This window comes from Paenibacillus sp. EKM301P (assembly GCF_011800295.1).
In the GTDB taxonomy this organism is placed as follows: Bacteria; Bacillota; Bacilli; order Paenibacillales; family Paenibacillaceae; genus Paenibacillus; species Paenibacillus polymyxa.
Window position 1 is genome coordinate 288,358 of record NZ_JAALFM010000005.1, and the last position, 84,054, is coordinate 372,411.

Genomic DNA, 84,054 nt, shown 5'->3' on the forward strand with positions numbered 1-84,054 from the left:
CAATTTTCTTTTTGAATGAAAATTTTTTATCCAAACTTCCTCTGTCCATATTAGCTGATCATTACTCCTTCCAATAGGTCTCATATTCCTGATCCTACCATATTTGAAACAAGAAACAAGGAAATCCAAGATGACAATTTTGTAAGAAAACGTATAAAAAAACACAAAAAAGCTTTCCTCAGCTCAATGGCTAAGGAAAGCTTACCTGAAATAATATCTGTATAAAAATGATTATGGCTGTTTGGCTGTATTAGGATCGGCTGTCGCTGCGTCCTTTTTCTTTGGAACACCGTCCAAACCGTACACTTCGTCGTAAGCATCAAATATTTTACGTGCCACAGGTCCGGCGCTCCAAGCTCCGAAGCCTCCTTCAGGAATGACAACTGCTACTGCAAGTTTAGGATTCTGACGCGGTGCAAAGGCGATAAATACCCCGTTATCTTTCAGTTCCCTGCCTACACTCTGCTGAGATGTCCCCGTTTTGCGAGCAAAGTCATACGGAAAACCTTTAAATGCGCTGACATCTGTTGCCATCCCGCGTATGACTTCATTCCAGTAGGCATCCGGAAATTTCACTTCATTTAGCACCTTCGGTTTAATTGTTTGAACTACATTGCCGTTGGTATCTTTAATTTGGCTGACCAAATGGGGCTCCATCCGTTTGCCCTTGGTAGCCAATACTGCTGTATATTGTGCAAGCTGAAGCGTTGTATATTTACCCTGCTGACCAAAAGAAGCATATGCCAGTTTAGATAATGAGGACTCTTTCGAATTATGAGCATACTCTCTGCGACCAGACCATTCACTTGGTAAATCCACACCCGTAGACACACCTAGCCCAAACTCCTTCATATAGCGGTCCCATACATTCACACCCTGATCTTCCTTGGCATTATTAATGTATTTGTTATACAATCTCTTACCTACCATATCGACCATAAATGCATTCGAGGAATGCCGTATGGCAGAAGCCGGGTCCAACCCGCCATACACGTGGCCAGAAGAGTTCCGTACTCGTGAAGAATTGTTACGCCCAAAATAGGCTGCTCCTGTATCCTGGTAGTAAGATGAAGTACTGAATAAACCTTCCTCCAGACCTATTAACACTGAAAGTGGTTTAATGGTGGAACCGAGCAGGACAACTGACTCTGGATGCTGGCCCGGTTGACCTGATCCAAAGGAGCGGATAGTACCATTTAAATATACATTTTGAATTTTTTTATAGTTATCATTGGATATATTTCCAGTTTGCCAATAATTTGCATCGTAATCCGGCATACTAGCCATAGCTACCACATTTCCTGTATCTACTTCCATCGCTACAGCGAAGCCTGTTTTGGCATAAGGATGAGTCTTGCCAGACACAGCGTGTGAATGGAGCCATCTCAATTGATCCGTAATGGCTTCTTCTGTTTTAACCTGAATCTCTTTATTAATCGTGGAATAAATGTTGTTCCCTTTTTGCGGAGGAGTAACAGAATCCACACCTTCCGGCATATTGCGCGGATCAATCGGAACCGTTTTATAGCCATTTTTCCCTCGTAATTGTTCCTGATATTGATATTCCAGTCCATCAAAGCCAACAGATTCGTTATCCATATAAATGAGGCCAGGATCATTTTCAGCTGACATGGATTTTTGAATATTCTTATATTTATCCAACGTTTCACGTGCACTTTTGTAGCTTTTAATATAACCGACCGCTTGAACAGCTACCGTATCAGGATCGTAATGACGTACCGTCTCTTCAACGACATCTAAGCCTGGAAACTCACTCTTATGCTGCATAAAATAGGCAACTTCATCTTTATTAAGATTCGTTTTAATCAGACGCGGCGTAAAACCGCTAAATCGTTGATAGTTCCGATCCATAGCGTCCATAATTTGTTCTGCCGTCATTTGCGGCTCATCTTTATCGCCGTATTGAGCAAATCGATTCGCCAGCTTTTGTGTCATATTCTCCAGCTCAGGCAACAGCTTTTTATCAGGATTACGCTTTTCTTCCAAGCTGTCACTATAGTTCTTGGAGAGTGTGATATACAGCGATTGTACAGGTGTCGAATACGCCAGTCTGTTCTGGCCGGTTGAATCATAAATCGTTCCGCGAATCGGCGTAAGTGGTACATTTTTAGTAACATTACTGGCCTCCTGCTGCTTGAGCTGAGGTCCATCTACAAATTGAAGTATCGCCAGTCTTACAATTATGACTGTAAATATAATGAACGAGCTGAAAAAGAACAGATTAATCCGGAAGCTAAATCTTTTTCGGTCGGATGTCTCATTGTCTTTTCCTTGCTCGTTGTCCATCTTTCTCATGTGCCCTTTTCCACTCCTTCTTAAATCACTTTATCCTTGATATGTGTTTGGGCAAAACCGGGCGGGTTAAACCAGTCTCCACTTTGTGCCCAGGTCGGGTCTAGCGGTACCCACTGATGCTGTCCGCTCAAATATACCTCATTCCAGGCATGAGACCCGTATCCTCCCTGTCCGTTGTATCCCAGCCCGGTCACTACCTTGACCTGTAGTCCCTGCGAACGAGCCATCATTGAGTACAGGCGGGCATAATCAATGCACACTCCTTTACGTGTATCAAACGTATCTCGGGGAGTCTGTTCATGCCAGTCACCACGTTGCTCATAGGCTTCCACCTTACTGTAATCATAGCTAATGCGGGTGCCTACCCATTCATACAACGCTCTGGCTTTTTGCTCGTCACCGCTAGCCCCTTCTGTAATCTTGGCCGCTGCCTGAACGATATCGCTTGGAATGTCTCGGTCAATTATTTCGTATTTGCGCTGCATGATACCATTCAATTCCTTGGTAACAGCTTGCGTAAATACAGGGAGCTTATCCTTAATCAGAGTCCCGGACAACGGCTCAATGACCGATTGCGCACCTTGCTTATAAATCGGCGAAGCTTGTACGTAGCTGCTAAACCCGCTGTCTGGGTACAGACTTACGCCTATGAACAGCAGGGCTATGATCATCATGGCGCGAGCTCCACCAATAAGAGTACCTATGCCGGCCCCTGCCACCCTGCTGAAAAAGCCCGATTTTTGGGGATGCTCATGGAGAGAGGAATCTGATTTGCCACCTACCATCAGCACATAAATGGCACGCAGTATAAACTGGGCGATAGCATAACTGAGCATGAACAATACGGCGAACCGCAGCAGTGGAAAACCCTCTATCCCCGCCACAAGCGTATAATAAAATTGCTCAATCCCACTTAGTTTTCGCTGTGGCAAATGCTCCATGTAAGCTGCCAGCCATTGCTGCACCTTTGGTGAAAGCCACATCGCTAACCCGAGCGAGCACAAAATACCCGCCACAGTGAGTATGCCATCCACAATGAGACTAAACAGCGCACCTACAGATCTGGAGGCTCCTCGCCTCCACCCCTGTATTAACGACAATACTACGATGGCGATCAGAAACACCGTCACGCCATTCCAATGAAGAATAGACTCCAGCCAGGATGGATTCATTGTGTTCCTCCTGTCTTTACGGCGACTGTGGCGGCTGTGCAGCAGCCAAGTCTTTCGCGCTTTCGATATATTTCTTGACTGTGTCACTCATACTCCATTCGCCCAGCGACATTCCCTGAAACCATACCTTGACCTTGTCCCCCTCAAACGGACCTTTTACTTCCAGGTTGGAACTGGTCACTGTAAATGTACCATCTCCGTTGGAGGTGTATTTGGCATTTTGCCCCTCTTTTATCATCATGTTCAAAGCCTCGCTCTGAACCTTGTTAATTGCGTCATCCTTTGCCTGAGTCACGACCTTGCCAACCTGTTCAAAGGAAATACCACTGTAGACTAGCAAGCCTGCAATCACAATAATGACGATCAGCCATTTTACGAGAGTTCTTACAATCTTCAATATGACTAACAATAGGACAAGCCCAATCACTATATACAGCCAGTTATCCTGAACGATCTGCCAATTATGTTCCAAAAACTCTGACCAGACGTTCTTATCCATTCGCTACACTCCCGTTTCCAACTACATGATTCAAATTGCAAAATTGTCTCTGTAATTATACATGATTACGCAATGTCCTGTCAGCTTAGGTCTTATACATACCTTGTCAATCAATTCTTGTCCATACAAAGTGGTCTATGTTCGTCCAATCTAGCGTACAACTTAGGAAGGGCCAATACGAAGTAACATGAAAGTTTACATTTAGGAAAGGGGGTCAATCACATGAAAACAGCCCTCTGGCTGTATCTCTTCTTGTTCATTGCCTTTTTTGATCTGCATGCACAATATCCTATTTTGACACCATTCGCCATCTCTCTGGGGGCAGCTCCTACCTTTATCGGTTGGATGATGGGAATTTACTCTCTGACTCACCTGCCAGGGAATTTGATGGCAGGTCCCAAAGTCGACAAACACGGCAGTCGCCGATATATTATGTTCAGCCTGACAGCTGCAGGCCTGATCCTGATCATTCAATCGTACATCCATACACCATGGGAATTGCTTTTTCTGCGTGCGATTAGTGGTTATGTGTTGGCCTTTTTATCTCCAGCCTGTCTGGCCATGCTGGCGCAACTGTCCGATCATCCGGTTACGCAGGGCAAATATATGTCGGGACATGGTGTTGTCCATACGTTGGCTTCAGTTCTATCTCCGGCTGCGGGCGCATTTATCGTAGCCAGCTTTGGCTTTAGCGAGACATTTAGCTCCCTTGGTATCATTCTCGTAATCACGGGGCTTATGGCTTATTTCACCTTACCCAAAAAAGCACCCGCTCCGCAGGCCCAATTATCTGATGGTCATACGACACCTGCTCCACAGTCGGCAGCACAGACGCGGTTACCCTTCAATTGGCGTTATCTGCTTCTACCTTTTGTTTTGGCGTGCGCACAAGGCATTTTATTTTACGAGATCCCATTACGAAATAACGGTTCTGCGTCCATGATGTCCACCGGATTGCTCTTTTCCATCATCAGTTTGGGAGCACTCTGTACGCTCAGTTTGCTTTTTCTGAACAAATATTCACCGATGGTAAGGTTAATTTGCGGCATTATTCTGATGTCTTTAAGCTTCTACGCACTCGCCACCACGCCTGAAGCGACCATAGGCATCATCCTGTTTATTTTGGGAACAGCCAAAGGCATCATTTTTCCAGCGCTGGCCTCTCTTTTCATACGAATCGGAGGGGCTCGATTGGGCAAAACCTTTGCCCTACAATCCATTGCAACGTCTATCGGCTCCTTTGCCGGGCCTGTACTGGCGGGTCAGCTTCCGGATCACATATCTCCTTTTTTTATCGCATTTCTAATTTTGATGACTGGTCTACTATTCGTTCCTGTTCAGCGATTATCTCCTACACCACCACTGTCTGCCTCGGGTCCTTATCATTCCTAATTATAACTAAGGGGCCATGCTGAAATGCTACCTTTAAAGCCCAAAATACGTTCTAGAGGGCTTACGCACAGTACCTAATACCCTGCTCCTCATAGACTAATTTGACTGAACAATTCAATACAAAGGGAGGTGCAGCCCATGAGCCACTGTCATCCTGTAAGCCCTTGCCCTGTTTTTGGAACTTCAACTGGTACCATTCTTGTTCTTTATATTCTGCTCGTCATCATTCTTCGTACTTGCTGGTTCTAATGTTCTAATTAGCCCTAACATCCGGCTTTGTAACCCATGCCTGCCACTTACGGCAGGCTGTTTTGTTGTTTTTTGCATGAGAACCCCTTTTAGAGCTAAACTATACACATATTCTTTCATTTCCCGGGGAATTTCGAGCACAGGCATCAAGCAAGGGGTGAGCAAAATGGCGATAACCGTGATTGTCGAAGGAAAAAATGACCGCAGTAAACTCCGCCGATTACTCGATCCGGAGGTCAACATTTTATGCACCTTCGGCACACTAAACTCAATAAAATTAGAATCCCTCCGCCAGCGGACCAAGCATGACGAAATATTTTTATTTATGGACAACGACAGCTCAGGGAAAAAAATAAGAGGTGTGCTTGCAGACGCTTTTCCGGATGCCCTTCATATGTATACACGCAAAGGCTATGCAGGCGTAGAAGGTACTCCAGATGAATATGTAATTGCCCAGCTGGAAAAAGCAGGGCTTGAGGAATACATTGTATACCCTCCTTTTCTTTAGTCCTGCAAATAACAAAAAAGCTGTCCTCAGGTCAATTTCATGCCTGTTGGACAGCTCTATATAGTACAGCTTCTAAGATTGGTATTAGAACTTATGAACCGTATCAACGATCATCAGCAAGAAGCTGAGTGTCAAATGGTTAATGGAAAAGAAAAATACTTTTTTTGCCCACGAATCCGTTTCTTCTTTCTTAATCGTAAAGCCTTTAAAGGCATAAAACGCCCAAAGCACGGACAGTAACACGGACACGATCATAAAAATCATACCGGCATATCCATAAGCATACATAAGGATGGGTACCGGGATCAGCAGCACAATATAAGGAATCATCTGAATCTTAGTCCGATGGATGCCTTTCACGACTGGCAGCAATGGAAATCCTGCTGCGCGATATTCCTCAACTCTGCGAATGGCAAGTGCCCAGAAGTGAGGCGGTTGCCATAAGAACAGTAGTGCGAATAAGAGCCAAGCACCCATGTCAATACGGCCCGATGCGGCCACATAACCAATTACCGGAGGCATAGCCCCAGAAATACCGCCAATGGATGTACTCCATGTAGATGAACGTTTCAACCAGAGTGTATAGATGCCAACGTAGACAAACATACCCAATATGCCCAGTAGTCCTGCCTTCACACCAGAGAAGAAGAATAAAACAGCCAATCCGACAATACCCAAAATAATAGCGTATGACAACACCGTTGTAGGGGTCAGACGTCCTGTTGGCAGTGAGCGATTACGTGTGCGCTCCATCTTCAAATCCAACTCACGGTCAAAGTAGTTGTTAAAGACACAAGAAGACGCCATAACCAGCATTGTACCTAAGAGTGTAAGAATTAACTTTATATAGTCAACGTCCCATTGCGATGCCAACCAAAAACCACCGAAGGCTGCAACCAGATTAGTACGAAGGATGCCTGGCTTGGTAACTGTAATAAAATCTTTCCAAGTTCCCGCCTTACCGGGTGGTTTAGATTTTACAGAATAGGTAGCCGCATCCGAAGAAGTCTTATAACTAATATTATCCATTGTGAGTAACTCCCCCTTAGAGATGTATGAATTCGGGAGTAAGTTGAACTCCGATATAAATTTTATCATATACCTACCCCAAAAAGTTTGACAGAAAACGCACAAAACGTTCACAATTCAGATGGCAAATCACCCCTGCTGATCGTTTACAGTAAATTTGGGTAGTAATAAGTACAGGAAACAATACAAAAGGAGCGACAGATATGGATACAGCCACACACTTTGTCATGGGAGTCGGGTTGGCCGGGCTGGCCTATACTGATCCTGTCGTCGCCGGAGATCCCAAACTAGCAGCGGTCATACTGCTCGCTACAGTCGTAGGGTCACAAGCTCCGGATTTTGACACCTTGCTTCGGTTGAAAAATAATGCAGCGTATATTCGCAATCACCGTGGACTGTCGCATTCTATCCCCTTCTGGTTGATATGGATCTTGTCCATAACGGGACTGATTTGCCTGATCTTCAGGGATGTGCCCCCAGGTCATGTAGCATTATGGGTAACGATTGCCGTCTGCCTGCATGTGTTCACTGATTTATTCAATACGTACGGAACCCAGGCATTTCGGCCGTTTACGAATAAGTGGATATCTTGGAATATCATCCATATTTTTGATCCCTTTATTTTCGGCACCCATGTTGCTGCGATCATGCTGTGGATCACCGGATTGGTTCCGCCCGCCCCTTTATTTATTACGCTGTACGTCATTATTGGCCTGTATTACATTTGGCGAACCTGGAGTCATTTTATTACCAGAAAAGCGGTACGTGATATGGACAACAAGCGTCAGGAAGGCGACACCTATTATATCATTCCCACGGTATCATGGAACCGGTGGCATGTGGTAAAAGCTCATCAGAATGGAAGCTATGACATTGGCGGATTAAATGGCAAGCATTTATTTTGGACGAAACACGCAACTCCATCCACACATCCAGCCGTAGAGGCCTCCAAATCCTATCGCGATGTGCAAGCATTTCGCTATTTTTCCTCCTTTGCCGTTGCCGAGGTGGAAGAACTGGAATGGGGCTATATTGTGCGATGGGGAGACGTCAGGTATCGACACCGGAGGCAATATCCATTTGTGGCGGTGGTCGCGATGGATAAGCAATTCGGACTGATCAACAGTTATATTGGATGGCTCAGTGACGAAAAGATGCAAAAACGTCTTTCCTTGCATACGAATTAAAAATATTTCCAAGCTAACAATAGGCCGAGTGTATTACAGACAGCAAGTCTCCCTTAAACGGGGGCTTGCTGTTTTTTTGACTATTCCCGTAAAAAAAGTATTTCATGAAAGCGCCCTCTTGACGAAGCAGACTAACGTGATTCACAATGGTCATAAACATGCGCAAAAAAATCCGGAGCATGATTGCTCCGGATTTTCTTCATCACAGCTGCTCATAATACAGCTTCCAAGATGGGAGTGTTTATGTGTATTACTGCAAGCGGCTGCTGCCCGACAAGGATTGTTCTGCTTGTTGGACCAGCTTTTTCGTGATGTATCCCCCAAGAGAACCTGTTTCGCGGGAAACGACATTACCGAAGTAACCGTCCTGAGGGATGGTGATGCCAAGTTCTTGAGCTGCCTCATATTTTAATTGTTGTAAAGCGGCGTTGGCCTGCGGTACTTGCAGGTTGTTTGAACGACGTCTGCTCATATTTGAATCTCCTTTCAGTTCTTTGTGAGTGAGGTTCATTGCAAGCTTGCAAGATTATTATGGCTCACTTACATCTACTTATTCCTGAAATTCAACATTCGAAGGCTGGAGGTTTTTACCATGAGCAAAGGTCTATCCCTATGGTTCGCCGTTTCATCCATTGTCCTGCTGACAGCAGCCGCTATATCCATCAGCTATTCTGCATGGCTTGCTATATTACTGGGACTTTTATCTGTCGGTAATATCGGCTGGGGCTTCGTAATCAAGGCCCGACAACGCCGCTCTTAAGTTAATTTGTAGAAGACCCCATCTGTCTGTCTTCAATTGGCTCTAGCGTAGACGTGGCAAAAAGCCCATGCGCTCTTTGACCGCAGACAGCGTGACTTCAGCAGCTTCTTGAGCACGCTCTGCGGATTGGGCTAAAATATGTCCAATTTCACCGGATTCCCGGATATCGCGATAGCGCTGCTGAATCGGTTCAAGCATAGCTACAACCGTCTCTGCCAGTTCTTTTTTAAATGTCCCGTACATTTGGCCTTCATAGCGATCCTGCACTTCTTGGAGCGACAAACCGGAACATTGGCTGTAAATGCCCATCAGATTACTAATTTCCGGTTTATTGGCTGGATCATATCTAACCTCACTGCCCGAATCGGTAGTAGCGCGGCTGATTTTTTTGCGTATGACTTTTGGATCGTCCAGCAGTGCAATAAAACTACCTGCATTCGGATTACTCTTACTCATTTTCTTGGATGCATCATCCAGGGACATAATTCTCGCCCCTACTTCAGGGATATACGGCTCCGGAACAGTAAAATAATCTCCATAACGGTGATTAAAGCGGCCCGCTAAATCACGTGTCAGCTCCAGATGCTGTTTTTGGTCGTCGCCTACTGGGACAAGGTCCGCATTGTAGAGCAAAATGTCAGCTGCCATCAATGACGGATATACGAACAGCCCTGCTCCTACGGAATCCTTGCCGGCGGCTTTGTCCTTAAACTGAGTCATACGCTCCAGCTCGCCCATATTCGTCAGTGTTGTCATCAACCATCCCAGCTCAGCGTGCTGTGGAACATGGGATTGCAAAAAGACATTGGATTTCTCTGGGTTAATACCCGCTGCGATAAATAATGCCGCTACCGCCTCCGACTGCTCACGTAATTGAGCTGGTTCCTGCGGTACAGTAATCGCATGAAGGTCTACGACCATAAAGTAACATTGATGATCCTCTTGCAATTTGACAAAGTTTTTCATTGCGCCGATGTAATTACCCAAAGTAAGTTGTCCACTAGGCTGAATACCTGAAAGTACGGTTTTCATATTCTTCCTCCTCCGATTATTTCAATATTTTAGAACGCAAAAAGGCCCCGCATCCTCAAGGGACGCGAGACCGTGGTACCACCCTTATTCATTGCTGTCAGCCTATGAGTTGTCGGAGCTATCCTCCGTGGCCGCTGCAATCTTGAAGCTCCGTTAACGAGGAGCAATCGGCCGTCATACTGAGGAAAGTAAAATCCTGTTCTGTGCGGCACTCCAAGGTCCATTCAGCAGTGCAGGCTCGCCGATTCTCATCCACCACCGGCTTTCTGAAGAGCTTATGCAAAAGCTTACTTGTCCTCATCATCGTGTTATCCATGTCATTTCTTTCTAAGCTACATTAATGATAATTCCGCTTACTGTTATTGTCAAATGACGATTGTGCCATATGACCAAAAATCTGTTATCATAATGACACGAAGCTTCAACCGATTATAGTGGACAAAGGAGCATGAATATGAAACAAGTGACCAAAGAACACTGGAACGGTTACGACACGTATGTTTTACATAGTGGTGAATTGGAAGTTACAATGATCCCTCGTCTGGGGAATAATATTATCTCCGTGCGTGATCTGAAGCTGAACCGGGATATCGTACGTCGACCTGGCGAGGAAGAATTGGCATTTTATTTACAAAAGCCATATCATTTTGGCTTACCTATTTTGATTCCTCCTGGCCGAATTCGCAAAGGACAATTTGAGTTTGACGGCGTCCCATATCAGTTTGACCGTAATACAGCCAACGACAATCATATACACGGTCTGCACCGTAATCAATCCTGGCGTTGCAGCGATATTGAAGAGGATGAAGAAGGTTGCAGCGTAACAACCGAGTTTCTGACAGAAAGTGATCCGCACTGGATGGAACAATACCCCATTCCTTTGCGGCTGGAAATGACATATCGTTTGCAGGGAACTGTATTAAGCCAAACGCTGCGCGTCACTAATCTAGGTGAAAAAACAGCCCCATTCGGCTTGGGATACCACACTTGGTTTATGGTGGATGGAGAACCTCAGCGCTGGCGCCTGAAGCTGCCGGTGAATGGAGTATATGAACAGGATGCTGAGCAGCTGCCTACAGGTGTCATTACTTCTTTAGATCATTTGGAACAGCTCTCCTCAGGTTTATCTTTGAAAGGAACAAATTTGGATACTGTGCTGCGAGCAGCGGAAGGCCCTGCTGAAGCTGTTTTGACTCGTGATGATGGCTATCAAATCCGCTACACCGCAGATGAGCAATACTTTAAGTATTGGGTACTATATACCAAAGGGGAATGCGATCAGTATCTTTGCATTGAGCCTTATACCTGGCTATCTGATGCTCCCAATTTTCCTGACCCAGTCGGAGATGGTGGGCTGATTCGTCTGGAGCCTCAACAATCCATCGACCTCAAAACTCAGATTCATATCATATATCCTTAATTTCCCTATAGTCGCTTTTCTTCCTTCGGCGCATATTTTCATAACTCTGTCGCATACTAACCTCATCACAGCCGAAGGAGGTGACTACACATGTATGAAGCCAATCAAGGCAGAGGACGTCGTAGCAATACTCTGGTCGTTCCTCAAGCCAACAACGCATTGCAACAATTGAAATATGAAGCTGCGCAAGAACTGGGCATCACCATTCCGGCAGACGGTTACTATGGTGATATGCCGTCCCGTGAAGCTGGGTCTCTGGGAGGCTATATCACTAAACGCTTAGTACAGCTGGCCGAACAGCAATTATCAGGTCGTTCAGGTCAATAAGCGTCATTATTCCACATGAGCATTCCGTTATCGTAATTTACCAAAATGCGTTATAACGGGTATATAACAAAGGCGGTCTTCCTTCGGAAGGCCGCTTTTCTTTGCTCTTTTTAATGTCGATAGTTATTCAGATTTAGCCGCGCGATATGTAGGCTTGTTATAGCGGATCATGAGATTCGCCATGTTGTAGTTAGACTCTAATGTTGCATCTACCAAGATTGTTCCTTGTCTGATGGCAAAATCGAAAGCAATCTCACCATGAGTCCAGCTACGCTTGTGATTTAGCGTTTCCAGGGCCATACGCCGAAAATGGTCCCGATGCTCTACAGATAAGCCTGGGTCTACTGCTGCAAATGTGCCACCTTTGCCTGCAATTGGATTATGCCGAATCCCAAATTTACCAACCACATTGTTCCGTATTTGTACAAATACGATACCTGACGATAAACCCGCCAATTCATTATCCAATTCTTTAAAAACAATATCCATCTGCCTCGCCAACGACAATTGACCTACTTCATCCATCAAAAACCCTCCTATATACCTTATATGAAAATATTTAATAGGTCTTACGGCTCAATTATATGCGAAGGTTTTTAAGCTTACAATCAAATTCAACATAATTGGGTATTTATAACTATTTTCTAAGTATATCCATCATTTTAAATTTCGCTAACAGGTAGCATCAATTGCACTTCGACATTTTGCGACTTTATTCATCATCCTCTGCAAAAATTACAAAAAAGGCCCCCCTTACGGGAGACCTTCTAAAATGTAACTCTGTTATTTTGTCATTTGCAAAAATTGCTCAATATCCTGAACAGTAACTTGTGCGGCGTTACGCCAGAAGTCAGCCTGTGTTAAATCGGTCCCCAAGTGCTTGGAGGCCAGTTCTTCTACTGTCATGCGACCTGTATCACGCAGCAAAGCATCATATTGGTCAGCAAAGCCATCCGGATTTTCCTTCGCAAAAGCGTAAATCCCTGCACTGAACATATACCCGAATGTGTATGGGAAGTTGTAGAAAGGAGTTTCCGTAATATAGAAGTGCAGCTTGGAAGCCCAAAAATGAGGATGAGCCTCATCCAGAACCCCACAAAATGCTTCACGCTGCGCTTCTTCCATCAACTCGCTTAATTGCTGTGCTCCTACAACACCTTTTTTCCGCAGCTCGTAAAAACGGGTTTCAAACAGGAAACGGGCATGAATGTTCATAAAGAAGGCTACACCACGCTGAATTTTATCCTCCAGCAAAGCTACCTTCTCCTGACCCTCAGCAGCTTCCAGCAGAGCATCTGATACAATCAGTTCTGCCAGCGTCGATGCTGTCTCAGCCACGTTCATAGCATAATTTTGATTCAATGGATGCAATTCATTCATCACATGTTGATGATAACCGTGTCCTAGCTCATGGGCCAGTGTCGAAACGTTGGATGGTGATCCGGCATAGGTCATAAAAATACGGGTTTCTTTGCTTAGACGCAGAGATGTACAAAACCCGCCTGGACGTTTGCCTGGACGATCCTCTGCTTCGATCCAGCTTTTCTCAAAAGCCATCTGGGCAAAGTCAGCCATTCTCGAACTAAATTTACCAAATTGCTCAACAATCGTTGCGGCTGCATCGTCGTAAGGGATTTTAGTGGTCGATGTTCCCAGCGGAGCTTCAATGTCATGCCAGGACAGTTTTTCTAAGCCTAGCAGCTTGGCTTTCCGCTCCAGGTACTTGACTACAATAGGCTTTGTTTCATTAATCACCTGCCACATCGTATCCAACGTTTGGGCTGACATACGACTGATTTCCAGCGGTTCCTTGAGCACGTCTGTCCAGCCTCGGTTTTCATATAGCTTGAGGCGGAAGCCTGCCAGATGATTCAGCGTATCGGCACAATAGTCCTCTACCTGAGTCCATGCCTCTTCCCAACGTGCAAATACGTCTTTACGTACGCCGCGATCTGCTTCATCCAACTTATTCGCTGCCTGACCTACAGACAGGTGTACAATTTCACCATTTTCAGGCACAGGGATCGTCATATTTTTGACAATGGTATCATAAAAGTCACCCCAGCCATGGTAACCATCCACTGCCAAATCCAATGCAAGACTCTCCAGCTCAGGAGCCATTTTTTCGCGCGCTTCGTTCCGGTATTCAGTTAGGACAAAGGAAATCGGCTTGATCGCTTCGCGCTCCATCCACTTCTGCCAAATGTCTTCACTGGTTTGTGCCAGCAAGTTCTGGAAAGCGACTAAAGCACTTTTTCCTTGGGCATACAACGAATTGACACGCGCCCCCAGTTGAACAGCCAGCTTGTCATGCTGATTTTGAGCAGTTAAACAAGATACAAAAGAACCTGCCTGCGATGCTCCATTAAACAGCTCCTGTATGCTATTCAGAACACTATCCAGACGCTCGGTATCCAACACCGTTTGTGGCACTTTGGCTACTTTAAGCTGGGATTGCAGCTGTTGGACCTTGCTCTCCAGTTCTTCCAAAAATGCATGAAATGAGGCAGAGGAAGAGCCTCCGCTAAAAATAGATTCCAGATCCCATGTTTGCTTTAACGGTGTTTTCATAATAGTTCCACCTTTCTTTTTTGGCGAATTCATGTGGTTTCATATACAATAAAGCTACATCGTGATGGTACAATCACTACAATTAGGAGGAAAACAGGATGAGACCCTTACAAATTTCGCCGGAAACGGCTGTGAAATTATCCGAAAAACTCGGCATTCCGCTGGAACACCTTATGCATACACCCCAGCACATTTTGATGCAAAAGCTGGCCGAACTAGCTAAAGAAGAAGCCGCTGGCTCGAACGGCGGAGAATCGGACAAATCATGATTCCTTTTGATAAAACCTGGCCTTATGACATTGTCATGGGAGATGTTTATGTACAGTCTTGTCCGTTTTGCAACCATGATAACGTCTTGCTGCCCCTGAAGCCCAAAGAGCTTAAGCTCATTCATGAAGGCATGAAAAAGCTGCTTGTGTTTCCATGCTGCCATAACAAGGTTACTTTGGTGGATTGTGACGACGATTATTTGCTGTCAGATACCACGTTGCGCCATCATTAATTTATGAGGCAGTTGCAAGATAACTCGTTTTACAAACAAGGTGTGAACCATGAGCCTAAATTGGTCATAGTGCACACCTTTATTTCTTCAAGAGGAGCTTGCGTTCTGCATTTCCTCAGGTAGCTGGAAGTTTTTTGCCAGCATTTGTTCACGCAGGACAGACCACTGTTCACGAGAAGCTCTAATCATCGCTGCATCCATAATTTTCTTGTCATTAATGACACGCGAAAACCAGCGCACTGCTTCGTTAAAGTTACCCGTACGTCGATGCAGTTCACCAATCAGATAAAGCAGTTTGGCATTATTCGCACCAACGCCCTCCAGCTCATAGACTCGAACATAGGAATCCAAACTAAATTTGAGAAAGCGAAGCTCCTGCTCCTCATTCCCCTGGTATCTGTACATCCATGCAATATGCTGCAATAGACTGGCTACTACGCGTTCCTTTTCTCCGATGACCTGTGCACAGAGTAAACCCAACTTGTACGTTTCTAACGCCTCTTCCCAGCTACGATGCCCGCCATATTCGCGAGGCTGCCAGCGATTACCGATTTTATCCTTAAATAGCTTGGTTTGCTGATCGCTTAACTGAACGGTAGAGTGCTCTGTCGAAGTAAATCCACAATGAGGACAGACCCGTACGACATAAAAATCGGGATTTTCGTTCTTATAATAAGCGCAAAAATCTGAATCGGTACGAATAGCCTTCTTTAGGCTTGGTCTGACACGGGATGTCTGAAATTCTTGTTCGCATTGCGGACAGACGATTTTGATCTGATATAACGGTTCAAGTTCCAATGTTTTTACAACCCTCTCCAAAATTCGGCAATCCCCGAAAGCTTACGGGGTATTTACAAAATGATGCGCAGGACCGGACAAACGACTAAGTATGATGGAACGAAGCGGCTCCTCAATTCCCGTATCCGTTAACGCATCTGCCATACAAGACAACCATGCCTCTGCTCGCTCCTCCGTCACGGGGAACTTCATATGTCTGGCACGTAACATCGGATGGCCATATGCATCAGAAAAGAGGGACGGCCCTCCAAAAAACTGGCTCAGGAACATAAACTGCTTTTCCTTTACCGGCTCCATGTCTTTAGGAAACAGGGGACTTAACAACGGATCTTTATAAACTCTCGGGTAGAAGGCCTCAATAATAGCACGAATACCTTCCGCACCCCCAAGGTTGTCATAAATGCTCAGGCTAGGATTCACTTTTCCTCCAACTTTCTGTGCTATGGTAATAAATATACACTCGTATTATAACAAAAAACAAAAAATGACGCTAAAAATAAGCGTCATTTTATCAATTTAACATATGAAGAGGCTTGCTTCACTGCACATCGCTTCGTCATTCCATGAATACCACTAATAACTCCGCCAATCCTCTTCACCGGGATGGACGAGAGAGGCACGAATGACATACACAAAAGCACATACAAACAGACCGGCAACGATACTCATCCTGATCACTCCATCCTTAAGGTTATGGAATCGTTGTTTTCTTATTTTAACATACTCTTTACAAAAAAACAGCATTCCATGTAATCGTTTTCTTTACTTTTTTGTACTCTTTGTCCATCCTCGACATAGGTATAATAGTACAACTCCAAAGGAGGGGCCTCTATGTCGCTGTACCGCCGTTTCTCGCTTCCTTTGCTCATCCTTATGCTGTTATTCCTATTCATACTGATGGCCGCGTATCCGCAATCTTCTTTGAATGCCGGGCTTCGCGGTCTTGCCATCTGGTGGGATGTGCTGTTCCCGTCCCTATTCCCATTTTTCGTTATTTCCGAGCTTCTTCTCGGCTTTGGAATTGTCCATTTCATAGGTGCGCTACTGGACCCACTGATGCAGCCTCTATTCCGTGTACCTGGGTGCGGGGGGTTTGTCGCGGCGGTCAGTTGTGCATCCGGCTACCCTATAGGGGCCAAATTAACCGCTAAGCTGTGGGAACAAAAATGGATCACTCGCATTGAAGGTGAACGTTTGGTCGCGTTTACGACTTCCTCTGATCCGATATTTCTGATTGGTGCAGTTTCTGTTGGCTTCTTCCATCAACCCGAAATTGCACTCGTCCTGGGAGCGGCTCATTACGGTGGCGTTCTCATCATCGGACTACTCATGCGCTTCCATGGTTCCCGTTCAGAAAAAAACGATATTCGCAGCAAACGCTCTCAACCTCCTCAAAAAGCCTGGTCGAAGTCTGCTAACACATTAACAACAGGTCGCAATAAACAGCCTGGGCCACTGCGCCAAGCGTTATATGCCATGCATACAGCACGTTTGGAAGATGGCCGTCCATTGGGTGAGTTGCTTCGTCAGGCGATTGCTTCCTCCCTACGCCTTATTATTGTCGTAGGAGGGCTAGTTGTATTCTTCTGCGTCATTTTAGAAGCTTTGACGAACTCCGGCTTAATGAGCGGGCTTCATCTGCTTACGGCTAGCCTATTGTCTGCCTGTGGTCTTCCTCCTACATTAACAGAGTCCATCGTAGGTGGTATTTTTGAAGTCACTTTAGGTGCGCAAGCTGCAGGTGAAGCTGCAACAGCGGCATTACCGTTCAAGGTAGCCGCAGCAGCTTTTGTTCTCTCCTGGGGCGGGCTATCCGTCCATGCACAGGTTGCAAGTATTTTAAATATGACGAATCTCCGCTATATGCCATTTTTGCTGGCCCGGGCTGCGCACGGGATCATCTCTGCATTGCTAGCTCTCGTATTATGGCGCCCGTTAATGGGGCAGGGAAGCTCTCCGGTCTTTTCTCCGGTACACGATATCGCATGGTCCCCTGGCTTCTCGTCCGCTATGCTGCTGCAAAGTCTGCTGCTTCTTGCCTGCATACTGGCCGGAATGCTTGCTCTCTCCTGGTTAAGCGTGGGTACAAGTCGCTTATTCATACGATTGAAAGGAACACACCGGCAATGAACGATTGTGTTCTTGCTCATAATTGATTATGATCGATATATACCCATGACAAAGGAGCTTTTCATCTTGAGATATTATGTTCTGGATCGCGGGGATCAGCACTCCATGGACTTGAGTCAGCAATTTCACCGTCTTGCCCAAGAAAAGAATTTCAAGCTGGATGCCGAATCGCCGGAAATCGTCGTGTCTATTGGAGGCGATGGTACGATGCTTCATGCGTTTCATACCTTCATTGACCGCATTCCGGATATTGCCTTTGTTGGTGTACATACCGGTCATCTGGGCTTTTACGCGGATTGGCGTGCGGACGAGCTGGAGGAGCTAATCCACCTGATGAGCCAAAGCGGATCTAAGGGACCGCTTAACCCGAGAATCGTTAAGTATCCACTGATTGAGTTGGAAATTCACAAGAAGTCAGGCAATGCTTCTTTTATTGCCTTAAATGAGTTTACATTAAAAGGGGTAGATGGCACGGTCGTTGCCCAAGTAGATATTAACGATATCACCTTTGAGATGTTCCGTGGTGATGGTATATGTGTTTCTACACCTTCAGGAACAACCGCCTATAATAAAGCACTTGGCGGAGCTATGGTTCACCCTACCATTGAAGCATTACAGTTGACTGAGATCGCTTCCATTAATAACCGTGTGTACCGGACATTGGGATCCCCCCTGCTACTGCCAAAACATCATCATTGTGATATTTTTTCACGGAAAGATCAGCGTCTTTTACTGACTGTAGATCACCTGAACTTTCCTGTGGATGACTTGATCTCTGTTCGATGTCAGGTTGCAAGTCAGAAGATCAGCTTCGCTCGTTACCGTCCTTTCCCATTTTGGGATCGGGTACGCAACGCTTTCCTCAATTAGAACCTGTAAAAGAGCCAAATCCTGGCTCTTTTTTTAATTGATCAGGAGAAGCATTAGCCCCATCTTAAAATGTGCAAAAAGTTGATCATAACATTGGCAGTTGTGGAGGACTTACAAACAAAACGGCTCCTGAAAATTCAGGAACCGTTTTGTTGTGGAGATGTGAATGTTTTATTTTTTTGACGCTGGCCCTCAGGTTCACGCGAGACACGAACTTGCCGTCCCTCCCGATTTTCCTTTGGCTGCCGATCATAGCGTGGCCCACGCGATTCCTTTTTATCGAAATTTCCCTGTGGATTGCGCTGCCTACGTGGTTCCCGGGCTTGCTGCCCTTCCCCCGAACTTCGCCCATCCTTTGCTTCACGCGGTTCCCTTGGCTGGCGCGAATCACGTGCTTCACGCTGCCGATTTCCTTCACGTCCTTCTCTGGATGGGCGACTTTCGCGAGCTTCACGCGGCTGTCGTTCACGTACTTCCTGCGCATCCTTCGGTTCCCTACGTTGCAACTCTCGTGGTTGGCGGGCTTCTGAAGGCTGTTCCACTCTCGACTCCTCTGTAGCTGCGGAATCCTGCTGTGGTTGCGGCCATTCCGTTTGTCCAGCTGAAGGTTGCGAACCTTCTTGGCGCTCTTCAGTTTCTGACATTTCCGCTTGTTCCCTTTGAGCATCTACCAACTGCTGGATGTCGGGAGGAACGAAGTCATCACTGGTACCGTTCTTATTTTCAACTTCACGGCTTTTTTGCAGCACAAAATAGGCACAGCCAAAATTGCAGTATTCATTAATATAATCGTCCAATACCACAATGGATGTATCTTTATTGGCTTTGGGGTGCCCTTCTCGATAAAACCCCTTCAGACGAAGCTGATTGTAACCCCAATCGCCAATAATATAATCATAGCGATCCAACACTTCACTATATCGATCACGAAAGGCTTCGGGATTCCACCCGTTCTTGTGATCCTGCAACACTTCATAGTTTTTACCACCGATTTGAAACAAGCTATTCTGACCGCCTTTCCCGGATCAAACCTGCGAAAGGGCGCTTTCTTCCTTATGCTGAGCGGCCGACTTCACCTGCTCATGCGCTTGGTAGGAGCTGCGGACCATCGGACCGGATTCGACGTGGCTGAATCCTCGCTGTAATCCCTCTTCCTTTAACTTCGCAAAATCTTCCGGTGGATAATATTTTTGCACGTATAAATGTTTCTCGGATGGCTGCAAGTATTGACCAATTGTCATAATGTCACAATCGACTTTGCGCAGATCATCCATGGTTTGTAAGATCTCGTCCCACTCTTCTCCGACACCTAACATGATGCTTGATTTCGTTGGGATATCCGGATTTAATTGTTTTGCACGTTGAAGCAATTCCAGAGAGCGATGATATTTCGCTTTAGCCCGAACCTTGTCGGACATGCGTTCCACCGTTTCAATATTATGATTCAAAATATCTGGCTTGGCATCCATGACGATTCGCAGCGACTCAATGTCGCCCATAAAGTCGGGAATCAATACTTCTACACTGCAAAAAGGTAATCGGCGGCGAATCGCACGAACCGTTTCTGCAAATATTGTAGCGCCCCCGTCTTTCAAATCATCGCGGGCCACACTGGTTACGACACAGTGTTTTAAATTCATGTTCTCAGCCGCTTCTGCGACGCGTTCAGGCTCCTGCAAGTCCAGTTCCGTAGGCATTCCCGTATTTACTGCGCAAAAACGACACGCACGCGTACAAATATCACCCAAAATCATAAATGTAGCTGTCCTGTTGGCCCAGCATTCATATATATTAGGGCATCGTGCCTCCTCACATACGGTATGTAATGTCTTGGAACGCATCATGCTCTTGATTTCCTGATAGTTATCGCCTGTCGTAAGTTTAATACGAATCCAATCGGGTTTAGCTTCCTTCACTTTTTTAGACAATGGCATAGACCTTCTTTCTGATAAGCTTAAGCTGTCATTGCCATACATTATAGCATGAAAGCCATGGAAAAACCTCCATTCATTGTTCCCTTTTTGATATGACATTGATGCCGGAAAAAGTAAACTCTTGAGATGGATAAAAGCGGCGGATATGGCTCAATCTAATCAAAAGCGCCCTATTTACGCGAATACGGGCCAGAATTTACCGGGCGGTTAAGCCCTTTTATAGGAGGTCGGTTCACGTGTCTTACCCTACGCGGGCAGTCCGCGCTGTTCGTCTGTTATCGCTGCTGTTGTGCGCTACTACACTGACAACGGCTTGTCCGCTTCCTGCTCATGCCCTTGCCGAGCACACAAAGTCCTCGTCAGCCGGAAATAACCTGACAACAAATATGGATGCTTCACATGCTTCGTCTTCATCGTATACGTCCAGACTTGCTTTATATCACTCCATCGAAGCCCTGACAGGAGTCCCTTGGTACAGACTGGCTGCCATCGACCAGTACGAACGCACACTCACGGTGGCCCATCCCAAGGATCGCAAGCATGCGGAACGGATCATAGGTATTTTTGTGACAGGACCGGTATGGTCCGGTCTGTTGAACCCTGATGCCGAGGATCAAAATCCACGTTCCATTGAACTATTTTCCGGGCTGGGACAAGACGGCTCAGGCGATGGAATCGCTGACCGCAATAATGACAAAGATTTGCTGTTCAGCATCGCTTCTTATCTCGGAAAGTATGGAAATAACGAGGATGAATTTGGTATTGCCGTGTGGGAATATTACCATAACAGCCGCTCGGTTCAAAGAGTTCAGCAGTTTGCCAAGCTGTATCAGACGTATGGCAAACTTGATCTGGTCAGTCAAGCTTTTCCGCTGCCTCTAGGCAGCATTTATAGCTACCGCAGCACTTGGGGAAGCCGACGCAGCTGGGGGGGCTACCGTATACACGAGGGGACTGACCTGTTTGCTGGCTACGGAGTTCCGGTTCGCAGCACCTGCTACGGTGTAGTTGAAATGAAGGGCTGGAATCCCTTCGGAGGCTGGCGAATCGGTATTCGTGATCTCAACAACCGCTATCACTACTATGCACACCTTTCCGGCTTTGATAAAACCGTTCATAACGGAGACATCGTCACGCCTGGTCAGACGGTGGGCTGGGTCGGAAGCTCGGGCTATGGGAAACCGGGTACCCAAGGCAAGTTCCCACCACATCTACACTATGGTATATACCGGGACAATGGCTGGACAGACTGGTCCTTTGATCCATATCCGCTATTAAGACAGTGGGAGCAGAGTGAACGTAAAGCGCTCAAATCAGGAAAAACCAAAGGGACCTCCTCATAGGTCCCTTTAGTTTTTTTGAGTAACTCACACTCATCCCCTCTTGTTTATGGCGTTGGGGACTGATTGAGGGAATTGGGGTCTTTCTGTATCTCTGGAACACTTTCTATGCTGGAACTTACAGCGCCGCCACTCTCTATGGAATGGGAAGGCAGTGCCAACTGCGGAGCGGTTGCACCATTTTTGCCGACTGGTTTCCCCTGATTATCATAGTAGTACATCGGGACGTTGCCCACTACCAGCAAATAAGAAACCGGAATTTCCGTCTCCACAATCTGAGGTTGCATTTCAAACGGTATAACCACAGACACTTCCGTCGTAATTCGAATGTACACTTCCACCAAGATCATGTTTATGCCCGCATCCTGCTGACGTGTATTTAAATCCACCTTGATTGCTCCATGCGGCTCCACTTTTAGGGGAACCTTGGGTCCATAAGCTGCCAGTAGCGGACTCCCCAATGCCTGACCAATCGGAACACTTTCATCAAAATGACTCATACTGTCCATCGTTGCCTTGACTGCTTTGAGCGTGTCTGACGTAATTCTCATATGCTCCGCATAATTTAGAACAAATCCAGAGGTTCTCCCTTGCGTATCCGTTCTCCATTCGATCAAATTATCAGCAGTCTTCCCCTGCTCTACCTGCGCAGTAATTGCTGAATTAATAGCCTCTGTCGCCATTTGTTTGACCCGCACTTTAGCCAGATGCATCATAGGTGGCTTCAAATGCTGTTCCACATAGGCGGCCACCTGTACGATTCCTACCAGCAGCGCCAATGCCACAATGAGCCACATCCTGCGTCTACCACGTCGCCTTCTGTTCGGTCTGCTGTGCCATTGCGGTTTTCTATTCATTCTGATCCCCCCGCAGCGATGAGCTTACTTTAGAAGGATATGCCGCAAATAAACGAAAAAGAAGCTGCCCGTCCGGCAGCTCCTCCTGGTGGTAAACATATATGATTTCAAATACGATTCAGTCCAAGCTCAACTCATTATTTGAAAATGTGGTCAATCTTCTCGATATCCGCTTGACTCAATTGGACATTCAGCGTTTTCAGATTCGCCAGAACCTGCTCCGGTCCCTTCGCGCCTGGAATGAGGGCATCAATCGAATCACGAGTCAAATACCATGCAAGCACCACATGAGCAACCTCTGCATTCAACGCATTAGCGATCTCGCGTACCTGCTCCACTTTGTCCAAATTACGAGCAAATGCCTCTCCCTGAAACAATGGATCTTTCGCTCTGATGTCCGTAAAAGTCATGTCTTTCGTATACTTACCACCTAGTAGTCCAGAAGCTAGCGGGAAATACGGCACAAACGAAATGCCATTTTCCTTAGTATAAGGCAGCAGATCCTTCTCAGCTTCCCGTTGCAGCAAATTATAATGGGATTGAAGCACATCTACATAGCCGTCACTATTCGCATCCTTAAGTTGTTCAATGGTAAAGTTAGATACACCTATAGCTTTAATTTTGCCTTCGTCCTTAAGCTTCTTCAGTTCTCCGACTGCTTCTGCCTTCGGCGTAGCTTCATCTGGGAAATGGATATAGAACAGATCAATATAATCCGTTTGTAATCTTTTCAGACTGGATTCGACGGATTCACGTAAAAAAGCAGGCGAGTTGTCAAAAACAACCTCTCCGTTTACAAATTTATGTGCTCCCTTGGTCGCTATAACAGCTTCCTCACGTTTGCCGCGCTCTTTAAGTACCTCACCGATCAACCGCTCTGAGTGCTCAGGCCCATAAATAAAAGCTGTATCCAGAAAATTGATGCCGTTATCCAAAGCTGTGCGAACGACTTCTTTGCCCGTTTCATTGTTCAAACCGGAAAAAAGATTATGTCCTCCTACCTTATTCGCACCCAAACCGATTGGTTTTACATATAAATCTGTTTTGCCAATACGCACTTGCTCTGCCAATTCACGTCATCTCCTTTTCGAAAGTTACTTCCATTTTATTATTACATTCCAAAAAAAGCAAAGTGCGTACCTGGCTGCTGCTCTTATCCCTTGATCCCCGTTAAGGCAATACCTTCCATAAAATACTTCTGTCCTATGGCAAAAAGAATGATAGCTGGCAACACGACAATTAAAGAAGCGGCCATCAGAACACCCCATTGCGCTGAATATATTCCCTGAAACTGCTGTAGCCCAATCGCCAACGTAAATTTGCTTTCATCATTAAGATAAACGAGCGGTCCCATAAAATCATTCCATGTGTTCAAAAATGTAAACAATCCGATGACCAAAATCGCTGACCGGGACAAAGGTAAAATAATTCGAGTAAAGATAGTAAAATGGTTGCCTCCATCCACAAATACAGCTTCATCCAGTTCTCGCGGAAGAGTCATATAAAATTGTCTGAGCAAAAAGATATTAAAAACGCCTCCACCAAAAAACGAAGGTAATACCAATGGAACATAGGAATTAACCATACCTAATGCCTGCCAACCAATAAAAGACGGAATCAGCGTAACTGCAAACGGCAGCATCATACTGCTTAATAACACAGCAAATACCTTATCTCTTCCTTTCCATCTCATTCGCGCAAAGCTGTAGGCAGAAATGGTACTCGACAGGAGTACACCCGCTAAAGTACCTGCAACGACAATAAATGTGTTCACAAAATAGCGCCCAAACGATAACTCTTCAAACGGCTGTAAAAAATTCTCAAGTACAAATGGCTCCGGAATCCATTTCGGTGGGATCAAAAAAATCTGACTTAAATCCATCATGGAGCTTCTCACCAGCCAGTAAAAAGGAAACATGCAAAAAAGTGACCCCACAATAAGCACTGTGTAGAGAAAAACTCTACTCCAACGCAAACCATGTTTTTTCATCGTCATGCCCCCCCGCCTTCGTAGTACACCCATTTGCGGGCTGTCTTAAACAGAAAGGCAGTGAATGTTAAAACTACAATAAAGAGCACCCAAGCAATCGCACAGGCATAACCCATATTCGAAAAAGTAAATGCCTCGCGGAATAAATAAAATGTATAGAACAAACTGGAGTTGTTGGGTCCACCCTGAGTCATGACGTAAGGCTGGACAAACACCTGAAATCCACCGATGAAGCCCATAATCGTATTAAAAAAAATCGTAGGCGATGTCAATGGAATTGTAATATAAACAAGCTTATGAAGAGCACTCCCGCCATCAATTTCAATGGCTTCATAATAATGCCTAGGTATATCTTGCAAGCCAGCCAGAAAAATAATCATGGTTCCCCCAACGGTCCATAAACTCATTAAAACCAGTGTAGGAACTACCGACCCTTCACTATAAATCCATTGACTTTCCGGCAAATGCAGCGCACGCAGCACCACATTCAGTAAACCAAGATCGGGATCAAACAGCCACATCCAGATCATAGACGATGCGATGAGTGGCACAATCGTAGGCAGGTAAAAAACGGTTCTGAAAAAAGCCAGACCTTTTACCTTTTGATTAAGTAATATCGCTAAAAAGAAGGCTACTATAATTTGCAGGGGCACACTCAGAAACACATAATAAAACGTAACCCCAAGGGATTTATAAAAAAATTGGTCCGTACCGTCAAATAAGTGGACGTAATTATCCAGACCGATAAAATGGGCCTGTGAAGCAACCTTATAATCGGTAAGACTGAACCAGAGACTAGCGATCATCGGTCCCAGAACAAAAATGACAAAGCCGAGAATAGCAGGGGCGGCAAAAAGCCACCCCAACCCATTTTCCTTCTTACGAATAGAAGATAATGATTGCATTCTATCCCTCTCTTTCTGTCAAAACCCTCACCTTATTCTTTCGGATATGTCCCCTTAAATTCAGCGTTGGCCTTGACGGAAACCTCCTTAAATGCTTGCTCCACCGTTTTCTTGCCCAGCCATACCTGATCCAGCGCCGGGTTAATAATTGCATTGATTTTTTCCGAATTCTTCAAATAATAGTCATAAGAATTGACACCGTTATGCAGCGTTTGGTTCATGACTGCATCACGATATCCATCCGCATGGCCTGGCTTGACATCTGCCCATTTGCTAATCAAGTCTGGTTCGGTGTACCACTTTTTCATGACAGGCATCCACAATCCGCTGGAATGCATGTCAAGCCCGCTTTCAGCATCCAGCAAGAATTTATAAAACATCCATGCTTCTTTCGGATGTTTGGCTTTGGCAGAAATTACTTCCGGTTCGCCAAACAGGATTGTTTTGCTGCTTTTCAGTTTGGGTAACACTCCTACACCAAAATTCACCTTCGATTCTCCGAGATCCAATTGGACCCACTGCCCATCCAGATCCATCGCTACACGTTTGCTTTGCAATGCTACGGCCGGGGAAGGGATATTTTTGGACTGCGTGGGCGACGGTGCCACATGATACTTGTTGATCAGATCCGCCATCTTTTGCACGGCTTCAATCACATCAGGGTTTTCAAGATTAAGCGAGTCCCCTTTATCTGAAATAACGCTTGCGTTGTTGGAAGGTACTAGCAGATGCCACATCCATGTGTCAAACCGAACTCCATACTGTTTGATGTTACTTGCATCGAAATTGGGGCTAAGCGCATTATTTCCCGCTTTATCAATGGTGAGCTTTTGCGCTGTCTCTAAGAACTGTTCCCATGTCCAAGCCTCTTCAGCTTTGATTGGCGGCAAGGCAACACCAGCCTCATCAAACAAATCCTTGTTGTAATAGAGCGCAAAGGCTTCCTCCGTCACCTTGACCCCTGCCACTTTATCCTTATCCCAATAGATGACTGAATTAGGAATGAGACTCTCCTTCGTTAGCTCCTTATCCTCCTTCAAAAATTCATTTAAATTATATAGTTTGCCTTGTTCAGCCCATTGCAGAGCCTGTGCTTTATAAATAGGAAATACATCTGGTGCCTGATTGGCGGCAAACATCGTCGTTAATTTGGTGACGTAATCCCCGGGGATGTGCATATAGTTGATTTTGATCCACGGATATTTGTCTGTGAATTTTTGGGCGATCTCCTGTTGAACCTTCTTCTCATTGGTGCTCCCCCAACTGGCATAGGTCAGTGTCACTTGCTCGTGCCCTTGTAAATCTACTGGCTTACTGCTGCTCTCATTTGAACTACAGGCTGACATCAGTCCAACGACCAAGCACATGCAGATGATCCATAACTTTCGTTTTAACATGAGTAACGCCCCCAAACCGTTTATTTTTTATCTTTTCGTTTGTTGCTTCGTCACTAAATTTATTTTAGCAAACGCTTACATTTTTGAAAGTCGCACTCTCATTGGATTGGTGTCATTTGATTAGATCTATGTGTTTCTCCGATTCGGATCAGGACAAATGTCCCTTTATCTTCTGGTGAGTGGAGCGCAACCCCATATTCCATCCCATATAACAGCCGTACTCTTCTATCTACATTTTTAATGCCCGTTGACCGGATTTCTCCAGCTTGAATGCGGCGTATATGATCTTCTTGAATTCCTAATCCATTATCCTCGACTTTAAAACACACCAATTGCTTTTCGACCCAGGCTGTGATCTTAATCCGACCACCTGATTCCATTTCGGCGAAGCCGTGAATAATTGAATTCTCCACAAAAGGCTGCAAGAAGAGTTTGGGAACCTCCATCTGAAGTAAAATGGGATCAATATCATACTCCACTGTGAACTTGTTCTCAAAGCGATTTTGCATAATATAAATGTATTTTTCCAGCCAATTCAGATCGGTTTCCAGGCTCCAGGTCTCGTTTTTGTTTCGAGTCGTAATTTGCAGCATTTCCGCCAGACTAATGATCAATCGGCCCAGTTCCTGTTGTTTATGTTCTAATGCGATCCAATACATTGTCGTTAAGGTGTTATACAAAAAATGGGGATTAAGCTGTAAATTAAGTGCCATTAACTCCGATTCTTTGGCTCGCAGACGTGATTTGTAATTTTCTTCGATCAAATCTTTAATTTTCTCATTCATTTGATTAAATCGGATCACCAAATCACCCAATTCATCATAGCCGCGTTCAGGAATTCGAATATCAAAATGTCCCTTTTCCATTACCTTCATCGCCTGTTTCATATCCGTGATGGGCTTACTGATGTATACCGACAGCAAATAAGCAAGGATGACAGCAATGAGCATCATAAAGCCTAAAAAGAACAAGGTGTAGGTACGAATCGTTGACAAATGCCCCAGTACATCTTCCATGGGAATGGCTATATATGATACCCAGCCCGTCGTCTTCATCGCTTCGTAAACCAGTACTATACTTCGACCCTTCACGTTTACCATTTTTGTCCCTTGTTCCGAAGTAATGGCATTCTTCAGCCAATCCGCCACGGGCTCCCCCGCTTGTTGCTGTCGATCTGAGCTCATGACTATCCCGTTGTTATCGTGAATCATACCGTAGGATAGATGTGCAAATCCGCTGCGGGCTGCATAATCTTCAAAACCATCCTTTAACAAATCAGGTCGGAAATTCAATATAAGTATAGGCTTTTCCTTTCCTTCAGGAAGCGTATGGAAGGTTCCAGCATCATCTAATGCAGTCAAATGAAGCTGCTTAACCACAGCAAATAAAGAGCTAAAATCATAGGAACCTTGTTTTAAATCCTGCTGATGAAAGGTGTCGGCATACGAATAGGCAGGAATCCACCTGGTAGCCCCCTCTGCTTGTACCGCCGTTGTCGCCAAGGGAGAAGAATAGAACGGCAGAACGGGAATATACATCCGCTCTGTACTTCCGTATGCATACTTTTGCGTCATAATCTGAGAAGCGTATACTTCCTCTATATTGCCAAAGTATCTGTACAAAATTTTCGTAATGCTGCGATCAGCTCGTAAAAGCGATGAAGAATCCGTAGTATCCACGTCTGTGATAGTCTGTAAAAGATCATGATCAATTGGAATCATATCCACAGTTTTTTGAATAGCTGTCAGCTTGTTATCCAGTAGCTGGTTATTACTACGCAGTACACTTGTAACGCTATCTGTTACGTTTGCAGTAATATTCCGCGCACTGGTTTCGAAGTAGACAAAGCCAAGGATCAAAACGATAAAACCAGACAACAAAAAATAGGACAGCATTAACTTCGTACGAAAGCTACTGTCCAAAAATTTTTGATATATATATTTGACTTGGCGCATTGTACCTTCCTTTCACCTAACGATCAATTGAATTTCCTGCGAAATTCTTCAGGTGTGTGCTTTACGTTTTTTTTGAACACTTTAAAAAAATACTTGATATCTTTATAACCAACCTGTCTACTAATTTCTGCGACCTTGGCGTCTGTATGCAGCAGTAAGTGCTGAGCCTTTTGCATTCTGAGCTTGACCATATATTCTGTGAACGAGAGCCCAAAATAGTTTTTGAACAAAATGCTAAAATAGGATGCATTATAGTGAAAGCGCCGAGCCACAATCTCCAGACTTAGGTCTTCATGAAGATGTGTATCCAGAAATTCCTTGCATTTTTTCATGATGGGTTCACCTTTGGAGCTGCCATCAAGCTCAAGAATCAGCTCTTTTAACCATGCTGCAATACGATCCTCAAGATTTTGAAGACATGTGGCCTCTTCGACAGCTCGGTTCAACTGTTCCGAGTAACGTGAGTAGACTTCCTCACTCCACCCTATACTTAACCGTGGTAAACTAACTAGCAGAAGCTGTATCAATTTAGCTTTAAGTGCTTCAGGGGCAGGATACCCTTGGGATATTCGTCCAATGAAATGTTGCACTCGGCCCAATAGCTGATCGATCTCTCCATTGTAGATAGCGCTTTCAATGAACTTCAGAAAGGCCATTTGTTCGTGGGTGCTCATTTCCTGTACCGGCTGTTCATCATCTGAAACGACAAGGTTCAAACATCTGGTGTGAGGTGTATAAAACCGCATGGAGATAAGGCGGACAGCCTTTTCGTGAGACGGGCTTATTTGCATCTTATCGAAGTCAAATGGCTGACCCCAAGCAAACCAAATGGAGATAGCTTGCTGCTGCTCCACCTTTTTCAGTCCAGCTTGAAGTGCGCTTTTGGCCTTCTCGCCTTCAGTCCTATCCCTCCAATTCACCACGGCGACCATATGCTCTTTAGGGGTTTCAAGTGGGAACACGACAGAAGATGCCCACGGTCGCAATATTTCAACAACCGCGTTTCGTAGCTTAGAATCCCACGCATATATATCCTCCGGGCGGGATGCAGATGTCCCCAACGCAAGAACTTCTCCTATCCCCTGCCATCCAAAGTAACTCTTTAATAAGCTTTTCTCGTTAGGCTGTAACTTGTCTGTCACGCATCTGCTAAACAAATGCTCCACAAATGCAGGCATGCTTTGCTCGATCTGATTCAACGCTGTTCGATTTTCACCGAGTGCTCCCTGCTCCTCTACAATGATCTTCTCCATTTGTTGAATCACTTCAATAAGTTGCTGTGATTGCACCGGTTTCACCAAATAATCATTCGCTCCGTACCGTACCGCCTGCTGTGCATAGCTAAATTCCTGGTAGACTGTCACTAAAATAACTTTGGTCTCATGCTGACCCGATGTTCTCAATTGTTGTAGATATTCAATCCCATTCATAATCGGCATTTGAATATCTGTAAAAACGATCTGGATCGGCTGGGATAATGAAATGGTCAAAGCATCTTTCCCATTCTTGGCTTCCCATACTTCGTATTCTGGACGTAAATCCCGGATCATGGCAGCCAACCCACGACGCTGCCTAGTTTCATCATCTACAACAAGTACTCCCAGCGGGATCGAATTCACAGACTCCCCTCCTGTCGGTCTTATACACGTATGTTTTTTCAGTATAACACTTACAGGCGGGGACCCATCCTATTTTCTTTTTCGCTTCATACTACGAATGGTCGTTTTTGTGGCCTGATCCACCCGGTATGATTCTGTGATTTTTTGCAGAGCTTTGTTGAAGGTAAAATCATCTAATGTATTATGATTTAAATACGCCATGGTTGCCTCAGGCAGCTTGATATAGCAGATAGATATCGCCCATGCTACCGCCATTTGTACATAATAGTCCTCACGATAGGTCTGGTCTAGCAAAGTAAGCACACGGTTAATATACTGTTCCTCAATATAAAAATTCAGAAGCATAACCACTCCAAACCGAATTTCATATTCTTTCTTAGAGAACAGATAGGGCTGAATAAAATCCCATACTCTTTCTTTATGTTGCTTCGTAATTTTCAATCCGGCACAGAAACTGTCACATACGGACCAATTATCAATTTTAGGAACAAACTTGGCGGTATACCTCAAAACTTCCTCTATATCTGTTCTTACAGAACCAATCACCATACCTTGCAGCATCACCTCTTCAAAGTGTTCGCTTTCAGCGGTCTCCAGATAGAGGCGCCAATCTCCCTTGGCAATATCTTGAGCCAGCTTACGCAGCACTGGCAGACGCACACCCAGCACATTATTAATCGTCGGAAGCAATGTAGCCGTAAATTTCTGAAAATCCGTATCCACATGTGACAATATCTGTTCTCTGATGGTCTTCTCCATATTTCCCACTCCCTGTTTACTAACGAAATGAAATACTCCACAAATAAATGGAGGCCACTGAACCATAAGGCGAATACACTTGGCGATACTCTTCAAATTGCTGCTTGGTCAGTGTATCTAAATGGTACAACTTCATCATTCCCCGCCGAATAGCCATATCGCCCCAACTGACGACGTCCGGACGTTCCATGCAATTAATCAACATCATTTCAGCTGTCCAAGGGCCTATCCCTTGCAACGTAGATAATTTTTGGATCACCTGTGTATCGGAAAGCTCATATAATTCCTGTAAATCCAACAATCCCTGCTCGATCGTTTGGGCTATATTCAGGATACATGCTGCCTTTTTCATGGTGATCCCACAGCTTTGAATATCTTGAGCCGTCTGAACGGCTATATTTTGCGGAGTGATCGCGCCTAATTTCTCCTGCATCCTTGTCCATATGGTCTGAACCGCCTTGGCGGAAATAAGCTGCCCCACAATCGCATGGACAAGCGCTGCAAACAGGTCGGGAATGATTACGCGTTCTACCTTGCCCATTTGCGTTATAGCTGTACCAAGTACGGTATCTACCGTTTTTAGGTAGTTGATTTCCTTTTCCCCATAGTCAAAGTTCTTGGTCATTACCGTTTCCATTGGTTCTCCCGCTCTCCTTGTAAGGTGCACTCTTCATTTAATGGCATAGTTGCTTACATATCAGGGTTCGAATCCTTCTTTGCTCACATAGAGCTGTTCTTTCGGAAAAACCTGAAGAAAACGCTCATAAACCGCCTTATACGCAGCAGGGTGATACCATTCCTCCAGCCCCAATGACTCATACAGCGCACCAATGTTCAAGCTACGCGTCCGTCTTCCCCCGCTGCCGTCTCCCATAAAATAATCATCTATACAGACACGGTTGACCAGAGACACGAGCTTGTCTGCAAAATGCTCACTGCTTGGCAGCATCGGAGCAATGGTAGCTTGCGTCGGTACACCTGCCTCTTTTAAAAGTTGCAGCGTTTGAAGACGAGCCTGGATGGGGGGAGCTTCCGGGGTGAAATGTTTGCGTATATCCTCGCGGTCTGTTTCTACAGTGATACTTACACGTACACGTTCCTTTAATTGAAGCAATAGATCAATATCCCGTCGTACAAGCGGACTACGCGTCTGTATAAAGAGAAAATCCGCCGGATCTTCCACCATCACTTCCAGCAGAGATCGGGTCACCTCTTCTTTGTACTCAGCCGGCTGATAAGGATCTGTGCTTGACGACATAAAAATCGTGACTTTACCTTTGGATATGGCCCTGCGAAGCTCCTTGCGAAGAATATCTGTCGCCTCTTTTTTAATATCAACCCATGTTCCCCAAGCTTCCCTCCGAAACGTAGAGACTGGCAATTGGCGTACATAACAATAAGAGCAACCAAAGGTACAGCCGGTATACGGGTTCAACGAGTGTGTATACCCTGACAAGAAGCCTGTCCCTTTATTCAAAAGAGTCTTGGGGGATTTGTAATACTCATTTTTCATACCTAACCTCACTACTATATTGGTTTGTGTGTGCAATTCTTTTCAAGCTGCAAAAGCTTCACCTTCATGTCCAGCCCCCCACGATATCCGGTCAAAGCTCCATTCTTACCAATGACCCGGTGACAAGGAATGGTGACCAAAATCGGATTAGCACCAATAGCAGTACCTACCGCACGAACAGAGTTCGGCTTTTGAATAGCGTTGGCAATGTCTGAATAGGATTGTGTCTCCCCATACGGAATATTACACAGCGCGTTCCACACAGCCATTTGAAATGCAGTTCCCTGAAAGTCAAAGGGGAATGTAAAACGTGTGCGCTCCCCTTGCAAATATTCAATCAACTCCTTGGCATAGGGCTGTAAAATGGTAACCTCTTCAACTAAAGGACTGCCGGGAAATCGACTTCCTGCCCATGTAAGCAATTCCTCTACAGGTTGATTAAGCGAACCAACATAACATAATCCTTCCGATGTAGCTGCAATATATAAATTCCAATCCTCATGCACCAATAATGACCAATAGATCGTTTTATTCATTTGATATACCATGCTGTGTATCTCCTTTTTGAGTTGCTATGGATTCGAGTTGGCGATATTGCAATGGAGTGTAGCCTGTATTCTTTTTAAACAACGTAATAAAGTAAGGGGTATTGGACAGACCTACGTTCTCCCCCACTTCCGCAACAGATTGTTGTGAGCAAATAAGCAGCTTCTTCGCTTGTTCCAACCTAGTACGCTGTATATATTCCATCGGAGTTACATGCATGATTCGCTTGAAGGTACGATGTAAATGATACGGACTTCCATGACTGATCTCTGCCAGGACGTTCAATGTTAAGCCCTTCATATAGTTCGAATCTACGTATTCTGCAACTCCTGCGATCCAGTCGTGATCAGGCAATCGTTGTCCTGTCGGTTTACATCTTTTGCATGGACGAAAATACTCAGCCAAAGCCTGCTCTGCTGATATAAATAAACGGATGTTCTCTCTTTTAGGAGGTCGGGATTTGCAGGAGGGGCGACAAAATATTCTCGTTGTCTTTACAGCGTACAAAAATACCCCGTCATAAGACTTGTCATTTTCTATAATAGCTCTCCACTTCTCGTCTGTTATGGATAAATCGGATGTTCTCATTTCAATCTCCCCTCTTGTGCAATGTACCCTGCCTCATACCTAAATTATAAACTAAACACTGAACATATGTACCCCTTTTGGAATGTAAAGGCAAGATAATGAAAAAAGATGACTCCATGAGGAGCCACCTTTAAATGTAGTAATCTATCTTAATTAGGCTTGGAGCTTACCTGGTTCAACCGTGATCTTCAACTCATCTGAAGGATGCTGATATGCCTGTGACCAATAATCTGCATTTGAAATTCCCGCCTGCTTCGGGTCAAATACCGGGTCTAGCCCTTGGCGCCGTTGCCGCTCGTAATCCTTAAGCACGAGAAGCGCAGGCTTGGCCAGGAGAATCATAGCAATCAGATTCACCCACATCATAATACCGACGCCCATATCCCCTAGTGTCCACGCCAAGGCCGATTCTTTGACGACCGTTCCATAAAACGTCGAACCCAGAATAACCAACTTTAACAGGAACATAGGCCATTTGGCTTTACGGTCGGCAATCAGGTAGGCCATATTCGTTTCAGCGATGTAATAATACGCAATAATGGTGGTAAATGCGAAAAAGAACAAGGTTATGGACAAGAGACTTGAGCCGAAGCCCGGGAATACCGATTCAATAGCAGCCTGTGTATATTGTGTTCCTTCTTCAACACCCGGGAGATGCTGTACAATATAACCCCCACCCGGTCCCTTCACGTTGTACATCCCTGTAAACAAGACCATGAAAGCCGTGGACGTACAGACTAAAAAAGTATCTACATACACGGAAAAGGCTTGAACCAGCCCCTGTTTTGCTGGATGGGACACTTCTGCGGCTGCTGCCGGATGCGCGCCAGAACCTTGTCCCGCTTCATTAGAATAAATGCCTCGTTTTACACCCCAGGCAATGGCTGTCCCTGCTATACCTCCGAACACTGAATCTACACCAAAAGCACTGCGAAAGATCAGGGCAAATACCTCGGGAAGCGCAGTAATGTTCGTCATCATAATATAGAAAGAGACAAGGATGTAGCCTAGTGCCATAAACGGTATGACAACCTGAGCCACATTGGCAATTCTTTTGACACCGCCAAAAATGATAAGCGCCAGCAACACGACTACTAATATCCCAGAAACCTTCATATCCATACCAAACGAACTATGAAAAGCTACGGCGATGGAGTTCGATTGAGTTCCTGGCATCAACAAACACATAGCGACCAACGCTACTACCGCAAAAATAACGGCAAACCATTTTAAGCCTGTTCCTTTTTCAATATAAAAAGCCGGGCCGCCTCGGTACTGACCATCACGCTTTACCTTATATACCTGAGCCAGTGTAGATTCAACAAACGCAGTAGCCGACCCGATAAAGGCCATGACCCACATCCAAAATATTGCTCCAGGCCCCCCCATACCGACTGCCAATGCAATCCCAGCAATGTTCCCCGTCCCTACACGTCCCGATAGCGCCATCGTAAAGGCTTGAAAAGAAGAAACTCCTGCCTCTGAGCTTTTTCCTTTAAAGACAAGGCGAATCATCTCTTTGAAATGCCTAATTTGTAAAAATCGAGTCATGATTGAAAATAATAGCCCCACGCCCAAACAGACATATACCACAGGATTGCTCCAAATGACACCATTTACTGCCTCTGCCCACTTCTCTAACATTCCTTGTATTTCCCCCTGATCCATCAATTCATCTAGTCTATGTTTTCAGAAAATTTGCATAATTACAAAAAATTATATATTAGTTTTTACAACCGTACAAGCTAATTTAATTGACATATTGTCAATTACAAATAGACTTATCCGGCATAATAGAACGACAAAAAAGCTCTGATGATCCGTGAATGCGGATCATCAGAGCTTGGTCCTTACTTAAGATTTCAAGCGTTGCCTGCTTGCTCATTTGGAGCGCTAGACAGTTTCAACAACGGTGCTTGCTCCGTTACCTGCCCTTGAGGGATGGGGAGGATTTCCGTATATTCAGAAGAATTTGTGATGATAACTGGCGTAATCGTAGGATAACCCTCTGCCTTGATTTGCTCAACATCAAATTCGAGTAGCAAATCTCCTGCTTTTACTTGATCGCCTTCTTTGATATAGGAAGTAAAATGTTTACCGTCCAGCTTGACTGTATCTACCCCAACGTGAATTAAAACTTCTGCTCCGTGATGCGAGACCACTGCAAGCGCATGTTTTTTCTTGAACGCTACAGTAATAGTTCCGTCGAACGGAGCTACGACTCTGCCTGTTGTCGGCTGGATGGCGATACCTTTACCCATAGCTTCCGAAGCAAACGCAGGATCGGGAACCTCCGACAGAGCGACCACCGTTCCTTCAATCGGGCTTAGCACCTCTTCGTTAGAAACGGTAACTGTAGAAGTCGATTCTTTAGCCGAGTTGTCAGCGGTTTCTTCCTCTTCAACTGGATCTTCGAAGCCTAAAATATAAGTCAAGATAGCCGAAACCAAGAATGAAACAGTAATCCCTAGAATCAATCCTGGGAAGCCTTGTCCGCCAGGGCCGTAAAAGATCGGCAAAGTCAGCAACCCAGGTGCGCCGGAGGCAAATGCTTGCGTCCCCGCTTGGCCGATAATGGCACCACCGACAGCACCGCCGATAACACCAGCAATAAACGGGCGCTTCAGTGGCAGCGTAACCCCATAGACCGCTGGCTCTGTAATACCGAACAAAGCGGTAAGTGTAGCAGAACCTGCCAGCGTTTTCAGCTTTTTATTTTTCGTTTTCAGCATGACACCAAACGCTGCACCGGTTTGAGCAAAGATGGAAGCCGAAGCAGCAGGCTTAATACCGTCTCTGCCGTTAACAGCAATGTTATTAATAAATACAGGTACAAGACCCCAGTGAACACCGAAAATAACGAGCAACTGCCAGCAAGCACCAAGAATTGCTCCAGCCAGCAGCGGACTAAAGCTGAACGCAGCAACGAGCGCGGTAGCGATTGCATTGCCCACATACACCCCAACTGGACCAAAAACCATCAGAGTCAGAGGAAGCATAATTACAAGTAGAATCAAAGGTGTAATAAAGTTTTTGACGCTCTCATGGATCAGTCGATTGCACCATTTTTCCAGCTTACTCATGACGATAACGGCTAAAATAATCGGGATAACGGTTGATGAATAACTCATCATCACAATAGGAATACCGAAAAAGTCTGTTGCTGTACCTTCTGTTTTCAGCGTGACAATCGTCGGGTAAAGCAGCCCTCCGGCAATGGTCAAAGCAACGAAGATATTACCTCCGAATTTCCGTGCCGTTGTAACCGCTAACAAGAGCGGCAGGAAATAAAACAAGCTGTCGGCCGCAGCATACAAAATCATATAAGTAGTGTCTTTCGGAACCAACCAGCCGAGGTTGCTCGCAATCAGCAGCAGACCTTTCAAAATACCGGACCCCGCCATAACTCCGAGCAATGGTGCAAAAATGCTGGAAATTACGTCAATTACAGCGCCAAATCCTTTTTTGCCTTTAGTTGAGTTCTCTTCTTTTCCAGTTTCATTCAAAATGTTGGATACTTGGCCGATGGCACTATATACTTCTGGTACTTTGTTGCCGACCACAACCTGGAACTGGCCACCGCTCTGCTTGACCGTAATAATTCCATCGGTTTTCTCCAGCTTTGCCTTATCTGCTTTCGCCTCATCTTTTAGCACAAAACGCAGGCGCGTGGCGCAGTGTACGAGCGATACTACATTTTTTTCCCCGCCTACCAGGTGCACAATTTCTTTAGCCAGTTTTTCATAACTCATGATGGACACCTCCATGTTCTAAGGGGCTTTTTACATATTTAGGCACACAAAAAACCTAAGCCTTGAAAAATGGTGGGCACTTGAGTCCCGCGATTTTTCATGACTTAGGTTTTGCCTGCATAACCAGTAACAATCCCAGTTAAAACTTATTAAATTCCTGTTACTCACATAATACATTTAATATACCATATTTGTCAACAAAAACATTTAAACATTTATTTTGATTCTTTTCGAATAAAAAGTTTAGCTTATCTGTTCACCACTCGTTCAATGTGTACAGTCAAATACAACTTTTCTTCGTTCGTCAATTCATGATTGTATTCTTTTTTAACGAAAGTTCCGATTTTCTCCGTACAAGCGGCTGCATCCTTGTGCTTTTCCTTAATCAAGTCATATAAATGATCATAGTTATTTTCATAGTGATTTCCCTTAAATACGCGCTGAGCGAAAAATTTCAGATGCGTAATAAAGCGGAAATAACTTAGAGAATCCTCGTCAAAATCAACCTTAAAGTGGTACTTTGCGATATTGATAATTTGCTGGATAAACTTCGTAATGCTCATGGTCGTAATGACTTCCTCATTCATTTCAGCATTCACAATGTGAAGGGCAATATAAGCCGCTTCATCCACAGGCAGTTCAATATCGAGCTTTTGTTTAATTTGTTCCAGCGTTCTTAGACCAATCGCGAATTCTTCTCTGTACAGCTGCTTGATTTCCCACAATAACGCGTTTTTGATTTCTAGTCCTTCCCGGTACCTTTCAATAGCGAAATTGATATGGTCGGTCAGAGAAACATAAATATTTTCGTTCAGCTTTCTGTTCAGATTATGCTTGGCGTCATTAATGACTTCCTCCACAATCACAATCAAATCCAGCGGTACCTCACGCAGCAGCATTTTGAAGTTATCGGATGTCTGCTTGTTTTTCAGCGCAAATACCTTCTGAATTCTGGTTTCATCTACTGTGTCTCCAGGCTTTTTCTTAAAAGCAATCCCCCGACCCATGACTACGAGTTCAGTACCGTCTGTCTGGTAAACACTAATTACATTGTTGTTGATGACCTTTGCTATATTCATCTCGATCCCCCGTTCCATATGCCAGCAAGAGCCACTCATGCTCCATCCACTTTATTGCAAACAAAAAAAACCGAAGCACGCCAAATAAACAAGACTGTAAAATCCGCTTATTCGTTGCTTAGGTTTTGCCTGCTCTGCAGTAACAATCCTAAAAATGATGGAATTGCGTCAAGTATAGCCCGAAAAGGAACGATTGTCAACGCTTTCAATTGAGAAACGAGGATCGGAAATTCCCGTTGATTCAGGACGTCCGATCCTATTTTCTTGTCGTACGACTATTCGCCGAGATTTTCACCATCGGAATGAATTACGTTTTTATACCAGTCAAAGCTTTTCTTTTTAATACGTTTCAACGTACCGTTGCCTTCATTGTCACGGTCTACATAAATGTAACCATAGCGTTTTTTCATTTCTCCAGAGGATGCGCTGACAATATCAATAGGTCCCCAGCTGGTGTAACCGATAATTTCGACGCCGTCTTGAAGAGCCTCACCCATTTCAGCAACATGTCGCTTGAGATAGTCGATTCGGTAATCGTCATTCACTTCTCCTTCAGGTGAAACCACGTCATTGGCACCAAAGCCATTTTCCACTACGAAAAGAGGCTTTTGGTAACGGTCATGCAATTGGTTGGCTGTAATGCGGAATCCTTTTGGATCGATCGTCCAGCCCCATTCGGATTTGTCCAAATATGGATTAGCCACGGAACCGAATACATTACCACTGGTCATATTTTTGACAACTTCCGGGTCTGTGCTGGTTGTCCGGCTCGAATAATAGCTAAATCCGATGTAGTCGACGGTATGGTCTTTCAAAATGGCTGCGTCGCCGGATTCCATCTCGATGTTTAGTCCATGATCCTTGAAGAAGCGTTTGGCATAACCAGGATATTCGCCGCGTGACTGTACATCAATGAAGAAGTAGGACTCGCGGTCTTTTTCCATCCCCTGATACACATCTTCGGGATTACATGTATACGGATAGAAGCTTCCAGCAGCAAGCATACAGCCAATTTTCGCATCTGGAATGATCTCGTGACATGCTTTTACAGCCAGCGCGCTTGCAACAAGCTGATGATGCGCAGCCTGGTACTGAATTTGTTTAACGTTTTCGCCTTCTTGGAATACAAGCCCTGCACCGAGAAACGGCAAGTGGAGCAGCATGTTGATTTCATTAAACGTCATCCAGTATTTCACTTTATCCTTGTAACGAGTGAATACGGTTTTGGCATAGGTTTCAAACAGACCAACCAGTTTCCGGTTGCGCCAGCTTCCGTACTTCTCGATCAGAGCTACCGGCACGTCAAAATGAGCAAGGGTCACAACCGGCTGAATGCCATGTTTATGCAATTCATCGAACAAATCATCGTAAAATTGCAGCCCCGCCTCATTGGGAGTAGCGTCTTCTCCAGTTGGAAAAATACGAGCCCAGGCAATGGAAACACGCAGTGCTTTGAAACCCATTTCTGCAAATAGTGCAATATCCTCGCGATATTGGTGATAGAAGTCAATGGCTTCATGGGAAGGATAGAATTCGCTTTCAAGTGGGGTTAGCGAAGGAACATTCCCTTTCATTATGCTTCTTCTCTTCTCTCCGGTAGGCAGCAGATCCACCAGGCTCAATCCTTTACCGTCTTCCAAATAAGCCCCCTCGGCCTGGTTGGCTGCAAGAGCACCGCCCCATAAAAAGTCTTTAGGAAAAATATAACTGGACATAAACGTTCTCCTTCCAAATGTGTGATAAAAGGGTGTACAGAAAGGGAGATGAATAATAAAAAAACCCAAACCAGCCTGGTTACACTTGCGGTGTAAACAAGCCGATTCAGGTTATGCCCTAACGGTAACATCCCATGAAAAGGTTATTCATATTTGATTGAAACTCTAACAAAGATTTAGGAGCCTGTCAAATTTAATAGATATGATACATACGCTATTCACTCTAAACAAAATACGAATTTTTAGTTTATTTTCGCAAAATAACTAAACTAAACAACTAATTTTTTATAAACAAGCTAATTGACAGCGGTTTACAGAGGTGATACGATGACTTTGAAAATAAAAATTTATATAATTTATCCACTACAATTCAGTTTTGTTTAGTGAAATTTTAATTTGTTTACTTCTAGTACAAGGAGAGTTATTCATGAAAAAGCTGAAACTGGGTTATGCGCCTACTCGACGATTCACCTTCAGTGCTGAAGATGCATTCCGCTACAAAGTTGCCATTCGCCAACAAATCGAGAGCTTCGGAATGAACATTGATATCGTGGATTTGGAAGGGCTTAATGAGGAAGGTTTGCTGTATGACGACCATATTAATGCGGACTTGATTATCAAACGTTTCAAGGAAGAGGAAGTGGACGCCGTTTTCTTCCCCCACTGTAATTTTGGTACCGAGGATACGGTTGCCCGTGTGGGCAAGGCACTTGGCAAGCCGGTTCTATTGTGGGGTCCACGTGATGAGGCTCCGTTGGCCGACGGCATGAGATTACGGGACACCCAGTGTGGATTGTTCGCTAGCGGAAAGGTGCTTCGCCGCTTTAATGTCCCTTTTACCTATATCACAAACAGTCGTGTAGCCGATCCGGTATTTGAACGAGGCTTTAACAATTTTATCTCGGCTGCCAATGTAGTACGACAGTTCAAAAGTTTACGAATTCTCCAGATAGGTCCTCGTCCTGCTTCCTTTTGGACTATGATCTGCAATGAAGGGGAGCTGTTGGAGCGATTCGGTATTGAGATTCATCCAATTACGCTAGTAGATATTCAGCTGCGTTCAAAGAAAATTGCAGCCGGGAGCAGTGCTGAACTTTCAGAAGCGATTGATTATATCAAAGAGAAGCTGGACTACAGTGAAGTCACCGAAGAAGATATCAGACGCATTGCTGCACTTAAAGTAGCCATGAAATCCTACGCTATCGAAACGGGAAGTACAGCCATCGCGATCCAATGCTGGTCCTCCCTCCAGGAAGCTATGGGAATTATGCCTTGTCTGGCCAATGCCATTTTGACAGATGAACAAATTCCGGTCACCTGCGAAACCGATATTCACGGAGCAATTACTTCGGTTATGGTACAAGCGGCTGCGATGAACGAACTCCCCACTTTTTTCGCTGATATTACGGTACGTCATCCTGAGAATGACAATGGAGAGCTTCTTTTCCACTGCGGGAACTTTCCAGTATCCATGTCTATTGAGAACAAACCCAAACTACGCAAGCACTTCCTGTTCGATGATCACGCACCAGGCACACATGAAGGACAAATCAAAGGCGGCGGCATGACCATCGCCCGTTTTGATGGTGATCATGGAGATTATTCCATTTTCCTCGGCAAAGCTAAAGGAATTGAGGGACCTTATACCCGCGGCTCGTATGTTTGGGTAGAGGTCAACGACTGGCCGTTATGGGAAGAAAAGCTCGTCAAAGGTCCTTACGTCCATCACTCTGTTGGCATTCATGCTAATGTCATCCCGGCTCTGTACGAGGCCTGCAATTACCTTCCAGGTGTCACGGCAGATCCGGTAGATCCTACCGAACAGGAAATTCAACGCTGGTTGCGTGGTTCCGATCTCGCTGTCACCAAGTCGGGTATTCTGGTTTAACTATATTATTTTAGGAGGGCACTATGGAAATCCTAGACTTGAAAATCAAAGCCGCACAAATCCGTAAGGACCTGCTCACCATTATTCATCGTGCCAAAACAGGGCATACAGGAGGCTCGCTGAGCAATACGGATATACTCACCGCCCTATACTACGAAATCATGAATATTGATATCACTAATCCTAAATGGGAGGAACGTGACCGCTTTATTGCCAGCAAGGGACATTCCGTCGAGTCTTTATGGTGTATTCTGGCAGACCTTGGTTTCTTCCCTAAAGAAGAACTGGAAACCTATAGCCAGTTCGGAACCCGTCTGATTGGACATCCGAACAATAAAGTTCCCGGTATTGAAATGAATACAGGCGCATTGGGCCATGGCCTCCCCATCTCAGTCGGTATAGCACTGGCTGCCAAGCGTGACGGGCGATCCTACCGTGTATTCTGTCTCATGGGTGACGGGGAGCAAGCGGAAGGCTCCAATTGGGAAGCTGCTATGGCAGGTGCCCATTACAAACTGGATAATCTTGTCGGTATCATTGACCGCAACGGCCTGCAAATTAGCGGTACAACCGAGGAGGTTATGGGACTTGAACCCCTGGAGGAAAAGTGGGCCGCTTTCGGCTGGAACGTGATCTCCATTGACGGCAACAGCATGGAGGAACTGATCCATACATTCCGCAATGTCCCTGAAATTGAAGGCAAACCAACGTTGGTGCTGGCAAACACGATCAAGGGAAAAGGTGTATCCTTTGCCGAGGGTGTTCCAGGCTGGCATCACCGTATTCCAAGTGATGATGAACTTGAACGCGCACTGGCGGAACTGACACAAGAAATAGACGAATTATCCGGGAAAGGACAGGTGAGATAAACAATGAACAAAATCCCAAATCGTCAGGTCATCTGTGAAACGCTGCTTAGCCTTGCCAAAGAGGATCGGGATATTATGGTGTTGGCTAGTGATTCTCGCGGCTCTGCTGCTATGGCTCCCTTTGCCGATGCCTATCCGGAACAATTTGTGGAGGTAGGCATTGCCGAGCAAAATATCGTCGGTATGTCTGCTGGACTCGCACACAGCGGTAAAAAGCCGTTCGTCACCTCTCCTGCCTGCTTCCTAAGCATGCGTAGTATTGAGCAGATCAAGGTAGATGTAGCCTATTCCGGAACCAATGTAAAGCTGATTGGGATAAGCGGTGGTGTTAGCTACGGTGCACTAGGGATGTCCCATCACTCTGTCCAGGATATTGCTGTGGCGCGAGCGATTCCTGGTTTGATGGTCTTACTCCCCGCCGATCGTCATGAAACCAAGAAAATGACCGAAGCGCTGGTTCAGCATGAAGGAGGCGCATATGTAAGGATCGGACGTAATGCTGTTGAGGATGTCTATCCGTCCGATGATTATCCGTTTGAGATTGGGAAAGCTGTTACCCTACAAGAAGGATCAGATATTACCCTGATTGGCGCTGGTGAGACCGTCCGTATCATTCTGGATGCGGCTGAGTTGCTGGGGCAGATGGGTATTAAAGCTCGTGTTCTCAATATGCACACCATCAAGCCACTTGATGAGGAAGCGATCATCGCCGCAGCCCGGGAAACGGGAGGTATTGTCACCGTAGAGGAGCATAGTGTATTCGGAGGCTTGGGTGCCGCTGTAGCAGAAGTGGTGGTTCAACATCAACCGGTTCCTATGAAAATGCTGGGCATACCGGATGAGCCAGCGATTGCTGGCAAAACAGCTGAAGTCTTTGAACATTATGGACTTACCTCTGAGAATATCAGCAAGATTGTGCTCGAATTGATGAACAAGTAAGGAGCTGTAGCTGTAATGAATACCGAGACCTATATTCTGGCGATCGATCAAAGCACTTCCGGAACCAAAACACTGCTGGTTAATCAGCAAGGCGAAGTGATTACCCGTTATTCTTTGGAGCACAAACAATATTACCCACAGCCGGGCTGGGTTGAACACGACCCGCTTGAGATATATCATAATGTACTTATTGCTGCGAAAGGCGTACTGGAGAAAGCAGGGCTTTCTCCTTCCTCGCTGGCCGCAGTAACCATTACGAATCAGCGAGAAACGGCTCTGATCTGGGACCGTTCTACTGGCTTGCCTATCTATAATGCCATTGTATGGCAGTGCCAGCGAACGGCAGAGGTCTGCACACGGTTGAAGAATACTGGCTATGAAGATATTATACGCTCCAAGACAGGTCTAATGCTCGATCCTTATTTCTCTGCCGCCAAGTTCAATTGGATTTTGGAACATGTACCTCATGCCCCCCAATTGCTTGCTGAAGGTAAACTACTTGCAGGGACTATTGACAGCTGGCTGCTATGGAAGCTTACGGGCGGTCAAATACATGCAACCGATTACAGTAACGCCAGCCGGACTTCCCTTTTTAACATTCATACTCTGGCTTGGGATATGGAGTTGTGCAATATATTCGGTGTTCCTTCCTCCCTGCTCCCTGAGGTAAAAGCATCCGATACCTTGTATGGCTATACACAGGAAGCGGAATTATGGGACGAACAAGTAGCGATATCAGGGATAATCGGAGATTCACAGGGTGCACTGTACGGGCATCGTTGCTTCGATACTGGCGATGCCAAAGCGACATATGGGACTGGAACATCTGTACTTATGAATATTGGTTCGCAACCCGTACAGGGCGGTGAAGGCTTGGTTACAACGATTGCCTGGGGGGCTTCAGGAAAGGTATCTTATGCATTGGAAGCTGTTATACGTACGACCGGAGACAGTATAAAATGGACACGGGATAATTTAGGATTATTCTCTTCATTTGAGGAAATGCAATCCATGATCACCGAATTGCAGGACAATGAGGGCGTATATCTGGTCCCTGCTTTTGTCGGTTTAGGTGCTCCCTACTGGAATCCCTCTGCACGTGCTGCAATTGTAGGTATGACCCGTGGAAACGGCAAAGCACATATTGTACGCGCAGCGCTAGAGAGCATCGGGTATCAAGTGAGAGATGCGGTTCAATTTATACGTGAACAATCCGGTGTGCCCCTTACTAGTTTACGTACGGATGGCGGGGGCTCATCTAACAGCTGGCTCATGCAGTTTCAGGCAGATATTCTGGGTACCCATGTTACCCGCTCTACCTGTGCTGAGCTGTCTGCAATGGGTTCTGTGTATCTGGGCGGTCTCGGTGTCGGATACTGGTCAGATCCTAAAGGCATCATCACGGGAAATACCTCTGATCAGAATCTGTATGAGCACTACACCCCTAGTATGGATGAAGTCAGCCGCCAGCGGCTTTATGCAGGTTGGCAGAATGCAGTGCAAATGGTAATACGTTCAGAACAACCGCTTACACCATCTTCTTCCGCTAATTGTTGATGAATCTTCCTCATTTACTTTTGAGCTCTTACTACAAGCTTCCGATTATTTTACAGGTGTTACACTTGGATAATCGGAGGTTTTTTATGTACACTGCATGTATTCCGCTTTACAGAAAGGGGGAAACCTTGAATGAATGCACGCATGGTTTCAATTCTTCAGTACTTGCTGGCTGCCGATGCTCCCGTCAAAAGTGATTATCTCGCCAAATTGATTCAAGTTACTTCACGTACCATTCGCAGCGATATCCGGGAACTAGATGAATTTCTATCCAAGCACGGGGCAGCAATTGAACCTGTTCGTTCAAGGGGATATGAACTAAAAATTACGGATCATCGTAGCTTTCGTGCGCTGCTGCAGCAGCTGTTCCTGTCCGGCGAGCCCGATGATCCAGGTTCTCCCGGCTATCGGCAATTGTATTTAATCAAGCGTCTCCTGCTCGCTGATCATTATGTGAAGCTGGAAGACCTCGCAGATGAGCTATATATAAGCAAGTCTACGGTGCAGAATGATTTCAAAGAGGTTAAACAAACCCTACAAAGCTACGGAATCACCATTGATAAACGGCCAAATTACGGAATCAAACTGAAAGGTGATGAAGTCCAGCTTCGGTTTTGCTTGTCCGAGTTTATTGTGAGCCGTTCCGAAGAACAAGGCGGAACACTTCATGCAGCGCTACGCATCGTCACCCCGCGCGAAATGACGCTGATTTGTGGAATCGTTCTGGAACAGACTCAGAAATATGAAGTAACACTCTCCGATATCGCCTTCAGCAATTTGTCCATTCATATTGCGATCGCCTGCAAGCGCATCCGTGACGGAAACCAGGTAGCTATGCTCTCGGCGGAAATAGGAGATCTGCGGGGCACCGATGAATTTCGGGCTGCCGAGCATATTGTCGAGCTGATCGAAAAGGAATTGCAGTTGTCTTTTCCCGAAAATGAAATCGCCTACATTGCCATGCATCTTGCCGGAAACAAGTGGTTTGTCAGAATTGAAGGACACCCTATAGAGGACATGGGACCCGAGAAGCTGCTGGACTGGAACCTCTTTGAACTGGGCAAGGAAATGCTCGCCGAGATCGACAGGGATTTGAATCTGAACATCAGCTGTGATACAGAACTGCTCATAGGCATCTGCCTTCATCTGAAGCCAGCGCTGAACCGGGTAAAGTATGGAATGAACATCCGAAACCCCATGCTGGATCATGTCAAGAGCAACTACCCTCTGGCTTTTCAAGCGGGAGTTATTGGTGCCAAGCTGATCGAGAGCAAGCTGAATATTGCCATCCCGGAAGCAGAGATGGGCTATCTCGCCATTCATATCGGGGCAGCCATCGAACGACAGCGTATGAACACCCGGCCAAAACGCTGTCTGGTCGTCTGCACTTCAGGAGTCGGAAGCGCCCGGCTGCTCAAGTACAAACTGCAAAGCACTTTTGGTAGCTCGCTTGAAGTGGCGGGTACAACGGAATATTACAAGCTTCAGCAGGTTCCCCTCCATGACATTGATTTCGTGGTGAGCACCATTCCCATTCAGCTGCCATTATCGGTTCCAGTCGTGGTCGTGCATACTCTTCTTGGCGGCAGCGATATGGATAAAATTGAAAGTTTGCTGGCTGGTGAAGCCGAGTTTGATTTTCACTACATCCGGAAGGAACTCGTATTTCTGAGACAAAATTTTACCACCAAGGAAGAGGTCATCTCATTTCTGGGCCAAAAAATATATGCTGAAGGGCTGATCCGCTCTGCCGAAGGTTTTATTGGACTCGTTCTGGAACGAGAACAGGCCGCACCCACGGCTTACGGAAATTTGGTAGCCATTCCTCACCCTATCATTCCGCAAAGCAATCAAACCGTATGGGCGGTCTGCACCCTTCAACAACCTATCGAGTGGGGCGACAAACCGGTGCAGTTCATCTGTCTTCTCAGCATTGAAAGAAACGGTAAAGAGCCACCCGCTAAAATGTATAACCATCTCATGGAACTGGTCGACAATTCGGATATCGTCCAGCAGATGTTAAAATGCGAAACGTACGAGGAATTCTCCAGGATTATCGTTACGTATAAGCTGTATTGAATCAAGCTCCGCAGTGCATCCGGCTGATATCACAGAACAGGTGCTGCTTCGGAGCTTTTTAAATTGGAAGAGTAGCAGCAATGAATGAATTTCCGCTACTGGCGGAAAAGACTTGGGTTTAGATCTTGGCAGTAAACCTATACACTGAAACTGTAAGTTAAAGAGAAAAAAGCATGAGGTGAACGAGATGGAGGAGTATCAAGAAATCATTATGGGAATTATCACCAACTCAGGTGTTGCCAAGAGTAAAGCGATGGAAGCAATCGCTCTTGCTCAAAAGGGTAACACCCAGTTGGCGGCAGAGCGGCTTGAAGAAAGCAAAGCCGAGTTGGTTAAAGCTCATAAATCACAAACGAGACTGATTCAACAGGAAGCTGGCGGAACCGCCCACGAAGTCACACTGCTTATGGTACATGCTCAAGATCACCTTATGTCAGCCATCACAACTAAAGATCTGGCGGGACATATGATTGAGCTTTATAACAGATTGAATCGCTATGAAGATATCACAAATCACACTTCCAATGGAGGGAACAACGGATGAAACAAATTACACTCGTATGTGCTGCAGGAATGTCTACAAGTATGCTGGTACAGAAAATGCAAAAGGCGGCACAAGCACAAAACCTTGAGGTTGAAATCAGGGCTACTTCCGAAAGTTCGTTTAAAGAATATGCCGACAAGACAGATATACTGCTAATTGGACCACAGGTCGGCTACCTGCAGGATGATTTCAAGGCAAAATATGAACCTAAAGGCATTAAGGTAAGTGTTATCAATATAGTAGACTATGGAATGATGAACGGCGAAAAAGTGCTAGGAGACGCGCTTAAGCTGTAAAGCTCAGAGTCAGATGCTCATCACCAGACCGAACAAGAAGGTTGGTCAAATCGGGCAACGATATATGATATTCTGCATGGTGTTTCGCCAAATGAAAGCGTTCTCTAAGTTATTATATAGGCGGATGAAAGCCTATCGTAGGAGTTGAATAAATATGGCTAACCAACAAAAATTCTCTTATAAGCTTCAAAAAGTGGCGGGTACAATTCAGCAAAACCGTTACATGAGCGCAATTTCCAACGGGCTGATGTCCACCCTTCCTTTTCTGATTATCGGAGCATTTGCAACCCTCTTCTCTGCACTTGCTTGGGAGCCTTACCAGAATCTTATTGCACCCGTAAAGGCTATAATCGGGTTGGCATCGACAATGACCACTGGCATCATTGCACTGTATGCGGTATTTTTTATCGCCTACAGACTGGCGCAAGCTTTTGACAAGGACCCCCTTGTGCCAGCGGCAACCGCTCTTCTCTCTTTTCTTATCGTTACACCGATCCAAACCTTTGATAAAGTTCGTGCCTGGCCACTTCAATGGCTCGGCGCGCAGGGATTGTTCGTTGCCATGATCGTCGGTTTGATTGCTGCACGGTTGTATATTTGGATTGTTGACCGCAATTGGACGATTAAAATGCCTGACGGGGTCCCGCCTACCGTTGTCAAAACCTTCTCAGGCTTGATCCCAGCTGTCTTAGTAGCCCTTGTGTTTGTTATCGTTGCTGGTTTGTTCATGCAGACCCCATTTGGTACAGTTCACGATTTTATCTACACTTATCTCCAAATACCACTGGAAGGATTGGGCGGATCACTCGGCGCTTTAATTATCGCGCTGATCATTATGCAGGCTCTGTGGATGTTCGGAATTCACGGTGCAATTGTTATACTCGCTATCGTTAAGCCCATCTGGATGAGTCTGGATCTGGCCAACCTTGACGCTTTCCAGGCAGGCGCTCCACTTCCGAACACTATCGGTCTGGCCTTCTGGTCCATCTACTGCAACTATGCACCGATGCTTGGATTTGCTCTGCTATTGGTTTTCCTGGCCAAGAGCAAGCAGCTTCGCACGATCGGCAAGCTTGGTCTTCCGGGTACCTTTTTCTCCATTCACGAGCCGCTGATCTTCGGAATTCCAATGGTATTGAACCCGTTGCTAGCCATTCCGTTTATCGTTGCTCCCATCATTTGTGCGGTACTCGGCTATATTGCCACCAACATCGGCTTGTTGCCTGCACCCATCGGAATTTACCCGCCTTTCGGCACCCCTATCTTTGCTCTGGGCTTCATTGAGGGCAGTTGGAAACTAGCCGCCGCACAATTGGTACTCATTCCGATCAGTATGCTGATCTACTACCCGTTCTTTAGAGCGCTGGATAAGCAGGCTCTAAAAAAGGAACACGAAGCGCAGGAGCAACTGGACAAGCAAGCAAATGAAACTACAGCAAGTCCTGTTATTCTATAATAGAAAAAAGTAGAAGCGGCGAGACGGATAAACGCTCGCCGCTTCTGCCATTACAATCGTTAGGAGAGGAAGCTTTTGATTCAACTGAGTATCGCTGAGAACAAACGATATTTCATGAATGAGGGTAACCCCTTTTTTTATTTGGCGGATACGGTTTGGAGCGCATTTACCAACATTACGCTGGAGGAATGGGCCTATTATCTGGATTACCGTAAAAGTCAGGGCTTCAATGTCCTGCAAATCAATTTGCTGCGCCAGTGGGATGCAAGTGGCAGCGATTTGAACTATGAGCCTTTCGCATATGCCGAGAATGGCAGCTTCAATTTCTATATGCCGAACGAAGAATACTTTACCAGAGCCGAGACGATGATCGAAATGGCTGTGAACAGAGGCTTTGTTCCTGCACTGGTTCTACTATGGTGTAATTATATCCCGGATACCTGGGCTGCCAAGCTTCGTGAGGAGAAAAAAATGCCACTTGGGGCAGTGGAACCTTATGTACGTTACATTGCCGATCGGTTCTCCAAATTCTACCCTATTTATATTATAAGTGGCGACACTGATTTCCCTTCCGAGCGTGCCAACCAATATTACCGACTTGCTCTCCATACCATAAAACAGCACAGCCCGCAGTGTCTGACTACCCTGCATATTCAAGGAAGATTAGCGGCACTGCCAGAGGAATTTATTGATGATCCCCATTTGGATTTTTACATGTACCAGTCAGGACATAATTCACAATTTCAACCAACGGCGTATACACTCGCACTGGATTTCTGCAATAAGCCTGTCACACGACCAGTGCTCAACTCGGAGCCCTGTTATGAACAAATGGGCTACAGTCGAAAAGTCTATGGCCGCTTCAGCCGCGCCGATGTTCGTAAGGCAGCCTGGCAAAGTCTTCTGTCCGGGGCGTCTGCGGGCATAACCTATGGAGCCCACGGTATTTGGAGCTGGCATCGAAAAGGCAAAAGGTTCGGGATAACTGGGGAGGGATTCGACAGTCCATGTGATTGGCAGTCTGCACTTAAGTTTGAAGGGGCATGGGATTATGGATTGGCCAAATGGCTCTTCGGGATATATGGAATTACAGATATGCAGCCTTGGAACATAGTGCTGAAAAATACGGAAGAAATTCGTGCGGCTGTAAGCACCGATTACACCAAGGTCGCCATCTACGTTCCAATCAACACGGTGCTGAAGCTAAACGTGGATTTGAGTGAATACGACTTCACGGTCATTGACCTGGAGAATCGTCGTTTTGGCACAGCTTCAATCTCTGTGCAAGAGCAAATCACGATCATTGGGATGCATGATTTTGAAGCTGATGTCTTGCTGATTGGCATAAGAAAATAACCGTGATTACTTACCTCCTTTTTCATCATTTCAACTACTATGTACAACGTACAAACAGCCCCGCAATCGAGATTTCTCATCGGGACTGTTTGTCTTACTTCTTGTTATAAAAAGCAAGCACTCCATCGTGGTCAGGAAATATATCTCAATTTAATGCGTTTGGAAGCTCTGTGAAGCGAAGATTTCACTGAATTTTCACTCTTATTTAAAATTCTAGCCGTTTCTTTTATGGAGTATCCTTGGACTACACGCAATTTAAGTACCGTCCTTTGCTCGGTATTACTTGCCATCAAAAGAATTCGATCGACCTCATCCTGAATTTCAAAATCGGGGGTATCCCAGTGATAGTAGACGTACTCCTTACGCAAGAAATATTCCTCCATCTTTTTTCGCTTTCTTATTATATCTATGGCTAAATTTTTAGCAATTCTCAAAAGATAAAATCGGATACGATCTTCGGGCAAATCAGGGGAAGCTCTTATAAACCGAATAAAGCATTCATGCAACAAATCTTCGGCATCCTGTTTGTTATGCACTATTCTCAAAAGATAGCCAAGGAGTTCTGATTTATGAGATAAATATAGATCTTCTAGATCTTTAATGTCCATATTATTGCTTATCCTTTCTATTTCGATGGGTTACGGTGTTCCCCTTGACTTAAATACACTAGCTACTTTATAGTTTTAAATTCATATCCCTGCTTTTTTAAATATGTTATGATTTCAGGCAAGGCTTTAGCTGTTTCTTCCTTCCCGTAAGTGTCATGCATGAGTACCACTGCTTTTTCTCTAGTCCCAATGCTCTTCATAAATTCGTGTATTAATTCCTCGGCATTCTTAGATGTACCTTCCGCATCTTTAGGCAACACATTCCAGTCAATCTGATGATAATCCTTATCATGTAAAAATTTATCTAACGCTTCCATGCCTTTGGGATCCTTTCTCTGCCACGTCACATGGCCACCTGGAAATCGAATCACTCTTGTGGAAAAATCCTGTCCCAAAATTTGCTTTAAAATTTGATTTGTTTTTTCAATATCGCTCATAAAAATGCTCGAATTCACAGTCTGATTAGGATATAAATAACCATAATCATGTGAGTAGGTATGATTTCCGATAGCATGCCCTTCTTTAACTATTCTTTTGGTTAAATGTTTAGTACCTTCATTTTCTTCGACTGCTTTTCCGACCACAAAAAACGTCGCTTTTACATTTTGTTCTTTAAGAACATCTAAAATCTTAGGCGTCACGGTTACTGATGGCCCATCATCAAAAGATAAATAGACAACCTTTTTACCGTCTATCCCATCGGGCTTTTGACCTTGGATTTGCTGATTTAAGTACTTTTCAACAAATGCAGCATCCTCAACACCCGAAACATTTTTTACAGGGAATTCGCTCCCTTTGGATTCGTTATTTAATTTGTCGGTTGATACGGATTCTATTTTTTCTGCAAATTCAATCGTTTTGACTGGTTGTGGTTTACTACTGAAAATGTCAAAGAGTTTTAAAATAATTAGAACAATACAAATGATAATAATAAACAGTAGTCTTCTTCTCTTCCTCTTCATCCGATGAGCTCTGGTTCTATTTTGCACATAGCTTTTTTCCATAGTATATGTTCCTCCAAAATCTAGAAGCAGTTCACGTTTTATGTTGCGACCATGTGCCAATTCAATTATTCGTATCTCAATGCATCTATTGGCCTCAAACTTGCTGCTTTATAAGCCGGATATACTCCGAATAGGATGCCTGTGCCCGCAGAGCTAAGAAACGAATATATGATAGGCGAGATTGTAAATTCAATGGTCATATGCGCAGCCGCCTCAAGTATTTTGGAAGCTCCTATACCTGTAACAACTCCGATTGTGCCTCCTAACAGACCAAAAATGATCGCTTCAGACAGGAATTGAATCATAATATCTCTCGGCTTGGCACCAATGGCTTTCCGAATACCGATTTCTTTTGTACGCTCTATAACTGAGACCATCATAATATTCATAATTCCGATTCCCCCTACCACGAGGGATATCGCGGCTACCCCACCCAATAGGCTGGTCATAATACTATCTACACCAGAAGCTGCACCTGCTGCCTCTGACAGACTCATAATTTGAAATTGATCTGGTTCCGAAGGTTTTAGCTGGTGTGTCACACGCAAGCTTTCCAAGATGTCTAAGCGAGCCTGATCCATCAAGGCTGGTGACTTGGCAGACACGTCCAATCCGGTAATATTCTTCTCACCCAGACGGTTCATCATGGTTGTAGCAGGGATGTAAATTTGTTCATTACTACTGTAGCTTAAGTTCGTAACTGGCTGAGTATCCAATACTCCGACTACCTTGAAAGGGATCTGCTTAATTTGAAACGTCCGTCCCAATACATTTTGGCTATCTCCACCAAAAAGACGTTGAACCGCTTGGCTTTCAAGTATGGCGACATTCATGCGTTTGTCCATCTCATCGTTGGTAAATGTTCTACCCTCGGCAAAGGAAAACTTTTTGACCTTATAGAATGAAGCGGAAGTTCCTACAATAGTGGCGTTATAGTTATATCGCCCCCACGTAGCTTTTGAATTGCTCGTTATATTTGGCATTAATGCATCTATAGACTTCTTTTGTTCCAACGCCTCGACATCAGCCCAAGTAAATGAGGGTGTGTGGTCATAATCTATTTCACCATCGACCATTGTCATAGCCGGCGCAACCATCAATACGTTATTTCCTAATTTATTAATTTCCGCCTTTATGCGGGCTGTAGATCCGTTTCCGATCGCCATAATGGCAATAACTGCTGCCACCCCGATAATAATACCGAGTATCGTTAAAAATGAGCGTAGCTTGTTAGTGATTAAGCTATTCATGGATACACGGATGGTTTCCATTACATTCATAGGCTTACCTTCCTTGATGAAATTCGTCTATTTGCAATAGGCTCATCTCGTTCAATATTACCATCCCGAAAGCTGATCAACCGTTTGGCATATTCAGCAATCTCCAGCTCATGCGTGACCAAGACGATGGTTTTTCCCAGCTCATTCAAGCCTTGAAATAATTCCATAATTTCGATACTCGTCTTCGTATCCAGTGCTCCCGTAGGCTCATCCGCCAGCAGAATAACAGGATTATTCACCAATGCCCGGGCAATGGAGACACGTTGCTGCTGACCACCAGAAAGCTCGTTAGGCTTGTTGTACATCCGTTCTGCAAGGCCAACGCTGCGTAGTGCCTCTACGGCTCTTTCCCGACGCTCCTTGGCAGGTACACCTGCATACATCATAGGCAGCTCTACATTGGCTAATGCTGTAGTTCGGGGAAGTAGATAGAATTTCTGAAATACAAAACCCAGCTTCTGGTTTCTAATCTCCGAAAGCTCGTTCTCTCTAGCATCCAATATGGAGTACTCATCCAGGTAGTACTCTCCGGTATCGGGATGATCCAGGCAGCCAATGACATTCATCATGGTAGACTTGCCCGAACCAGAGGGCCCCATGATAGCAACAAACTCCCCTTCGCTAATAGATAAATTAACACTGCGCAGAGCCTGAATCTTCTGACCGCCTACCTCATACATTTTTTTCAGTTCTTTAATTTCGATTACAGCTTTATGGGATTGAGTTTCACTCATTGTGCCTGCCCCCCATCAGGGTCTTGACCCTCTGGACTACCATTCGAACCAGCACTACCACCCTGAGGTGGGATCACAATGGTCTCACCGTCCTTGACTCCAGACTTGATTTCCGCCTGATCTGCTGTATAGACACCCAGTTTCACTGGTCTAAACTCATAATCCGCCGGATTCGCCGCGTTCTTCGCCACATATACTCCATCCACACCGCCTTCAGATCTCAGTGCAAACAGCGGCACAGATAACGCATTTTTGTGTTCAGCTAACAGAAGGGATACATCCATATTCATCCCTGGTTGCAGCCTTATCTTTTGGCTATCCAAAGACAATTCGATTTTGTATGTAGTCACATTGGATTCGGTAACCGGCTCTGGAGAAACAAAGAGGACTTCGCCTTTAAATTGTTTGTCCGGAAATGAATTCGAGTGCATTGTCGCCTGAAGTCCAGTCTTCAATTTAGCAATATCACTTTCATTAACCTTGGCAAGAACCTTCATAGCCCCTGTGTTTGAATTATTCATTACAATAAAAGGTGCAGTAGGACTGGTACCCACATCGCCGTTGACCTTCAAAATGATCCCGTCCCACGGCGCCGTAACCTGTAATTTACTCAGGACACTTTTCTTCTGCTCTAATGCCGTTTCAGCCTGCAATAAAGAAGCCTGTGCGGATTGTATGTTGGAAGCTTCGGGCGGGGACTGTGCAGCCTTTAATTGTATTAAAGCTGTTTTATAGCCCATTTCCGCCTCTTCGATCGCCTCAGTTTGCTTGGTCTGTGCCTTCTTGTACTGCAGCTCCACATTGCTCATATCCAATTTTGCCTTATCCAGATTTTGCTTGGCTGTTGCCAGGTCACTTTCTGCTGCCGCATCATTCTGAACCAGATAAGCCTGGTCATCATAATCCTTCTGAGCCTTATCCAAAGTCACCTTGGCCGACTCCTTTTGAGCAGCGGCTTCCTCTAATTCCATCGTGTTCTTGGCTGTTTTAATCGCCATCTGTGCCTTTAAGACATTAGCTTTCTGCAACTCTATATCATTCGTTTTGGGTCCGCGCTTGGCTTCCTCCAGTTTGGCTCTTGCAATCGCCACATTCGATTCGGCATCCTTAATTTGCAGCCTGGCATCCGAATCATCTAATCGTGCTAGAACCTGACCTGCTTTGACGCTATCTCCTGCTTTGACATTGACAGCGACGAGCTTGGCACCCTCGACATTTGTAAAATTAATGTTTACTTCCTTGGAAGCCTGAACGGTTCCAGTGACTTTAAGCGACTCGGTCATGTTTGTTTTCTGTACCTGTACGATCTGGTTTGCAGGACCCTCCACAGGCTTTTCCTTACTCCTGTTCATATAAACAGTACCGCCAATCCCCGCTATAATGATCAGGACAAAAATGCCTATAATTCTTTTCAGCCTTCTTTTCTTTCTTACTACCTGCAATGCATCTTTCTTTTCTATTTCTGACAATGTTATATCCCCTTCAAAAGTATTTTTTCTAAATCCTATACGCTCCACGGCTTGTTCAAAGCATGTTGCAGCAACGTCATTTGAACAATCAGTTCATCCATATTCCGTTCGAGTTGCTTCACTTTTAATTGATTCGTGGCGACTTCCGTACCTGTAGCAAAACCACGTTCCTTTTTTTTACGAGAAATGTCCAACACTTTATTGACGTTCTGTAGATTACTTTGCATTTGCTCGTATTGTTCAACATTTTGCTGTAAGTTAAAGTACATGCTCTTCAAGGTTTCTGCCAGTTGATCCTTGGTATTTTCCAGTCCGCCTTCTGCTGAATCTACATCAATCTGCTTAATTTCATAATCATCCGTTCCTGAGTTCCAGGTGTAATATTTAACTTCCATCTTGGCCAGCTTGACAGCTTCCTCCTGTCTCCACACCGAAGGACTCGCCGAGATTGCACGCGTCACCAACGTATCCAAATTCGTGTTGTCTATTTTGGGGTAAACAGGGCGATCAACCAGTTCATATACCGTACCTTGAGGTTGACCCATTTGCGTATTTAATGAATCCATCGCTTTTCGCAATGCAGTCTTTGCAATGTCTACATTCTTTTGTGCTTCTATACGATTCTGAATAATCGTGCTCTGGTCACCTGGTGAAATTTTCCCACGGTTGGCCTTCGCTTCAGCAGCCTTTTCCTCTAATAACGCGAGCGAAAGTGCATCCTCACTACTCTTCACTTTGTTATCAGCCAAAAGTACATCGTAATAGTTTTTCATTGCAGCGTAGTCTGTCTGATCTTGGGCAAGTTCAATTTGCTTCTTGGATTCCAGATAAGAAACCGTCGATGAAGCATACCCCTTCCAGGCTGAACTACTAGCCGCATCCTCTTCACCGTTGCCTGTACCTGCCGGAATAAAATCGAGATTCTTACCAGCATTTTTTAGGTTAATCCGGTTACGATCTATCGCTTGCTGGGCCTCCTTCAAGCTAAAGCTATTAGACCGCGCCCATTGCTGGGCTTGGCTCAGTGTTAGTTTCACGCTCGCTTTGGTAATCTGCTGCTGCGCCTCCTCTGCTTGAACAAAGGACTCTGATAAAGAACTGGCCGACAAGGCGAGCAGCAATAAAATGAACAAACTTTTTTTCATGATATCCCCACTTTTAAAATATGGTATCGACTTGAATAGAATTCACTAATGTGTTGTTATATGAATTAATTATCTTCTGATGAACAAATTCGCCCTGCACCTACTCGTCAAGGCTCTCAGTCCATTGAGACCTTATTTTGTATTGGATGAAAAATTCCAGAAAGGAGGAGTCTAATCCTACCCTTCTGCAACTTTTTTTCATGTGGCTTATCGCTCTTTACAGCATCTTTAAATCCAATTGACGAAGGTACAGGAAACGTACAATAAGAAAGGAAAAGAATTGAATTACCCAAAAGCAAATCATAATTTGAATAAGCGTAAGATGAAAGGGTACTACAGATGGTTCTGACATAACTAAACAAAGCACTATTCCTATGGATGAAACAACTAATGGCAGAAGAAATAGGAATGCAATTTGTCTGGATGCAGCTCGTCTCATTTCCCTTGAGCTTAATCCAATTTTGGATAAAGCCCGGTATATTTCCTCATCCCGTTTAAGATCTACATACAATCTGAAATAAAGCAGGCTTACTGTGCTTGCCAACATAATGATGGCGATAAATCCGCCAATAAATTTACTAATATTCAGATCCATCTCCGATGTCAAATAATCCACTGCTCTAGAGTTAAGCGATCCTTTATTCACCTTGTTGGCCAGCAGGGAATACAACCACACCTCTTCTTGGGTCTCAGAAGTTTCCAATGATACTTGGCCACTCTTCCATTTAGGCACAAAATAATAAACAGATTTGTATGCCAATGGAACATTGAAATACTGTTGTTTAACTAAATGTTCGTAAGTTTGATCTGAGACAACAAGCAACCTTCCTAGTTCAGAAATGATGTTTCCATCAAACTTTATGCTATGGTCTATCTTCTGAGTATCCACAATCTGGATACCCGTAATTCGGGATTTCCCTTGATTGTAAGTTAGCCTTTTTTCAAAAAAGGTTTTCTGTTCTTCTAAAGACATCCCGTTTGAATCAAAAATGAAAAAGCCTTGATCATCTCGAAGCGTAGGTACCTGTATTTGTTTCTTTAATTTAGAAGCAAGAGGCTCATAGTTGGATTGTTTCATCACAGGTGCCAACTGTTCACGAAAGGGAAAGATCAGTACTTCACTTTTCGAATAATCCACCCCGGCCTTATAAAGATTTTGATCAATCTCATCTTCAAGATCTATGGAACTTACAACATCAGAAAAAAATGCAAATGAATAAGACTGCTCCCTAAGAAATCTATTTTGCTGCTGCATGGAGTCAAAAGTTGAAGCTGCTCCTAGAAAGGAAACGATAGAAATTAGGGTAACCAATGTAAACAGCCCGGCATTATTCCTCATTTTGTATGTGATTTCAGAAAGCCATAACAAACGAGTTCCACTCCAACACCATTTCCTGTTGGCTCTAAACAATTGAACGAATAATACACATGATTGGGCATATAGTAAGTAAATCCCAATAAATCCCATTACAATCGTATATTTAAATGTGTCTCCAACTGAATAGTGCAACATATAAAAGGATAGAGTCCCCAAACGATACGGTGCCAGATAAATATATGGTGGAAAATCCAGCTTCATTAAATACACAGCCGCTCCTATTAGCGCTATTGCAAGAAAGGACAGGCTCCATGAAGCTTTAGGCTCTTTTTTGAGCTGAGGAACCTTGCTAAAAAGCTGCTGTAATTTAGATTGGCGTATGAAGAAAACAGATACAAGTGAGATCAAGGTAAACAAAAACATAAAGCCAACTACGGTGAAAGCCAGTGCTTTCCAAGGAAAATAAAATGTTAAATACAGCCCTGTGGCACTGGAGCCCAAAAGTAGAAAGAACTTTGCGGAAACAAATCCTCCTGTAATCCCGGTAATCAAGGATAAAAAGCCTATAATCAGATTCTCATAAGCAACCAAAAAATAAATTTGTCTGCGATGTGTCCCCAAAATGGTCAGTATACCGAATTCTTTTTTACGTGCAGCAATAAAAATATTGTTTGTGTATAATACGAAGAAAAAGGAAAATACAAAAATCAATAGATCAGCAACTTGTAATCCCTTTTTTACATTAAAGGCCATGATTGCATTGGAGACATCCGGGTGAAAAATAAACATCGCATATACGAAAAAAATTGTAATCATCAAAGAGCTGCTTAAATAATAAGGTACATAAGCACGCGCATTATGCTTGAGATTATTCCATGCTAACAGACGAAAGCTCATGGGCATGTCTACTTCCCCCCAGAAAGGAGAGCATATCTATGATTTCCTGAAAAAATAATTGCTGACTGTGACTACGGTGGATTTCATTAAATAACTCGCCATCTTTAATAAAAATTACCCGATCACAATAGCTGGCTTCCAAGGCACCGTGTGTTACCAGCACGATTGTGGAATTGTCTACGCGATGGATGAGTTCTAACATTTCCATCACAACTCGTGAAGATTTGGAATCGAGATTTCCAGTTGGTTCATCTGCCAACAGGAGTGAAGGAGAATGAATAATAGCTCTGGCTATAGCTGCTCTTTGCTTTTGCCCCCCTGACACCTCAAGAGGCCGTTTGTCTAAAATATCTGCAATATCCAGTTTCTTCGCTACCTCTTCCAGTTTGTATCCCATTTCCTTTAATCCTTTTTTATTCAGCATCAGAGGAAATAGTATGTTCTCTCCCAGACTAAGAGTTTCCAGCAAATTATAGTCTTGAAATACAAGCCCCAATTCTTTGCGACGAAATAAAGCGAGCTTATCCTTCTTGAGCAGATGTGGATTTTCCCCATTAATGCTAACCTCGCCAGAAGTCGGCATATCAATGGAGGAAATCATATTTAGTAATGTTGTCTTCCCACTACCAGACGGACCCATAATGCCTACAAACTCACCTTGTTGAATCGTTAAATGGATATTGTTGAGAGCTCGGTAGGGAACCTTACCATAGTATATCTTGGTGACTTGATCCATTCGTACAATCTCCATCGTTCATTCCTTTCTTTTTCCTATGTCATGATCATAATTCATCCAGAGGGATGAAGCGATCGATTAACATTACAGAAACCTTAAATGTGTTGTAAGGTTCTTATTTGTGAATTGAAAACAAGATCTCAACCGTCGTTCCTTCACCAACCGTCGATTTCAGTTGAATGTCATGACTCAGCCTTTTGCAGATTTCTGACACCATGTACAGGCCCATTCCGGTAGATTCACTATACTTCCGTCCGTTTTCACCTGTGTAATAAGCCTCAAATACCCGTTCAATATCTTTTTTAGGGATACCGATTCCTTCATCCTGTACTTTCAGCACAAACACTTTATCTCTTATCTCAGATATCAACTTCAGACTGTGGGCATGACCTGAAGAGTATTTCACCGCATTGGTCACCAATTGATTAATTATAAATCTTAGCCATTTGGCATCGGTAATCACACTCAACTGCTCGTCCACTTCATTGGAAGGATAAATTTCGTTACGAATCAATAATCTTTTGTTATCATAAATCACTTCACTAACCAGCTTTCGTAATACAACAGGCTCCACATGAAAGTCAGGTTCAAAGGCCTCCAATCGTGACATATATAAGATCATTTCCAGTCCTTTTCCCATTCGATCAATCTCATCATGAATCTGATCCGACTCGGGATCTATTTTTCCTTTGAGAATTAAATGAATAACAGAGAGGGGAGTTTTCATCTGGTGAACCCACTGGTTAATAAAAGTAATGTGATCACGCTGTTGATGCTCTAATTGATGAATTCGAGACTGATACAATCGGTAAAATTGTAAAAGCAAATTCTGTAAAGAAGAGGCAAGAGGATTAAGTACCTTCATCTGAATGAGTTCATCTAGATCTCTAATATTTGCAGTGGAAAGTAATCGATATAAACTAGAATACATGACATACCGGAACAGTAAATAGATCAGCAATATGGAGGTCCCAAAAAAGACGGAATAAAGAGCAGTAGACAAGTTATGATAACCATCCATCCAATAAATGCTTAACACAAGAAAAAGTTGGACGATATTGAATATGATCATTGAGAAATGATCACGCCAAAAAAGCTTCACTGTTCTTCCTCCTCAGTCAAGTGCAGCCGATATCCAGCTCCTCTAACCGTCTCTATGATATCCTCCAACCCCAACTCAGCCAGCTTTTTACGGACACGAGTAACATAAACATTCAGTGTATTTTCACCGACATATTGGTAATCATCCCATAAAGCTTCTAAGAGATGAACTCTCCCTACAACCTGCTTAGGATATGTCATCAGTAGCTCCAGTAGCGCAGCTTCTTTATGGCTCATTTCTACCTGCTTGTCATGAAACACAAGCTCCATAATGTCAGGGTATAGAGTCAAGCCTGACACTGTTATGGAGCGTGATTTTTGGGCAACTGCATATAAACCATAAGCACGTCGCAGATTACTTTCTATTTTGGCTAACAGTACTTCGGGATGAAACGGTTTAGTAATGTAATCATCCGCCCCGTTCTGCAAAGCAATGACCTGATCCATCTTATCATCCCGCGCGGACACAAAAAGGATAGGACAAGTAGATTGGGTGCGAATTTGTCTACACCAATAAAATCCATCAAAACGAGGTAAATTCACATCAAGTATGACCAAATCAGGCTTTACTTCCTGAAAAGTACTCAATACCTGATCAAAATTTGAAACGACAACTCCTTGATAACCATACTTTTCAAGATAGGACTGGAGTAAAGAGCTAATTTGAGGGTCATCCTCTACGATTAATATTTTATGCATTATGTTTTCTACCTTCTTAGTGCTTGAATTTTTAATAACATGATTTTCTCTATATAATGCCTTGATTTAATCGTCCAAGCAATAACAACAATCCATTTTCTTTAATTGTAATTAGGAAGATTCAATTGTGATATAGATTGAGTCTCGAATAATATGCATTGTGCCAAGCACCAGAGCAGTTAACGTTATAATCATCATAACGATAACCGTTACTGTAATAATGATCCCTTTATATTTTTTTAACGTCTCATCGAAGTCTTTTTTTGATTTGATTACCTTTTTTATTTTGTTCTTTGAATACTTCATATGCTCACATCTTTCCTTGCCTAGCTATTAAACATACTAACTAGCCTATACATCACAAACAACAGTCAAAGCTTACAAAAACCTTACTTTGTTGTAAGGTATATAGAAAACAGCTCAACAGTAATATATGTATTATGTCCAAATGAAGACCTACCCTTAAAAGTGATTAAGATCATGACAGATATAACATTCTCTAAAAAAATGAGTCGGGCTCTATGACCCGACTCATTTTAGTATTAATTGATGTTATAACCCAGACAAATCCGTGTTCATTCTCTTAGCTTCGCTGTCTCATCGCCTCGAATAATAACACCGTAGAGGCCATGGCTGCATTCAGTGACTCTGCTTGTCCCTGCATTGGAATGAATACCGATTCATCCACCATACGCGCGGTAGCATCGGAAATACCTTGTCCTTCGTTGCCAATCACGAGCCAGGTGGATACACGCAAATCCACGGCATAGCATGACAAGCTTGCATCCAGCGAGGTGCTGAGCAAGCGGGCCCCTTTGCTTTTGGCCTGCGGCAAAAGCTCCTCCAGACTGCCTTCGATCACCGGCAGATGAAATAACGATCCCATCGTGGAACGGATCGTTTTGGGGTTGTACAGGTCGGCGCAGCCATGACCCAATATAACGCCTGCGGCTCCAGCAGCGTCCGCGCTGCGGATAATGGTGCCTACATTGCCGGGGTCCTGTACCCCGTCCAGCACCATCACCAGCGCATCTGGCTGCTCAAGTAATGCTGCGAATGCGCTCTGCTCCTGCTTACGCACGATAGCAAAGACAGACTGCGGCGTCTTGGTATCGGTGCATTTGGCAATGACCGCCGCCGACACGGGAATCCATTCCACCGGCTGGTCGGCTGAATCCAGACCATTCAGCTCGGCAGGAATCCCCTTGTCCAAATCATAGGCGACGCTTTCTACTGCCGCGTTCGAACGCAACGCTTCCTGCACTAGATGAATACCCTCAACAATATATTTATGCTGCCGTGTACGATGCTTTTTCTCCAGCAATTGCGACCATTCTTTTACACGCGCATTATTCGGTGAAATGATTTCCATTCGTTTAACCTTCCGTTCTATGGTCCGTTTCTTTAAAAATAAATGATGCATCACTTGTACTTGAACATCAAATCTCTCTAAGCTGCAAAAGCCAGCTCCAGCTTGGTTAGATCGTCCTTGTGACCCACAATGACCAGCACATCACCCGCTTCAAGACGATCCTCAGCATAAGGTGAAATGTTCATCTCCTGGTTTCTGCGAATCGCCATTACATTGCAGCCGAAGCGTGCACGTATGTCTAGCTCCTTCAGATTTTTGCCGATCATGGAATCAGCGGCTCGCATCTCCAAAATACTGTAGTCCTTGGACAGCTCGATATAATCCAGAATATTGGGAGATGTTAGATGATGGGCTACCCGCAGTCCCATATCCCGTTCAGGATAAACCACTTTATCCGCACCTATTTTTTGCAGCACTTTCCCGTGTAGTTCATTTTGTGCTTTGACCACAAGAGCGGGCACACCCATGTCCTTGAGAATCAATGTTGTTAGAATGCTGGCTTGTATATCTTCACCAATTGCGACTACAATTACGTCAAAATTGCGGATACCCAGTGCTCGCAGTGCTTCCTCATCCGTCGAATCGGCAGACACCGCATGCGTCACAATATTCGACATTTCCTGTGTACGCTGCTCGTCCGAGTCGATAGCCAACACATCAAAACCCATCTCACTCAGCGCGCTGGCAACACTGGACCCAAAGCGCCCCATGCCAATGACCGCATACTGTTTTTTCGCCATTCCTTCTTTACCTCCCGCTCACCATACTGTCCGTCATAGTATAGCATATCATGCTACAAACATAAATTTTGGCATCCTTATTCCAAATGCTTCTCCATGTATACTGGACCACAGCCCAAGCCATAATACATTCGATCACTATTACAACATACGGGAGGTACACATGCCCATTACAATGGATTTACGACAAGCGATTGTTCACAAAGTTCACGGCAAATCAGAGGCTGATCTTACGGATATGATTATTGGGTCAGTGGATGGACCGGAAGCCGCTTTGCCGGGATTGGGTGTCATTCTTGAAATCGCATGGAAGCATATGAGTCCAAACCAGCAGCATGACTTCGTCCATTTGGCACATGAACAAATCGATAAAATCAAACCCGTGCCCTTAACCTAGCTCTAGCTATTCAACTTCTTGTTATGCTTTAATTGTGCTCATTATTTTTACCCGTATTCGAAAATGAGAATAGTCCACTCGCATTCATGTCGAGTGGACTATTCGTGGTATATATCAAATGACTGAGATCAGACTGCTCTGCATATAAAATTTTATGGAGCCATTTCCAAAAACTTAGCAGTCGGATTTTTTTCTATAGCCGTACGCATGGCATACTCATTTTCGAACAAGGCGACATAATTGCCTTTCTTATCTTTCACCAGCGTAGAGTTGATACGGAACTTGCTCGGATCAATCTGCTCATCCACAATCCAGCGAGCAAATTGGAACGGCATACGCTGAAGCTGTACATCTACCCCATATTCACCCTTCATGCGGTATTCAAATACTTCAAATTGCAGTTGGCCGACTACGCCTAGAAGCGTATCATCGAAGCTTACCGTACGGAACACCTGAATCATACCTTCTTCAGTCAACTGGTCGATACCTTTCAGATACTGCTTGTGCTTTAAAGCATTCTTTACAGTAACCTTGGCAAAAATCTCAGGTGAAAAGGTTGGCAGTTCATCAAATACAACCTCGCCACCTTGACTCAGTGAATCGCCAATGCGGAAAATACCTGGGTCAAACAAGCCTATAATATCCCCAGGGAATGCTTCTTCGACAATATCACGGTCCTGTGCCAAGAACTGCTGTGGTTGGGACAGCTTAATCTCCTTACCCATTCGAACATGTTTAACACTCATCCCGCGTTGGAACTTACCAGACACGATACGCAAAAATGCAATACGGTCACGGTGAGCCGGGTTCATATTGGCCTGAATTTTAAATACATAGCCAGTAAACTTCTCGTTCGTTGGCTGAATTTCCCCAACTGTACTGCGGCGCGGTTCTGGCTTAGGCGCAAGCTGGAGGAAGTTTTCCAAAAATGTTTGCACGCCAAAATTGTTAATCGCACTGCCAAAGAATATAGGCGTCAATTCTCCACGCTGTACTTTTTCCATATCAAAAGGGTCACCTGCGACATCAAGCAACTCTAAATCCTGGCATAATTGGTCGTGCAAATATTCGCCCGCCATCTCGCGAATAATCGGATCATTGTAACCTTCCACTTTTTGTACCTTGATCGTGGAATGGTCATCTCCCTGAAACAACTCAACCTGATTTTTGACACGATCATAAACACCGCACAGATCACGCCCAGTACCAATCGGCCAGTTCATCGGCACCGAACGGATACCAAGAACCTGTTCCAGTTCCTCCATCAGATCAAAGGGACTGCGTCCCTCACGGTCCAGCTTATTAATGAAGGTGAATATCGGTATTCCGCGCTTCGCACAAACCTGGAACAGCTTGATCGTTTGCGCTTCCACACCTTTCGCTACGTCAATCAGCATGACCGCACTATCTGCAGCTGTCAGTGTGCGGTACGTGTCTTCACTGAAATCCTGGTGACCCGGGGTATCCAGAATATTAACGCGATGCCCATTATAATCAAATTGCATTACTGAGGATGTTACCGAAATCCCCCGCTGTTTTTCAATCTCCATCCAGTCACTCGTCGCATGCTTGCTAGCTTTACGAGCTTTGACTGTACCTGCAAGACGAATAGCGCCCCCGAACAGCAGCAACTTTTCCGTCAGTGTCGTTTTACCCGCATCCGGGTGAGAAATAATCGCAAACGTACGCCGTTTGTCGACTTCCTGTTGAAGTATATCTGTTGTTTTACTCATTTCACATATCCCTTCATGATCAAATCCATTGCATTTCTGCTCAAGCTATTATAAAAAGGCCATGTTGCACGCCTATTTTCATAAGTTCATCGGCTCATTGCCGTTAGCTCCAGTATTCGGCATACTCCGTCACCATATTCATGATAAATACGAACTATTTACATGTTTTAGCCTGCCTTTAACGTATAATCAGTTGCAAACTGAAAACCTGAGACTAAGCTATTATAGCATACTCCGAACGCAAAGCATCCCCTTACATCCTGAACAGGACATAGGGGGATGCTGGACAAATCGGGATTACTGAGTGCCGCCTACTCGCCAGATGACATTATCTTCATCCTGACCGCTAACCGGCCACCACTTGTAGCCATCCTGCTCCAACAGCTTGTGAGCACCATCAGGTCCCCATGAGCCTGCAGCATAGGTTTCCAGTGTATCCGGGGTCTGCTGCCATGCTTTGGCGATTCGATCAACGAATCCCCACGCTGTAGCCACCTCATCCCACCGCGTGAAGTACGTCGAATCACCCTCGATCGCATCCATCAGCAACCGTTCATAAGCTTCCGGTGAGTTGATCCCCACCATACAGCTTTGGCAAAAATCCATCGCCAGCGGCTCAATATCTGACTCCGAACCAGGCTTCTTGGCATTGATTTTAATGTATATGCCCTCCATTGGATTAACCCGAATGACGAGCAAGTTGGGTTCGAGCTTATGCTTTTGACCGAGATATACATTGGTCGGCATGCTCTTAAATTCCACAACGATCTCCGTAGTTTTTACAGGGAGGCGTTTGCCCGTACGAATGTAGAACGGTACGCCAGCCCAACGGAAGTTATCAACAAACACGCGTGAAGCAAAATAAGTCTCTGTATTCGATTGTGGATCAACCTTGTCTTCTTGACGATACCCTGGCAACTGCTGACCGCGATAACTGCCCTCAGTATATTGACCACGTACCACGTTGGTCTTCACATCCTCAGATGATCCAAAAGGTCGTAGTGAACGCAGCACTTTTACCTTTTCATCGCGGATATCCTCTGGCAACAAACGACTAGGTGGCTCCATCGCGATCATCGTAAGCATTTGCAGCATATGGTTCTGTCCCATATCACGCAAGGCACCGGAATGATCATAATAACCTCCGCGTTCCTCTACCCCTACCGTTTCACTCAGCGTAATTTGCACATTGGCAATATGCTTGTTATTCCATAGTGGTTCAAAAAAGGCGTTAGCGAAGCGGATCACCTCGATATTTTGTACCATTTCCTTACCAAGATAGTGATCAATCCGATAAATTTCTTCTTCGGCAAATACTTCACGAATTTCAATGTTCAGTTCTTGTGCAGATTCGAGGTTGTAGCCGAAAGGCTTCTCTATAACCAGACGATTCCAGCCCTTGCCGTCCAACATGCCGCCCTCTTTCAAGCTCTTCGACACACTTCCGAATAATTCAGGAGCCAAGGCCAAATAAAACAACCGATTTCCCGGTATGTTAAACTTACCTTCTATAGCCTCCGTCTGCTGTCTCAGCTCATGAAACCCATCGACATTGTTGATATCCAGCGATTTATATTCAAAATGCTCGGCAAATGCCTGCCATTCTTGATCATTTTCTGCTTTATAGCGACTAAACTCCTGTATGGAAGCGTACAGGTCATTACGGAATTCTGCTTCTGTGCGAGGACGTCTTGCTACACCAATAACAGCAAAATCTTCAGCAAGCTTGCCTTCGCGGTACAAGCTGTAAATAGCAGGAAATAACTTGCGGCGAGCCAAATCGCCCGTAGCACCAAAAATAAACAGAACTGCACCTTGTGTCACAAGAGATTCTTTAACAGGTATGTCAGCCATGAAGTACCTCATTCTTCCCATGTCAAGATTCCGCAATCCACAATCCTCGAAATCCGCATGTAGTATTGTGTATATTTATACAAGATCATACTTGATTTTCGAAAAACATGGAACTAAAGATTTGATGACATTTTAACATATTCCACATGGATAAGCTATCCGATGAATCATAAATTTACCTTATAAGTCAGTATTCAATCGTGATAAGCGGAAAACCAAGTGTTATGCGTTTATCCTGCTGCTCCTTATTTTCATGTACAGCCATCTGCATCTGAACTTGATGCTCACCGCTTTGAACCATTAATGGCAGGTCTGGAGCTTCATAAGATACGGCTACTGTATTTACATCTGTGTATCTTTCTTTAGCCTGCATAGAGATGGTCCCTGCTAAGCTCGCTTCTGTTTGTTTCATCAGTTGATCCACGCTTTCCTTTGCTTGCAGCGAACGCTGAACGGAGGTGTTCCACTGCGCTTGAACCCCTATAGAATTTAATTGCTCAGCACAAAGCTTATGAAGCTGAATCAATTGCTCACGTCCTGTGTCACTGCTTTCCAGCTGAACGACTACATACCATTGTCCAGTTTGACGTTCCATCACATTTAAACGAATTTTCAAATCCTCACGATCACGAACAGAACGATAAAGTGTATGTCCATTTTCCACGAGTTTACTTGCTGTGGGTATATTCAGTTGATCAGCTATCTGTGCCGCTATATCTGCCGGATCTTCATGATTAGGAATCCAATCGCCTTGCCATTTTACAACCAGCTTATCCAGTGTACCCGGGGTTTGATCCGAGATGGTTAACAACGAGCGTAAAGCCGTTTCTGCCTCGCGGGAATCAGTTCCGTTGGTCTGAAGAGTTCCGTAACGCCAGCCAGCCAGTACCAACACCGTTCCTAATACCAAAATCGCAATAACTCCCTTTTTAATCATCTCTACTTTTAACATGGACGTTCCTTCCCCTCCATAACCATACGTTCTCCGCATATCCACGATAGAATGCTTCTTTTTTCGGCTCGATTGAAATCTATGAATCTATCAATAGCATGCCCGTTGCCAGAGGTTTTATACGCAGAGGAAGTCAGCACAACCGTTCAGAAATATTCATTCGCCTACTGGGTGTTCGACCATACACCGTAGGCACTATAAGAATAGACTATAACCACAACGCATCTTACACCAAAAGAGGTGAAATCATGTTTCCCATTTATCCAGTAAATGAAGCCAGTGTGGCACCTCATGGCGGACGGATGGTCTGTGCCGTCATGCGTGATGGTACACGACACATCGGCTTCTTAAGCGGGTGTAGCAAAGGCAAGCTGATGTTGAACGGATATCCATCCTCCTTTCCTGGTAGTCTCTATGCCGGAAGCTACAGTAACAAAGGAAAACAAAAAGCTAAAAAAATCTCCTCTAAAAAGAAAAAAAGGAATTCCAAAAACAAAGCTCGCCCTTCTGCCAAGCTAAATGCCTTTAATAGACCGCCCGATGAACTTCTAAATCCATACTTTCCTTATAACGTAGGCGAATTTGGCTCAAACGGAAATGGAAATTATGCAAATGGCAGAGCAGGCTATCGCGGCAGATATGGATACGGGGGAGGGCTTGCACTAGATCTGGCCTTAATCGCCTTTCTATTCCTCCTTATCTAAACGCCGTATTTCAGAACACAAAAAAACCGGAGGACCATTCATCGCCTCCGGTTCTTTGTATTTGTCGTTTTATAATCTACTCTGCTAAGCCGTTCTTATAGGCATAGATTGCCGCCTGTGTGCGGTCCTCCACTCCTAATTTGGCGAGAAGGTTCGTGACATGGAATTTTACCGTCTTAATCCCGATAATCAGTTCATCTGCGATATCCTGGTTAGACTTCCCTTGTGCCAACAAGCGAAGAACCTCCATCTCACGATCTGTTAGCTCTGTATGCGCGGGCGCTTCAGCCTGTGGCTGGCGGAATCGATTCATCATCTTAGAGGCCACCTGTGACTCGAGTACGGACTGTCCGCGTGCAGCTGCACGGATCGCATCCGCAATCTCGGAAGCACGAGACGTTTTGAGCAAATAACTGAATGCACCTGCCTCAATGACCGGGTACATTTTCTCATCATCCAAATAACTCGTCAGTACAATCACCTTTGTCTCTGGAAGCAGGCGTGTCACTTGGCGTGTCGTTTCAATACCATCCATGCCATCCATGACCAAATCCATTAAAATTACATTTGGCTTGTATTCTGATGCTAACCGTATGCCTTCTTCTCCGCTTCCAGCCTCGCCGACCACTTCAATCCCTTCTTCTGTCCCCAGCACTGCCGCAAGCCCGATCCGCACCATTTCATGGTCGTCTACCAGCAGCACGCTAATCGGTAATTCCGTTTCCATGATCATCGTTCCTTCCGCTTTCATCATAAATAACTGGCACAGACACCTCGATGCGTGTCCCTTTTCCCGGAGCCGTTATATACTGAATAGCTCCCCCAATTTCACTGACCCGCTCCTGCATGGTGGATAATCCATATGATGTCTGCTTTTTCTCATCCATTTCAAAACCAATACCATTATCCCGAATCGTCAGCCTAATGGAATCCGGGCGCTGCACGATACGAATTTCCATACGAGTTGCTTTGGCATGGCGCAATGTATTAGACATCGCTTCCTGAACAATGCGAAACAAGTGATTCTCAATGCCTTTAACCAACTGTACTCCGCTTTCCATCTCAAAATCAATCTCCATTGGTACTTTTGCCTGTAATTCCTGTACCAAATCACGCAAACCCTGCTCAAGCCGTTTTCCTTCCAGATAGACAGGCCGTAAATGAAGGAGTAACGCCCGCATTTCGGATTGTGCCACGGAAGACATTTCTTCAATTAATGCAACCTGACGTTGCGCTTTATCAAAATCCTTGTCCAGTGTCCTGCCCACAGCCGTCGCTGTCATTGAAATAGCAAATAATTGCTGCGATACTGCATCATGCAACTCTCTGGCCAGCCGCTGCCGTTCCTCTACGATCGCAGTCATTCGTGCCTGTTCTGCCAGCTGAGCATTATCTGTAGATAAGCGTTGTAAAGACGTAACTTGTTCCTGCCATTTACGCCCGATTCGTTCCAACTGCTCTCCTAGCCTGCCAAGCTCATCATGCCCTAGGGGAGGCAACTCACGTGCAGGGGTGCCCTTTTCCCACATTAGCAATGTCTCTCTTAACATTTCCAGTCTGCTTTTAAAGCGATAACTTTCATAAAATCCGTACATTGCCCCTGTACCAATCAACACCAGTATAACGGCTCCTGCTACTTTCAGTATCATTCCCCAGGTTGGGAACGACTTCACATATCCATATGTATACAGCATATAAAAGACAACTACGCCCACAACAACACACAGGAGGATACCTTCACCCATACTGCGGGTTACCATGTTGGACGTTTTTTTATGATTCATCCCGGTTCCTCCTGATTCAATAAAATCGAATGCGGACATCGCCCGCCAGGTACGAAACGACAAACTTCACTTTATATTCACTCTGCTCAAAATGAGGAGACTTCCACACCAGTCGGTTGAGCATCCCCGCCTCATGATCCCGGTCGAACTGAATCTGCCCGAACAATACGAACATCTCCACCTCTACACCGTAATTATCCGGCAGCGTGATGTCAATGTCACCGAAGATCCCCTGTAAAAATATGACGGGCTCACGTTCCTCTGGAAGAGCCAGCGTCAGGTCAGCATCCACATCCCCAACCACATGCCATATACTTGTGCTGCGCAAGCTCCACGGCACTTCATCCCATTTGTGATTGGATATGAAATTGTGTTTGAATATGGAGCTTTGACCTTTATGCAGCTTCCTGGAACGTGAATAGAACACAGCCAGCGAAGCCAATGTGATCACCACAAACAAGAACAAATGATCCAGCACCAGCAGACCAGCACCGATGGCAAGCATCGTATAGCCCTTTTTGATTTTAGAATTGCGAATCTTATATATTCCCGCCAACATTAGGATCAGTGCAAACACGGAGAGGAACCCAATCCACTGACCGAATAAAATAATAATCCCGATGCCAATCCCTGCCAGTGCCAAGGCTGATTTTCTTCTCTCCATGCTGCACCCCCTTTTTTGCTTATACAGGAAGGAAAAGCCATAGTGGCGCAATTTATGGCCATATGGCTTCCCGAACCATACAGATTGAGCACTGTTATTGGTCAGTGTCCATCTATACAGCATATCATAATGTTTGGGTTCCGAGTAGTTAGTCCTTCTTCATATCTACAGGTTTAGCACCTGTCTGAATTTTGGACTTCAATTGTTGAAGCTGCTCATCCACTTTAAATTGTTTTTCAGCTTCTGCGGGATTAACATATGCCTCTCCCGGTGCTTGACGATAAGGGGCACGCAGTACGTCAGCTTCCGCCTCCATTTGCATGATTTTTTCCTCCATGCGGTGGAAGCCCAGCGAAGCAGACCCGCTTTCAATCGTGTGCAAGCTATTGATTTGCGACATTTGCTTTTTGGCTTTTGCCATTTGAGCACGGGATACCAGCTCATTACGCTTATTGCGCATTTTGTAGAATTCATCCTTCATTCCATGAAGCTGCTGTACCAGTTCTTTCGCTTGAAGCTCAGCTTGAGTGTGCAAGTCACGGTATTCATCCTGCTTTTGCACAAAATAAATCTTCTCGCTCAGCAGCTTGCGGGCTACTTCTTCCTGACCATTTCGCAATGCAGATTCGGCCTGCTTTTCGCGCTCATTGGATACACGCACAGCCTCCTCCAAGCGCTGTTTCATACGACGCTCATTTGCCATTTGCTTGGCGACTGTTACCTCAGCCTCGTGAATTTCTGCCTCCATATCACGCAAGTACTGATTTAACATGATAATCGGATCTTCAACTTTATCCAACATTTCATTCACCGATGCTCTTGTCATATCCTTCATTCTTTTAAAGATTCCCATTATTTACGTTCTCCCTTCTCGAATTGCTCTACTTTTTTACGTAACTCTTCCAGTTCCTTTTTCATTGCTTTTTTCTCGATATCTTCCATCATGGAATCCAGATCACTGTTGTGTCCTGCATTAAATTTGGATGAATAGCGGGCATCCTGACCAAACGGGTTCGAGTTGCCGTATGCTCCGCCTTGATTGTAACCAGTTCCTTGTCCGTACTGTGTTCTAGTATTACTACCGCCATAATAGCGCGGATCTTGCTGGGTATAGGGACCGCTATCTGGACCGAATCCTCCATCGTAAGGAGATCTTGGTTCCTTGGAAATAACCAACGCTGCAATCACATAAATCATAAATGTGGTGCCTGCTGTAATAAAGAAACTGATCACAACCAGAATACGTATCCAAGTTGAGTCCATTCCTGTTGCGTCAGAAAGACCGCCACATACTCCAGTTAATACTCTATCCCGGCTTGATCGGTAAATTCGGGTCATAATTTACTTACTCCTTCCCGCTGTTGTTCAGCTTGCTTTTCAATCTCGCCCACTCTTGTTCGAGCAGCGATCCACCGCTGTGAGCATCCCTTGTATACTCCTCACCCCGACGCAATTCACGCAGACTCATCGTTTCTGCTTCCATATCGGCTACCCGGTCTTCTAAGCGGTTGAACATTCGGGGAACATTTCGTCCACCGTATGTACCTGCCCGTTCGTTCATTTGCTGCTGGAGTCTCAACGTTTGTACACGTGCAGCGTAATACTGACGCTTACTGTGTACCGTTTGGTATTCTGTCTTTAATGTATCCAGCTGTTGCTCCAATTCACGTAATGATTCACGGCTCTGCTCCCACAGTTCTCTATACTGCTCTTCTTTTTCTGCATACAGCATTTTTTCCTGAAGGGCTAGCTTTGCGACGTGTTCTTCATCTGCTTTCAAAGCCAGAAGCGCTTGTTCCTCCCGTTTGGCCTGCATGGACAATGCATGATCCAACTGCTGCTTCATTTGTCTTGTATGCACTGCATACTGCTGATGAAGCTTTTCCGCTTCGGCGATTTCCTGACGGGTATTATATAGAAACTGGTCAATGAGTTGTACCGGATCTTGACTTTGTTCCAAATGCTCATTGAAGGTTGCTACCGTAATATCACGCATTCTTCGAAAAACACTCATTGGCGTCTACTCCTTTCACAAGTTCGTATTTTCATCATTTCTTGCTCTTTGCTTTCGTACATTTTTCTTCATCCTCAAACTGTCACATTCAGTAGCGTCTTCTACGGTCACTCAGCATGGATACACCAAATATGATTAATCCGATTGCTAACAGTGGTCCAATAAGCCAGGACAGCTTGCCCAGTAAAATCAGTACCCCGAGCACAAGCACGATCCAACCGAAGAGCGCATTTCCTCTTTTCACACCGTAGTACCCCAACATAATCATGGCTATCGGAATTAAGTAACCAATCAGATGTCCTACAAAGTGACCGAAAAACGGAGTAAACTTACCGAGCAGCATAATCGAACCCAACACGATCAGTACAATGGCTAATCCATTCCCTTTGTTAACTCTCATTATCTCTCACCGCCTTTCACTGTGTCTTGCTTATGTCCTTATTGTACGCTGACCTAACGTTTGACAAAACGGACCCCAGACGGTTTTTGAACCTAGACCTAAGTCGGGGGTGAATATAGACCTGCGGCTAACCACTTCTACGCTGCTCTGCTGCAAGGGTTGTTGAGTGTCGCTTTCCTGCATGCTTAGAGCGTAGTGAAAGGACGAGACAAGCAAATAAGGCTACCGCTGCCACCATATAAGGCAAATTAATATGAACATCAAACAGCAGTCCTGCAACTAACGGTCCAATTACATTCCCCAAGCTGGTATAGGATGAGTTCATACCCGCTACAAACCCTTGCTCATCCCCAGCCTGCCGCGATAGAGAAGTGCTTACGGCTGGGCGAAGGATATCCATAGCCAGAAAAATGATAAAAGTCGTCAGCATAATCATCACGTACTGCTCGGCAAATAAAGTTAGGAAAATAAACAGTCCTCCAATAGCCAAGCAAAGGTGAATTACTTTTTTCTCACCAAAACGGTTAATGATCCAACCAAATATAGTTGCTTGAACAACTGCCCCCAAAATAGACCCTGTCGTTATAATGATGGCAATATCCATCGGTGTAAAACCATATTTATGGTCAACAAACAGTCCAAATACCGTTTCAAAATTCGCCAATCCAAAAGCAACGACAAATACAATGAGCAAGCCCATGAAATACGGAGATTGATAGGACTTGGCAAATTGCTGTAAAAGGTTTTCTTTTTCACGCGGAAGCTCTCTATTGTACTGTTGTTTTTCCTTGCTCAAAGACTCAGGCAGCACGAACAGAGACAAAATGGCCGCTATTCCTGCAGCACCTGCCGCCGCAAAGAAGGGAATACGTATTCCATAGGCTGCAAGCAAACCGCCAATCCCTGGCCCGATTATGAAGCCTGTGTTAATCGCTGCATTAATCATGCCCATACCCTTGCCTCTTTCCTCAAATGAGGTCACATCAGCGACGTAGGCCATTATAGAGGGAGTAAGCAACGCAGCCCCTACCCCGCCCATGATTCGTGCAACAAACAAGGTAGGAACGGAACCCGCCAATCCAAAAACAAGCTCTGACAGCATGAAAATAAACATCCCAGAAACAATCAACTTTTTACGTCCATAACGGTCAGACAACTTTCCTGACAAAGGTGATAATAAAAGCTGTGTCAGCGCAAAGGCTGCAACCATTAGTCCCATTGAAGAACCGTTCATCCCTAGCTCACTTATAAATTTAGGTAAAACAGGAACGACTAATCCAATCCCCATGAATGCTAAAAAAATGTTAAGCATCAATAACAGCATTGCTCCCCGATTTCTTGTTAGTATAGACATATTTCCACCCTTCCTTTTCAGAACCCCTTTTATTTATCAGTAGTTAATTTCAGTATCCTAGCTTAAAAAACAAAAAAACTTTAATTGTTTTATCAGTTTTCATATAAAAAAAATAGCCTCTTTTAATACACACATATTATTAGGCTATTTTTGTTTTTCGACTAACCCAAATAACAATATATCTACAATGGAATAAGTTGCTTCCTCTACCGTCACACTGTTATCCAGAAAGAAACGCTGATCAAGCGTTAAATTCACTGAATCAATAATTAGCTTCATGATCAGAGCCTCATTTTTATTCACAATAATTCCTTCTCGAATACCTTCCTGAATTAATGTTCTGATCGGAGACCAATCATTTAAATCAGCATGTACTCTTTTCCATTGCTCAGGATAATACTTTTTCATCTGGTCCAAAATTCTTAAATCATAAAACTTATAATACAGCGGCATAACCCTAATCGACTGCTTAATCTTTTCTAGCAAAGATAATTCATTGTTTTGGATAATTTGCTCCGTCTTTTGAATCATATCATCATTTGTACGCTCAATAAGTGTCTCTAAAATAAGCGTCTTAGACGAAAAATTTTCATACAACGTACGCTTACTGATGGCAAGTCTTTTCGCAAGATCATCCATAGTAAATTTCAATCCATTCTCATGAACTTCCTCTACAAAAGCTTCCAAAATTCTTTCTTGCATATGCGTTCCTCATTTCTTTTACACTTAATAAACTATAAATGTTTTTTCAGTACCACTATCCTACTACAACCTCAAAGTCCCAGTCAAATATACTATTTAGAAAAGAAACTATGTGAAGTTCTTATCTTCATTCATCTGACACCCGTTTAATTATGTAGCCGAAATTGAGAATGCAATTAATAAAAAGGGTGATAAAATGCCTTTAAGCATTTTATCACCCTTTTGTGTATACCGGCGAGAGGACTGAACCTCCACGGTTTCCCACTCGATACCGAATTAAATCTTGATAATACCTTGTTTGACGAAGGTAAAAAAGCGCTGTTCGTCGATTTCTACCCGCAAGGTAATCTGTCGATGTACTTTGGTATTGAGCAGCGGGATCAACTTCCGTAGCTATGGTCTGCGACAGGAATAACTCAGTTGCTCAGTATCGAGGAATTTTAGAATACTTGTACAACTTCTTTAATATCATCAATTTCCTCAAGAATTGCGCGCTCAATAGCAACCTTTAACGTAATCGTAGCACTTGGGCAACCATTGCATGCTCCCAAAAATCTTAATTTTGCTATACCGTTCTCAACTTCGACCAGTTCAGCATCTCCACCGTCACGCAGTAAGAAAGGACGTAGTTTGAGAAGAACTTCCGATACTTCATCGAATAAAACTCCATTTTCATCCATTATGTCAACTCCTCCCATTGTTTTACCAACCGTCATTCAGACCTTTTTTCATCCTAGATCGTCTGAGTGATCCTTTGCTTTTTGCCTAAGAGTAACCTCTTGATCCGAAAGTTCCCTTATAAGCGTATGAATAGAGTCTAAAGGTATCATCACACCACAACTTGCGCTCAATCCTGACAGCATATGGAGGCAGAATTGAAGTTTTCTTATCTCTCGGGTAATTTGAGCTAGTTCTGAATCGTCCGATTTATTTTTCTTCATTACTAGCACCTCTTTAAAGAATGATAAAGGTTTGATCTATTAAATTAATGAATCAACCGATGCTTCCTTCCATCTCAAATTGAATCAACCGATTCATTTCAACGGCATATTCCATTGGCAATTCTTTGGTAAACGGTTCAATAAAGCCCATTACAATCATTTGTGTAGCATCTTGTTCTGTAAGTCCGCGGCTCATTAAGTAAAACAATTGTTCCTCAGACACTTTGGATACTGTTGCCTCGTGCTCCAAAGTAATCTGATCGTTTTTAATTTCATTGTATGGAATCGTATCTGATGTTGACATGTTATCTAATATCAACGTATCGCACTTAATATTGGACTTAGACCCTGCGGAATCGCGGCTGAAGCTGGACAACCCTCGGTAGTTTACTTTTCCGCCCTGCTTGCTAATGGATTTGGATATAATCGTAGATGTTGTCTCGGGAGCAAGGTGAATTACCTTCGCGCCAGCATCTTGATGCTGATCTTTACCGGCTACGGCAATAGACAGGATGGACCCCTTGGCTCCCCGTCCTTTCAATAATACTGCCGGATACTTCATTGTTACCTTGGAGCCGATGTTGCCGTCCACCCATTCCATTGTGGCATTTTCTTCTACCACAGCCCTTTGGGTTACCAAGTTGTAGATATTAGGAGCCCAATTCTGAATGGTCGTGTAACGGACACGGGAATCTTTCCGGCAAATAATTTCAATAACTCCACTATGCAAAGAACTGGTACTATAAATAGGTGCTGTACATCCTTCAACATAATGGACAAAGCTGCCCTCTTCGGCAATAATTAATGTCCGCTCGAATTGACCCATATTTTCAGAATTAATACGGAAATAACCTTGTATAGGAACCTCGCAATGAACACCCTTCGGAATGTATACAAAGCTACCGCCTGACCAAACCGCACTATTAAGCGCCGCAAATTTATTGTCTGCGGGAGGGATGATCGTCCCAAAATATTGCTTAAACACTTCGGGGTATTGCTTTAATGCAGTATCCGTATCAAGGAAAATAACGCCCTGATCCTCCAGTTCTTTCCGCATGCTGTGATAAACTACTTCCGACTCATATTGAGCGGATACGCCCGCCAGGAACTTTTGCTCCGCTTCAGGGATTCCCAGCTTGTCAAAGGTTGCTTTGATCTCGGAAGGAACCTCCTCCCAGGTCTTTCCCTGTTTTTCAGAAGGGCGAACGTAATACTGGATGTCATCAAGATTTAGCCCGGTCAAATCCGCTCCCCATTCAGGCATCGGCATTTTGTAGAATTGATTCAAAGCTTTCAACCGAAAATTGAGCATCCACTCCGGCTCTTCCTTTATCCGGGAAATTTCCCGGACAATCTCTTCCGTCAGACCTTTTCCAGATTGAAAAATAGACTGGTGCTTGTCGCGAAACCCATATTTATATTCGCCCATATCTGGTGCTTTTTTAGCCATTAGTATCACTCCTTTTTAACCTTTCAAGAATCATTTTGATTTGCTATGATCTGCCGAGCTTGCTTTCCACTAAATCTTTTAGGCGACTACGAACACCTTCCAGCGGGATCTCCGAAATGACAGGAGCGAGAAATCCGAAAATAACAAGATGTTCGGCTTCACTCCTTGATATCCCGCGCGACATCAGATAATAGATTTGCTCTGCATTTACTTGCCCCACGGATGCAGCATGACCCGCGGTTACATCATCCTCATCTATCAGCAGGATCGGATTGGCATCGCCGCGAGCTTTAGGACTTAGCATAAGCACGCGTTCTGTTTGCTGACCATCACAATGGGTTGCACCTTTTTCAATCTTTGTAATGCCATTGATAATGGCCGTAGCTTCTTCAAGCATGACTGCACGCGTAATCATCTGGCTTACCGAGCTTCTGCCAAAATGCTGAGCTTGAGTTGTATAGCTCGATTTTTGATTACCCCTGCCAATAGCAATTACCTTATTGTCGGAGACCACCCCGTTGCCTTGTAGCAAAGTCTTGGTATCGCTGGCGGTATAACCATTGTTCATCTCACCGATAATCCATTCCACACCCCCATCAGCAAGAACGACCGCCCGTCGCTGGGTGAAATCTGTTGTAGTTGCAGCAAGCTGATGAACCGAAGCTACTTGCACCTTTGAGCCCGCCCCCGCGAAGACCTCCGTCACACCGTTATGTAATACCTTGACATCATCACCACTCGATACACAATTATCCACATAAGTGATCTTGCTGTTGCTCCCTGCCACAATTAAGACGTGAGGAGCAAAACACACACCGCTTGTATCGTTAAGAAAGATCGCTTGAATAGGTGCTTCAACCTCTACACCGTCTGGGACATATAGAAAAACGCCACCACTCCATAAGGCACTGTGTGCAGCAGATAAACGATGTTCTTCTGGCTTTACTGCCTGAAAGAGATAACGTTGAACCAGCTCCTCATGCTCTTTTGCCGCAGTATGCAGATCCGTTAAAATGACTCCCTGGGCGGCTAAGCTCTCGGACAATTTCGTATACACTACATCCGAGTTGAACTGAACGATTAGTCCGCCTTTCACCGGAGAAGTAACCAAACCTCGAACAACCTCCGGCGCTTCCTCCAAACTAGACCACGCATTCTCAGCTTTGTAATCTCCACTTTCGTAGATATCCCATTTTTCAAGATTGATTTTCTCCACTTTAGGCAACTCCAGCGTCCCTGCCAGTTCGAGTGCATGAACGCGGCGTTCAATCAGCCAACGAGGTTCATCCTTAGCACTTGACCATGCGCGTAAATCGTCCACATTCATTGAAACTCTAGCTTGTATATCCACGTGCTGTTCCTCCTCTCCGGCTTTTAAGCTTCCCTTACCGTCTCATCCGTAATCCCAAGTTCCTCCTTCACCCAATCGTACCCTTCAGCCTCCAAACGGTGGGCAAGCTCCGGACCGCCAGATTTAACTATCTGGCCTTGCATCATGACATGCACAAAATCCGGGGTAATATAATTCAACAGTCGTTGATAATGGGTGATGATTAAAAAGCCTCTATCCGGGCTGCGCATCTCATTTACGCCATTGGCCACAATACGCAGTGCATCAATATCAAGCCCTGAGTCCACTTCATCCAGGATCACAAACTTGGGTTCAAGTAGCATCATTTGCAAAATCTCATTCCGCTTTTTTTCACCGCCAGAGAATCCCTCATTCAAATAACGATGCACAAATTCCGGGTTCATCTCCAGTCCCTTCATTTTGCTCTCCATTTCACGGATAAAACGGATTAAGGATATCTCATCGCCTTCTTCACGCCGTGCATTGATGGCACTTCTGAGAAAATCCGAGTTGGTCACGCCAGCAATTTCACTTGGGTATTGCATAGCGAGGAACAAGCCTGCCTGGGCACGCTCATCCACCTCCATCTCCAGAAGGTCTTCATTGTCCAATGTCACCTTACCGCCAGTAACCTCATATTTGGGATGGCCCATTAAAGCTGAAGCCAATGTACTTTTCCCCGTCCCATTAGGCCCCATAATCGCATGAATCTCTCCGCCATGAATCTCCAGTGTGAGCCCTTTTAAAATTTCTTTCCCTTCAATCTTGGATCTTAATTCCTCAATCTTTAATGTCGTCATTTATCATAAACTTCCCTTCGGAGTATTCTTCGGCACGCGCCACCAAATCACTCATAAATTTTCCAATAGTCTGCAGCTCAACCTCTGAATAGGATTCAATGAATTGGTAAAACCTTTCTTCTTTTTCTTTGTGCAGTTCTTTATGCAAATGATAAACGTGTCTTCCCTTATCCGTTAAACTAAAGTAAATCTCCTTACGATTGCTGTTCAGTTGACTTTTCATAATGAAGCCCATTTCCAGCAGCTTTGCACTAATTTTAGTAATACTAGCTTTGGACAACCCCATCTTCTCCACAATCCCGGTATGATTTATCGGTTCATAATCACCAATGCAATCAATAACGTGTACACTAGTAATATTGTTGGAGAGCATGTCAATCTGGTACTTTCTGGCCTGTTGCCGAAACGAGTTAATTTCTTGTTCAGTATACAGCTCATTCAGATGTAGCATTTTAATATATTGCTCGTAAAGATGACCTTTAAAATGATTTTGAAACTCCAATTTCTCAATCTCCCCTCTTTTGTAGTAGTTGCAGACCAAGTTTAGTGTCACCATTAGATTATTTTTGTTCACTAGTAAACAAAGTTATATTAACACAATTGATATTGATTATCAATATCAATTGTGTTAAATGTGATACAATTTTGGAGGCACTTTTCATCATGGGTTTGTTGTCATTGTCATCGGCCTCAGGCTGTGTTTTGACTAGAGCACGTTCTGGAAATGGTTTTGAATACCTCTGATCAATCCTGCTTTGCGGGGGTTGAACAATGGAACCAATTCGGCAGCACCCGGATGGATCTGGTAACCGAAGCCAAGTCCAATACCGTTGCCTATGAACGTCATGGTACACCTGCCAAAGACCGGGGTCGCTATCGTAAAAAGGACAAAGGTGGTGCTTGGCCGAGCTGTTTTAAAGCCGTATCGCCGCGTTTGAGTACGCTATCGTGAGCATGTATAGCAATGAATAATCAGTCAGTTACCTGTGTCTGGATATGTTATGAGGCCAAAGAGTATACCAAAAACTGTGGTTTTTGCTGGTGAATCCGAACAGGCGATGCTCCATTCTAGCCAGCACCGATCTGACACTGGAGATGACCTAGATCATCGAACTTTATCCGCCCAGTTCAAAATCAAATGCACCTTCTGGGCGCTAAAGCAATCCATCGGCGGATTAGCTACCACTTTTGTAGCAAATCCATTCCGAAGCTCAACTGGTATTTGAAAAAGGATCGGGTTCACCCTCTGGAGTTGTTGGAAGAGGAGAAAGCGCAACGGGACATCCGCCTAACTGTAAAGATGAGAATGGTAAACGATAACCAAAATGGATCCCTACGGGGCTTAAGATAAAAGGAACCAAGAAAAGAGCCGAAATCTTGCTTCAGGAAGCCAGGAAGAATTATCATATGGAAGGACAAGCACTCGCGGTTGAAAACGAAGATATGCTGCAAGAGTAAAAGCGGCTACTCCATCCGGTAATCAAAGGTGTCTTCAGCTCAAGCAATGAGTGGGGTACTAAAGCTCAAATAAAAAAAGTTCATTAGAGAATGTCTCTAATGAACTTTTTTAGTTAATACCGGCGAGAGGACTCGAACCTCCACGGTTTCCCACTCGATTTTGAGTCGAGCGCGTCTGCCATTCCGCCACGCCGGCATATTTAATTATGGAGGCGCCACCCAGATTTGAACTGGGGAATAAAGCTTTTGCAGAGCTTTGCCTTACCACTTGGCTATGGCGCCAGAATATAACTAAGCGGACGACGGGAATCGAACCCGCGACCCTCGCCTTGGCAAGGCGATGCTCTACCGCTGAGCCACGTCCGCATAAGATGGCTGGGGATATAGGATTTGAACCTATGCATGACGGAGTCAAAGTCCGTTGCCTTACCGCTTGGCTAATCCCCAATAAGAAAGGGCGGCCGATGGGGCTTGAACCCACGAATGCCGGAGTCACAGTCCGGTGCGTTAACCACTTCGCCACGACCGCCACAGGAAAAGAAGTAATTGGCAGGGGCAGCAGGAATTGAACCCACACCAACGGTTTTGGAGACCGTTGTTCTACCTTTAAACTATGCCCCTATAAAACTGGTGGAGGATGATGGATTCGAACCACCGAACCCGTAAGGGAGCAGATTTACAGTCTGATGCGTTTGGCC

At 44.6% G+C, this 84,054-nt stretch carries 80 protein-coding genes, 6 tRNA genes, 2 pseudogenes and 1 other annotated feature (1 of these 89 only partly in view); of the genes and pseudogenes, 24 read left to right on the forward strand and 64 right to left on the reverse strand.

The annotated features are described in order from the left end of the window. From HFD99_RS15260 to HFD99_RS15275, 4 genes are all read right to left on the reverse strand, one after another. Positions 1 to 49 carry the beginning of a peptidoglycan D,D-transpeptidase FtsI family protein gene (locus HFD99_RS15260; RefSeq protein WP_016819996.1) on the reverse strand. It extends 2,030 nt beyond the left edge of the window, so only the first 49 of its 2,079 coding nucleotides appear in the window; its start codon is at positions 47 to 49; its stop codon lies off the left edge, out of view. 182 nt (positions 50 to 231) lie between these two features. Continuing rightward, positions 232 to 2,316 (reverse strand): peptidoglycan D,D-transpeptidase FtsI family protein, encoded by a 2,085-nt coding sequence (locus HFD99_RS15265; RefSeq protein ID WP_016819995.1) that lies wholly within the window; start codon positions 2,314 to 2,316, stop codon positions 232 to 234. Between the two features lie 20 nt (positions 2,317 to 2,336). Next, positions 2,337 to 3,488, reverse strand: a complete 1,152-nt coding sequence (locus HFD99_RS15270) for a transglutaminase domain-containing protein (protein WP_016819994.1) — start codon at positions 3,486 to 3,488, stop codon at positions 2,337 to 2,339. A gap of 16 nt (positions 3,489 to 3,504) precedes the next feature. Further along, positions 3,505 to 3,987, reverse strand: a complete 483-nt coding sequence (locus HFD99_RS15275; protein ID WP_016819993.1) for a hypothetical protein — start codon at positions 3,985 to 3,987, stop codon at positions 3,505 to 3,507. A 222-nt stretch (positions 3,988 to 4,209) separates the two neighbouring features. Between HFD99_RS15275 and HFD99_RS15280 the strand changes: the two genes are divergently transcribed. The 3 genes and pseudogenes from HFD99_RS15280 to HFD99_RS15285 all read left to right on the forward strand — a co-directional run bounded on the left by HFD99_RS15280 (position 4,210) and on the right by HFD99_RS15285 (position 6,136). Beyond that, complete coding sequence (locus tag HFD99_RS15280) at positions 4,210 to 5,379, forward strand: MFS transporter (protein WP_016819992.1); 1,170 nt, start codon at positions 4,210 to 4,212, stop codon at positions 5,377 to 5,379. A gap of 180 nt (positions 5,380 to 5,559) precedes the next feature. After that, positions 5,560 to 5,628, forward strand: a pseudogene (locus HFD99_RS25710) (YjcZ family sporulation protein); the annotation flags it as partial. 166 nt (positions 5,629 to 5,794) lie between these two features. After that, positions 5,795 to 6,136, forward strand: coding sequence for a toprim domain-containing protein (locus HFD99_RS15285; protein ID WP_016819990.1), 342 nt, complete (start codon positions 5,795 to 5,797; stop codon positions 6,134 to 6,136). 84 nt (positions 6,137 to 6,220) lie between these two features. Here the strand turns inward: HFD99_RS15285 and cyoE are convergent, their stop codons facing one another. Continuing rightward, positions 6,221 to 7,165, reverse strand: coding sequence for a heme o synthase (cyoE, locus tag HFD99_RS15290; protein WP_016819989.1), 945 nt, complete (start codon positions 7,163 to 7,165; stop codon positions 6,221 to 6,223). A 203-nt stretch (positions 7,166 to 7,368) separates the two neighbouring features. Between cyoE and HFD99_RS15295 the strand changes: the two genes are divergently transcribed. After that, the gene (locus HFD99_RS15295; protein WP_016819988.1) at positions 7,369 to 8,352 is read left to right on the forward strand and encodes a metal-dependent hydrolase; all 984 of its coding nucleotides are present in this window, start codon (positions 7,369 to 7,371) and stop codon (positions 8,350 to 8,352) included. Between the two features lie 250 nt (positions 8,353 to 8,602). On the opposite strand, the gene HFD99_RS15300 is transcribed toward HFD99_RS15295, so the two are convergent. Further along, positions 8,603 to 8,824, reverse strand: a complete 222-nt coding sequence (locus HFD99_RS15300; protein WP_013311857.1) for an alpha/beta-type small acid-soluble spore protein — start codon at positions 8,822 to 8,824, stop codon at positions 8,603 to 8,605. Between the two features lie 120 nt (positions 8,825 to 8,944). On the opposite strand from HFD99_RS15300, the gene HFD99_RS15305 reads away from it, so the two are divergent. Continuing rightward, positions 8,945 to 9,112 carry a hypothetical protein gene (locus HFD99_RS15305; RefSeq protein WP_016324694.1) on the forward strand — a complete coding sequence of 56 codons (168 nt, stop codon included), beginning with the start codon at positions 8,945 to 8,947 and terminating at the stop codon, positions 9,110 to 9,112. Between the two features lie 42 nt (positions 9,113 to 9,154). Here HFD99_RS15305 and trpS read toward each other — a convergent pair whose 3' ends face one another. Next, positions 9,155 to 10,144 (reverse strand): tryptophan--tRNA ligase, encoded by a 990-nt coding sequence (gene trpS, locus HFD99_RS15310; RefSeq protein ID WP_016819987.1) that lies wholly within the window; start codon positions 10,142 to 10,144, stop codon positions 9,155 to 9,157. Between the two features lie 55 nt (positions 10,145 to 10,199). Then, positions 10,200 to 10,457, reverse strand: a binding site (T-box leader). A gap of 141 nt (positions 10,458 to 10,598) precedes the next feature. Here trpS and HFD99_RS15315 point away from each other — a divergent pair. After that, the gene (locus HFD99_RS15315) at positions 10,599 to 11,564 is read left to right on the forward strand and encodes an aldose 1-epimerase (RefSeq protein WP_017427268.1); all 966 of its coding nucleotides are present in this window, start codon (positions 10,599 to 10,601) and stop codon (positions 11,562 to 11,564) included. A gap of 90 nt (positions 11,565 to 11,654) precedes the next feature. Next, the gene (locus HFD99_RS15320) at positions 11,655 to 11,891 is read left to right on the forward strand and encodes an alpha/beta-type small acid-soluble spore protein (RefSeq protein ID WP_013372934.1); all 237 of its coding nucleotides are present in this window, start codon (positions 11,655 to 11,657) and stop codon (positions 11,889 to 11,891) included. A gap of 123 nt (positions 11,892 to 12,014) precedes the next feature. Here HFD99_RS15320 and HFD99_RS15325 read toward each other — a convergent pair whose 3' ends face one another. Then, positions 12,015 to 12,416: a hypothetical protein gene (locus HFD99_RS15325; RefSeq protein WP_017427267.1), complete on the reverse strand. Its 402-nt coding sequence runs from the start codon at positions 12,414 to 12,416 to the stop codon at positions 12,015 to 12,017. A 258-nt stretch (positions 12,417 to 12,674) separates the two neighbouring features. Next, entirely contained in the window at positions 12,675 to 14,462 is a 1,788-nt protein-coding gene (locus HFD99_RS15330) for a M3 family oligoendopeptidase (RefSeq protein WP_025365777.1), read from the reverse strand. Between the two features lie 98 nt (positions 14,463 to 14,560). Between HFD99_RS15330 and HFD99_RS15335 the strand changes: the two genes are divergently transcribed. Both HFD99_RS15335 and HFD99_RS15340 read left to right on the forward strand, forming a co-directional pair. Next, positions 14,561 to 14,731, forward strand: coding sequence for a YycC family protein (locus HFD99_RS15335; RefSeq protein ID WP_016819983.1), 171 nt, complete (start codon positions 14,561 to 14,563; stop codon positions 14,729 to 14,731). Next, entirely contained in the window at positions 14,728 to 14,964 is a 237-nt protein-coding gene (locus HFD99_RS15340; RefSeq protein WP_013372938.1) for a hypothetical protein, read from the forward strand. Before HFD99_RS15335 ends, HFD99_RS15340 begins: the two co-directional genes overlap by 4 nt. A gap of 87 nt (positions 14,965 to 15,051) precedes the next feature. Here HFD99_RS15340 and HFD99_RS15345 read toward each other — a convergent pair whose 3' ends face one another. Next, on the reverse strand, positions 15,052 to 15,762 hold the full coding sequence (locus HFD99_RS15345) for a DUF2225 domain-containing protein (protein WP_017427265.1): 711 nt from the start codon (positions 15,760 to 15,762) through the stop codon (positions 15,052 to 15,054). A gap of 42 nt (positions 15,763 to 15,804) precedes the next feature. Next, on the reverse strand, positions 15,805 to 16,182 hold the full coding sequence (locus HFD99_RS15350; RefSeq protein ID WP_013372940.1) for a globin domain-containing protein: 378 nt from the start codon (positions 16,180 to 16,182) through the stop codon (positions 15,805 to 15,807). Positions 16,183 to 16,593: 411 nt separating this feature from the next. Between HFD99_RS15350 and ylbJ the strand changes: the two genes are divergently transcribed. Both ylbJ and HFD99_RS15360 read left to right on the forward strand, forming a co-directional pair. Further along, the gene (gene ylbJ, locus HFD99_RS15355) at positions 16,594 to 17,892 is read left to right on the forward strand and encodes a sporulation integral membrane protein YlbJ (protein ID WP_123797619.1); all 1,299 of its coding nucleotides are present in this window, start codon (positions 16,594 to 16,596) and stop codon (positions 17,890 to 17,892) included. A gap of 66 nt (positions 17,893 to 17,958) precedes the next feature. Further along, positions 17,959 to 18,762, forward strand: a complete 804-nt coding sequence (locus HFD99_RS15360) for an NAD kinase (protein WP_017427262.1) — start codon at positions 17,959 to 17,961, stop codon at positions 18,760 to 18,762. Between the two features lie 137 nt (positions 18,763 to 18,899). On the opposite strand, the gene HFD99_RS15365 is transcribed toward HFD99_RS15360, so the two are convergent. Beyond that, on the reverse strand, positions 18,900 to 19,763 hold the full coding sequence (locus HFD99_RS15365; protein ID WP_044787940.1) for a YutD family protein: 864 nt from the start codon (positions 19,761 to 19,763) through the stop codon (positions 18,900 to 18,902). 24 nt (positions 19,764 to 19,787) lie between these two features. Then, positions 19,788 to 20,690, reverse strand: coding sequence for a lipoyl synthase (gene lipA / locus HFD99_RS15370; RefSeq protein ID WP_016819978.1), 903 nt, complete (start codon positions 20,688 to 20,690; stop codon positions 19,788 to 19,790). A gap of 242 nt (positions 20,691 to 20,932) precedes the next feature. Between lipA and HFD99_RS15375 the strand changes: the two genes are divergently transcribed. Then, complete coding sequence (locus tag HFD99_RS15375; RefSeq protein ID WP_123797621.1) at positions 20,933 to 22,039, forward strand: M23 family metallopeptidase; 1,107 nt, start codon at positions 20,933 to 20,935, stop codon at positions 22,037 to 22,039. A gap of 44 nt (positions 22,040 to 22,083) precedes the next feature. Here HFD99_RS15375 and yunB read toward each other — a convergent pair whose 3' ends face one another. The 16 genes from yunB to HFD99_RS15455 all read right to left on the reverse strand — a co-directional run bounded on the left by yunB (position 22,084) and on the right by HFD99_RS15455 (position 40,711). Further along, positions 22,084 to 22,833: a sporulation protein YunB gene (gene yunB / locus HFD99_RS15380; protein WP_016819976.1), complete on the reverse strand. Its 750-nt coding sequence runs from the start codon at positions 22,831 to 22,833 to the stop codon at positions 22,084 to 22,086. 197 nt (positions 22,834 to 23,030) lie between these two features. Further along, positions 23,031 to 23,963, reverse strand: a complete 933-nt coding sequence (locus HFD99_RS15385; RefSeq protein ID WP_016819975.1) for an aldo/keto reductase — start codon at positions 23,961 to 23,963, stop codon at positions 23,031 to 23,033. An 83-nt stretch (positions 23,964 to 24,046) separates the two neighbouring features. Continuing rightward, positions 24,047 to 24,883, reverse strand: coding sequence for a carbohydrate ABC transporter permease (locus tag HFD99_RS15390; protein WP_123797622.1), 837 nt, complete (start codon positions 24,881 to 24,883; stop codon positions 24,047 to 24,049). Between the two features lie 2 nt (positions 24,884 to 24,885). Continuing rightward, positions 24,886 to 25,788, reverse strand: coding sequence for a carbohydrate ABC transporter permease (locus HFD99_RS15395; RefSeq protein ID WP_123797623.1), 903 nt, complete (start codon positions 25,786 to 25,788; stop codon positions 24,886 to 24,888). Between the two features lie 32 nt (positions 25,789 to 25,820). Continuing rightward, the gene (locus HFD99_RS15400) at positions 25,821 to 27,185 is read right to left on the reverse strand and encodes an ABC transporter substrate-binding protein (RefSeq protein ID WP_123797624.1); all 1,365 of its coding nucleotides are present in this window, start codon (positions 27,183 to 27,185) and stop codon (positions 25,821 to 25,823) included. A gap of 98 nt (positions 27,186 to 27,283) precedes the next feature. Further along, the gene (locus HFD99_RS15405; RefSeq protein WP_123797625.1) at positions 27,284 to 29,140 is read right to left on the reverse strand and encodes a sensor histidine kinase; all 1,857 of its coding nucleotides are present in this window, start codon (positions 29,138 to 29,140) and stop codon (positions 27,284 to 27,286) included. 23 nt (positions 29,141 to 29,163) lie between these two features. After that, positions 29,164 to 30,759: a response regulator transcription factor gene (locus HFD99_RS15410; protein WP_123797626.1), complete on the reverse strand. Its 1,596-nt coding sequence runs from the start codon at positions 30,757 to 30,759 to the stop codon at positions 29,164 to 29,166. A 69-nt stretch (positions 30,760 to 30,828) separates the two neighbouring features. Then, positions 30,829 to 31,518: a DNA alkylation repair protein gene (locus HFD99_RS15415; protein ID WP_123797627.1), complete on the reverse strand. Its 690-nt coding sequence runs from the start codon at positions 31,516 to 31,518 to the stop codon at positions 30,829 to 30,831. A gap of 19 nt (positions 31,519 to 31,537) precedes the next feature. After that, a complete protein-coding gene (locus HFD99_RS15420) occupies positions 31,538 to 32,155 on the reverse strand; it encodes a DNA-3-methyladenine glycosylase family protein (protein ID WP_123797628.1) in 618 nt (205 codons plus the stop codon). 60 nt (positions 32,156 to 32,215) lie between these two features. Continuing rightward, positions 32,216 to 33,031 carry an SPL family radical SAM protein gene (locus HFD99_RS15425; protein WP_123797629.1) on the reverse strand — a complete coding sequence of 272 codons (816 nt, stop codon included), beginning with the start codon at positions 33,029 to 33,031 and terminating at the stop codon, positions 32,216 to 32,218. Between the two features lie 14 nt (positions 33,032 to 33,045). Next, positions 33,046 to 33,579, reverse strand: a complete 534-nt coding sequence (locus HFD99_RS15430) for a methylated-DNA--[protein]-cysteine S-methyltransferase (protein ID WP_123797630.1) — start codon at positions 33,577 to 33,579, stop codon at positions 33,046 to 33,048. Beyond that, positions 33,560 to 34,165 (reverse strand): bifunctional transcriptional activator/DNA repair enzyme AdaA, encoded by a 606-nt coding sequence (locus tag HFD99_RS15435; RefSeq protein ID WP_123797631.1) that lies wholly within the window; start codon positions 34,163 to 34,165, stop codon positions 33,560 to 33,562. Before HFD99_RS15435 ends, HFD99_RS15430 begins: the two co-directional genes overlap by 20 nt. Before the next feature lie 153 nt (positions 34,166 to 34,318). Then, on the reverse strand, positions 34,319 to 35,809 hold the full coding sequence (locus HFD99_RS15440; protein WP_123797632.1) for an alanine/glycine:cation symporter family protein: 1,491 nt from the start codon (positions 35,807 to 35,809) through the stop codon (positions 34,319 to 34,321). A 218-nt stretch (positions 35,810 to 36,027) separates the two neighbouring features. Beyond that, the gene (locus HFD99_RS15445) at positions 36,028 to 37,917 is read right to left on the reverse strand and encodes a beta-glucoside-specific PTS transporter subunit IIABC (protein WP_031462201.1); all 1,890 of its coding nucleotides are present in this window, start codon (positions 37,915 to 37,917) and stop codon (positions 36,028 to 36,030) included. Positions 37,918 to 38,165: 248 nt separating this feature from the next. Then, on the reverse strand, positions 38,166 to 38,996 hold the full coding sequence (gene licT, locus HFD99_RS15450; RefSeq protein ID WP_123797633.1) for a BglG family transcription antiterminator LicT: 831 nt from the start codon (positions 38,994 to 38,996) through the stop codon (positions 38,166 to 38,168). A 275-nt stretch (positions 38,997 to 39,271) separates the two neighbouring features. After that, positions 39,272 to 40,711 carry a 6-phospho-beta-glucosidase gene (locus HFD99_RS15455; RefSeq protein WP_167440947.1) on the reverse strand — a complete coding sequence of 480 codons (1,440 nt, stop codon included), beginning with the start codon at positions 40,709 to 40,711 and terminating at the stop codon, positions 39,272 to 39,274. Between the two features lie 427 nt (positions 40,712 to 41,138). On the opposite strand from HFD99_RS15455, the gene HFD99_RS15460 reads away from it, so the two are divergent. The 9 genes from HFD99_RS15460 (at position 41,139) to HFD99_RS15500 (ending at position 51,695) form a co-directional block, all read left to right on the forward strand. Continuing rightward, entirely contained in the window at positions 41,139 to 42,599 is a 1,461-nt protein-coding gene (locus HFD99_RS15460) for an L-fucose/L-arabinose isomerase family protein (protein WP_016819960.1), read from the forward strand. A 23-nt stretch (positions 42,600 to 42,622) separates the two neighbouring features. Beyond that, on the forward strand, positions 42,623 to 43,468 hold the full coding sequence (locus HFD99_RS15465) for a transketolase (protein WP_123797634.1): 846 nt from the start codon (positions 42,623 to 42,625) through the stop codon (positions 43,466 to 43,468). 3 nt (positions 43,469 to 43,471) lie between these two features. Beyond that, on the forward strand, positions 43,472 to 44,407 hold the full coding sequence (locus HFD99_RS15470) for a transketolase family protein (RefSeq protein WP_019688559.1): 936 nt from the start codon (positions 43,472 to 43,474) through the stop codon (positions 44,405 to 44,407). Positions 44,408 to 44,422: 15 nt separating this feature from the next. Further along, positions 44,423 to 45,964 carry a glycerol kinase GlpK gene (gene glpK, locus HFD99_RS15475; protein WP_123797635.1) on the forward strand — a complete coding sequence of 514 codons (1,542 nt, stop codon included), beginning with the start codon at positions 44,423 to 44,425 and terminating at the stop codon, positions 45,962 to 45,964. Positions 45,965 to 46,096: 132 nt separating this feature from the next. Further along, positions 46,097 to 48,043, forward strand: a complete 1,947-nt coding sequence (locus HFD99_RS15480) for a BglG family transcription antiterminator (protein WP_123797636.1) — start codon at positions 46,097 to 46,099, stop codon at positions 48,041 to 48,043. 187 nt (positions 48,044 to 48,230) lie between these two features. Further along, on the forward strand, positions 48,231 to 48,587 hold the full coding sequence (locus HFD99_RS15485) for a PTS lactose/cellobiose transporter subunit IIA (RefSeq protein ID WP_016819955.1): 357 nt from the start codon (positions 48,231 to 48,233) through the stop codon (positions 48,585 to 48,587). Beyond that, a complete protein-coding gene (locus HFD99_RS15490; RefSeq protein WP_017428674.1) occupies positions 48,584 to 48,883 on the forward strand; it encodes a PTS sugar transporter subunit IIB in 300 nt (99 codons plus the stop codon). Before HFD99_RS15485 ends, HFD99_RS15490 begins: the two co-directional genes overlap by 4 nt. Positions 48,884 to 49,037: 154 nt before the next feature. Beyond that, positions 49,038 to 50,339, forward strand: coding sequence for a PTS sugar transporter subunit IIC (locus HFD99_RS15495; protein ID WP_123797637.1), 1,302 nt, complete (start codon positions 49,038 to 49,040; stop codon positions 50,337 to 50,339). Positions 50,340 to 50,414: 75 nt separating this feature from the next. After that, positions 50,415 to 51,695 carry an apiosidase-like domain-containing protein gene (locus tag HFD99_RS15500; protein ID WP_123797638.1) on the forward strand — a complete coding sequence of 427 codons (1,281 nt, stop codon included), beginning with the start codon at positions 50,415 to 50,417 and terminating at the stop codon, positions 51,693 to 51,695. 131 nt (positions 51,696 to 51,826) lie between these two features. Here the strand turns inward: HFD99_RS15500 and HFD99_RS15505 are convergent, their stop codons facing one another. From HFD99_RS15505 to HFD99_RS15560, 12 genes and pseudogenes are all read right to left on the reverse strand, one after another. Continuing rightward, a complete protein-coding gene (locus tag HFD99_RS15505; RefSeq protein ID WP_123797639.1) occupies positions 51,827 to 52,303 on the reverse strand; it encodes an RNA polymerase sigma factor in 477 nt (158 codons plus the stop codon). A gap of 62 nt (positions 52,304 to 52,365) precedes the next feature. Beyond that, positions 52,366 to 53,307 (reverse strand): polysaccharide deacetylase family protein, encoded by a 942-nt coding sequence (locus HFD99_RS15510; protein ID WP_031462212.1) that lies wholly within the window; start codon positions 53,305 to 53,307, stop codon positions 52,366 to 52,368. 65 nt (positions 53,308 to 53,372) lie between these two features. Then, positions 53,373 to 54,587: an ABC transporter permease gene (locus tag HFD99_RS15515; protein WP_045244921.1), complete on the reverse strand. Its 1,215-nt coding sequence runs from the start codon at positions 54,585 to 54,587 to the stop codon at positions 53,373 to 53,375. Beyond that, on the reverse strand, positions 54,584 to 55,321 hold the full coding sequence (locus tag HFD99_RS15520; RefSeq protein WP_016819949.1) for an ABC transporter ATP-binding protein: 738 nt from the start codon (positions 55,319 to 55,321) through the stop codon (positions 54,584 to 54,586). The genes HFD99_RS15515 and HFD99_RS15520 overlap by 4 nt, the downstream gene beginning before the upstream one ends. Then, a complete protein-coding gene (locus tag HFD99_RS15525) occupies positions 55,318 to 56,790 on the reverse strand; it encodes an efflux RND transporter periplasmic adaptor subunit (protein WP_045244923.1) in 1,473 nt (490 codons plus the stop codon). The genes HFD99_RS15520 and HFD99_RS15525 overlap by 4 nt, the downstream gene beginning before the upstream one ends. 35 nt (positions 56,791 to 56,825) lie before the next feature. Next, positions 56,826 to 57,935, reverse strand: coding sequence for a TolC family protein (locus HFD99_RS15530; RefSeq protein WP_123797640.1), 1,110 nt, complete (start codon positions 57,933 to 57,935; stop codon positions 56,826 to 56,828). 217 nt (positions 57,936 to 58,152) lie between these two features. Beyond that, positions 58,153 to 60,156: an ABC transporter permease gene (locus HFD99_RS15535; RefSeq protein WP_123797641.1), complete on the reverse strand. Its 2,004-nt coding sequence runs from the start codon at positions 60,154 to 60,156 to the stop codon at positions 58,153 to 58,155. Continuing rightward, positions 60,122 to 60,901 (reverse strand): ABC transporter ATP-binding protein, encoded by a 780-nt coding sequence (locus HFD99_RS15540; protein ID WP_123797642.1) that lies wholly within the window; start codon positions 60,899 to 60,901, stop codon positions 60,122 to 60,124. The genes HFD99_RS15535 and HFD99_RS15540 overlap by 35 nt, the downstream gene beginning before the upstream one ends. A gap of 100 nt (positions 60,902 to 61,001) precedes the next feature. After that, positions 61,002 to 61,988 (reverse strand): sensor histidine kinase, encoded by a 987-nt coding sequence (locus HFD99_RS15545; RefSeq protein WP_016819944.1) that lies wholly within the window; start codon positions 61,986 to 61,988, stop codon positions 61,002 to 61,004. Beyond that, the gene (locus HFD99_RS15550) at positions 61,985 to 62,686 is read right to left on the reverse strand and encodes a response regulator transcription factor (protein ID WP_123797643.1); all 702 of its coding nucleotides are present in this window, start codon (positions 62,684 to 62,686) and stop codon (positions 61,985 to 61,987) included. The genes HFD99_RS15545 and HFD99_RS15550 overlap by 4 nt, the downstream gene beginning before the upstream one ends. Before the next feature lie 583 nt (positions 62,687 to 63,269). Continuing rightward, on the reverse strand, positions 63,270 to 64,058 hold the full coding sequence (locus HFD99_RS15555) for a TrmH family RNA methyltransferase (RefSeq protein ID WP_123797644.1): 789 nt from the start codon (positions 64,056 to 64,058) through the stop codon (positions 63,270 to 63,272). Positions 64,059 to 64,135: 77 nt separating this feature from the next. Then, a pseudogene (locus tag HFD99_RS15560) lies at positions 64,136 to 64,804 on the reverse strand (potassium channel family protein); the annotation flags it as partial. 157 nt (positions 64,805 to 64,961) lie between these two features. On the opposite strand from HFD99_RS15560, the gene HFD99_RS15565 reads away from it, so the two are divergent. Beyond that, a complete protein-coding gene (locus HFD99_RS15565) occupies positions 64,962 to 65,195 on the forward strand; it encodes a small acid-soluble spore protein SspI (protein WP_016819939.1) in 234 nt (77 codons plus the stop codon). Between the two features lie 152 nt (positions 65,196 to 65,347). Here HFD99_RS15565 and HFD99_RS15570 read toward each other — a convergent pair whose 3' ends face one another. The 3 genes from HFD99_RS15570 to HFD99_RS15580 form a co-directional block, all read right to left on the reverse strand. Next, complete coding sequence (locus tag HFD99_RS15570; RefSeq protein WP_016819938.1) at positions 65,348 to 66,928, reverse strand: peptide chain release factor 3; 1,581 nt, start codon at positions 66,926 to 66,928, stop codon at positions 65,348 to 65,350. Between the two features lie 297 nt (positions 66,929 to 67,225). After that, positions 67,226 to 68,782, reverse strand: coding sequence for a glucose-6-phosphate dehydrogenase (gene zwf / locus HFD99_RS15575; RefSeq protein ID WP_019688577.1), 1,557 nt, complete (start codon positions 68,780 to 68,782; stop codon positions 67,226 to 67,228). A 187-nt stretch (positions 68,783 to 68,969) separates the two neighbouring features. Then, a complete protein-coding gene (locus HFD99_RS15580; RefSeq protein ID WP_123797645.1) occupies positions 68,970 to 69,734 on the reverse strand; it encodes a YwmB family TATA-box binding protein in 765 nt (254 codons plus the stop codon). A gap of 248 nt (positions 69,735 to 69,982) precedes the next feature. Between HFD99_RS15580 and HFD99_RS15585 the strand changes: the two genes are divergently transcribed. Beyond that, positions 69,983 to 70,438, forward strand: coding sequence for a hypothetical protein (locus tag HFD99_RS15585; protein WP_123797646.1), 456 nt, complete (start codon positions 69,983 to 69,985; stop codon positions 70,436 to 70,438). Between the two features lie 76 nt (positions 70,439 to 70,514). Here the strand turns inward: HFD99_RS15585 and HFD99_RS15590 are convergent, their stop codons facing one another. The 14 genes from HFD99_RS15590 to HFD99_RS15655 form a co-directional block, all read right to left on the reverse strand. Then, positions 70,515 to 71,165 carry a response regulator gene (locus tag HFD99_RS15590; protein ID WP_013372995.1) on the reverse strand — a complete coding sequence of 217 codons (651 nt, stop codon included), beginning with the start codon at positions 71,163 to 71,165 and terminating at the stop codon, positions 70,515 to 70,517. After that, positions 71,143 to 72,222 carry a sensor histidine kinase gene (locus HFD99_RS15595; RefSeq protein WP_013372996.1) on the reverse strand — a complete coding sequence of 360 codons (1,080 nt, stop codon included), beginning with the start codon at positions 72,220 to 72,222 and terminating at the stop codon, positions 71,143 to 71,145. Before HFD99_RS15595 ends, HFD99_RS15590 begins: the two co-directional genes overlap by 23 nt. Positions 72,223 to 72,238: 16 nt before the next feature. Beyond that, complete coding sequence (liaF, locus tag HFD99_RS15600) at positions 72,239 to 72,886, reverse strand: cell wall-active antibiotics response protein LiaF (protein ID WP_016819934.1); 648 nt, start codon at positions 72,884 to 72,886, stop codon at positions 72,239 to 72,241. Between the two features lie 148 nt (positions 72,887 to 73,034). Further along, complete coding sequence (locus HFD99_RS15605; protein ID WP_123797647.1) at positions 73,035 to 73,739, reverse strand: PspA/IM30 family protein; 705 nt, start codon at positions 73,737 to 73,739, stop codon at positions 73,035 to 73,037. Then, positions 73,739 to 74,224: a PspC domain-containing protein gene (locus HFD99_RS15610; protein ID WP_016819932.1), complete on the reverse strand. Its 486-nt coding sequence runs from the start codon at positions 74,222 to 74,224 to the stop codon at positions 73,739 to 73,741. The genes HFD99_RS15605 and HFD99_RS15610 overlap by 1 nt, the downstream gene beginning before the upstream one ends. A gap of 7 nt (positions 74,225 to 74,231) precedes the next feature. Continuing rightward, positions 74,232 to 74,900, reverse strand: a complete 669-nt coding sequence (locus tag HFD99_RS15615) for a PspA/IM30 family protein (RefSeq protein WP_019688580.1) — start codon at positions 74,898 to 74,900, stop codon at positions 74,232 to 74,234. Positions 74,901 to 74,988: 88 nt separating this feature from the next. Next, positions 74,989 to 75,300: a LiaF transmembrane domain-containing protein gene (locus tag HFD99_RS15620; protein WP_017428655.1), complete on the reverse strand. Its 312-nt coding sequence runs from the start codon at positions 75,298 to 75,300 to the stop codon at positions 74,989 to 74,991. Between the two features lie 127 nt (positions 75,301 to 75,427). Next, positions 75,428 to 76,654, reverse strand: a complete 1,227-nt coding sequence (locus tag HFD99_RS15625; protein ID WP_017428654.1) for an MFS transporter — start codon at positions 76,652 to 76,654, stop codon at positions 75,428 to 75,430. Positions 76,655 to 76,798: 144 nt separating this feature from the next. Next, complete coding sequence (locus HFD99_RS15630; protein ID WP_016819928.1) at positions 76,799 to 77,356, reverse strand: TetR/AcrR family transcriptional regulator; 558 nt, start codon at positions 77,354 to 77,356, stop codon at positions 76,799 to 76,801. A 440-nt stretch (positions 77,357 to 77,796) separates the two neighbouring features. Next, positions 77,797 to 78,036 carry a NifU family protein gene (locus HFD99_RS15635; RefSeq protein WP_013373004.1) on the reverse strand — a complete coding sequence of 80 codons (240 nt, stop codon included), beginning with the start codon at positions 78,034 to 78,036 and terminating at the stop codon, positions 77,797 to 77,799. A gap of 313 nt (positions 78,037 to 78,349) precedes the next feature. After that, positions 78,350 to 79,747 carry a Fe-S cluster assembly protein SufB gene (sufB, locus tag HFD99_RS15640; protein ID WP_019688583.1) on the reverse strand — a complete coding sequence of 466 codons (1,398 nt, stop codon included), beginning with the start codon at positions 79,745 to 79,747 and terminating at the stop codon, positions 78,350 to 78,352. Between the two features lie 43 nt (positions 79,748 to 79,790). Next, entirely contained in the window at positions 79,791 to 81,098 is a 1,308-nt protein-coding gene (gene sufD / locus HFD99_RS15645; RefSeq protein ID WP_375761845.1) for a Fe-S cluster assembly protein SufD, read from the reverse strand. A 23-nt stretch (positions 81,099 to 81,121) separates the two neighbouring features. Next, positions 81,122 to 81,898, reverse strand: a complete 777-nt coding sequence (gene sufC / locus HFD99_RS15650) for a Fe-S cluster assembly ATPase SufC (protein ID WP_016819924.1) — start codon at positions 81,896 to 81,898, stop codon at positions 81,122 to 81,124. After that, on the reverse strand, positions 81,879 to 82,400 hold the full coding sequence (locus HFD99_RS15655) for a MarR family transcriptional regulator (protein ID WP_016819923.1): 522 nt from the start codon (positions 82,398 to 82,400) through the stop codon (positions 81,879 to 81,881). Before HFD99_RS15655 ends, sufC begins: the two co-directional genes overlap by 20 nt. A gap of 222 nt (positions 82,401 to 82,622) precedes the next feature. Here HFD99_RS15655 and HFD99_RS15660 point away from each other — a divergent pair, with 222 nt between their 5' ends. Then, complete coding sequence (locus tag HFD99_RS15660; RefSeq protein WP_123797648.1) at positions 82,623 to 82,850, forward strand: hypothetical protein; 228 nt, start codon at positions 82,623 to 82,625, stop codon at positions 82,848 to 82,850. Positions 82,851 to 83,473: 623 nt separating this feature from the next. Here HFD99_RS15660 and HFD99_RS15665 read toward each other — a convergent pair. From HFD99_RS15665 to HFD99_RS15690, 6 genes are all read right to left on the reverse strand, one after another. Further along, positions 83,474 to 83,552, reverse strand: a tRNA-Leu gene (locus HFD99_RS15665). A gap of 11 nt (positions 83,553 to 83,563) precedes the next feature. After that, positions 83,564 to 83,638: transfer RNA gene (locus tag HFD99_RS15670), tRNA-Cys, on the reverse strand. Positions 83,639 to 83,650: 12 nt separating this feature from the next. Continuing rightward, positions 83,651 to 83,722 (reverse strand) — tRNA-Gly (locus tag HFD99_RS15675). A 6-nt stretch (positions 83,723 to 83,728) separates the two neighbouring features. Next, a tRNA-Gln gene (locus tag HFD99_RS15680) sits at positions 83,729 to 83,803 on the reverse strand. A gap of 9 nt (positions 83,804 to 83,812) precedes the next feature. Next, positions 83,813 to 83,885 (reverse strand) — tRNA-His (locus HFD99_RS15685). An 18-nt stretch (positions 83,886 to 83,903) separates the two neighbouring features. Beyond that, positions 83,904 to 83,977: transfer RNA gene (locus tag HFD99_RS15690), tRNA-Trp, on the reverse strand. Positions 83,978 to 84,054 lie beyond the last annotated feature (77 nt).

What these genes read in the sequence shown, in the direction of transcription:
- HFD99_RS15620 (WP_017428655.1), bottom strand. Translation starts at nt 75,300, where the DNA reads ATGAGAGTTAACAAAGGGAATGGATTAGCCATTGTACTGATCGTGTTG.
- sufB (WP_019688583.1), bottom strand. Translation starts at nt 79,747, where the DNA reads ATGGCTAAAAAAGCACCAGATATGGGCGAATATAAATATGGGTTTCGC.
- HFD99_RS15405 (WP_123797625.1), bottom strand. Translation starts at nt 29,140, where the DNA reads ATGCGCCAAGTCAAATATATATATCAAAAATTTTTGGACAGTAGCTTT.
- yunB (WP_016819976.1), bottom strand. Translation starts at nt 22,833, where the DNA reads ATGTGGCTCATTGTGGCATTGGCGCTGCTGGTAGGAATCGTACAGGTG.
- HFD99_RS15340 (WP_013372938.1), top strand. Translation starts at nt 14,728, where the DNA reads ATGATTCCTTTTGATAAAACCTGGCCTTATGACATTGTCATGGGAGAT.
- HFD99_RS15430 (WP_123797630.1), bottom strand. Translation starts at nt 33,579, where the DNA reads ATGGTATATCAAATGAATAAAACGATCTATTGGTCATTATTGGTGCAT.
- HFD99_RS15510 (WP_031462212.1), bottom strand. Translation starts at nt 53,307, where the DNA reads ATGGAAAAAAGCTATGTGCAAAATAGAACCAGAGCTCATCGGATGAAG.
- HFD99_RS15390 (WP_123797622.1), bottom strand. Translation starts at nt 24,883, where the DNA reads ATGAAAAAACATGGTTTGCGTTGGAGTAGAGTTTTTCTCTACACAGTG.
- HFD99_RS15425 (WP_123797629.1), bottom strand. Translation starts at nt 33,031, where the DNA reads ATGAAAAATGAGTATTACAAATCCCCCAAGACTCTTTTGAATAAAGGG.
- glpK (WP_123797635.1), top strand. Translation starts at nt 44,423, where the DNA reads ATGAATACCGAGACCTATATTCTGGCGATCGATCAAAGCACTTCCGGA.
- HFD99_RS15395 (WP_123797623.1), bottom strand. Translation starts at nt 25,788, where the DNA reads ATGCAATCATTATCTTCTATTCGTAAGAAGGAAAATGGGTTGGGGTGG.
- HFD99_RS15590 (WP_013372995.1), bottom strand. Translation starts at nt 71,165, where the DNA reads ATGGAAACGGAATTACCGATTAGCGTGCTGCTGGTAGACGACCATGAA.
- HFD99_RS15470 (WP_019688559.1), top strand. Translation starts at nt 43,472, where the DNA reads ATGAACAAAATCCCAAATCGTCAGGTCATCTGTGAAACGCTGCTTAGC.
- HFD99_RS15270 (WP_016819994.1), bottom strand. Translation starts at nt 3,488, where the DNA reads ATGAATCCATCCTGGCTGGAGTCTATTCTTCATTGGAATGGCGTGACG.
- HFD99_RS15535 (WP_123797641.1), bottom strand. Translation starts at nt 60,156, where the DNA reads ATGCCCATGAGCTTTCGTCTGTTAGCATGGAATAATCTCAAGCATAAT.
- HFD99_RS15635 (WP_013373004.1), bottom strand. Translation starts at nt 78,036, where the DNA reads ATGGATGAAAATGGAGTTTTATTCGATGAAGTATCGGAAGTTCTTCTC.
- HFD99_RS15540 (WP_123797642.1), bottom strand. Translation starts at nt 60,901, where the DNA reads ATGGAGATTGTACGAATGGATCAAGTCACCAAGATATACTATGGTAAG.
- HFD99_RS15305 (WP_016324694.1), top strand. Translation starts at nt 8,945, where the DNA reads ATGAGCAAAGGTCTATCCCTATGGTTCGCCGTTTCATCCATTGTCCTG.
- licT (WP_123797633.1), bottom strand. Translation starts at nt 38,996, where the DNA reads ATGAATATAGCAAAGGTCATCAACAACAATGTAATTAGTGTTTACCAG.
- HFD99_RS15565 (WP_016819939.1), top strand. Translation starts at nt 64,962, where the DNA reads ATGCCCATTACAATGGATTTACGACAAGCGATTGTTCACAAAGTTCAC.
- HFD99_RS15615 (WP_019688580.1), bottom strand. Translation starts at nt 74,900, where the DNA reads ATGAGTGTTTTTCGAAGAATGCGTGATATTACGGTAGCAACCTTCAAT.
- HFD99_RS15295 (WP_016819988.1), top strand. Translation starts at nt 7,369, where the DNA reads ATGGATACAGCCACACACTTTGTCATGGGAGTCGGGTTGGCCGGGCTG.
- liaF (WP_016819934.1), bottom strand. Translation starts at nt 72,886, where the DNA reads ATGGAGAGAAGAAAATCAGCCTTGGCACTGGCAGGGATTGGCATCGGG.
- HFD99_RS15485 (WP_016819955.1), top strand. Translation starts at nt 48,231, where the DNA reads ATGGAGGAGTATCAAGAAATCATTATGGGAATTATCACCAACTCAGGT.
- HFD99_RS15605 (WP_123797647.1), bottom strand. Translation starts at nt 73,739, where the DNA reads ATGGGAATCTTTAAAAGAATGAAGGATATGACAAGAGCATCGGTGAAT.
- HFD99_RS15505 (WP_123797639.1), bottom strand. Translation starts at nt 52,303, where the DNA reads ATGGACATTAAAGATCTAGAAGATCTATATTTATCTCATAAATCAGAA.
- HFD99_RS15580 (WP_123797645.1), bottom strand. Translation starts at nt 69,734, where the DNA reads ATGTTAAAAGTAGAGATGATTAAAAAGGGAGTTATTGCGATTTTGGTA.
- HFD99_RS15495 (WP_123797637.1), top strand. Translation starts at nt 49,038, where the DNA reads ATGGCTAACCAACAAAAATTCTCTTATAAGCTTCAAAAAGTGGCGGGT.
- HFD99_RS15595 (WP_013372996.1), bottom strand. Translation starts at nt 72,222, where the DNA reads ATGAATCATAAAAAAACGTCCAACATGGTAACCCGCAGTATGGGTGAA.
- HFD99_RS15630 (WP_016819928.1), bottom strand. Translation starts at nt 77,356, where the DNA reads ATGCAAGAAAGAATTTTGGAAGCTTTTGTAGAGGAAGTTCATGAGAAT.
- HFD99_RS15280 (WP_016819992.1), top strand. Translation starts at nt 4,210, where the DNA reads ATGAAAACAGCCCTCTGGCTGTATCTCTTCTTGTTCATTGCCTTTTTT.
- ylbJ (WP_123797619.1), top strand. Translation starts at nt 16,594, where the DNA reads ATGTCGCTGTACCGCCGTTTCTCGCTTCCTTTGCTCATCCTTATGCTG.
- zwf (WP_019688577.1), bottom strand. Translation starts at nt 68,782, where the DNA reads ATGGCTGACATACCTGTTAAAGAATCTCTTGTGACACAAGGTGCAGTT.
- HFD99_RS15315 (WP_017427268.1), top strand. Translation starts at nt 10,599, where the DNA reads ATGAAACAAGTGACCAAAGAACACTGGAACGGTTACGACACGTATGTT.
- HFD99_RS15490 (WP_017428674.1), top strand. Translation starts at nt 48,584, where the DNA reads ATGAAACAAATTACACTCGTATGTGCTGCAGGAATGTCTACAAGTATG.
- HFD99_RS15465 (WP_123797634.1), top strand. Translation starts at nt 42,623, where the DNA reads ATGGAAATCCTAGACTTGAAAATCAAAGCCGCACAAATCCGTAAGGAC.
- HFD99_RS15585 (WP_123797646.1), top strand. Translation starts at nt 69,983, where the DNA reads ATGTTTCCCATTTATCCAGTAAATGAAGCCAGTGTGGCACCTCATGGC.
- trpS (WP_016819987.1), bottom strand. Translation starts at nt 10,144, where the DNA reads ATGAAAACCGTACTTTCAGGTATTCAGCCTAGTGGACAACTTACTTTG.
- HFD99_RS15550 (WP_123797643.1), bottom strand. Translation starts at nt 62,686, where the DNA reads ATGCATAAAATATTAATCGTAGAGGATGACCCTCAAATTAGCTCTTTA.
- HFD99_RS15660 (WP_123797648.1), top strand. Translation starts at nt 82,623, where the DNA reads ATGGTTTTGAATACCTCTGATCAATCCTGCTTTGCGGGGGTTGAACAA.
- HFD99_RS15570 (WP_016819938.1), bottom strand. Translation starts at nt 66,928, where the DNA reads ATGAGTAAAACAACAGATATACTTCAACAGGAAGTCGACAAACGGCGT.
- HFD99_RS15320 (WP_013372934.1), top strand. Translation starts at nt 11,655, where the DNA reads ATGTATGAAGCCAATCAAGGCAGAGGACGTCGTAGCAATACTCTGGTC.
- HFD99_RS15335 (WP_016819983.1), top strand. Translation starts at nt 14,561, where the DNA reads ATGAGACCCTTACAAATTTCGCCGGAAACGGCTGTGAAATTATCCGAA.
- HFD99_RS15480 (WP_123797636.1), top strand. Translation starts at nt 46,097, where the DNA reads ATGAATGCACGCATGGTTTCAATTCTTCAGTACTTGCTGGCTGCCGAT.
- HFD99_RS15515 (WP_045244921.1), bottom strand. Translation starts at nt 54,587, where the DNA reads ATGAATGTAATGGAAACCATCCGTGTATCCATGAATAGCTTAATCACT.
- HFD99_RS15440 (WP_123797632.1), bottom strand. Translation starts at nt 35,809, where the DNA reads ATGTTAGAGAAGTGGGCAGAGGCAGTAAATGGTGTCATTTGGAGCAAT.
- HFD99_RS15415 (WP_123797627.1), bottom strand. Translation starts at nt 31,518, where the DNA reads ATGGAGAAGACCATCAGAGAACAGATATTGTCACATGTGGATACGGAT.
- HFD99_RS15455 (WP_167440947.1), bottom strand. Translation starts at nt 40,711, where the DNA reads ATGTCCAGTTATATTTTTCCTAAAGACTTTTTATGGGGCGGTGCTCTT.
- sufC (WP_016819924.1), bottom strand. Translation starts at nt 81,898, where the DNA reads ATGACGACATTAAAGATTGAGGAATTAAGATCCAAGATTGAAGGGAAA.
- HFD99_RS15520 (WP_016819949.1), bottom strand. Translation starts at nt 55,321, where the DNA reads ATGAGTGAAACTCAATCCCATAAAGCTGTAATCGAAATTAAAGAACTG.
- HFD99_RS15420 (WP_123797628.1), bottom strand. Translation starts at nt 32,155, where the DNA reads ATGGAAACGGTAATGACCAAGAACTTTGACTATGGGGAAAAGGAAATC.
- HFD99_RS15400 (WP_123797624.1), bottom strand. Translation starts at nt 27,185, where the DNA reads ATGTTAAAACGAAAGTTATGGATCATCTGCATGTGCTTGGTCGTTGGA.
- HFD99_RS15445 (WP_031462201.1), bottom strand. Translation starts at nt 37,917, where the DNA reads ATGAGTTATGAAAAACTGGCTAAAGAAATTGTGCACCTGGTAGGCGGG.
- HFD99_RS15330 (WP_025365777.1), bottom strand. Translation starts at nt 14,462, where the DNA reads ATGAAAACACCGTTAAAGCAAACATGGGATCTGGAATCTATTTTTAGC.
- HFD99_RS15460 (WP_016819960.1), top strand. Translation starts at nt 41,139, where the DNA reads ATGAAAAAGCTGAAACTGGGTTATGCGCCTACTCGACGATTCACCTTC.
- HFD99_RS15435 (WP_123797631.1), bottom strand. Translation starts at nt 34,165, where the DNA reads ATGAGAACATCCGATTTATCCATAACAGACGAGAAGTGGAGAGCTATT.
- HFD99_RS15275 (WP_016819993.1), bottom strand. Translation starts at nt 3,987, where the DNA reads ATGGATAAGAACGTCTGGTCAGAGTTTTTGGAACATAATTGGCAGATC.
- HFD99_RS15325 (WP_017427267.1), bottom strand. Translation starts at nt 12,416, where the DNA reads ATGGATGAAGTAGGTCAATTGTCGTTGGCGAGGCAGATGGATATTGTT.
- HFD99_RS15285 (WP_016819990.1), top strand. Translation starts at nt 5,795, where the DNA reads ATGGCGATAACCGTGATTGTCGAAGGAAAAAATGACCGCAGTAAACTC.
- HFD99_RS15265 (WP_016819995.1), bottom strand. Translation starts at nt 2,316, where the DNA reads ATGAGAAAGATGGACAACGAGCAAGGAAAAGACAATGAGACATCCGAC.
- cyoE (WP_016819989.1), bottom strand. Translation starts at nt 7,165, where the DNA reads ATGGATAATATTAGTTATAAGACTTCTTCGGATGCGGCTACCTATTCT.
- HFD99_RS15610 (WP_016819932.1), bottom strand. Translation starts at nt 74,224, where the DNA reads ATGACCCGAATTTACCGATCAAGCCGGGATAGAGTATTAACTGGAGTA.
- HFD99_RS15625 (WP_017428654.1), bottom strand. Translation starts at nt 76,654, where the DNA reads ATGTCTATACTAACAAGAAATCGGGGAGCAATGCTGTTATTGATGCTT.
- HFD99_RS15530 (WP_123797640.1), bottom strand. Translation starts at nt 57,935, where the DNA reads ATGAAAAAAAGTTTGTTCATTTTATTGCTGCTCGCCTTGTCGGCCAGT.
- HFD99_RS15300 (WP_013311857.1), bottom strand. Translation starts at nt 8,824, where the DNA reads ATGAGCAGACGTCGTTCAAACAACCTGCAAGTACCGCAGGCCAACGCC.
- HFD99_RS15555 (WP_123797644.1), bottom strand. Translation starts at nt 64,058, where the DNA reads ATGGAAATCATTTCACCGAATAATGCGCGTGTAAAAGAATGGTCGCAA.